We start from the raw sequence: 115,343 nt of genomic DNA on the forward strand, positions 1-115,343 counted from the left end.
TGGCCAGGATATCATGTCGGAAAATACCCAATCCAATTTTAAACAGGTCGACGGGATTTTTTATCCGTTTACCTCCGAAGTAACCACATCAGCCATGCCAGGAACAGCGATGAAACTGGGAATCACAACCCTGGAAGTTAATCCAAAAATAGATCCTGCTATTTTCACCATGCCGGTCAATTAGTTTCGAGGCGGCATCAAACATCCGGATAAATATTATCGCGTATTTTTCTATGTGATGAAACTAATTTATAATATTACATGTATATACATTAAATGTTAATACATATATAAAATAAAAGGGATATGGCAACTACAACATGGGTTATTGACCCAACACATTCAGAAATTCAGTTTAAAGTAAAACACCTTGTAATCTCTACGGTAACTGGTGCGTTCAAAAAATTTGAAGGAGCAGTTGAAACTGAAACAGAAGATTTCGACGGGGCTACTGTACATTTTTCTGCCGATGTCGATAGCATAGATACCAATCAGTCACAACGCGACGAGCATTTGAAATCCGCAGATTTTTTTGATGCTGCAAACCACCCTAAACTTTCCTACAAAGGTAAACTGGAAAAAAAAGGGGACGAAAGCTATACGCTGAAAGGTGATCTGACAGTGAAAGATGTGACTAAACCTTTTGAATTCGCAGTTGAGTACGGAGGAAACATGACCGATTTTTATGGCAACAACAAATCAGGCTTTGAAATCTCCGGGAAACTAAACCGCAAGGAATTTGGTCTCGAATGGAGCGCAGTAACTGAAGCTGGCGGGGTAGTAGTGGGCGACGAGGTGAAACTGATCGCCAATGTCCAGATTGTGAAGCAATAAACAGTACATAATTAAAACCTAAAAAAGCGCGGACCTTCGTCACGCGCTTTTTTGGTTTTAGGCATCATGTATTTTGTGAGTAAAAGCATGTTTTTGCATGTCGATCATTTATTTTTGGGATATCAGGGCAAAGCACTTTTGTTTCGTCATTTAGTTATTACTTTCGGCCTAAAAAGACTTTCACATTGATCATTGAAACACGTGCTTATGCCCGGGCGGGTCTGTTAGGCAATCCTTCCGACGGTTTTTATGGCAAAACAATATCCATTTCTGTAAGAAATTTTGGTGCCTCCATATCCCTTTACGAATCTCCAGAATTACATATTGAGGCGCAGCCGCAGGATTTAAGCACATTCAGAAGTATCTTCCATTTGCGTGACACCGTGAGCATGCTCGGCTACAATGGCGGGATTCCGCTCATCAAAGCCGGCATAAAAAAATTCGGGGATTATTGCGAAGAGCAGGGGATACGTTTGCCGAACCGCAATTTCACGGTCAGGTACCGCTCTTCGATTCCGCGACAAGTCGGCATGTCGGGGTCCAGTGCCATAGTAGTGGCTTTATTCCGTGCGCTGATTCAATTCTACAAAGTCGATATTCCAATTGAAATCCTTCCACAGCTTGTGATGGTGACTGAAACCGAAGAGCTGGGTATTACGGCTGGCCTGCAGGATCGTGTGATCCAATGCTATGAGGGCTGTGTCTATATGGATTTTGATAAAGAAATGATTCTGCAGAAAGGTCATGGCAAGTACGAACGTCTCAATCCTGAGCTGCTGCCAAAACTGTATGTTGCCTACAATACCAATCTGAGCAAGGTCTCCGGCAAAGTGCACAGCGACGTGCGGACAAGGTACGACCGGGGCGAAAGCATGGTGATTGACGTGCTTAATCAAATCGCACAAAAAGCTGAAGATGGTAAAAAAGCATTGCTGGAAGGCCGAGCTGATGATCTGCACCAGCTGATGAACGAAAATTTCGATCTGCGCTGCAAAATATACAATGTGCCAGAATCCAATAAAAAACTAATCAATGCTGCGAGAGCATGCGGAGCCTCTGCTAAATTTGCAGGTTCCGGGGGCACCATTATAGGCATTTATCGCGACGATGACATGCTGAACCAGCTATTTGTAGAATTGAAAAAACATAATGCAAGGGTGATCAAGCCTTTTGTGGTCTGAGCGCTGTTGGTTATTTGCGTTCGGCTATTAGCCTATTTTTGATAAATTAAATTTCAGTCAACCTGTAAATAAAAGGCCAATAGCCAACCGCTAAAAGCCAAAAGCCAGTTATGATTCGTAAAGCCGTTATTCCTGCCGCCGGACTTGGTACCCGTTTTTTGCCCGCTACCAAATCGATGCCGAAAGAGATGTTGCCAATTATTGATATCCCTACAATTCAATATGTCGTTCAGGAAGCCGTAGACTCTGGCATTGAGGATATTTTAATTATATCAGGCAAAGGCAAACGCGCCATTGAGGACCACTTCGACCGCAATGTGGAGCTGGAAAGTCGCCTGGAAGAAAAGGAAGATCTCCTTTGGTTCAATGAAATGCGGCGCCTGGCGGATATGGCCAATGTTCATTTTGTCAGACAAAAAGAAGCGAACGGACTGGGAGACGCGATTTACTACGCGCGGCATCATGTTGGTAATGAGCCGTTTGCTGTTCTTTTGGGTGATACCATTATGGATTCCGTGATCCCCGTAACGCAACAGTTGATGGATACCTACGAACAGTACGGCGGATCGGTTATCGCTGTGGAAGAAGTACCTGCCAATAAGGTAAATCGCTATGGGATTGTGGGAGGAAAAGCCCTGAGCGATTCGATCCTCGAATTAAGTACGTTAATCGAGAAGCCGGCGATAGACCTTGCCCCGTCCAATCTCGCAATTGCTGGAAGATATGTGCTTACACCCGAGATATTCAACACCATCGAGCAAACCCCAAAGGGTAAGAACAACGAGATCCAGCTTACAGACTCGCTTTTGCTTCTTCTAAAGCGCGAAAATATCTACGCCCACCATATCGAAGGAAAACGTCATGATATTGGGGACAAGCTGGATTACCTAAAAACCACAGTCGAATTTGCCCTGAAAAGAAAGGAATTTGCAGAGCCTTTCCGGAAGTTTCTCATCGATATTCTGAATAAATAAATGGAAAATCAGGTATTAATCAGCGGAGCGACGGGAAATCTGGGCCACGATGTCGTCAGGAAACTTACCGATCTTGGCTTTGGGTTACACGTCAATGTAAGGGAATATCAGAGCGCATTGTACTCCAATCTTGGGAATGTGACGAGTTACCTTGCAGATTTGTCGGATGAGGTCCAATCCGGGGATTTTGTACAAAAGGCCATTTCCAATGCTGGTTTTTTGCGTGCAGGTATCTTTTTAGCCGGCGGTTTCGCTCCGGGAAAAATCGCCGAAACCAAGGCTTCCGATATTGAAAAAATGATCACCATGAATTTTTTCACCGCATTTAATCTGGTAAAACCGCTGAAAGCACATTTTGAAGCAAATGGTGGCGGGCAATTCATTTTTATCGGGGCTAGGCCTGCATTGATCGCTGAACAGGGGGCTGGGAGTTTTGCATATGCGCTTTCCAAATCCCTCATATTTCAAATGGCTGAGCTGATCAATTCCGAAGGTAAATCCAAAAATATCACAGCCTCAGTCATTGTTCCCAGCATTATCGACACACCCGACAACCGTGCAGCAATGCCCGATGCCGATTTCAGCAAATGGATTCCCGGTACGGACATGGCCGAAGCAATTGCTTTTATTTTAGGAGATACCGGAAAAAAAATGAAGGAAACAGTACTCAAACTTTACAATAACGCCTGATTATTGTTCTTTGAAAGGCTCAAAATCAACTTCAATAATCCGTTTTCCGTCCCTTCCGACCTCTCCAATTGAAATTCTTTCAACGCGGATATCCTTGCTGTTCACTTCATATTCGGCCCTTTTCTTGCTCTTCGCCTTCTTTCCATTCAGCATGTAGATTGCGCTATCATCGTCATAATCGAAGGCACCAAGGTTTGCTTTGATGGAAGTTTCCCTCTGCACTTTCACCCATCCTTGCCCACCTGGAGACACATAATCGACCGTTTCTTCCTTATTACCCCTGATTTGTTCATAAGTAGGAAAAGTATCGCCCTTCTTTTTACTTTGGGCAAAAGCTTCCCGATATTGTAAGATGGCAAAAACGCTGATGCAGGTAAGCTTTAAAACAGTCTTCATAGCTTTTCATTTTACTGAGTTCAAAATCAAAGACAATCTCCGGTTCTTTTTAATGAAATTCAAAATACATTCAATCTGTACTGTTGTTATTCTGGCATTTAACTTGTCCATAAACGGACAGACCCTGTACGTTTCTCCAAAAGGCAACGATTCAAATCCAGGTACGTTACAATTGCCTTTTAAAACACCGGAGGCCGCGTTTTCCAGATCTGCCCGCTTAGCGCCGACCAAAGCGGATATCATCCTGAGGGAAGGCGTTTATTATCTTGAAAAACCATTAATCATTAGTTCGCAGGCATTCCCGAACAAGCAAATCACTTTACATTCTTATCATGATGAAGATGTCGCGTTAAGCGCAGGCCGAAAACTAACTCCGGTTTGGGAAGTGCACAAGGGCCAGATCCTTAAAGCCAAAATCAATGGGCCTGCCTTTGAAATGCTTTTTATAAACGGCAAACAGCAGCCGATGGCCCGGTATCCAAATTATGATTCTACCGCAAGGGTATTCAATGGCACTGCCGAAGATGCCATCAGCCCCTCCCGAATCGCACGGTGGAAAAATCCGGCTGGTGGCTATGTCCATGCACTGCATCAGGGCGAATGGGGAAGCTTTCACTATCGGATTAACGGGATAAAAAACGGCGCTCTTGATCTGGAAGGCGGCTGGCAAAACAATAGGCCGTCGCCATTGCACCCGAAAGAACGGTTTGTTGAGCATATTTTTGAAGAACTGGACGCTCCCGGCGAATGGTTTTACGACAAATCTGCCAACACCTTGTACTTCTATCCGCCCAATGGATTAGATTTAAAATCGGCCGACATCGCCGTTTCAAATCTTAAGCACATCATTGAGTTAAGAGGTACCGATAAGGCCCCACTTCAAAATGTGACTATTACAGGCATTCGTTTCGAAAATACCGAGCGCTCGATCATGGAACATTACGAACCATTGCTGCGCAGCGATTGGATGATCTATCGGGGCGGGGCAGTGGTAATGGAAAATACAGAAAACTGCGTGATCAGAGACTGTGAATTTACGGGCCTGGGCGGTAACGCAATCATGTTGACTGGCCGCAATATCAAATCAGGGGTTACCGGCTCGCACATTTACAACATCGGGTCAAGTGCGGTTTGTTTTGTCGGAGATAGCAGCGCCGTTCGTTCTCCTGCTTTTGGATACGATCATTTTGTGCCGTTTTTAAAAATGGATAAAACACCAGGACCTAAAAATAACCGGTATCCATTGCAATGTTTCGCCGAGGATAACCTGATCCATGATATCGGAAAGATTGAAAAGCAATGCACGGGAGTACAAATCGAAATGGCATCTGAAATTCATGTCAGCCATAACACCATTTACAGAGTCCCCCGTGCCGGGATCAATATCGGCGACGGGGCATGGGGTGGCCATTTGATCGAATATAATGATGTATTTGAAACTGTACTGGAAACCGGCGACCACGGAGCTTTCAATTCCTGGGGACGCGACCGGTTTTGGCACCCAAACAGGAATACCATGGACAGCCTGACCGCTGCTCACCCGGAACTGATCTTGCTGGATGCCCAAAAACCCATAGTAATTCGAAATAACCGCTTCAAATGTGACCACGGCTGGGATGTTGACCTGGACGACGGGAGCAGCAACTACCATATTTATAACAATGTGCTTTTGAGCGGCGGATTGAAATTTCGGGAAGGCTTTTACCGCATTGCCGAAAACAACATCATGATCAATAACTCCTTTCATCCGCATGTATGGTTCAAAAACAGCGGCGACGTTTTCAGAAAAAACATCGTGATGCGTCCCTATTTCCCGATTCTAGTAAAAGATTGGGGCAAGGAAGTGGACGATAATCTTTTTGCAAGCGCGGCAGATTTAAAGAATGCGCAGTCAAACCGAACCGACTCACATAGCAAGTCGGGCGACGCCCAGTTCATCGATCCCGAAAATGGAAATTACCAGGTTAAGAATTCCAGCATTGCGCTCACTCTGGCTTTCCGGAACTTTCCGATGAATGATTTTGGCACCCGGAACGCGCATTTAAAAAAGATCGCCAGGAAGGTATCTTTTCCAGTGCTTTTGAATTCCGAGCTGGAAAAATCCATGCAGGAAATGACATGGCTGGGCATTAAAATCCGGAACGTGCAGGGCCTTGGTGACCGTTCGGCCTTTGGGTTACCCGATGAGAAAGGTGTTATTGTCGTGGATGTGCCGACAGCCAGCGTACTTGCAAAAAGCGGGCTGAAAGCCAACGATGTGATCGTGAATGCGAATAAGGAACCCGCCGATAATGTAGTTCGGCTTGAAGCGATCCGTCAGCAGATCAATTGGACGGGCCACATGGACGTGGAAGTGTTGAGAAACCAGCAGACCGTCAAGCTAAAGCTGAATCTGAAATAGGTTAAAAGATATTCTGGGTATCCAGCAATGTGATCTTGACTTGCGAAATGGTGCTGCGTTGTTTTTTGATCACCGTAAATTCATAATGCTTGGTTTTAAGCTTCTCGCCGACGGATGGTATCCTGCCAAATTTGAAAATCAGGTAGCCAGCCAATGTTTCATAATCCCCCTCTTTGGAAATATCGTGGGGCAGCTTATCATTAATGTCCGTGATCGACGCCGAACCCTGAACGGTATAGGTATTGTCGCTTTCGTTCTTGACAATCGGAATTTCGTTGTCATACTCATCCTGAATTTCCCCCACCAGCTCTTCCAGAATGTCTTCCATCGTAACGATACCTTCCACGCCGCCATACTCATCGATGATCACTGCCATTTGCTGACGTTTTAACTGGAAATCACGGAGTAATGCGCCAATAGGTTTGGATTCATGGACCGTCGCCATTTCTCTGATCAGCTCCCGCAATACAATTTCCTTCCCCTGCCGCATTTTCAGGAGCAGGTCTTTCAGATGGAGCACGCCAATGATCTGGTCCAATGTATCTTCATAAACCGGAATTCTCGAATAACCTTCTTCAATGATCTTTTCGAGCTTGGCTTCATTGAAATCGTTGATATCGATGCCTACTACCTGCGGCCGCGGGATCATAATCTGCCGGGCAATCCTTTCGGAAAAATTGAATGCATTTTTGATCAGGTCATAATCCGCGGCTTCAATCATTCCGCTTTCTTTCTGTTGCTGAACAAGGTATCGAAGCTCGTCGCTGCTGTGAACTTCGCTGCCGTGCGAAGGGGTTATGCCAACTCCCTTCAGGATAAAATTGGCAATCCCATTCAGTATCCAGACAATCGGCCTGAAAACCAGAAAAAATCCGTGCAAGGGGTACGACAAAAATAAAGTAGTAGCTTCCGGTCGCTGTATTGCGATTGATTTGGGGGCCAACTCGCCAAAAACGATATGCAAAACGGTAATGATTGCAAAAGCAGCTGGTAGGGCAATCTGATGAGCGAGTACAGGATCAAGAGAGATCCCTACGAGCTCCATACCCCCGATCAGTATCTTAGAAACCACCGGCTCCCCGATCCAACCCAGTCCAAGGCTTGCCAATGTAATACCAAATTGGGTTGCAGCCAGATAACCATCCAGATTGGACACGATTTGCTTCGACAAAATCGCCATCTTGTTTCCTTCCTGTGCCTTTTGTTCCAGCTGAGAAGCCCGGATTTTCACGATTGCAAATTCAGCAGCCACGAAAAAACCATTCAACAATACGAGCACTAATGTTATTAAAACCTGGATAGCCATTTATTTGAGGGGCGGTGTGATATCTGGGAAAGCGTTATGAAGATGCATTTTAACAAAAAATTGTACCATTGAGAAATGGAAGCGGTTATTCCTTCTCGGCGCATTCCGGTCTTTCACATTTTTTGTAACTTACATGAGATATGAAAAGTGGTCACGCGGATTTGCCTTTGCACTATGGAAAAGTGCCGGTTTGGCTAGCTCAACGGATGAGCAGCCTGGGAGGGGCAATTGTGGAGTCGATCGTGATGGAATATGGCCGGAACGCTTTGCTTCAGAAAATGAGTGATCCGTTCTGGTTCCAATCGCTGGGTTGTGTACTAGGAATGGATTGGCATTCGTCAGGCATCACGACGTCGGTCATGGGTGCTTTGAAGAAATCGGTAAACCTGAAATCCCAGGAACTGGGTATCTACATTTGCGGCGGAAGAGGAAAACATTCAAGAGCGACGCCAGCCGAATTACTGGCCATTGCAGAAAAAACCGGCTTGGACGGACATCAGCTCGTTTATAACAGCAAATTATCTGCAAAAGTGGATAATACCGCCATACAAGACGGTTTCCAATTATATCTGCATTCGTTTGTACTATCCAAAGAAGGAAATTGGGCAGTCATTCAGCAAGGCATGAATACAGATGAGCGGCTTGCGCGCCGGTACCACTGGCATTCGCCCGACATCACATCTTTTGTAGAAGAACCCCATTCTTTTATTTATGGCCATAATCAGGGCAATATTCTAAACCTGACCGATAAAGCCGCCGCCCCTACCCGATCGGGAATTCTGGATCTCACGAAGGAAAACCCCGGCCGCATCATGCGGGAAGTAACAAAGCTGGTGATGCCGGGCCACCACGATGTACGGGCCGAAAATGTGAACCTTAAACGACTTGGCGCAGTATTGGCCCTCGCCCACGATAATCCGGTGCAGGACATGGAATCCCTGCTGCTTTTGGAAGGTGTCGGCCCAAGAACCATCCAGTCCCTGACACTGGTTAGTGAAATCATCCATGGGACCCCATCCAGGTTCTCGGATCCGGCACGATTTTCATTCGCACATGGAGGAAAAGACGGACATCCTTTTCCAGTCCCCATTACTGTTTACGACGAATCCATTCTAACATTGGACAGGGCGATTCAAAAGGCCAAAATGGGCCAGAATGAAAAAGCGGAGGCATTGAAAACCCTTTCAAAAGTCTCTTTACAGCTCGAAAAGGACTTTCAGCCCAATAATAGATTCAATGATATCGTCCAGCAGGAAAGAGATCATTCTTGGAAATATGAAGGAAGAACGGTAAAAGGCAAGGCCAAAAAACCGCGTGGCAACACTGGGCAATTGGAATTGTTTTGACCCGCGTCAGTTCTTATCCTGTTATTTTTAGGCATTCTATTAGTATAAAATCCAGCATATTCCCTCTTCATTCCGATTGTAACGCATAACGTTATGTGTTACTTTTGAAGGCTTGCTGATACACACATTTAAGAACAAAGGCTTAAATCTTTTCTTTGAAAATAATGATCGTCCAAATGACAAGTTCATCATGTCGGGAAGATCCGCCGAATTCTGTGTCGCTTGAATGAAGCGGCATATGTCAGTGAGTTGAATGTAGCGGGCTGGGGTTTGCAGTTCCCTGCAAGGATTCTGGTCTGTAAAAGTGAATGGAAATTATCGGATCATATCTCGGTTTGTCGACGGAAACGCTTTTGAGGTCGACTATTTGGATTATCATTAAAATAAAATCTCATGATAAAAAGAGGAATGATGCCACCACATCCTGGTTCCATGATAAAGGATATGATTGAAGGTATAAAAGAAGAGACCGGGCAGGTTCTTACCATTCGGCAAGTCGCTGAGGGTTTGGGCATTACTCCCAAAACACTTTCTAACATTCTAAATGAACATCAGGGAATCAGCTCAGAGATGGCGATCCGCCTGTCGGAGGCCTTTGGTTCTCCGCCCGATTTTTGGTTAAAGCTTCAACGCGACTACGAACTTTGGCACGCCGAAAAAAAAGTAAATCGAGCCGATATTCACCACTTTTGGCCGCTGGGCGAAGCAGGACTTCAATCAGCTTAGCATCAACATAAGTAATCCATTTTCTTATTAAAGTTACCTCAATGCTTTCCAAAAAACTTTTACAAAAACCGTTGATTATTGCCGCAGCCGTCACAGCCATCGTTGTGTCCTGCATGAAAATGTCGCCGACCGGCTCAACTTCAAAAACCAGTGGCCCTACCTCCAAAACAAATAGCACCGCGCTGGTGGTTCAGGAAGATCGTTTGACCGGTAAAGCACGCGCCAAAGAAATCCGTGAAAAAACGGCTGTGAAACTGGCCGATGGGCTGAAACTAGAATTATGGGCCTCCGACTCTCTTGCTCCGGATCCTGTAGCAATTGCGATGGACGATATGGGCAATGTTTATCTAAATCGCACAAACCGTCAGAAAAACTCTGAATTTGATATCCGTGGACATCGTAACTGGATGACAGCTTCTATTGGTCTGCAGACCGTGGAAGACCGCCGTGCATTTCTTCACAAAACCTTCGCACCCGAAAAAAGCAAGGAAAATAACTGGCTGAAAGATCTCAACGGTGACGGCTCCCACGACTGGAAGGATCTGGCGGTAGAAAAAGATGAAGTGTGGAAAATCGAAGATACCGATAAAGACGGTATTGCAGACAAATCCACGCGGATCCTGAACGACTTCTTCGATGAAGTGTCGGATGTGGCCGGTGGTTTGCTGATCCGTGCAAAAGATGTATTTGTTGCCATTGCTCCGGACCTATGGAGATTGAAAGATACAAATGGTGACGGTGTTTTGGATGAAAAAACCTCAATCAGCCATGGTTATGGCGTGCACATTGGCTTCAGCGGCCACGGTATGTCCAACCCGATTGAAGGACCAGACGGAAAAATATACTGGAACATCGGGGATATTGGCGCGAACATTACCACTGCCGAAGGCACGAAGTATGAACACCCCAACTCCGGCATCATTGCACGCTCCAACCCGGACGGCAGCGATTTTGAAGTATTCGCGCACGGATTGCGCAATACGCACGAGTTTGTTTTTGACGAATATGGTAACCTGATCAGTTCAGACAATGACGGTGACCATCCTGGCGAAAGTGAGCGACTGGTACACGTAGTGGAGGGTTCCGACGCTGGCTGGCGATCCAACTGGCAATATGGCAAATACACCGATCCAAAAAATAATACTTACAAAGTTTGGATGGATGAACAGCTTTACAAACCTCGCTGGAACGGACAAGCCGCCTATATCATTCCTCCGATCCAGAACTTCCATAATGGCCCGACCGGTATGCAGTACAATCCGGGAACCGCTTTGGGCTCTGAATGGAAAAACAAATTTTTCCTGGTTGAATTTGTAGGCAATCCGGCCCGCTCACCAATCTGGTCGTTTGGTTTGAAACCAAAAGGTGCGTCATTCGTCCTGGATGGCGAAAAAAATATTCTGACAGGTATCTTGCCAACAGGCATACGCTTCGGCCCGGACGGTGCATTATATGTGGCCGACTGGATCAACGGATGGGACACCAAAAACTCCGGCCGTGTATGGAGACTGGATGTTACCGACGACAAAAACGACCTGAAAGCCTTACGACTGGAAACAAAGAGGCTGATCCAGTTGGACTATACCAAACAAACAGATGATATGTTGTTATCGCTCCTGTCCAATCAGGATATGCGCGTTCGCCAGAAATCACAGTTCGAACTGGCTTCACGCGGAGCCAGGGGAGCTGCTGTTCTGAATAAAGCAATTGAACAAAAAAACAATCAGTTTGGCCGGATCCATGGTATATGGGGCATGGGACAACTGGCAAGAACCGACAAGTCTTATGCCAATGTACTGATGACCCTATTGAAAGACTCGGATGAAGAAATCACCGTTCAGGCGGCAAAAGTGTTGGGTGACGCCCGCATAGCAGAAGCTGGCCCGATGCTGGTTCCGATGCTTTCGAGCAAAAACCCGCGTGTTGAATTTTACGCCGCCCAGGCGCTTGGCCGTATTGCTTATAAAGATGCGGTTGCACCTCTTATCAGCATGCTTAAAGCCAACAATGACGAAGACGTTTATCTGAGGCACGCCGCTGTCCTGGCATTGTCCCGTATTGGCGTAGCGGAGCCGGTTGTCGCTCTTGCCACCAGCTCCGAAAAGTCACTTAGGATTGCGGCAGTATTGGTTTTACGGAGAATGAGGAATGAAAAGATCAGCTTGTTCCTACAGGACAAAGACGAATACATTGTTGCGGAAGCGGCGCGTGGCATCAACGACGACCTGTCGATCCCTGCTGCGCTGCCCGGACTGGCGGCGGTATTGAATGAGAAAAGATTTACCTCCGAACCTTTGCTTCGTCGCGCAATCAATGCAGCATTAAGAGTTGGCGGAGAAGCGCAACTGAATGACCTGATCGCTTTTGCCAAAAGAAAAGATATCGACAAAAACATCAGGGCTGAAGCATTGGCCACGCTTGGTACCTGGGCAAGTCCGTCGGTGATGGACCGTGTCGACGGCAGATACCGCGGCCCGATGGAAAGAAACCCTGCCATCATTAAAGGTAAAATACAGCCGATTGTTGCTGAACTGCTGGACGATCATGATCCAGCCATTCTGATCGCTACCGCTCAGATGCTGACTAATCTCGGTGTTTCAGAAAACAATGGTGCGCTGGCCAAAATATTGGTTGATCATAAAGATCCAAAGGTTAGAACAGCTATGCTGACGGCCCTCAATGACCTGAAGTATGCTGATATGGAAACGGTCATGAAAAAGGGAATGACTGATTCCGATGCCGATGTACGCACTGCGGCACTTGGAATGGTCGGCAGCGTGACCATGTCAAAAGAGACGCTGGCCGATATTTCAAAAACCATTTTTGAGAAAGGAAGCGTTCGCGAACAACAGCAAATGATGCGGGTTCTGGGAAGTTTGCCTGTCGCAAAAACGGAAGGCATTTTTACCGAACTTATTGCAAAAATGTCGGACAAGCAGTTGCCTCCAAGCCTGGCCCTGGACCTGGGCGAGGCCGTGGATTCTACAAAATCAGCCACTTTAATTGCCAAATTGGCACCGTTGCGTACGACCGGCACCACCGTCGCTGATTTTCAGGATGCGCTTTATGGCGGCAACGCCCAGCTGGGACGTCGCTATTTCTTTACGAATTCTGCAGCTGAATGTGTTCGTTGTCATTCGATTGGCGGCCAGGGCGGTGAGGTAGGGCCTTCCCTTTCCAACATTGGGAATATTTTGAAGAGAGAGCAAATTTTGCAGGCTTTGATCGAACCAAGTGCAAGGTTATCCCCTGGATTTGGGATGGTCATGCTTACCTTGAAAGACGGAACGAGTGCCGCCGGAATCCTGGCGGAAGAGAATGAGCACGAACTGGTTTTGAAAACATCTGAGGCAGAGCCGCTGAAAATCGCGGTTTCGAGGATTGCCAAACGCGAAAATGTGCCGTCCAGCATGCCGCCGATGGGTTCGATTATGTCGAAAAGAGAGATCCGGGATGTCGTTGAATTTTTATCTGGACTAAAAAAATAACCATTGATAAAAGCCCGGACAACCCGTTCCGGGCTTTTATATTTTTATAAAATCATCACACTAAAATCTCAAATGGAATTAGATAAAAAAGAAGCTGAGGTTGTGGGCAGGGCAATCCAATTTTGGGAAGAAAAACAGACCATTTCCAAGGAGCTCGCCGGGGAATTGAGAAACAGCTACCAATTGAGAAACTCTAATGCCGACGCGATTGCCGTATATGCATTGATATCTGCCATATCCTGCGGGTTACTAGCCTTCGGGGCTTTGGTTATCGACGAAAAATGGATCGAGCATCTTCGAAAACAATGGGGGTTTTCCGAAAATATAGTAGGGATTGGATTTACGCTGTTGACTGTCCTCTTTGTCTTTTTGGCCAAAAGAAGGCAAACAAGGTTTCCAGGTGCGCGTGTAAGCAACGAAGTTTACAATATCACGATCATCCTTACCGTCGCTATTGCAATTACCTATTGGACGCGAAGCTTCGCAACTGCTGAAAGCAACTATGCAATTCCCCTGTTAATTGCCTCGATTGCTTATGGCGGGATCGCTGTTTTATTGCGTTCTACACTGCTCTGGACGGTCGCTATCATTTCTTTGGCCGGATGGTGGGGAGCGCAAACCTACTATTGGTCTGGCGGGAGCTACCGCTTTCTAGGTATGAATTATCCGTTACGTATGACAGTTTTTGGGTTAACCATCTGGGGTTTGTCATGGTTTACAAAACGTATCCCACCGCTGAATTTCGTGAACGAGGTTACCTACTCTATTGGCCTCTTTCTTTTTCTGCTGGCTGGCTGGACCTTGTCGATGTTTGGCAATTACGACGATCTGAGTGGCTGGAAGGTACTCCGTCAAAGTCATTTCTGGTACTGGGCATTAGGGTTCACCATTGTTTTAGCCCTTTTGATTTACTATGCATTCCAGAAAAAGCTGGACACTTTACGCGACCTGTGCCTTGTTTTCTTCCTTCTTAATATCTACACCCGTTACTTCGAATATTTCTGGGACCGTACTAACAAAGGAATTTTCTTCGCCCTCCTGGCACTTTCGTTCTGGTTCGTGGGAAGAAAGGCTGAACAGTGGCGGAATAAGGTAGTATCCTAACAAAAGACGATGAGCAACATCCGACCCATCCGGCAAAACGAAAAAGATCTAGTCCATTTTTTGCTCCAAAAGCTGGGACTGGATCCTGAGAACTATCCACTTAATGAACATGTAGATGAATATGAGGGAGGCAAAATGGGCAGCATTAGCTTGGGCGGAAATGTGGACGGCTATGACGGCGATCTAATTCAGGCGGAATATATTGACAGCGATTTCACCCCGGTAGTCATCACCCTAACCAAAGATGACCAGGGTCGGCTATTGGACCTGGATTTCTGGAAGACCGATTTTTCCAAACTCATTGAATACCCAACCCCTGATAAGCTGATTTTCGGCTAGCAGTATATGGGATGGTCGAAAAGTTAAGCTTCCTCATAATCCAGCTCTTTGCCATAAGTTTCCTCCATCTTCCATAGTGATAACAAAGCGAGCGAGAAACAAATAGCCCCGACAATGGCGCCGGAGTTAAGAACACCCCAGCCCGGTTTCAACAGCTGAAACAACGGCAACGTAAGCAGAACTGTCGCCCGGACATTGTTTGCGACCGACGTGGTAACGGTAGCCCGCAGATTAGTCCCGAATTGCTCGGCAGTTGTGGTCAGGAACATTGCAATGTAGCCAATTGAAAACCCAAGCCAGGCGTAGCAGATATAGAGTGTTGTTGCCGATCGGATACCTCCGTAGAGCAACCAAACCACCCCCGCCAATGTCATCGAGATCATCAGCAGAATAGCTTTGCGCCGGGAATGAAGCCATTGGCTTAATATCCCGCTGAAAAAATCACCGGTAACTATTCCAATATAGGTGTAAAGCACACAGCTGCTTGCCTGAATGTCGCCTACGACGCCCAAAGCTTTGGAAAATTCATTTCCAAATGTGGAGTAGATGCCGATTACCATATAAGTCGGCAGGCCAATTCCCATACACCGGATATATCGCACAAATCTCGACCAGCTCGTAAAGATCGTCCACCATGGGACTGGCTTTGTCCCCCGTTTTTCAAGACTGCTATTGAACACAATGGATTCCAGCACATTCACGCGTAAAACCAGAAGCACCACCCCCATCCCTCCGCCAATAAAATATGCAGTCCGCCAATCGGTCAGTTTTACAGCAAAAAAAGCCGCTATGGCACCCGCGAGACCGACACTGGCGACTACCGACGCGCCATATCCCCTGAGTTCCTTTGGCAAGATTTCGGCTATCAACGTAATGCCGGCGCCCAATTCGCCCGCCAGGCCCAGACCCGCGATAAACCTCAAAAAAGAATAAGTTTCGACGTTATTTGTAAATCCACAAGCGATATTCGCCAGAGAGTACGTCAGGATAGAGCCGAACAAAACGGAGCGTCGCCCTAATTTGTCGCCCAGGATACCCCACATGAAACCACCGATCAGCAAGCCTGCCTGCTGCCAGTTATAGATGTTTGCCCCGATCTTCGAAATTTCTTCTTCTGTCAGGCCAAGGTCCTTCAAACTTGGGACACGCACGATGTTAAAAAGCAGCAGGTCATAAACGTCCACAAAATACCCAAGGGAGGCAACAATGACAGGAAGCGTGAGGACTGCACTTATTTTGGGCTGAACTGGAGCAATGGAAGACATGGAGTGAATCGATTTCGGAATATGTCAGGATTATTCTTCAAAAGTCTTTTTACGAAGAGATTTAACGATCGCATTTCGCTGCTTGGTTTTCATTCGTTCCTGTTTCGACGCCCATGTCGGCCTGGTCGCACGCCTGCGCTTCTGAACCGTAAATGCCTTTTGTATCAGCTCGTCGAATTTCGCAATGACTTTGTCCTTATTCGCGAGTTGTGAACGTTCTGTCTGATGATATAAAATCAGTATCCCTTCATTGGTCAGTTTATTGGCAAGCTTTTCGCAGAGAACCCGTTTTTCTTCTTCGGTTAAAACTCCGGAGCCCGCTACGTCAAATCTGAGCTCGACCTTGGTTTCGACCTTGTTCACATTTTGCCCCCCTTTTCCCCCGCTTCGGGCTGTTTGGAAGACAAGTTCGTCGTGGAGAGTTTGGGGATTGATCATCAATGGTATTGAATATTGTTAACGCTTGTTAAGATTTTACAGCAAAAATAGGGGATTTGAAAGGCTTGGCTGTCTTAATAACAATGAATTAAAAAAGGCAATTACAAAAACACAACCAAAACGCATTGATTTTCAACATAATAAAATTGATCGCATTGAGTTTTGATGTAACATCCGACTGGGGGCCGGCTTCAAATCAGCGAGAGCAGCAGACTATCTCCTTTTGTGAGCCATTAAACCGAATACAAAAAGTAAAGTCCAAGAAACGATTTTTAAAATAGAAAACCATTTAATCATATACGGTCATGAACACCAAGCGTACTCTTCGGATCCTCGGCTTGCTTAGCTTCCTGCTTTGCAGCGTTGCGGTTTCTCATCAAACCCAGGCACAACCGGGATTCAGTGTTTCTTTTGACACCTTTTACAACGAATTATCTCCTTACGGCAGGTGGGTACGCAACCCCCAGTACGGCTCCGTGTGGATACCGGATGTTCCCCGGGATTTTCAACCCTACTCTACAAATGGCTATTGGGAAGTAACCGAATACGGTAACACCTGGGTATCGGACTACGACTGGGGCTGGGCACCCTTTCACTACGGCCGCTGGTCTTATGACGACTATAGCGGCTGGTTCTGGGTACCTGATTATGAATGGGGTCCTGCTTGGGTAAACTGGCGCTCTGGCGGCGGATATTATGGATGGGCACCGCTTGGTCCCGGCATCAGCATCAATGTATCTTTCAATGCCCCGTCATTCTGGTGGAATTTCGTTCCGCAACGCTACATCACCTATCGCGGCTGGCGTAACTACTGCGCTCCTCCAAGAAGAATAACCAATGTTTACAATCAGACGGTGATCATCAATAACTATTATCGCAGCAACAACAGGACCTACGTATACGGCCCGAGACGCGATGAAATCGAACGGGTTACCAGAAGAAGCGTTCCTGTCAGAACCATTGATGCCAGTGCGAGCGGACGTGGCAGGGTAATCGTGGCGGAGCCGGGCCGTGGAAACGACCGGTACGATTCACGCGGCAATGACCGTAATTACAGAAATGAACCAGAGCGCCGGGGAGGGGTAATCGATGCAAATCCTAACCGCGGCGGACGCGACAATGCCGACTACAACAACCGAAATAGAAATGAGCGCAATGACAATGGCCGCATCGGTGATAACTCCAACACGCCAAGAGTTCCCTCGGAAAGCCGCGACAATAGCCGTTTTAACAGGGGCGCAGATCCTTCCGCCCCATCGGAAAACAGAAATGACCGGTACGAATCGCCACGGCAGAACCAGCCTGCCAGAGAACCAGGCGTGCCCAATTACGGCAGTGAAAGAAGCAACCGTTCAAATGAATCTGTAAATCCTGGAGCAGGCAGAGGATCTTATGAAGCGCCCCAGCGTTCCAGTCGGGTAGAAAGAAGTCCGGAACCAGCTAATCGGGTCGAAAGAGCACCTGAGCCAAGAGGAAATGAAAGAAGCGAGAGGCAGGCGCAACCCAACCAGCAAAGAAACACTACCGAAAGAAGCAGCCGGTCGCCCCGATAATTCCAGATTATGTGCCAAAACAACCCGTCGTGGAAGTAATTCTCCCCGGCGGGTTGTTTTTGTTTGTCAGACAAATTATTGTTACCAGTTAATACAGCGGAAAGTATTATTTTAGCTATGTTCTAAACCCACGACATTGAATGGAAATACAGTTTGACATTGAATTTAAGGAGAGTGCCCCTAAATACATGCAAATTATTAAATCGCTGCTCCAGGCGATTAGTAAAGGAAAATTGAAGCGCGGTGATAAAATACCATCAATCAACCAGTTAAGCGAGGAGTACCTGCTTTCCCGTGATACCGTCGAGAAAGCCTACAAACACCTGATCCGGGATGGGGTGTTGATCTCAGTACGGGGAAAAGGGTACTTTATCAACCGGGTAGACATCGAAACTTCTCTGCGCATTCTACTGGTTTTCAATAAGATCAGCAATTACAAGAAGCAGATTTATAATGCTTTTGTGGAAAATATCGGCCGTAATGTAAATGTGGATTTGCATATCCATCATTCCAATGTCAATATTTTCAAAAACCTGATTAAAAATAGCCTCGGAGAATACGACTATTATGTGATCATGCCCCACTTTTATGAAAAATCTGAAGAGGCGATTGAAACCCTGAAAATGATCCCTCCCGAAAAGCTCATATTGCTGGATAAAGATCTGGAGTTAAATAGTAAAAAACATTCTTCCGTTTTCCAGAATTTCGAGAAAGACATCGTTTCCGCATTGAATGAGGCCGTCGACCTGCTTAAAGTCTACAAAAAGCTGATCCTTATTTTTCCTACGATCATTCGCTACCCTAAAGAAATCATCAAGGGCTTTCGGATTTTCTGCATACAGCACGAATTTGAACACGAAATCATGTACGATTTTCATGAAAACAGCACGGCCATGAAGGATACTGCCTATGTTGTGATTGAAGAGAACGACCTGGTAAACCTGATCAAAAAATGCAGGGAGCAGCAATTGGTGATTGGAAAAGACATCGGCATTATTTCTTATAACGAAACCCCCCTGAAGGAAATCCTGCTCGATGGCATCACAACCATCTCCACCGATCATGAGCAAATGGGAAAAACGGCGGCTGAGTTGATTACCGAAAACAAAAGGGCAATTATCAAAAATCCATTTACCTTGATCAGGAGAAAATCATTGTAAAAGGGCACAAAAAAGCCCTAAGAATTGAATCTGTCAACAATCTTAGGGCTTAACACTTTTATAATCCGGTAGCCACCGTCACTTTTCCTCTTTCGTTCATCAATTCTGATCGGACATTCAGGCTTCTGAACAAGCCGATTGGGTCAAGGGCGCCGCCGCTCAGCCGCATGGATTCACGGACTAAAGGACGTACGTCGGTCCTGAATGCATTCTGAAGTATTTGCTGGGCAAGTACGACATCATTATTATTTCTGGCCAATTCCAGCTTTTTGCGATCGACCATCAAAGCCTGCGCATAAGCTAAAAGAATTGCTTCCACAGATTGCAGCAGATCTTCCAAAGGATCTTTCACATTGTGGCTGGCGTCGATCATCCACGCATAGGTATCACTGCCTCTTCCTGCGCGTTTCATCCCCTCTACCAGCTCCACAAAGATCAGGAACAACATATATGGACGAATGCTGCCAACCGTCAGGTCGTCATCGCCATACTTGGAATCATTGAAGTGGAATCCAGCCAGGCGGCCCTCCATCATCAGCGTTGCCACGATTTGCTCGATGTTTGCATTCGGCAAATGATGTCCCAAGTCAACCAATACATCTGCTTTTGGACCCAGTTTCTGACAAAACAATAACGAACTACCCCAGTCCTGAATAACGGTTGAATAGAAGTTAGGCTCGTAAGCCTTGTACTCCACATACACTTTCCAATCATCCGGAAGTGCTGCATAAATCTCCTGAAGCGACTCCAGGGTATATTGAAAAGATTTCACAAAATTGGACTGCCCGGGAAAGCACGATCCATCCGATAGCCAGATAGACAAAGCTTTTGAACCCAGATCCTTTCCGTATTTGATCACCTCAATGTTGTGCTCTACTGCCTGCTTTCTGACTTTGGGATCCACATGGGAAAGAGAACCGAACTTGTAAGAAAGCTCCTGGTTTTTCTGGTCCTGGAAAGTATTGGAATTAACCGCATCGAATTGCAGGTTCAGGGAAGAGGCTAATGCAATGATGGAATCGGCTTGTTCCGGGATGTCCCACGGAATATGTAGAGAAATAGATCCGCTAGAACGGTTAAGTGCATGCAAAAGGCCTACGTCTTCTACTTTTTCTTCCAGCGACCTTGGTTCACCGCCACCTGAAAACCTTCCGAAACGTGTTCCGCCGGTTCCAAGCGCCCAACTGGGAATTGCCACCTGAAAAGCCTCCAGTGCTTTTACAATATCATGGGCATTAATTCCCTGCTCGCCGAGCTGCTCCTTGATGAATATATATTGATTGTTGTGCCGCGATAGCAGGCTATCGTTGTGCTGGTCAATCTGATATTGTTCTAATTTCATGTGTTACCGGGTTTTAGCAAAGATGCCAGGTTTTGAAGACCTGGCATCTTTCGAAGTTATCGAAGGAACGCTGCAGGTACCCCGCCATCTACATTGATCACGTTTCCGGTGCTTTTGCTGAGCAGACCGCTTACAAAAATGTACACACCGTTTGCAATGTCTTCCGTATGGATTTCAGCATTCAAAACAGTCCGTTTTGCATAGTAAGCAGGCAACTCTTCGATCTTGATGCCATAGGCTTTGGCGCGGCCGGCCGCCCATCCACTTTCCCAGATCTTACTGCCGGCAATAACCGCATCAGGGTTCACCACGTTCACGCGGATTTTATCTGGGCCCAATTCAGCAGCCAGTAAGCGTGTCATGTGTTGCTGTGCTGCTTTTGCGGTACCATAAGCCACATTGTTAGGCCCGGAAACAATCCCGTTTTTGCTGGCGATATTGATGATATCGCCGCCCAAACCTTGCTGACGCATGATCGCCACAGACTCTTGCGATACCAGGAACTGGCCTTTTACCAATACATCCTGCAAAATATCCCAGTCTTTAATCGTTGTTTCGGCCAATGGTTTTGAAATAGATAAACCTGCGCAGTTTACCACGATATCCAGGCCGCCATATTTCAATTTGGTCTCATGGATTGCAGCCTTGATCTGCTCAGGGTCCAGGACATTTGCATTGGTGGTAGCTGAAAAATCTTTGCCAAATTTTGCGTCGAATTCCGCTTTGGTTTCAGCCAGAGCTTTATCATCGATATCGGAAATGACGACGCAGGCACCTTCCTGCAACAGTTTTTGCGCGATTGCTTTTCCAATACCTCCTGACCCGCCGGTCACAAATGCCACTTTACGGGATACCGATTTTTCTTTGGGCATTCTCTGAAGTTTCGCTTCTTCCAATAACCAGTATTCAATGTCAAAAGCCTCCTGTTCTGGCAGCGAAACGTATGAAGAGATAGCTTCCGCGCCCTTCATCACATTGATCGCATTGATATAAAATTCAGCCGCAACGCGGGCAGTTTGCTTATCTTTTGCAAAGGAGAACATACCTACTCCCGGAAGCAGGATGACGACAGGGTTCGGGTCACGTACGGCCGGGCTGTTGTCGTGCTTGCAGCGGTCGTAATAAGCTTGGTAATCTGCACGGTATGCTTCGAATTGCGGACGGATGTGGTCGAGGATTTCCTGATCGGCGGCTTCCAGTTTTTCGAATGGCAGGTCAAGTACCAACGGGCGGATCTTGGTGCGCAGGAAGTGGTCGGGACAGCTGGTACCCAGGGGCGCAAGCTTCTCAAGATCGTTGCTGGCGATGAATTCCAATACCCGGGCATCGTCTGTAAAATGTCCAATCATAGCCTGTTTTTCCGAAGCCAGCCCGCGAAGATAAGGAGCCAGCTTGCCAGCTATTTCAGAACGTTTCTCGGCAGGTTCGCTTTCAATTTTAGCACCGCCAAATACCGGTCTTGTTTTCCCATAATGCTCATTCAGGTATTCAGAGGCTTTTTCAATCGTGTCCAATGTATTGATGTACGATTCATAAGCAGTATCTCCCCAGGTAAATAGTCCATGGCCGCCCAACACAATCCCGCGAATACCTGGATTGTCAGCCAGTGCCTGTTCCAGTTGTAATCCAAGATCGAAGCCCGGACGTTGCCAGGGCACCCAGGCGAGTTCACCGCTGAACAGCTCTTTAGTAATGGCTTCACCCTCTTTGGATGCGGCGATGGCGATCAAAGCATCAGGATGCAGGTGATCAATATGTTTAAAAGGCAAGAGCCCGTGTAAAGGCGTATCAATGGACGGTGCTTTGGATTTGAGGTCGTAAATACAGTGGTTGAAAAGCTCCACCATTTCATCTTCAAATTCCAGCCCGCGGTAAATGTTTTTAAGGCTATGCAGACGGTCCACATAAAGCCCGGCAAGCCCGCTTCTTGTTAATGTACCAATATCCCCTCCCGAACCCTTTATCCACATTACCTCGACCGGATTTCCGGTCAATGGGTCTTTTTCAATGGTTTTACAGCTTGTGTTCCCACCTGCATAATTGGTCAGACGAAGATCGGCACCTAACAAATTGGAACGATACAAAAGAAGTGCTACCTGATCATCACCCAGAGAAGCTGCTTTTTCATCATCCCATAAATAGCTTACGTACCGATACTGGCTTACTTTAGAACTGCTCATATTTTTTAAGTTGATTATTTAGCATTTTTTGAGGTAAAAGGCTCTATCTCCCAGAAAGGATTTGACAAGACAAATACTACTCTGGAACAGGTCACAAGATTAGAAAACTTACCCATAGGCACCGTCCTGTTGTATCCTGCACGTAGAAATAAATTGAGATTAAATGTGAGATTTGGAAGTTCAATTCAAAAGAAATGGCCTGAACAGCTTCCTATGTTCAGACCATTTTACCGTAAAATTACCTTATATCCCTTGGAATTATTTCCAAACTAACCCCATATTCTTAAACATAAAAGCATAAATATCTGCCTGCGTTTCCAATGCCTTTTTGGTATTGCTGGCACCATGCCCCGAGTTCGTGTCAATACGGATCAATAAAGGATTTGAGGAAGTCGCGCCGGCTTTTGCCTGCAATTCGGCTGCATATTTGAATGAATGCGCCGGTACCACGCGATCGTCATGATCTGCCGTGGTGACCATTGTTGCAGGATACATGCCGCCCTGCTTGATGTTGTGCAATGGCGAATAGGCATACAATACCTTGAATTCCTCCACATTGTCGGCGCTTCCGTAGTCGGCTATCCAGTTCCAACCGATGGTGAACTTGTGAAAACGCAGCATATCCATGACACCCACAGCAGGAAATGCGACCTTGAACAAATCCGGACGCTGGTTTATCACAGCCCCAACTAGCAGACCGCCATTAGAGCCCCCCTGAACGGCCAGCCTTTCAGGAGATGTATATTTTTCCTTGATCAGGTATTCGGCAGCAGCGATGAAATCATCAAATACATTTTGTTTTTTGAGCTTCATCCCCTGCTCATGCCATTTCTCGCCATACTCACTCCCACCCCTCAGGTTGGCTTGTACAAAAACACCGCCCTGGTTCAAAAACGGGATACGCGTCGGACTAAACGAAGGCGGAAGGCTTATGTTAAACCCGCCATAACCGTAAAGTACGGTCGGGTTTGAACCATCCAGTTGCAGGCCCTTTTTGTAAGTAATAAAAGCCGGAATTTGAGTCCCGTCCTTACTTGGATAAAAAACCTGTTTGGTTTCGTAGTCCTCCGGCTTAAATGAAACCTCCGGCTCCCGAAAGGCTTCACTCTTTTTGGACGCTATCTCATATCTGAAAATCGTAGGGGGATAATTAAATGAGGTATAGGTGTAAAAAACGAATGTATCTTCCTTTTCCCCTCCAAAACCGCTTGCAGAACCCAGTCCTGGCAAATGCACTTCATTCTCCGGCTTACCGGTCAGGTCATACACATTTACCCGCGTCGTGACATCTTTCAGATAGGAAGCGAATAATTTGCCACCAGCAGTACCTGCCCCCTGCAATGGCTCAGACTTTTCGGGAATCACTGTTTTCCACTTCTTTGTCCGGGATTCGTAAAGGACTACCTTACTATTGGGTGCGTCCTCATTGGTCTCAATCAAAAAATTGGCTCCAATGTTATCTATGATCCCAAAGCTAAAATCTGTGATCTCTTCTTTGATGGGATCGAATTTCGTCTCTCCCTTTTTCATCACCCAAAGTCCGTTTCCATCTTTACCCTTACCACGGTCACTTACCGTCAAGATGGCGTATTGCTCGTCTTCGGTAGTACCCACGGTGTGAAAACGCTGAGGATTGGAAGCATCTTCAAAAATAAGTTTATCCTCTTTTTGTTCGGTGCCGATTTGATGATAATATACCTGGTGGTTTTCATTTTTTGCAGCCAATGCACTTCCTTCGGGTTTAGGGTAGCGGCTATAATAGAAACCATCGCCTTGCCACGCTGCACCTGAAATTTTTACCCATTCAACCCGATCCGATAGCATTTTCAGCGTTTTCATGTTCATCACATTGTATTCCTGCCAATCGGAGCCTCCTTTGGAAAAACCTAAAACTGCATGCTGACCGTCTTTGGAAAGACTAAATACGGTAAGCCGTGTCGTCCCGTCTCCTGAGAGTTTATTGGGGTCCAGCACAACTTCGGGCGTACCTTTCAGGCCTTTCTGACGATATAAAACCGCCTGATTTTGTAGTCCGTCGTTTTTATAAAAATAGAAATACTCACCTTTTTTCCTTGGCGCCGAATATTTGGGATAATTGTATGCCTTTTCCAGGTCGGTAAATATTTTCTCCTTAAATGGAATTTTGTCGAGATAACTGAATGTAACTTCATTCTGAGCCTTCACCCAGGCTGCGGTCTCAGCCGATCGATCATCTTCCAGCCAGCGGTAAGGGTCCGGCACTCTTACGCCATGGTAATCATCAACTTGATCTGTTTTTTTAGTTTTTGGATAAGACAGGCTCTGAGAAAACCCGTCCGGCGAAATGACGGTTGCACTAATAACACTCATTATAAAAAGTTTATTAAACATAAAATCAAGAGCTGGATTTATCTGATCACATCCACTTCCAATGCACTGGCAGCACTTCCCTGGTGATAAAGGGTTTGTTTGGCTGAAATAAAATCCGAATCCTGGGCTTTGTAAATATTTTCGACGTATTTCTGAGGATTTCGATCAAACAAGGGAAATGCAGTACTTTGAACCTGTACCATGATGCGGTGGCCCTTTTTGAAGGTATGGAGCACATCCTGTAAACGGAATTGAATGTCGGTTATCTTACCAGCTACCAGAGGTTCGGGCTTTGCGAAACTGTTACGAAACCTGGCGCGCATAACCTCGCTGCGCACCATCTGCTGATATCCCGCCAGTACGGTTTTGCCATCCGGAAGAAAATCATGGTTTTTTTCATCGCCGGGATAAACGTCGATCAGTTTGACAAAAAAGTCCGCGTCCGTTCCTGTGGTACTGATTTTTAGCAAAGCTGTAATTTCGCCGCCCAAAGTCATATCCTGATCCAGAACTTCGGTTTCAAACACCAGGACATCGCTTCGCGAAGATGCAAAACGCTGATCCTCTGACATATATTCAAAGGGCGTAAATCCAGACATCTGCTTGTAATTGGCAGTATAAGGTACTGGTTTTGAGGGGTCACTAATATATTCACTGGCTGACTTGGTCTCTTTGGGAGCATTAAAATCCAGTTTACCACCTTGGTGAAAGTAGAGTTTTCTCTTTTCCAGGCCAGCAACCGGCCATTTATCGAATGTTTTCCATTCTTTCTTCCCCGTATCAAACAAATAAGCTTCCGGCAAACCGGTCTTCCCGTCACCTGCTTCCTTTAGAAAATGCCTGAAAAACCTGGCTTCTATGTTGTTCTGATAAAATGTGGCGATGCTATCTCCAAAATAAATGTCATTGTGCAAAGTGTGCCCAGTCTCGCGGCTCCATCTGCCATGCCCAAATGGTCCGATTACAAGGGTATTGTAAGCTGAAGGATTGTTTTTTTCAATTGTCTTGTATGTATTCAATGGCCCGTACAGATCTTCAGCGTCAAACCATCCACCTACGATCATGAATGCGGGTTTGACGTTTTTCAAATGAGGAAGTATATCCCTCTTTTGCCAGAAAGCATCCTTGTTAGGATGATCCACCGTTTCCTGCCAGAAAAAGTTTTTGGAATAGAAGCGGTCGAAGTTCTTCAGGGAGCCCATGTTCAGATTGAACGTATAACCATCTGGCTGTGGCTTGATTATTTCGCCGGTAAACCAGGACGCCGTTGTTGGTTTCGGGGGTTTTATCCCAAAAACCGGGAAAGTCAGGTAGTAGCCCTGGGTAAAGGCGCCGTTATGGTGAAAATCGTCAAAGAAAAAATCTGCGATCGGAGCTTGGGGCGAAGTAGCCTTCAAAGCCGGATGCTCGCAAAGTGCGCTCGCAGTGGCATAAAAGCCGGGATAAGATATGCCCCATTGCCCTACCCTGCCATTGTTATTGGGTATATTCTTCAATAACCATTCAATGGTGTCATAGGTATCTGAGGCTTCGTCGACGTCAGTCTTTGCTTTTTTCTGATCAATGTGTGGGGTCATATTTGTCCACACGCCTTCGCTCATATAGCGACCGCGCACATCCTGGTAAACAAAGATGAATTTGTCCTGCATTAAAGCTGTGCTGGGCCCGATTCTCGGGGGATAAGTGTCTGCCCCGTACGGCGCCACGCTGTAGCATGTACGCTGCATCAAAAACGGATATTTCTTTTCGGGAGCAGCATCCTTTGGTACATAAACAATGGTGTGCAGCTTTATGCCATCCCGGACCTGAATATCGTATTCAGTTTTCGAATAATTATCTCTTATGAATTTCTCATAAGAAGCATTTTGCGCCTGAGCACGGTATATTACCAGTATTAAAATGGCGCAGAGTACATTTTTCATCATCGTTGGCTCTATTTTCTTTTGTAAAAATTTAATGACACGGCTGTCGAACTGGACTTTTCACTAAGTGTATAAAAACCCTTCCCGTCTGTATCAAAGCAAATGCTTTCGCCCTGCGGTTCAAGGGCTACAGTCAACTGCTTGTTGGCCGCCTGAGTGAGTGTTTGTCCCACAGTTTCATCTGCTTTTCGCTTCCAATAATATACCGATAAATAAGTTCTGATCACGATTTCACTGCCATCCTTGGAGATATCTGCCGCTGTCGCTACCGAAACCGAAGGTACCTCGCCTACTTTCTCGGCAACGATTGTCACACCAACAGACTGGGGAAATGGCAGCCGGTAGATTCCTGTTCCCTGCTGAACTTTTGAGATCACAAAAATATCTTTTGTGATCGGATCCAGAAACAGCGACTCCGCATCCCTGGGGCCATCCGGATAACTGAAAACGATTTTCTCGACTGATCCCTCATTGAATGAACCATTGGGGTCAGCGATTTCGGGTACACGATAGATGGTATTCGTAGTCGTCATAGGCGCATTATTATTCCCTATGTCACCAATATAAAGATAATTAGTCCCCGCGTTTGGCCCGCCGCCCGCGGCAATATCCTCCCAATCATGGTTCGCCGACCCAGGTACGTTATATTCTTTTATCGATTTGCCATCTTTACTGATCAGGTAAATGGAATGAGGATTTCCTGAATCCTGGTTCGTCCAGAAGTATCCGGTGAAATTCTGACTTGCCACCAAACCGGAAGCTTCATCAATAATGCCCGGCGTTATCGGAAATTTTTCTGGTGTTGTTTCAAACTGATCCGAGCTTCCCGTTATCGGGTCTGGATCCGGGTCACATGAACAGGTTATGCAAAATATAAGCAGAGAGAAACAAATTCCAAGCTGTCCTCCCCATCTTTTATATAGATTCATAGAAAACACTTCATGTTAGATTTGCTAAAAATACGTAGTTTTGCGGCATTTATTATCAGGGACTTTCTTTATATCAGTATTAAAATAGTTATATGTTACGAACACATACCTGTGGTGAGTTAAGCTTAGAACATGTTAATCAAGAGGTTGTATTGTGCGGTTGGGTTCAGCGGGTTCGCGACAAGGGAGGAATGATCTGGCTCGATTTGCGTGACCGTTACGGGATCACGCAGCTGCTTTTTGAAGAAGGAAAAACAGCCTCAGAGGTATTGGAAACAGCCCGTTCCCTGGGCCGGGAGTTTGTTATCTCCACAAAAGGCGAAGTAATTGAGCGCCTGTCTAAAAATGATAAAATAGCAACCGGTGATATCGAGATCCGGGTTCGTGAACTGAATGTCCTGAATCCTGCAAAACTCCCGCCTTTTCTAATCGAGGATGAAACGGATGGCGGTGATGATATACGAATGAAATACCGGTACCTGGATCTCAGAAGAAATGTGGTACGCAAAAATCTGCAGTTGCGTCACCAGGTTGCCCGTCATACACGTGCATATCTGGATGATTTAAACTTCATCGAGGTAGAAACGCCGGTTTTAATCAAATCAACTCCTGAAGGGGCACGCGATTTTGTGGTGCCCAGCCGGATGAACCCAGGGGAGTTTTATGCCCTTCCCCAATCACCCCAGACCTTCAAGCAGCTTTTAATGGTTGCAGGCTTTGACCGTTACTACCAGATCGTCAAATGTTTCAGGGATGAGGATTTACGTGCGGACCGCCAGCCCGAATTCACGCAGATAGACTGCGAAATGTCCTTCGTAACACAGGAAGATGTGCTCAACACTTTCGAGGGGCTGATCAAAACCCTTTTCAGCAAAGTGAAAGGGATAGATCTTCCCGAAGTGCCGCGAATGACCTACGCCGATGCAATGCGGCAATATGGGTCCGACAAACCCGATACGCGTTTCGAGATGAAATTTACGGAGCTAAAGGGCGAGGAATTGGACCTTACATCGGGAAAAGGCTTTGGCGTTTTTGATGATGCAGGGTTGGTAGTTGGAATTTGTGCGCCTGGCTGCGCAGCATACACGCGCAAGCAAGTGGATGAATTGACGGAATGGCTGAAGCGCCCGCAGATCGGAGCGAAAGGGTTGATTTATGTTAGATATAATACCGATGGCTCAATCAAATCTTCCGTTGACAAATTCTACACCGAAGATGAGCTAAAAAAATGGGTAGTTGCATTCAATGCCAAACCGGGCGATCTCATGCTGATCTTATCCGGCCAGGCAGACAAGACCCGCAAACAATTGAATGAACTTAGGCTGGAGATGGGTTCCAGGCTTGGCTTGCGGAATCCTGACGAGTACCGGGCGCTTTGGGTCCTGGACTTTCCGTTACTTGAATTCGGGGAAAGTGAAAATCGCTGGTTCGCGATGCACCATCCTTTTACAAGCCCGAAATTGGAAGATATAGCGCTTTTGGATAAGAATTTAGGCTTGGTTCGGGCCAATGCATACGATTTGGTGATTAATGGCGTTGAAGTGGGCGGGGGTTCTGTCAGGATTTTTGAACGTGGCTTGCAACAAAAAATGTTTGAAATTTTGGGATTCTCCACCGAAGAAGCGCAGGAACAATTTGGTTTTCTAATGAATGCATTCGAATTTGGAGCACCTCCACATGCCGGAATTGCATTCGGCTTCGACAGGCTTTGCTCGATTTTTGGAGGCGCCGAATCAATCCGCGATTTCATCGCCTTCCCTAAAAACAATTCGGGTCGTGACGTGATGATCGACTCGCCCTCAGTTATTTCCGATAGCCAACTTAAAGAATTGTCGATAAAGGTTGAATAGCCCGTTTTCACAACAACAATATTTCATTTTAGAATTTAATTAAATAAGATTCGTAGTTTTACTCGAACTTCCTAGTGCTAACCTGGCACCATTTTAATACCATGGTACTGAGAATAATAAAATACACTGCATGCATTATCAATCCTTTTCAAAAAGAAATTTCTTTCCCATTTTTCTATCGGCCCTGACACTGATTAGTGTCCATGTTCTTGGACAGAATACGTCGCCACAACAATTGCCAGCTCAAATCAATCCTGTAACTCAGCCTCAGGTGAATCCGGCTCAGATCAGCAATCAGCAGGCAGTTGACTTTTATAACCAGGCAAAATCCGCTGGTATGACAGATATGGATATCGAGCGGGCCGCATTACAAAGAGGTTATACCCTCGATCAGATTTCAGCTATGCGAAAGCGGTTGCAGCAAAAACCGGAAGAGCAAAAGCGGGTACAGGATACGAACAGGGACCAATTGGATGAGACAAGAGATCAGGATGGTCTTGATGAGCTCGATGATGAGTCCAATAATGAGAGAGATTCAACCAATTCCAGGCCGCCTGGTGGCCGTCGACTGAGCAGAACTTTCGGCTCTGCGTTTTTCGCATCCGGCAATTCTACCTTCGAACCTAACCTGCGACTGGCTACACCAAAAAATTACATTCTTGGCCCCGAAGACGAGATTGTAATTGACATTTACGGTAATGCGGTCGACAATTTCCGGATGAAAGTCAGTCCGGAAGGAACAGTGAAGATGCTGAATCTCGCGCCGGTGTACGTGAATGGTTTAACGATCGAACAAGCGAATGAACGAATTGTAAACAGGCTGAGGCAGGCTTATTCTACATTAAACCGTCCAGGTTCTGGCACTTATTCTTCTATCACACTGGGAAATGTGCGCAGCATAAAAATAATGATCACCGGAGAAGCTGTCAGGCCAGGCACTTACACTTTATCGTCTCTCGCAACGGCCTTTAATGCGCTTTCATTGTCCGGGGGACCTAGCCGCAACGGCTCTTTCAGAAACATCGAAGTGATCAGAAACAACAAGGTTGTCAAGAAAATTGACCTGTATCGTTTCCTGGTAGACGCCGATTTACTTGATAACATAGCGTTACAAGATCAGGACATCATCCTCATTAGGCCTTTTGATACAAGAATTGAGCTGAATGGCCAAGTAAAAAGGCCAGGTATTTTCGAGGCAAAACCAGGCGAAAAGATCTTATCATTAATACGTTATGCTGGTGGCTTCACACCAGAGGCTTATACCAAAGTACTCACTTATCAACGTAATACAGGCACTAACTATATCATAGGTAGCCTGGATTCAGCTCAAGTTGAAACATTTGCGCTTAGAAACGGTGACATATTCAACATCAAACAAATACTTGACGTCGTGATCAATCAGGTTGAGGTCAATGGTGCTGTCACTATACCCGGTGCCTACGCGCTGGAAGAAAAATGCAATACCGTCCTCGAATTGATTCAAACTGCCCAAGGACTTAGCCCAAGGGCATTTCTTAATCGTGCCATACTGGAAAGATCCTCAGGCGATACACAAAACGGTATCGTTGCCATTGACCTGCGCAAGCTAATCAATGGTGAAATTGAAGATATTCCTTTGCTTGCCGGTGACATTCTTACTATTAAATCCGTTGAAGACCTCAAAGAATTTACCTATTTATCAATCGCAGGAGCTGTCATCAATCCTGGCGATTATTACTATTATAAAGATATTACCGTTGCGGACGTAATATTTCAATCTGGGGGTTATGTGGAAGGCGGTATCCCCTATAGAATTGAAGTTTCCCGAAGGGTTAAAGAAGACACGTTGGATCTTCCTAATTCACAGAATGTCCGAATCTTTACGTTAAATGTTTCTGAAAATCTTAGTTTAAATCCGGAGGATCAGAAATTCAAGCTTCAACCTTTTGATATCATTTTTGTGCGAAAATCGCCCCGATATGAAAATCAAAAGACAGCTACTATTTCAGGTGAAGTTAAGTATCCGGGTACTTATACCATTTTATCAAATTTCGAGCGTATCACTGACTTGTTCCCAAAAGCAGGGGGTCTCAAACCCGAGGCTTACCTGGGCGGTGCGAGGTTTTACAGAAATAACGAGCTGGTTGCGGTAGACCTGGATGCGATATTAAAGAGACCCGAACTACCATCAAATCTTTTATTGCAAAATGGAGATAACTTGGTTATACCTATTAAAATTGAAACCGTCCGGATTCAGGGCGGTGTACAAAATCCCTCTGTAATGAATTTTGATGGCAGATTTTCTTATACGGATTACATCTCTCAAGCCGGGGGATATACTGAAAGAGCCTGGAGGAACCGCGCCTATGTTTCCTATCCGAACGGTCGAACGCACAGAACAAAGAAGTTTCTTTTTTTTCGCTCTTATCCCAAAATTGAGTTGGGATCCACGATAACCGTTCCTCTAAAGGAACCTAAACAGGAAAGACAAATGAGTTCGGGAGAGAGAATTGCAATTATCTCAATCTTAAGCTCCATTGCGCTGACAATCATACGCTTACTTTAGTTACTTGAAATTCTAGAACTATGTCTGAACCAACATTTCATTCAGCGGCACGACGAAAAGAAAGTATTGAAATAAGCATAGCTGACGTGTTTTTTTTCTTCAAGCAATATTTCATACTGCTCGTTTCCATAACATTTGCATTTGGGGTTTTAGGGTATCTAACTGGTTACCTGCAGCCAAAAGAATATCTGTCTCAAACTATTCTTCTGCCTGAACAGGGACCGACTACGGGAGGTTTTTTTGCTGGGCTTGCCATGGGCGGTATGTCTGCTGAGAAAATCGGTGCAGTGAGAACTGATTTGTATCCGAGTGTTTTACAAAGCATTCCTTTTGGTATATTTATGCTGAGGCAGCCGGTTATAGACCAGTATAATCACAAATATAAATCTCTGAAGGAATATCTGGAGACTGAAAACACTCAAAGCATTTTTTCGAAGCTGTTCGGAAGTGCCCCTGTCCCACAAGTGGAGAATCGGCCGGTACTACCCGGTGATTCAAAAATTCTTGCCCTGACAGGTTCGGAAATGGGTAATGCAGCCAAAATCCTTCAGATAGTTCAAACCTCCATTGATACCAAGACAGGTATAATAACTATAGCTGCCGAAATGAGGGATCCTGTTGTTGCAGCTATCGTTGTTGATGCCGCGAGCACCTACCTTATGAACTATGTGTCGGATTATAGAACTAGCAAAACGGCAAGAGAAGTTATATTTCTTGAAAAAAGAACAGCAGAAGCCAAAGTAAGGCAGCAAAAGGCAGAGTATGCTTTGCAAAATTACAGAGACAGGAACATTAATGCTTACCTTAACACAGCCAGAATTGAGGAACAACGGTTACAATCAGAATACACACTAGCTCAGGCTATCTATAACGATTTGGTAACGAGATTAGAACAAGCAAGAATTAAGGTTCAGGAACAACAGCCTATCTTTAAAGTTCTTGAACCTGCAAAAGTGCCACTTAGTAATAGCAAGCCCCGAAAATTGTTTATTGCGCTCGGCTATGCGTTTTTAGGCGGTTTCTTAGGTTTAATGTATATTTTTTTTGTTAGAGAGAAACTTCAGAATAAGTTACTCAGCTAACTATCCAATAAAACACAAAAATACACTCACTTATCCATTTGATCCATGAAAGTAGTCTTGCTAGCTGGTGGTTTCGGAACCCGTATTTCGGAAGAAACTGTAACAAAGCCGAAACCAATGGTGGAAATTGGCGGCAAGCCCATCCTCTGGCATATCATGAAAATTTATTCTTCTCATGGTTTCAATGAATTTGTAATTTGCCTGGGTTACAAGGGTTACTATATAAAAGAGTATTTCGCGAACTATTTTCTTCACCAATCGGATGTAACTTTCCACATGCGGGAAAACAGGGTGGAAATACATAATTCACTGGCTGAGCATTGGAAAGTAACTCTGGTTGACACCGGTTTCGAAACCATGACTGGAGGAAGAGTTAGAAAAGTGAAAGAGTACCTAGATAACAAGCCATTCCTGCTCACCTATGGCGATGGCGTTGCAGATATTAACATTAGAGACCTCGTTGAATATCATCAAGCCCATCATAAATTACTGACCGTTACTGCAGTGCAGCCTTCCGGAAGATTCGGCGCACTAGACATTTCCGAAAACCAGGAAGTTGTTTCATTCTTGGAAAAACCCAAAGGAGATGGCGCATGGATCAACGGCGGTTTTTTTATCTGCCAACCAGAAGTCATGGATTATATAAGCGACGATAACACGATATTTGAGAAAGAACCTCTTGAAAACTTAGCCGCAGATCGTCAGATGATGGCTTATAAGCATGACGGCTTCTGGAAGCCAATGGATACTTTGAGAGATAAACATGAATTAGAAAATTTGTGGGACTCGGGAAAAGCCCCGTGGAAAAACTGGTAGACACCCAAATGAATTATCAACACTTAACACATTACTATAAAGGCAAACGGGTTTTTCTGACTGGTCACACCGGTTTTAAAGGTTCGTGGCTGCTCAATTGGCTTTATTTACTGGGAGCAGATGTCAAGGGCTATTCGCTTGCGCCGCTCCACGACTTCGATCTGTTCAATGTCATAAAAGGCGACACGTTATGCGATTCGGTCATAGCGAATGTTCTTGACAGAGACCGCCTGATATCTGAAATCACTTCATTCGAACCAGATTATATCTTTCATCTCGCCGCGCAGCCGCTTGTTCGCCTTTCATACGAGATGCCTTCCGAAACGTTTGCTGTAAATGTGATAGGGACTGCACATGTATTGGATGCAGTTAGAATGTTAACAAAAAGCTGCAATGTCATTCTGATTACAACTGACAAAGTTTATGAGAATAAGGAATGGCAATATCCTTACAGGGAAAATGATCGCCTGGGAGGCTACGATCCGTATAGTGCGAGCAAGGCTTGTGCCGAATTGGTGATCAGTTCTTACAGAAATTCGTTTTTCAACATTGCAGAATATGCCACGCATCAAAAAGCGATAGCGAGTGCACGGGCTGGTAATGTAATTGGGGGCGGTGACTGGGCGAGAGACCGTATCATACCGGACATTATACGGGCCCTCTCAAAAAACGAAACAGTATTTGTTCGTAACCCTTCGTCCGTCCGTCCATGGCAACACGTTTTGGAGCCGCTAGGCGGCTACTTGCATTTGGGTGCCAAAATGACTGACAACCCGACTTTAATAGCGGATAGCTGGAATTTTGGTCCCCTACCCGAGGACAATCTAACCGTAGAGGATCTTGTCAAAATTGCGTTAGCCAAGTGGGGACAAGGCAATTACGAAAGCCAAGCGGCCAGAGAGAAGCTTCATGAGGCAGGACTTTTAAAACTAGATATCAGCAAGGCTGCTAATGTCCTGGAATGGAGGCCCAAATACAATGCTCAGACAGCAGTCGAAAAAACATTGGACTGGTATAAACAGTTCGAAGGGCAGGCATCAGTTATTTCTTTTACCCGAGATCAAATAATGGAATTCGCTGATGCCCTATAACAAAATATTTTTGACGGGAGTGTCGGGATTCATTGGCTCACATCTTGCCAACCTCCTAATCAATGAAGGTTATCAGCTCATGGCATTGAAAAGACGCTCAACAGATTTATGGCGTTGTCAAGAATTCGAAGACCAGATTTTATGGATCCAGGAAAGCACTATGGAAAGTGCCTTGCTTGAATTTAGGCCAGAAATAATCATTCATCTGGGTTGGACGGGAATAAACCATATTGAGCGTGGAAACTGGGAAATGCAATTTTCAAACTTACAGATTCTTTTTACACTGCTTAGAATCAGTCGATTGGTGCCTGTCAAAAAATTCATAGCCTTTGGATCGCAGGCAGAATATGGATCCATCGAAGGTCGGGTAAGTGAACTGGTGTTGCCGAGACCAGACAGCGCTTATGCAGTAGCTAAATTAGCCGCTCAAAAGACGCTTCAAGTATTTTGTGAGCAAAACAGTATAGAGTGGTATTGGCTCAGAGTTTACTCGGTTTTTGGACCAAAAGAAGACAAGAGCTGGTTTGTTCCCATGGTAATTAATAATCTGCTGAATAACAGGCCCTGTAATCTCACGGCTTGTACGCAACAATATGATTACCTTTATGTGAAGGACCTGGTGGGTATGATTCTTAAAGTTGTTCAAATGACCGAGAATCGTTCGGGAGTGTACAACTTATCATCCAACCACGCAAGACCATTGAAGTCTCTGATTCTTGAAATCAACGATATAATTAAATCCAAAGCTGCAATTTCATTTGGAGCTGTTCCCTTCCGCCCGCAGCAGTCTATGCACATTGAGGGCAACAGTGAACTTTTTAATACCACATTTGGACAATTTGATTTATGTGATACGAGGTCTGCTTTGGCGGAAACAATCAATTTCTATAAATCAATTAAATAATAGGAGGATGAAAGTATCAGATTATATAGCAGCATTTATCCAAAAACAGAGAATTCACACCGTCTTTGAGATGGCTGGGGGGATGATAACTCATATGCTGGATTCCATTGCGGCTTATGACGACATCAAGATCGTCAGCATGCATCATGAGCAGGCAGCTTCTTTTGCTGCGGATGCATTTGGACGATCCACTGGACGTCCGGGGGTCGCTCTAGCTACATCCGGGCCAGGCGCTACGAACCTACTGACCGGTATTGGAAGTTGCTATTTTGATTCCTCCCCTGCTGTATTCATCACCGGGCAAGTCAATCTGCATGAGCAAAAAGGTGACCGTGCGATAAGACAGCTAGGATTTCAGGAGACAGACATCGCTACGATGGCTGAGCCGATTACCAAAGCGGTTTATCGTATTGAAGATGCTTCTCAAATTGAAGAAGTTTTCAACGAGGCATTTTCGGTCGTATTAAGTGGTCGCCCCGGCCCGGTTTTAATCGACATTCCAATGAATATTCAACGTGCTGATATTGCAGTCGGGCCAATAGAATATATAGAGAAAACAGTTCCTGCTTCAACCGGGGACAATGCTTCCCGGCAAATGATGTATCGGGAAATCGTTGAGATGATCAATGATTCGTCCAGGCCAGTTATCCTGGCGGGCGGCGGTGTGAGGTCCTCGGGATCCCAAGCACTTTTTAAAAAATTTGTGGAGAGTACTTCCCTTCCGGTCATTACGTCCCTGCTTGGAATAGATGTACTGCCGAGAACGGACAAGAGTAATATTGGTTTCTTAGGGGCTTACGGCAACAGATGGGCCAACCTTGCAATAGGTGAATCCGATTTGATACTGGTATTGGGAAGCCGCTTGGACATTAGACAAACCGGTGCTGATACCGGCTTCTTTGGTTCAAAAAAGATCGTTCATGTGGATTGCGAACTGGGGGAGCTTAATAACCGGCTTAAAAACTGTCATGTTATTCACGACGACCTGAGTTCGTTTCTTGAAGGCATTCTTAGGTTTATGGATACTACGCCGGTTAGGACAGATTTTTCCTCCTGGAAAATTGAAATAAGAACGTTGAAAGAAGCCTGGCCCGACGTGAATGAACTTCCTTCGGTTACAGGGATCAATCCCAATGTTTTCATGCATAAGCTATCCCACAATGCAGGAAACGTATTTGCGTGGATTGCGGATGTCGGAAATCACCAAATGTGGGCTGCCCAATCCCTTGAAATAACGGAGGGGCAACGTTTCCTGACTTCAGGCGGCATGGGGGCTATGGGATTTGCGTTGCCCGCGGGCATTGGGGCTTGTTTAGCTTCCCAGAAAACAGTTGTAGTAATAGCAGGAGATGGTGGATTCCAGTTGAATATACAGGAACTGCAGACCATTTTTCGAAACAACCTGCCCGTCAAAATGATCGTGATCAATAATAATAATCTTGGTATGATCCGGCAATTTCAGGACAGTTATTTTAATTCTCGTTATCAATCCACCTTTTGGGGCTACTCTGCACCTGATTTTGAAAAGGTGGCCCATGCTTATGGCATCGCAGCCAGTACGATCAGGAAGGACGAGGAGATTGATTCTGCGGTAGAATGGTTCTTACGCGAAGACGGGGAATCCAAACCCAAACTTTTACAAGTTATGGTTGACTCCTATGCCAACGCTTATCCAAAAATTGCATTTGGTAAACCACTGACTGAGATGGAGCCTTTTGCAAAACCGATCGCAATGGAAAGTACATGACCATAAAATACCACGCACAAAACAGAAGCTAACTTTCAACATGAGGGATGACTTATCCTTAATTAATTGATTTAATGGACCAAACACCACACAATCTTAATAATCTGGACGCGGAACTGATCGAAAAACTGATCCCGATTTTGAAGAAGAACACCTCCAGGGAAATCATTGCCGGCACCGACTATATTCCGGTAACAGGTAAATTAGTTAATGAGCATGATCTGTTATTGGGTATTGATTCAATGATGGATGGATGGCTTACCACCGGAAGATTTGGCAAAAAATTCGAATTCCAGTTTGCTAAATATTTCGGCTCCAAATTTTCGGTCCTGGTCAACTCAGGATCGTCCGCAAACCTTTGTGCTTTCTATGCGTTAACTTCTCCTAAGCTCGGAGATCGTCAGATTAAGCCGGGGGACGAGGTCATTACCGTCGCAGCAGGGTTCCCAACTACCATTAATCCTCTTTTGCAATACGGCGCAATTCCTGTTTTTATCGATGTTGATATTCCCACCTATAATATCAAGTCTGCTCTTATCGAGCAGGCAATAACTTCGAAAACAAAAGCCATTATGATCGCCCACAGTCTTGGAAATCCTTTCGACTTGGATGTAGTTATGGAAGTTGCGAAGAAATACAACTTATGGGTTATTGAAGACGATTGTGATTCCCTTGGAGCAACTTATCGTGGACGTAAAACCGGTACATTCGGTGATCTAGCGACGGTATCTTTCTATCCAGCCCACCACATTACAATGGGAGAAGGCGGCGCTGTGCTTATCAACAATCCAAAATTAAAGATGATTGTCGAAAGCTTCCGCGATTGGGGAAGAGATTGTTATTGCGAAACGGGGAAGGACAATACCTGCCGTAAACGTTTTGAATGGCAATTAGGCGGTCTGCCATTTGGCTATGATCACAAATATACCTATTCCCATATCGGCTTCAATCTGAAAGTAACCGATATGCAGGCAGCAGTTGGTCTGAGTCAATTGCAAAAAGCAGATCAATTTGTATCAAAGCGTCGGGAAAACCATAAGCTGCTTTACGATGCACTTAAACCCTTCGAAGAGCACTTCATTTTGCATGAGGCTACTCCTCACAGTGAGCCTAGCTGGTTTGGGTTTATGATCACCATCAGAGAAGGCAGTACGCTCAACAGAAGCGATCTTACTCAATATCTGGAGGAACAGAAGATAGGCACCAGGCTGCTATTCGCAGGAAACTTGCTGCGTCAACCAGCCTACAGAGAAATTCAGCACAGGGTTGTTGGTGATTTAACCAATACCGACATCATCATGAACGACTCGTTCTGGCTGGGCGTTTGGCCGGGCCTTAACGAATCCCATTATGCATATATCCAGGACACACTATCACAATACATCAAATTGAATTCATGATATCCCCCAAACCAAAGATTGGCGTTGGAATCCCGACATACAACCGGGAAAGGTATTTGAGAATGCTGCTGAACACCATTCCTGCGGATGTGGAAGTGGTAGTCAGCGACAATGGAAACAGCTGTACCGAAGCATTTCGGGAGGAATTTAAGAACCGCACATTTATTGGAACAGATCATGTCGTTGATGTCGTCAAGAACTGGAACAATGCAGCTTCAAACCTGACCGCAGAATGGATCTGCGTCGCATCCGACGACGACATCTTTTTCGAAGGAGCATTTGATACTGTTAAGGCTTATATCGCTCAATATCCGGATGCAGAAATGATCGTTTTTGGGCATAAAAATATCGATGAAGATGGCAATGAGATAAATAGCTGGAAAGTGAAAAAACTGACCATTTCAGACGCTCCAAAGGGTTATGAAATTGTCAAATACGGTGTCGATGCACGGGTGATCGCTATATTTTTCAAGAAAGAGCTCTATACCAGGATTGGCAAGTTTGACGAAACTTACAAAATAACGGCAACGGATAGTGACTTTATCCAAACTGCGCTGCTTCAATCAAAATCGGTATTTGTACCGGAGATCATTGCGGGGTACCGTGTGTGGAAAAAGAGCATGACCGGAACGTTGATTGCTACCAAAGAGTGGATCAATGAAGTGGAATTCTGGCAGAAAAAAATCGGGAATGAGCTTAAAAATGTCAATTACAGCAGTTTCTTGATCAGAAAAAACACCAATGAAGTGATTGCGAGAAATCTTTTGGCAGGACTGAGATCGCTTCATGCCCAAAAGAAAAATCTTTCTTTTTCAACGGATTTCCTGTTTCAGTTTAAATATCCGGTTTTCGCCACTATCAGAACCCAGCTTAAGATTGTACAATGTCTATTAAAAATCGCATTGAAAGTTTAGGAAGGGCCGGCAAATCCTTGTCAATTTCCTTTGTTAGTCAGATCACTACGTCCGTTATAAGCTTTATAATGGTGCCATTGCTGATACAATATCTTAATAAAGACAATTACGGGCTATGGGTAACTTTGATATCGCTCGTTAGCTGGATACTCGCGTCCGATTTTGGCATCGGATATGGATTCCGTAACCGTGTTACGGAATACCTCGCCGACCGAGATAAAGAAAAGTTGAATGGCTATTTTAAAAATACCTTCCAATACTATCTCATCATTACAGTATTGATTTCCTGTTTTTTTGTCTATACCGTTTTTAATAATCCTATTCTTAGCAAGTACAAATCGCTATCGCTGATCATATATATTCCTTACATCATTTATTTTCCATTTAGCATCAGCAATCAGGTTTTGCAGGGATTGAGATTTGTTCATTACACAGCCCTCATAAGCTTGATGAGAGCTGTGCTCTGGGCTACGTTCGTCGTGCTCCTGATCAATATCAATGCTATCGGTAATCTTACGAATATCGCAATAGGATACAGCGTGGTCAACTCCATTGTCAACGGAACGGGCGTTTACCTTGCTTTCACCAAATCAGAAATCCGCTTGCCGCATTTCAAATCGCTGCTAAGCAAGCCTATAATTGACAGTACATTAATTACTGGGGCCAAATTTTTTATATTGCAAATCAGCACTTTGCTCCTTTTCTCAATGGGCAATTATTACGTTTATTCCAACCTCACGGCTGCGGATACTACTTACTACGACACCATCAACAAGGTTTATACGCTGTATATGACCTTTTTCAACATCATCATTTCCGTTTTCTGGTCCGAGATAGTCTTTCTAAAAGCGCAGGGCAATTTTTTAAAATTAAGAAACACCTACAAAAAGCTACTGGGTATTTCTCTGGTCGTTTCGGGGGGATCTTTCGCAATTATGTTCGTGGCACCATACTTCATCAGTCTTTGGACCAGTGGTAAAATCGCAGTAGCAAGTAAAGATTGCCTTCCATTTTCGTTTCTTGTTTCCGTCCAATCTGTTGCCTATGCCGGAGCTGTATTTTTGAATGCGTTCGAAAGAGTGATGCCGCAGGTCATATTGGCATTTATGAATATTATCTTGGTATATCCTCTTATCAAACTGGGGTTCAAGTATAACACCGGTTTGGGAACTGTACCTCTTGTCTCCGGAATATTGTCAATACCGGCATTACTCATCTGCCATTATACCGCACTGCGATTGATAAAACCCGCAAATACCAATCACACATGAGCAGTATCCTGAACCTGATCAAAAAGTTGCGGTACAAGTTTACGTTTGGTAAACTTCCCTCCTATTTGTATCAGATAGGCGACGGCACGATCATGCAGCCACATGGGATCAGACTTTTTTTTCACACCAAAAAAGAGGAAAGAAATTACGTGACCGTTGGCAAAAAATGCATCATAAAAGCAGATTTCATATTTGAAACTGCAAAAGGAAAGGTAACTATTGGAGATAACGTTCACATAGGCAATGCCAATTTCATTTGCAGGACCAGTATTTCGATTGGTAATGATGTGACCATGGCGTGGGGAATTACATTATATGATCATAATTCTCATTCTATATATTGGGAAGACAGGATGAATGATAATCATCAGTGTTATAAAGACTTAACAGAATCCGGCAATAATATTCTGAATAAAGACTGGACCAGCGTGGTCCAAAAACCAATAGAAATTGGCAATAAAGTATGGATTGGTTTTGATGTGACAATCCTCAAAGGAGTGACTATCGGTGAGGGAGCAGTCATTGGAGCAAAAAGTGTGGTTACCAAAGATGTCCCGGCCTGGGCAGTTGTCGCTGGCAACCCAGCAAGGATAATAAAGTATTTAAATGAATAAAATGAATGTTCTTATAGTAGGATCCAAGGGTTTTATTGGTGGTTACGTTGCGGCACAATTTCAAAAAGCGGGCTTTGAAGTTTATGAATGCGATGTCGTAGTCGATTACGAGAAATCGAACTATTTTCAGATCGACTCGACCAATGCAGACTATCAGAAGATTTTCCAGTCCAGGAGTTTTGATGCATGCGTGAATTGTTCTGGCGCTGCGAGTGTGCCGGATTCTTTGGTTAACCCGCTTCGTGATTTTACCCTAAATACCTACAATGTCATCAAACTGCTGGACGCCGTCAGAACCAACCAGCCGACCTGTAAATTTATCAATCTATCAAGTGCTGCTGTTTATGGAAACCCTGAGAGAATCCCGGTTACCGAGGATTTGAGCTTGAACCCAATCTCTCCCTACGGACTTCATAAACTGCAATCCGAGCAAATTTGCCGCAGTTTTTACACTTATCATCAAGTCCCAACATGCTCATTGCGTATTTTTTCGGCCTATGGTAACGGATTGAAAAAACAGTTATTCTGGGACTTATATCAAAAAGCAAAGAACACCGATTCTGTCGAACTGTTTGGCACAGGAAAAGAAACACGGGATTTCATTCATGTTCAAGATGTTGTCGAAGCGATTATTTGTTGTCTGCAACATACCGAATTTCAGGGGGAAACAATTAATGTAGCCAATGGCGAAGAGATATTGATCGAGCACGCGGTTTCCACCTTTCTGTCTTTTTTCCCAGAGAAAAAGGCGGTAAGCTTCAATGGGAAAGTAAAGGAAGGAGATCCGCTCAACTGGCGCGCCGATATTTCAAAGATTCAATCGATGGGTTATAAACCTTCTATAAGTCTACATCAGGGACTTGAAAAATATTTCCAATGGAGAAGCCAGTTGTAGAACGAAAGCAGATCGGGTTACTTTTTCTCTCCACCTACAGCGAGTGGGCCGGAGGGATTATCTATATTTTGAACCTCATAAGAGCACTCAATTTTTTGAGGGACGACCTTAAACCTGAAATACTACTATTTCACGGTTACGGGTCGCCGCTAGATGAGGTCAGGGACATCAACTATCCTTACATCCAATTTCACCAGGCCAATAGTCCAAATAAGCTGATGAAGGTTTGGTTCAGGGTTAAAAGGATCATAACAGGTAAATCAGCCTTTTATGATTTGCTTCCGGAAATTGTTTATCCTTATAACCCATACACCTTTCTCGGCAAAACGCCGATCCATTGGATCCCTGATTTCCAGGAACGCTACCTGCCGGAAATGTTTTCCGAAGCAGAAATTGCAGAGCGACGAAACACACAATCGGCCATTGCATCCAACGGTGGGATTGTTGTTTTCAGCAGCAATGATGCTATGAAAGATTTTATCCAGTTTTATCCACATCACATTTGCGATCTCAGGCTCCTCCGATTTGCCAGCATCCTGCCTCGGTTCGAGCATTTAAATACGCTGAATTTAAAGTCCAAATTTGATATAGGTAAGACCTATTTTATGTCCCCGAACCAGTTTTGGAAGCATAAAAACCATAAAGTTGTGTTAGAAGCTATTGCGCTTTTAAAAGACAAAAATCTCGATTTTCAAGTTGCTTTTACAGGTAGTGACAAGGATCACAGAAATAAAGAATACTTCCAGACGCTCAAAACCTTTGTTGAAAAAGAACAGATTCAAAAATGGATCAGGTTTCTCGGGTTCATTGACCGGGCGGAACAACTATCCCTGATGAACCACGCTACCGCAATTATTCAGCCTTCCTTGTTTGAAGGATGGAGCACTGTCGTCGAGGACAGTAAGGCACTTAACCAATATATTATTTTAAGCGACTTGCCAGTTCACAGAGAACAAGGCAATGAAAATTGCGATTTTTTTAACCCAAGATCTGCTAAAGAACTCGCGTTGGCCATTGAGCGATCAGTAGCCACGCCGCCAGTGCGAAAGCAGATAGATTATTCGCAAAATATCCAGGATTTCGCCCATACCATTATAAAGGTGCTGGACCTCTGATTTCAATCATTAACGAGACTCCTGAAACCGTTAGATTAACCATGCTGCAGGACCCGAAAATAACCATCATAACTGTTGTTCGAAACGGAGAAAGCTCAATTGAAGGCACGATAATAAGTATCCTTACCCAAACCTATAAAAATATTGAGTATATTATCATAGACGGCAAATCGACGGATGGAACACTTGCAATAATTGAACAGTATCAGCTGCAACTGGCATACTGGATCAGCGAACCAGACCGCGGAATATATGATGCGATGAACAAAGGAATAAGGGCAGCAACCGGTGATTGGTTATTATTCATCAATTCCGACGATTTCCTGACTGACAATACCATTATTGAGCAAGCCGTTCCATATTTGATCAATTGTAGAAGTAAAGTTGCTTACGGAAAGGTTGAATTTATTTACGACTCGGGAAAAGAGGTTTCATATGGCCTAGATTGGAAAATCATTAAAGATAAATTTATTAATATTTCAATGAGGATACCGCACCAGGCTACTTTTCATTCGAAAGAACTGTTTTTGGAAGAGCAGTACGATATCTCATACAGAGTGCTGGGCGACTACGATCTGCTACTTGGATATCTCAAAACAAACGATGCTCTGTTCATTCCATTGACAATTGCCAAAATGTATGAGGGAGGAATAAGCAATCAAATCAGTAAATATGTTTTATTAAAAGAGACCAGAAAAGCCCAGTTAAAACATAAAATCTATAAATATTTACCTTCACTTGGATGGTTTGCTTATAGTGCGAAGCTGATCCTGGTTAATGCATTAATACAAGTCCTTGGGACAAATGGAAAGGATAAAATAAAACGAGTTAAGGAATCACTTATTCAGTAATAATTTTTATTAAAGTCAGTCAATACCAAGCGAAATGTCAAAACTATTGATTTACATTCCTTTTCTTTGGAATTATTTAATGATCAAACTTTGTAACGGGAGATATAACTCATTCCCAAAAATATCAGGTTTTCTATTTGTCAGTGGCAGAAAAGGAACAATCGAATTTGGTGACCACGTAGTGATCAATTCGAGCAAATGGGCAAATCCCGTGGGTCTAGCATCGCAAACCCGGTTTCGCATTCTGCAGGGGGCTACCATAAAAATTGGAAATAATGTAGGGATATCCAGTTCTATATTTGTTGCTCGTACCAGCATCGTAATCGAAGATAATGTGAACATAGGCGGCGGGTGCCAGCTTCTTGACAATGATTTTCATGCATTAGATCCTGCTTTACGACGTAGCGGACAGGATCAGGCCTATATTGCAACCGCTCCTATTCAAATCCGGAATAACGCTTTTATCGGAACCCAATGCATCATTTTGAAAGGCGTAACCATTGGTTCCGACAGCATTGTCGCTGCCGGTTCGGTTGTTACAAAATCAATTCCGGATCGCGAGATCTGGGGAGGGAATCCTGCACGGTTTATCCGCCAGACAAGCAAAGAGCTATGAACGCGAACAAATACCCGAAGTTTACAATCATTACTGTTTCCTACAATTCAGAAATTTATATTGAAGAGACGATTAAAAGTGTCGTTTCCCAGTCCTATCCCAATATTGAATACATCCTGATTGACGGAAAATCGGAAGACAGGACCACTGATATAATAAAAAAATACGAAGACAAAATAGCATTCTGGATCAGTGAAAAAGACCAATCCATGTATGATGCAATTAACAAAGGATTGAGCAAAAGCTCCGGCGATTTCATCTGGGTTATCAATTCCGACGATTGCATACCAGAAAAAGATACCGTGCAAAAAATCTTTGAACAAATTCAAAAATACCCGGATGCCCTTGCTTACTACGCAGATTTATTTATCAGGGAAGGCGATCATCTACGGTTACGGAAAAGTTTCCAGGTAACCAAAAAGCAACTTTTGCTCTCCACACACGGAACATTTATACCCCACCCGGCATTAATCGTAACAAGAAAATCGCTTGATTTTGTCAATGGATACAATTTAAAATATAAATACGCCTCCGATTTCGACTATACTTTCAGGCTTTTAGATTCTGGTAAATTAAAGCATCTGAAATTACCCATAAGTGTTTTCCGGAGGCACCCCGAAAGTATTACCTCTTCCGGTAAGCTTAATTCAGAGCGGCTCGAAATATTGGAGGATTTTGGATATAATAATTATAGTATACTCACCAAGAAGTTTAATTATCTTCTTATCTGGATAAAATATAAAATAATCAATTACCTGTAATTTTATTCTTCTTGACCAGATTTCTGACATACGCATACATTATAAGCCTTCCTTTCACAAGTGCCTTCGCACTTACAGAGGTAATAACACCTACTTTACTTATTTTGCTTGTCTTATCATTCTTGTTTCTAATTGGATTTGTACTAGGAACACGAAGCTTCGCAATCGATTATATTGACATTGCAATTTTGCTGTTCTGGTCATCTGTGGTTGCCAGTTTCTTTCTCAATTCGGGACTATTTCTCTCAGGAAAACCCCTGAATCACTTGGTAGCGTATAGTTTTGTAATACTGGCCAACTATTACATGCTCAGGAATATTTTAACAGATCAAGTTAAAAAAAAGGAAATTTCATTTGATAAAATAGTATATCTAATTGGTATTGGTATTTTAATTACCTCTATCATTGGCATTATTGAATTCGTCGCAAAAAACATCTATTTTGTCGATATCGACCAATATATTCCTAGGGTAGCTGTAGAAGGTTACAAACCATTTGCATCCAGCTTTATCAGGATCAGGTCCGTTATTATCGAATCGGGTCACTTGGCATTCTACTATGAAATTCTTGGTCCAATTGGCCTTTACGGGTTGCGAAAAAACAGAAAATTGTTTGTCATAACCCTGATATCTATGATCTTCTGCTTCATATTTTCTTTTAGCAGTGCGGGATGGATTATCGCAGGCGGTATTTCTGCAATTGTATTAATGGGAAGAACAACACGTAAACTATTACAAATAAACAGAAAGGTAAAAGTATCCAGATTTATTTCTATTGTTACTTTCAGCCTGCTGATCATTGCCGGCTTGTTTTATTTCTACAAAACAGTCGGCTCTGAAATCTTGGAAGCTACTGTTTATGACAAAGTAACTACTTCCAGTTCTGCCAACGATAGATCCGAAAGAGCCGTTCAGGTGATCACAACAATGAAAAGCGCCGACGTTTTTCATCTCATATTCGGTTACGGTCCGGCCGCTTACAATTCACTTCGCTATGATGAAGCTGCGTTGGTGTTATATTTCACCTTCCTCCTCGAAAGCGGCGCCCTCGGTTTATCACTTTTCCTGTGCTTCATTTTATTTAATCTCATTGATATTATCTCAATTAAGGATAAAAATTTAAGAACCATTTTTCTTTGCTCTTTCATTGCAGCATTGGTTCATTTTGTTTTTATATCAAATTATTGGTATCCATGGTTCTGGTTTTTGCTAATAATCAGCCAAATAGCTAAATCAAAAACTACCGAAACGCAATTGATTGAGCCGATGTAAACAGGATTCAGCTTATACTGGCATATTAATTTTTGAGAGCGCTACACGAACCAGATTCCTTTCCACAGACATTACTCCCAGGAGCAAATCTTGATAACGAATACACAACAGTTATGAAAAAAATCGTTTGTTTCCTGATTTTGATGCTGGCTTTTTCGCTGTTTGCTACCGCTCAAAAAAGTGTCAGGCAAAAGAAAATAGCCATAGGTAACGTACGAAGAACGCCTAATAGCCATCCGCCTGCCACGGGATTTGTAAAACCTGAAGAATTTGGGGCAAAAGTGAACGACTCTCTGGATGATACGGAAGCAATTCAGAATGCGATCTATTCCGGCAAAAATGTACTTTTCGGAAACGGTCAATATCTGGTCCAGTTGTTAAAAGGTAGGTCAGATTTAACTATGACAGGCAGCGGCCAGACCATCCTGAAAGCTACAACCAGCGGAGATGTGATTTCCTTGGTAGATGTTTCCAATGTAAACATCAGGAATCTAAGCATTGATGGCGGAGGTCAGACGAGTGATCAGTTTTCGGGAATCAAGGGCGTCACTGCGATCAGGATTAATAAATCCGATCAAATCGCACTAACTAATCTTTCAATAAAAAAATGTGGTACCGTTAACAAAGAAAATCATCAAATCGATAATGGATTCTCCGGAATTGGTATCAGCGTCCGGTCAGATTTAGGCGCGGTAAGTAATATTCTGATCGAAAATATTTTGGTGGAAGATATTGCAGGTGGAGGTATGAATGGAGGGGACGGTATCTATATCGCCGGATATAATAATGACACATCTATCTTGACAAAAGCAGTTATGCTCAAAAACTGTATTGTAAAAAGAGTGGGTAGACATTGTTATACAGTAGCGGGTGGAATTGGCAAATATGCGATTCCCTCTCAGATAACTATTCTAAATTGCATAGGGCAGCAGGCCGGTTTATCTGGCGTTGATATTGAAGACGGAAGAAATGTTTCTATCCAAAATTCGTTTTTCTCAAATTGCGGAAATTATTATAAATTTTATGATAGCAATTCATATGGCCCTTCTTATCGTCTTAGAAGCGGTGTTGCAACTTCCAATCATTCGGAAAACATAAAATTGAAAAATGTCGCCATCACTAATTGTTATTATGGTCTCAGTTTTCAGGCGACTTATCAGCTAACCATTGACAATACAACAGTTAGCCAAAGTGGAAATTCTGATATTTTTCAGGGTGGAGCGTCAGGTGGATCGAATATGATGATTTCAAATTCCCAATTCAAAACAGCCAAGCCATGCATGCAATATTACTTACCAAAAAATGATGCGAATCTGATCATCAAAAACTCTTCATTTGCCGGAGAAGTACTTATATCTTCTATCAAAAAAGGATTGTACTATAATTGCGTATTTGCAAATGGTGTGAGACTTGTCGCAGGTTCCAATAGCATCCAATCAGTAAGTTTTCAAAATTGTACTTTTCAGGCGTTTTTTGATCACGCGGTAAAGAGTGCGAACATTTCCTATCAGACACAGGACATCCGTTTCACAGGCTGTAAATTCATCGGAAACGGAAAATACGATGGAATCAACATTCCTTATAATGGTGCTGTGGGTTGGTCGATTTCCAAGAGCTCCTTCACCCACCTCGCAAATGGAATTATGGTAACCAATGGAAATTCGAAAAATGTTTTTGATAAAATTGAGGGTTGTAAATTTTGGGAAGTAGGGAACGGCATTAATATCATCCAGGGAATTACCAAAGCCACAATTACTGGAAATTCCTTCTCTTCAGTTCGCGATTGGGCCATTAATATATCTGAACAACCTGCCTCCCAATTGGTCAACAATATTATTTCCCGAAACACCGGAGAGAAATTGGTAAATAACGGAATAAGAATAGAGGCAAAATCCGAAGTGATCAAGTCCAATCAGATTATGGAAAATGATTTCAAATCGGTGCGAAAAACCAGATATTTAATTTCGACCACACAACCTAATGCTATTTTAAAGACCAATAAATGACAAGGAATCAGTTCATTATCGTCTCAATCATTTTCCATAAATCTTTCTCTTGTCGTTCAGAAATCTGTTCATACCGTTTGAGCGAAGCCGAAGAAAGTCTCTGATGTATGGCTTGGTCGCAGAGCTGCAAAATACGGTTTCTAATTTCGTCAATAGAATATGGATTGGCGTACAAAACAGCGTCCCCGCATATTTCAGGGACCGACGTTACAGCACTTGTGAGTACAGGTGTCCCTTTTTTCATCGCCTCGAGAGGGGGATATCCAAAACCCTCGTTTAAAGTCATATAAATGAAAGCATAGGCATTTTTATACAGCTTGTGCAAAAAAGCTTCGCTTACATATTTGTAAAATGTAAAGCGCTCCTTATTTATGATATTGCGAGAAAACACCTCTGGATATTCAACACCAGTAATCACGACTCGCTGCTTTATTTCAGGATTATCCGTAAACAAACGATCCAAAGCAAGCACGCTTCTCATATTATTTTTCAGCCATCTATTGCCGCTTACCAGCAAAAAATAGTTGGTCTGCTCGAAAGTTGCTGCTTCCTCATCATGACCAAACTCTTCGAATTCAGTCACATCGGGGCTATAAAACACTTCGATGTTTTTCTTGATATCCGGAAAATAGCTCAATATGGAAAATTTTGTATGATCCGAAACCGTGAAAATCGTGCAGTTCCCAAGAATCTGACGATATCTGAGAAGGTCTCTTTTAACAACCTGATTCCCCACCAGACTTTTAAAAAAAGTCCTACATGAGCCTTTAATGTCCCCGATTGAATGATAATTCAGATCAAACATACGCGGCCTTATCTCAAGGTTACGCAGCCCATGTATGGTACCATAAATTTGACAATTGGATTGGAAGGCTTCATACAATCCGTACTTGATCAATCCGAAAGGTAGTGCCGAATAAAGCCGATGTACATTATTGTCCGCTATAATGACAGGCAATACAACACCTTCAATATCAATCAATTGTACGCCGCTCCGGTCAATAGTATCCCTGATTTCCGCGTCCAATTTCTGCGATGAGCTGTATAGTCCCATTAATGAAAAGTCCATCTTTTTGAATGAGCATAAGGCTAAAAAGACTTTCTTTGCGTACTTCCCACCTCCATGAAACTCGCCATCAGCATTCGGCTGAGAAGCAATCAGATCAAATAGAAAATTCACCATTCTTCCTCTAAATCGTCCTTAAAATAATTTAAACTCTGTTTCCTACCAGGTAAACTTACGAAAACAGCAGACAATCCGTTGGCTTATACTTAGAAAGTTGCAGGTGATTGGGCCGACACTGCATTTAATAAAGCCGTACTATCTTTTAAATTTGGCAACAGATGGATACCTTTGACATCCATTGCCTGCATACACACATACAAGCGGGATATCTACATGATCTATAGAAAAATACTTCTCCTCGCGCACTGTGGAGAAGACTTTTACAAAGCCCGGATACCTTTCGCAAAGTTTTTGATCGAAAAGGGATATCAGGTCTACGTCGTCGTTCCTCAGGATAGTTATACGCAGATCATTAGAGACGAGGGCCTTGAGGTCCTCACAAGTCGGCTTGAACGTGACAACGTCAACCCCGTGGATTTGATGCGGGCAATTTGGAGTATACGAAAATTCATACAACAAAACGGGATAGAACTTACCCACTCATTCAAATTCGTCCCGAATTTGATAAACGTAGTCTCCAATATATTTTCCGGGAAAAAAGTAGTTCTCCATATTGCGGGCCTCGGTATAGCTTTCGCAAACAACTCTCTGAAATATAGAATCATACGCAATATTTTCAGAATACTGTTTTTCTTACAATTCATCAGGGCTAATCTTGTAATTATTCAAAATCCCGATGACTACGACGATTTTCTGTTCAAGGAAAAATTTAGGGACAAAATAAAGGTTGTAAAGGGCAGTGGCGTCAATACAACCACATTTAGCCCAATTGAAAATCGGGTCAGGCCAGAAGGACAAAAAAACCGCTTTCTCTGTACAACAAGGTTAATTTGGGAAAAGGGAATTGCAGAGATGGTCGAAGCATTCGTTTCCCTAAAAGAACCCCTTAAATCACAAATTGAACTGCTAATTATTGGAGACCCTGACAAAAAAAATCCACGTGCGGTCACACAACAGTTTATCGATCAATACAATGGTCATGAAACGGTTCGTTTCCTGGGCTCCAAAAGCAATATTAACGATTACCTTCATCAAGCGGACGTTTTTATCCTACCCAGCTACTATCGTGAAGGCATTCCCAGGAGCATATTGGAAGCCCTCGCCACAGGTCTGCCTGTGATAACTACAAAAGTACCAGGTTGTAATTTGACGGTTGTCGACAAAAAAAACGGCTTCCTAATTGAACCCAGATCCTCAGACGCCATCAGGAAGAGCGTTGAACAAATCATATTCGAAAAAAACAACTGGCAAAGTATGGGAGCGCATAGCCGCGAGCTCGCAATCCATGGATTTTCTGAAGAAGTAATATTCAGCCAAATTGTTAATTTATATTATCAATGAAAGTTTTAGTAACGGGAGCAGCGGGATTTATTGGTTTTCATCTGGTCAAAAAATTACTTCAGGATGGACATCAAGTCGTTGGCATTGACAATATCAACGATTACTATTCAGTCGAATTGAAGAATAATAGGCTCAGAAATTGCGGCATTGACCTGGACTCTCCCAATGAAGATGATGTTTTTCTTGATTCAACCGGCAATTACCGATTTATTAAGATGGACCTGCTGGATATGGACAGGTTGCTGGGACTGTTTGAATCCCATTCTTTTGATTATGTAGTCAACCTCGCCGCCCAGGCAGGCATCAGATATAGTATGGAAAATCCCAGAAGCTATATCAAATCCAATATTGAAGGATTCTTTAATATATTGGAATGTTGCCGCAAATATCCTCCGGAAAAGTTGATATATGCAAGCAGTTCAAGCGTTTATGGGTTAAATACAGAACAACCATTTGCCATTAGCCAGAAATCTGAGACACCAATTAACGTTTACGCCGCATCGAAAAAAACCAATGAACTGATGGCCCACGCTTACAGTCATCTTTATAATTTCACGACAGTTGGCCTAAGGTTTTTTACGGTGTATGGGCCTTGGGGGCGTCCGGATATGGCCCCATATCTATTTGCAGAAGCTATCCAGGCTGGTAAAGCTATCAATGTTTATAATAACGGCCAGATGAAAAGGGACTTTACTTACATTGACGATATCGTCGATGGCATTCTCTCTGCTTTGAAGGCAGATATGCCCGAAAAATATCAGGTTTTCAATATCGGGAACGGCAAGCCTGTTGACCTGCTTCACTTTATAAACTGTCTGGAAAAATCATTTGGCAAAAAAGCTGAAATAAATTTCAAGGATATGATTGCGGGAGATATTGTATCTACCTGGGCTGATACTGAGGCACTTGAACATATCACAGGTTACCGAGCAACAACAAATATCGAAAAGGGCGTCGATCTATTTGTTGAGTGGTACAAAAATTACCATGGCAATACACTTAATCGATAATTGGGGTCTAAAATTGCCACTTTACGCCGGTCAGGATAAAGATTGTTTATCGGCAATCGATTTCATTTTGCAATTTCCCCGGGCTATTTTGAAGCTTGCCCATCTTATCACCAGCTCAAATCCATAAATAATAATTTGCTCTTTAAAGGGCATCACTAGTCGGTACACTTGCGACGCACTACTGATTTAGCCTACATCATCAAATCGTTTTGCCATACAGGCAATAAATTTAACTGATTCAAATGCACCGCGAAACCGTTACAATCGACATCCCATAGACCAGCAGTGCCCATTTAGACATTCTTAACCCGTTTAAGATTTGCTAAACTATCCGGTTTGCCTAGGGGAGTACTTCCTGAAGTGAAAGTCTAGGCCATCACCCGTTATAATTTTCTGATCCAGTTGAATTTACTAAGAGAAAGGATCATGAGCGTGACCCAAGCTATCTCAGACGGATGATTTTGTATCGCAACTACCTTAGGAGACATACGCTATTAGGCCGGAGACATGCAACCTGCGGTTTCAGTGACAGCTAGGATCAAACGCAGTGATACCACTGCTGAATCGAACAGCCCAATCCACGTCAGAAAATTGCATCATTCACAGATAAAAACGCGCCCCCCTGGGTCTGCCGATATTGATATTTTCATACTTCCACATTACTGTAACCAACCTAACTTTGGTACGTTTACCAAGCTCCACAGGCAATGTCAAAATAATTCTAACTTTATTTTAATCAAGCATTTCGCTGGAACGCCACTTGATAATTAGTTTTTATTTTCGTCAAAAATTTATATTATTTTATTGGAGACTTAATTTCATTTTCTAAAACTTTATAACTAAACTTGTGTTCCAAACACACTTGGATCAATCCTTTAAGCGATTTTTCGATTTTAAATACACACATATGAACAACACTTACGTATCGGAACGGAGGTATGTACACCGACTTTTAAGTAAAACCGCCGTTTCAGAAGAAGTACTGATTGTTACGAGCTATGACTACTTCCTTCAAAAATATGATCTCGCCTTCCTGCTGAAGAGATACAAGGAGATCATTTTAATTCCGCACAGCTCAGATGACGACTATCTGCTCAATCACACGGTAAGGCCCTTGCTGGACAAGTTCGAAAAAATCCACCTCGTAACTAATCCACAATATGATAAAAGAAACAGGGTTATTTACGAGTTGGTCGTCAGAAAAAACAAGTCAATCCGCATCAACACCGTCTATGATTTTTGTGAAAAAATTTTAAAAAAGGTTTACATTCCGGACGATGTAGCCGAAATCAATCCGAATCTTCTCTGTCTGCCTGTCTTTGGACGAAGAGTGAGGTACCCCAAAAAGATCATTGACGTCACCATTTCCATCATATTATTTATTTTCACATTGCCACTTTGGATCCTGAGCTATTTTAGGATTAAATTGGAATCTCCAGGGCCTGTGTTTTATTATCAGGAACGTGTTGGAATGAATAATGCGGCATTTAACTGTATCAAGTTCCGATCTATGGGTCTGGACGCCGAACAAAATGGCGCATCATTCTCCAAAAAGAACGATTCGAGAACTTTCGCATACGGCTCTTTTATGAGACAAAGCAGGATAGACGAGCTTCCGCAAATCATCAATATTTTCAGAAGAGACCTTTCGTTAATCGGCCCCAGGCCTGAGAGACAGGTTTTTACAGAAACTTTTGATGAGACCATCCCTTATTATAATATGCGGCACAACATTAAGCCAGGTATCACAGGGTATGCACAGGTTATGTACTCTTACGGAGCCGGCGTATACGATGCGCGTCACAAACTGATGTATGATCTTTACTATATTAAGAATTGGAATCTGTACCTGGAACTGAAAATCATCCTGTTGACTGCTGTTGTGATTTTCAAAAAAAGAGGGAGATAATTTGTTTTGTAAATCACAAAGCTTTCATTTTTTGTTCATTTCAAGAAACTCCCAGACCGGAATCCCGGTCTGGGAGTTTCTTGTTTATCTAACCCTGTACTTCCCAATGTTCTTGGGACCGACAGCGACGGAAACTATGAATCTGTGATTAGGAACAACCAACATTTAACTTTAAGTTTATTCATGCTTGCCAAAAGGAAATAGAAAAGGCTGGTTTGAGGTTGAAATGGAGAAAATTAACTTTTATCGGATAACTTTGATCATCTAACTATTCATCAACAGAAGAGCAATTTCTATTCACTGCATGCCGCCCTTATTTTGTCAGATGCGAGTCTGTTTACCTTTTTTTCTCTTATGCCTCGCGTCTAATATTCACGCTCAGGACTCTACACTCTATTACCGTGCAGCTATTACAGCAGCAGGAGCTGTCAACCAGACACCATTTTGGATACAAGCAAATCAGAATGGTAGTGTTCCAAAAGATGGGAATTTCACGCTGGCCAACATCGGTTTCTACAAAGTCTATAATCCAAATAATCCAAGGATATTTCAGTGGAGTGGTGGCTTGCAGGGAATCGCCAGTTACGGAGAAAAAACCAACCTCTTTTTATCAGATGCTTATATAGCTGCTAAAATCGGTATTGTGGAAGTTCTTGCGGGACAGAAACGTATGATTACAGGATTGGTTGATACAACGCTTACTTCCGGTTCACTTTCCGTGGCTGGCAATGCGAGACCTGTTCCCCGTGTTCAAATTTCTGTCCCTGTCTATTATCCGCTATACCTGACAAACGGCTTTGTTGCATTTAAACTTTCCTACTCAGACGCTTACCTCGGTGCGAGTGAAGTCAATTATGGAAGCGCCACTCAAGTTCCACATAGTTATTTCCATCAAAAATCATTATATCTGAGATTCGGGAATTATGCACAGAAGTTCAAGATCTATGCCGGAATTAACCATCAGGCTGTATGGGGCGGAGAGGATAAAATAAATCCATTGTATAAATTTAACCCTGCAAAAGCCTATTGGTATACCATTACTGGAAAAACATTGGACAATAGAAAAATAGGTAACCATTTCGGAACAATCGACATCGGAGGTGAGTGGCATGGCAATAACTGGGCATATTTTCTTTACAGGCAAAATATTTATGAGACCGGATCGCTCTTCAAGGTCACCAATTTTGAAGATGGGCTGAATGGGTTGAGCATAAAGCGTGTAAATAAATTACCCGCAGGATCAACCTATTTTGCATTTCGCTCTTTCCTGGTTGAGGTGCTGGGAACACACAATCAAATCAATAAGTCTCCTCTATCAGACTTGGCCCTGTTTGAGAGGGGAAATTACTACAACAGCTATTTATATCGAAGAGGGTGGTCTTACTATGGGAGCGGTATAGGTACACCATTGATTCCTCCCTCCGGGGATACAAGGGGTAGTCTGCCGAAAAGTAATTCTGAGTTCACCAACAATAATCGTCTCTGGGCTTTCCACACGGGCGCTACCGCTACCTGGCTGAATCTGAAATTGGGCTTTCGAGCAACATACACGCGCAACTCGGGCACATTTGTTAGTTCTTATGATAAGGTGAAACAGCAGCTATCGCTCATTGTAAGTGCCGAAAAAGATCTGAAAATTCTCAAGGGCTGCAGCGTTTATTCGAGCATCGCGTCTGACATAGGTGAATTGTATCCCAATACTTACGGATTGCTTATCGGCATCAAAAAAAGCGGTTTCCTCGACTAACCGCCTGAATGCGTTCCTCAGTACAATATGAATACAGGAAAGTTCTCCTTATTTTTGTTTTCCATGATTTTACATTACACACATTACGAACGAGTTGACGGGCACCGATATGAGATTATTTAATTCCCTTGTCTTTCTTTTACTGGTACCCATCATTGCCTTTTCTCAAAAAGAAACTAAGCAACCCGAAATTTATAAGGACTCCGTAACCAATTATGCAGAACTTTCCGGAATGGGCAGTAATAATGGCTATACCCCCTTCTGGATCCAGGCTAACCAATTTGGGACAGTTCCTACTACCGGCCCCGCTGGTATTGCACGTGCTGGTGTAGAACATTACTGGCCGATATCTGCGCATACAAATAGAAACATCTGGAGGGCTGGTTTTGGAGTGGAGGCTGTGGGAAGCTTCAATGAAACACCAAAAGTGCTATTGCCACAAGCGCACGCGACTTTGAGGTTCAAAAACTGGGAACTCTTCGTAGGACGTAAGAAGCAATGGATTGGTCTGGCCGATTCAACGATCGGTTCAGGCTCTTATGCCTGGTCTGGTAATGCGCTTCCAATCCCAAAAGTGCTGATAGGAACAACGAAATTTGTCTCAGTCCCATTTACAAAAAACTGGGTATCCTTTCAGGCATTCTATTCGGACGGACTATTTGAAAGTCATCGCCCAGCTACCAGCGGACTGAAATTTCACCAAAAAGCATTTTACCTCCGCATCGGAAAAGTCAACTCAAAGCTGAAATTATATGGAGGATTCAACCACCAGGTACAGTGGGGTGGAAAATCGCGCTACTTGGGCGGAGCAGGCGGTAGACTTCCGGATGGATTTTCCAATTATCTGCGCGCCGTATTTGGAACGGTGGGAAATTCCGGAGAGAATATTACCTACTTCGACAGTACAAGTAGAATTGGGAATCATCTGGGCTCGATTGACGTCGCAATGGAGGTTGAAAACTATGGGACGAGCATATTCCTATACAGGCAGTTTGTATATGAAGATGGATCGCTTTTCTATCTTACGACGCTTTCCGATGGTTTGTATGGTGCGAGGATAAAAAAGAAAAACTCGTATGGGGCTAACTTCGAGATCACAGAAGGAGTAATGGAAATTCTTTTCACCAAAAATCAGGGGGGCGATGTTTTTGTTCTCGGAGACGGCAAAAAGCGAGGCCATGACAACTATTTCAACAACCAACAGATCAGGGACGGCTGGTCCTATTTTGACCGGACGATTGGGACGCCATTTATACCGCCAACCTCTCAAACTGGCTGGAAGTGGCCACAATATGATAATTTCACCAGTAACAACAGGGTACTTTTGTACCATGTTGGCTTAAAAGGAACCTTGTTTCGAAATATCGGCTGGTATACCAAACTGTCTTACTCGAGCAATTCCGGCACTTATGCCACCAGGTTTGTAGGTTCTCCCAAGCAATTCTCCGGATTAATTGCGCTGCAAACAAAGCTGGATATACTGGGAGGGCTAACTTTAAAGGGAGCCTATGCCGCAGACATCGGCGATTTATATCGAAAAACGCATGGATTTACGGTTGGGATCCGTAAAGACTTTTCTATTTACTGAGCCCTCTTAATTCTGAAAAAAGCTTCGGATTTTTTCAGCAGTGGCTGCAAGTTCTTCGTGAGAGAATTTCAATTTGGTACTAAAGTCCGCATCGGCCATGCTGTTGAGCGGAAGCAGGTGCACATGTGCATGAGGGACCTCCAAGCCAATTACACTGACGCCTATTCTCAAACACGGAATTGCTTTTTGAAGAGCTGGGGCAATACTTTTAGCAAAAAGAAACAGCCCGGAGTATAGCTCATCGTCCAGATCAAAAAGGTAGTCGACTTCCTTTTTAGGTATAACCAAAGTATGCCCCGCAGTAATCGGGAATACGTCGAGAAAAGCAAGAAAGTCCTCGTTTTCAGCAATTTTATGACACGGAATCTCCCCTTTGACAATTTTAGAAAATATGGAAGCCATTCAAATGAAAATTTAGATTGTCCCAATCGGCAGTTACTGGCAAGGCCCTGGTAATCCAACTTTCGATTGGTATAAGTAATTAGCAGCCCAAAAGTACTTAATATTGTGATCCAAAACTTTTAACAAACAAGACATGAATCGCAAAAATTGGCACGCGTTCGGTAAAGCATCAATTATCGCCTTCGTTTCGCTGGTACTAAGCGGAGCCGATGCAGACGCGCAAAAAGGCAAATGGGTTACACTTTTTGACGGAAAAAGCCTAAATGGCTGGCATAGCTGGCAATCGGACAAAGTACTGCCGCAATGGAAAATAGAAGACAATGCCATTGTTTTGGCAGAAAAAGGCGGCAAAGATTTGGTTACTGATAAAGAATACGGTGATTTTGAACTGGAACTTGAATGGAAAATTTCGGAGGGCGGAAACAGCGGCATTATCTACCACGTAATTGAAGACAAAAAATATTGCTGCCCCTATTCAACCGGCCCTGAGATCCAGGTACTGGATGATGAAAAACATCCGGATTCAAAAGCTGGCAAAGATGGCAATCACAAAGCAGGCTCTTTGTACGATATGCTACCGCCCAATGATATCAAAGTTGTAAAACCTGCAGGACAATGGAACAAAGCTAAAATCGTAATCAAAGGTGGGCACGGCGAAAGCTGGCTAAATGGCAAAAAGGTAGTTGATTTTCCAACGCAAGGTGCTGAATGGGATAAGCTCGTAGCCAATAGCAAATTCAAAACATGGGAAGGTTTTGGTGCTTCCTCAAAAGGCAAAATTGCTTTGCAGGATCATGGCGACAAAGTTTCATTCAGAAACATCCGTATCAAAGAATTATAGAATCTGATCATCCAATGCATTGGACCAGTATTCGCGGCTGTAAACACGCCTGAACGGCCAATTTTTCATTCGCAACAGAAGGGGTAAGTAAGCGTGTGGTTCCTTTGACGATTTACTATGATGGTACAAATCATCATCTGTCAGGATCAAACCCTTATAAACCCCTTCTTTTTTTACAGTTACATCGCCAAAAGGCAGCTCTTTTTTATACTCTGGCTGGAATCTTAGCAGACGGTCTTTCAGCAGCCAGTCTGTCCTCAACTGAGCGTTGGATGAGGCCATTGGTTGAAATCCTCCTTCGGATACTTGCTGGGCATATTCCATATAAGCTTTTAACATTTTAGGGCCAGCATTGGCCACTTGATCGGTCTGCAATTGCGAGGGCCAGAGGCTCGTGACAAAATAGACCCGCTCCCGGGCACGGGTAATGGCTACATTTAGCCGATTTTCGCCGCCTTGCAGGTTCAGGCTCCCAAACTGCATGGCGACCCTCCCCTTTTCGTCTGGTGCATAACCCATCGAAAAGATGATGATATCCCGTTCATCGCCCTGGACATTTTCAATATTTTTGACAAATAGCCCTTTTGCAGTCACACCCTCTTTCTCTAAGCTGTCCTGTATTGCTTGTTGTTGGTAAAAATTGAAGGTAACTACGCCGATGCTCTTGTCTTCTGGGCCAAGCTCCCTTAGCAGATCCACCACTTTTTGTACTTCAATAAGATTAATGTGATGCTTCCAGGTGCCTTCTGTTTTGATAAATTTAATACCGGGCAGCTCATCATTTATTCTGGTAAAATCGGGAAGAAGTTTTAATGTGTTTTTGTAAAAATGCCTGTTAGAAAAATCGATGAGGTCTAATGACAGGCTTCGATAATGCCCGGTAAGCTGATATTGATCCAATGATTGCGCGGCCAGGTCAAGTAGCGATTCTATTTCGATGGCTGCATCATACTCCTCCTCTTCGGCCCGCTCCTCATAACGTACTTTGTATAAGTCATTCGGAGCAAGCTGCTTGCTATCTCCGGTTACCACAACCTGCTTCCCCCTGAAAGCAGCAGGCAATCCATATTCGGCATAGCATTGCGATGCTTCGTCGAAAATTACCAGGTCGAACAGACCAGCCTGCATAGGAAAAATAGCCGATACTGCTTCGGGAGACGCCATCCAGCAGGGAATCAGGGAAAAAACTTCATCGGGGTAATTTTCAATCAGCTTTCTGATAGGCCAGATCTTTCTTTTTTTCGTAACCTGGTGACCAAGCTCACGATAGGTAACCCGATTCCCCAGCCTGTTTTTTTCGACATCCTGATAAGTGGATTCCCGCAGTTTAATTCCTGTAATGTGGCTACTTAATTGTTGCTTCTGAGTGATACTTTCCTGAAGCTGCTCCTCCCATTGTTTCATTTTCAAGGAAGTAACTGACCTCAAATGCGGGCTCTTCGTCTCTATATGTTCGATCCAGGCCAACTTGACACTATTCTCGAACAAGCTTACCATTTCCTGCGGCTGATCGATAGCGAGTGCCCTGCTCTTTTCAATAATCAACTTCGTGACCGATTGCTCGGGCGAGGACATTTCAATCCAAAGCCTGTCCATATCGACCAGCGAGTCGAAGTCCCTTCTTAGTGATTCCAATAGCTCTTTGCTATATAAATCTGGCTCCCGGATCAATTTCCTGATCTGCTCCGGAACCAGGAACGGCAGCATTGCCCTTTCCAAACGATTCCAGGCTTCCAGCCATTTACCTAATGCATGGATAGAAGACAAAAATGAATTAACATCAGGTTGGTCTGCAGCAACCTTCTGAACAATTGATAACCACGGTTCAATTGTGGCCCTCGCAACCGCATCGGCAGCCGATTCCGCTTTTTGAAAAAAAGCCAGATACTTTTTGCCGGGGAGTGGTTCTGTATCATCCATGTATTCCGTGCTAAATCCCAGAATGGCATTTTGGAGCCAAATTTCCAACTCTTGCCGGTTCCTCACCTTGATCTCCAATTTCCCCAGGTCCTGCAATGAAAGCGTGAGACCATTCTCCAACGCGACCTTTTCAACCTCTTTTTTCTCCTTTCCAAACACCTCCCACCAAAGCCCGGCCACAGCCGTTTTTTTTGACAAAACCGCTTTTCTTAAAAGTTGGGTAAAGGGTAACAACTGATCTCTTCGCAAGGAAAATTCAACACCACTCTCAGTTAAAAAACCTTCCAGGGCATCCGTCGTTTGACGGATAAAGGCCAATCTTTCGAGGCTACCAGGCGATGTTACAGAAATGTACAACTTAAAAAGTTCCCAGGTTACTGGATCATCGATCAACCCTGCGATGTCGCCGAGGCGCTCCTGAATTTCGTTCCGGTTACTAATAAAGATCTCCGAAAAAGATTGACTGGTAAGTGTTTCAAATTTTTGTTTTTGCTGGGAAAAAGCTTCCGGCCAATCGGTAAGCATTCGCTCCATGCTGCGCAGGTCGCCAAGCCCAAATCCCGCAAAATTCTTACGCTTAGCCCAAGAATGGCCGGGAGATATCAGCATCTCATACTGGCAATAAGTCTTAAGACTTTGTCTGAAATAATCCCAGGAATTGGGCCGGAAGTGCCTATAGAAATCTTTAACATCCACATTCGGAGCCCCCTGGTCGCTGGTTAGATAAAGCTCTTTAATGCTCACGCCGCATTCAGCCTCGTCAAACAATGCGTCCCGAAATATATTGAGATCAGCAACCGTCCTGTCGATTGACCGGCTCTGCTGAGAAAATTGCCTTTCCAAAAAAACAGCATCCAGACTGTAATTCTGCTGGCGATACGTTTCTACCTTATCAATCTGAGATGCGATCTGTTTAAAGAGTGCGGAGCGGTCATTTTTGAAATCATGAATTAAGCCTACAAAATCACGCATCCCAATGGTTTGCAGGCGCTGATAAACGACGTCAAGTGCCGCTCTTTTTTGACATACCACCAAGACACGTTTGCCACGTGCTGTGAAGTCCGCGATAAGGTTGCAAATCAGCTGGGACTTACCACTTCCGGGGGGGCCTTGTACCACGGCCGACTCTCCGGATTTGACAGCCAAAATAATTTCCTCCTGAGATTCGTCCACTGGAAAAGGAGTGAGAACATCCTCTTCCCGCACATTCCGATTTTTAAAAGAAAGAGCCGGATCATTGTCTGAGGGATCCTCTTCCTCCAAATCTTCAGTATCAATCAAGGAAATCCGAAACGGCTTCTCCTGAAAGTCCTCAATCAGCGTATTATAATCTGGAACCAGATAGGATCCAGCCTGCGGAAAAATTCCCAAAACCGCTTCCGGGAAAAGCTTAAGTTCTCCATTCCGTTCAACTTCCGCCAGTTCGGAACTCTTAGAAATTGGAAAAGGAGTTAATTTATCTTCAAAAAGCTGTTGATTAAAATTGATTCTGAAAGAGGTCGTTTTCAGCCATTCATATAACTGCGTCCGAAATTCCAGGAAGTCCTTTGAGAAGTCTTCAAATGATTTCTCCAGAATTTCGTCAGAAACCCTGGCTTCGTTGAAATGCGCGTAAGCCAGCGCAAAACTTTGATTCAGCGTAATATTAGCTTCTTCGCGTTCAAACAAACACCATTGCTCCTTATCCATTTTTAATGTAACCGGGAAAAACAGGAGCGGCGCATGAATCGGCGTGCCGTCAGACAATTTGCCTCTTACGAATGGGTAGCCGACATACAAATCCTGAGAACCGCGTTCTTCCTCAATGAACTTTTCAGTCCGCGCAATTTTTCGAAGCCTTTTACTAAGCTCGTTTACCCGCTCAAACCGCGCATCCGTTACATCACAAAGCGCAATGCGGGATTTGCGTTGAATCAGTTGCCCGACAAGGTCAACAGACGGCTTTCCAAGGAGAAAGTCCGTTTCATGGAGGTCCAAAAATTGTTCTGCCGCAAGATGGGTCAGCAGCAGGGATTTATTGCGTGTGCTGAGATTGGTAAGTCGTTTTAAGTAAGCCTTTAGAATGCGATTCATAGATACTCAAACGATCCTCTTCACTTAACTATTTGAAAGAACTTTATCCTCCTTTTCCTTTTTTTCAGGAATAACCACCGACGCAAGTATACTTACCGCCAGAATTCCTAAAATAACATATAAAGAATAAACTGTTTCAAAACCCATTTCTTCAAGTTGCTTGTGGGCAAGCATTTTCCCTCCGATGAAAACAAGCAAGACGCCGAGACCATATTTCAGGAAGCGGAATAACCCCATGATGTTACTCAGGAAGAAGAACATTGACCGCAGTCCCATGATCGCGAAAATATTGGAAAAGAATACCACATATGGGTCTTTGGTAACCGAAAACACTGCGGGAACGGAGTCAACCGCAAAAATAAGGTCGGTAAATTCTATGATCAGGACGACAACAAATAGCGGCGTAACAAGCCATTTGCCTTTTTTCAGTACAAAAAAATGTTCCCTGACATATCGGGGGAAGACAGGAAGGTATTTAGAGGCAAACCTGACAACTGGATGCTTGGCCGGATCGATTTTTTCATCTTCCCCACCTTCGAAAAATATCTTCCCTCCCTGGTAAACCAGCAACAGCCCAAATATATAAATGATCCATTCAAAGCGTTGCATGAGCGCGGAGCCAAGAAAGATGAAGCCAAACCGCATTACTATTGCGCCCAAGACACCCCAGAAAAGCACTTTCTTATAATACTGTGGCTTCACCCCAAATGAAGAAAAGATCAGGATGATCACAAAAATATTGTCGACAGAAAGCGCGTATTCCAGCAAGTAGCCTGTGATAAATTCAAGCGACATATTTTTGCGGTAGATGCCCACGCTTGCCTCAAAATTACCAGGTATCAGCTGTAAATGAGGAGCATACTTGCCTTTAATTTTGTCAAGCTGCGCATAGTCGTCCATTCCGTGAACCAGATCTCCATGCGTTTTGATGACAAAATAGAAAACCATCGCCAACGCAATCCAGGCCGCAGTCCAGGCTGCGGCCTCTCCAAACTTCACTACATGGTCCTTCTTACTGAAAACCCCGAGGTCCAGGAGGAGCATAATACCAATCACTAATATAAAACTGCCGAAAAACAGTACTTCATTGGAGAACATGAAAGAGCTATTTAATTAAATCCTGTTGGTAGAAAAGGTAGGATTGCATCTAATTTGTCGAAAAATAGTTAGAATCCCTTTGCAGTGGGCAAAGGTAATCAAAATATAAAGTGGACAAATTAATTCGGACGGATGGCAGATTTTGTAAAAAAATGGCGCCATACATGGATTGATTTACAATTTGTTAATGAGAAGTTGCCTTATTTTTATCAAATATTTTTTACAAAAACTTGCGTCAAATGGGCCAGGTGTATACATTTGCACCACGATAACCGAATCGGTTACGCGAAAGTAGCTCAGCTGGTAGAGCGCGACCTTGCCAAGGTCGAGGTCGCGGGTTCGAACCCCGTCTTTCGCTCAGAGGACAAAGCACCGGAAACGGTGCTTTTTTTCTCTTAGATGCCAAAAGTTCACATTAATGGCTAATGCCGGGGTGGTGGAACTGGTAGACACGCAGGACTTAAAATCCTGTGAGCCGAAACGCTCGTACGGGTTCGATTCCCGTCCCCGGTACTGATTTAGAGAGAGTTACAGCTGAAACTGTAACTCTTTTTTTATGCCGTAGAATTCGTGCCAAACATTTGCCAAACAATTCAATCCTAATCCGCGCAATTTCAATTACCTGCTGCCCCGTGAATGGTCATTAGATTGGCAATTAGGCTGACGTACTCTGTTATCTTTTTCCCAATATCTTTGACCTCACTTTGCTCCACGCCGTCAACGCGTTAAAGCTTCTCGACTTGCCAAAGTAGTTTTTCTACACTCTTCTGAAATAATTCATAACGTCCGTAAAATCCTCCCTTTTGAACAAAGTCGTGCGCCTCTACATTCAGCCAAAATAAAATAGAGTCGCGTGTTCCGGAAACCTTTTTACCGTGATGATCAATCGTAAATCTAACTAACCTCTCTCTCTCGAAATAATTTATCAATTCCGAAAGGGTTGAGCCGCCAATTCCCGGAATGACATCCTGGCGATCAATTTCAACTAGTGAGCCGACTTCATAGGTTTCTACGATTTCGGGGAGTATGGCATCTTTTAATTGAGCAGTAATTAGCATATTGTAAAGATCTTCTAGGCATACGAATAATATAATCAGTTAAGCCATTCCAATATCAGCTCGAAATACCAGTGCCTGTTCGAGCAGACCGAATAATAAGTTTCCCCTCATATATAACAATAAAATCTCATAATAATTTAATTGGTGTTTTACGATAAGCTACTTTTTGTTATTATGCATAAATATTACCCTTAGGATTGAACGTGAAACCAACGCCCTATATAGACCAGTTGATCGAGGCAGCACCTAGCCATCTTGCCAAGTCGCTTTTTGAGAATTTCGCGGCAGCATTCGTAGATCCTGCACTAAACAGTGCAGATTTTGCATTACTGCTCAAAGACAAAATGGAAAAACATCTTACAGAAAATTTCGAAAATAATGCGGCTACAGCAGCTGACAATCCATAACTTTAGAGGCTTTGGTCCTAGCACAAACGCCATCCAAATGGATGGCGACCTCCTTCTTTTCTTTGGTCCGAACGGCTTTGGGAAGACAAGTCTTTCCGAAGCTATTGAGTGGCTTTTTTATGGTTCTACAAAAAGGCGGGAGCGTGGTAATCGAAATAGCAAGCGCGAGCATGATAATAGCTACCGAAATGTTCATGCTGTGAACGATGCATTTGTTGAAGCAACTGTAAATTATCGAGGCGATATTATAACGCTAAGACGCACACTCGGACAGAATGATACCTCGACCACCTATATAGACGGAATGGCGAGCCCTTTCAAATCGGTTGGTATTGACGCAATTGAAGCTGTTTATCCTATTATCGCACAAAACGGTCTCCAATCGATCATCCATGCAACTCCAAAAGATCGAAGAGATGCTATCTGCGCAGCGTTGGGTCTGGACGAGCTCACTGAGCTAAAAAGCGCACTTGATAGCGCTCGGACCTCATTTCAGCGTTCACCACCTGCAAACATCCTGGAAGCTCGAAAAGTTTTGTCGACGAGCATTTCTGGACTTACTCTTATAGAAGAAACAAAAGCTCTTGCAAAGCGCTGGCAACAAGTGCCTATGCAGGTGTCAGAGGAAGTAGACACTGCTACATTGCGGGCAGCTGCAGGTCTTCTGACCGGAGTAGCAACTGTGACTGATGAAGATGCTCTTGAAAGCCTCCGAACAAAGCGCCGGACGATTTCCACTAATGTATTTAACACTCGAACAGTCAAACTTGCTGACGATCATCAACAACTCCTCGGGCAATTCAGCCAAACTACAACTACTCTTCAATCCGTATTAGGAGAAGTGTTAGAGACCTCTCGGGAATTGATTGAAGCAAGCTTAAGGGCATTTGAAGCCACACTCGTCAGCCTTTGGAACGCTGGACTTAGTCTCGCAAAAGATGAGACTTGTCCTCTTTGTGAACAAGAAACTCTCTCCAAGAATAAAAAAGAGGAACTTCAAAGGAGAATTGATTCATCATCGTCTGCGACGAAAGCAGGTTCAACTTTGAACGCTACACTTGAACGACTACGATCGTCCGTACAAAGAACAAAAACTGACATGGTGCGACTGGGTGCGTCAGGCCTAACGCCAGAGGAAAGAACTAAATTATTATCTTTATTTCACGATAAAGTCGACACACTCAATCAGTTTCTGGAGAGTCACGATGGCTGGATTCAGGCCAAAGTCGACTTTGATGCGCTCCTAAATCAACTCCTGGAGACATCCAAAACGCTTCCCCTACTGATTATAGATGCAAAAACTTCTCAGGCAACAATTGAAGAGTTCATAAAGCAGAAAGAGCAGATTAAGCTGAACACGACTCTTACTATCGAGACCTTAACGAAATATGCCCGAGAATGGCAGAATTTTGATATAGTGCTTCAAGATATAATTGCTAGTGATAGTGAAATCACAAAGATTGACGCGGTCGGCAAAGGCATTGCAAACCGTTCGAGCATCGAGATTCTCACGAAATACGCAATGCTCCTGGTTGATACTCAACAAATAATTAGAAATGTAGAAGCTAAAATATTGGCTGAGCAAACAACCCTTCTTGGAGAGAGGGGCGCCACGGTAAAAAATCTTTATGATCGGCTGAATATCGGTGCGCAAGTTGGATTTCACAAGATGGAGCCCGGCAATGACAATCTTAAACTTCACGCCACTAGTTTTGGAAAAATAATGCCGGCTGCATCCATGCTCAGTGAATGCCAACTAAACTGTCTTGGCCTCGCTACTTTTCTTATGCGTGCGAACAGTGCAATTTCACCATTTGGCTTTGTCGTCCTAGATGACCCCGTCCAATCTATGGATGATGCACACACAGAATCTTTCATGGCCGATATAATCCCCCATTTGCTCGATGATCATGGGAAGCAAGTGATTGTCTTATCACATGCAAAAAAAATTAGTGAACGGTTAAGCGCGTTGAATCAGCACAGGTCAACAAGAGTCTATCACTTCGAGGCTTACGAGCAAACCGGCCCCGTATTAACCGAGCAGATTGAGCTGGCGCAAAAACTTTCACAGATAAAGAGCGCGATGAAGGGAAACGAAGATAATAGGAAATTTGCCGTTGATAGAATTAGAGTACTCTCTGAAGCGCTGATCCGACGATTGTACGAAAAAACATCCGGCACCCCGGTCCCGGCAACTTACGATACCTCGTCCGCCACGCCTTTATTATCGCTTTTTCAATCTATTCCAGGAACCATGCAGCAAGAGCATGTAGGGCTCCGAGACACCATTGATTTTGCCAATCCTGCTCACCATACGCAGGTCGGTTACTCGACACCTGTGCAGAGTCAAATTGCGCCGCATGTAAGTAGGCTAGAGAATCTCATCAACAAATATCAATTAAAATGAAAATGAAGCACATCCAATGGACAGACCAATCTTATATAAGAGGCACAGGAACCCTATTTATTAACTAATTGAACTTTCTAAACCTTAGCCCCCACTCTTGCTTCAAGTATAGAGGCTAAGGTAAAAAGGATTGTAAGATATCCCTCTGTGTTTGCAATTCTATATTCAGTTCAACCTTCTTGTTGAATTGGTGACATTTTGCAATTTTCGACTCCAGTTTCCTGATTGAAGCTAGAAGTTCGGTCTTCTTTTTCTCTTTTGCGACCAAGTCTGACAAGTTGGCTTCGTTCCTACCGCTAATCTTCTGACAAATATCCAGATAAACAAAATCAAGGCTTTTTTTCAAATTCAAGGAAAATGGCTGATCGTCAATATTCATCCAGCTGCTATTGAACATCCAGTCAACCACCGCATTATCTGGGTTGAGCGGGTTCGGATGTTTACGACAGGCCGATATCAGTAATTCCTTCTTGTATCTAACACAGCAAATCAGAGGATAAGGAATTACTTTATTAATGATTTCTAGAACAGTCTCAACTCCATCCCTCTTTCTTAATTCCAAGTCAAAGATTTGGATTTCCTGTATTTCGTTTCCAACCAGATTAATTGTCTCAAAACTTAATTTGTTTACCCACCTGATCCTTTCGATAACGTCAACAAACAGCTTTTTTTGCTGAAGCGTCACCTGAGTATCAAAGGCGTTTTTGGGAACGCTCCTGCCAATAACTGTTCGTAAGGGAAGGTTAAAAACGTCCATTATTTGACGACAATAAAGCTTACAAGGGTAAAATCCTCAATTCCTTTTGGCATTCCAATCGCTGCCGTACCTCCCGCCTTAAATAAGCTAAGTACCTCCTTCTCGTCTCCAGTTTTCAAAATTGAACGAATGCTCTTTTGCAATAAATTAGAATACAAATGCATATCACGGAAATCTCTTGTTTCCTGATTAAGCTGGTCGCAAAGGTCTTTTAATGGTTCATTTTTCCCTTTGCATAATAGTCGTATCATATCCAGCGACTTCTTCGCTTCCAGATATCCATGAAATATATTTTCGTTTTCCTGGATGTAGACAACATAGTATGGTGCTAGCCGATTCAGCTTATCTTTATCAACTGAATCATTAATGTTCTTCAATATAAAAATCACTCCTCGCTGGTCAGGATTGATTGCCTGCGTCACTGCATGCAATCCCAATGGAGCGGAATCCGGATTTCGATAAATTTTTGTAAAATTAGCGAGGTCTACCCTGAAATCATTCAATCCAAGATCTGTTATGCTGACTCCTTCGCGGAGATCTTCAAGGTCAACAACTTCCTCTTTGAGTTTTTTAAGTTGGATTTTCCGATATTCAAGATCCTTCTCATCTGCATTGAGTATGTTGTCGTCGCCAGTACTCGCTAAGTTACTAATGGCCATTTTGTTTTCTACGCGCTGCTTCAAATTAATGTAAGCATCCAAGGTTACATCTGGCCAGAAATTAACCATGGTAATTGTCTCATTTACCGAGCCAATCCTGTCAATACGACCAAATCTCTGAATAATGCGGACTGGATTCCAATGAATGTCGTAGTTAACAAGATAATCACAATCCTGTAAGTTCTGCCCCTCGGAGATACAGTCGGTGGCAATCAGGATATCTATTTCATTCGTGATGTCCGGATATATAATCGCTTTCCCTTTCGAACGCGGTGAAAAGCAAGTTAATAAAGCATTCAAATCCGACGGGATCGTCTTTGTAGAACAAGCCCGCCTTGAGCCTGTAATTAGCGCAGTGTTTAAGCCATGTTGATCACTGAAATAATCTTTCAATTCTGAATAAAGGTAGTTCGCGGTATCTGCAAACGCTGTAAATACGATTACCTTTTTGTTGCCCGGATTGATTGGGTTTTCAAGCTTATTAACAATGATCTCTTTTAGCTTATTAAGCTTTAAATCTTGCTTACCCTTAAGCGAATCTATTTCACCCAGAAGCTCATTAATTACGAGCAGATCAGCGGAAAGGTCTTCCTTCCACCTTATTTTGTCCATATCCGAAATATGAACTTTAACTTTATTTCCAAATACGTTTTCTTCTTCTCCCCAATCTGGCTCCCAGTCAAAGTCCTCAGAACCTGAGTCGATTTCGATCCCATAATAGGTATTCGCTTCACCCCTCGCTATTGCGCTCAGCCCTTCTTCAATTAATCCACGAATATTCTGAAGAGTAAGCGAAAAAGAATCGGTGGAACTCTCAATACGTTTTAGAAGATTAATTCGCATCAAAAGCTGCAAGCTCTTTTCCCGATCCTGTTGCTTGAAGGTTCCCGATTTTACGCGCTTATCGTATTTATCAGCATAGAACTGAATTTTACTCGGCAGAATGTAATTAAACGGGGAATATATAGAGAGGTTCAAAAATTCCAACCAATCGGCGACGTGTTTATAATTTAATTCCGTCCCCTCCTTCAATTGGCTATATATCGAAATCGGCTTGTTTCTTAGCGGAAATTTACCAATCGCCGCTGTGTCGTAATAATTTGTGATGTGCTTACGAGACCGGGCAATGGTGAGACTGTCTAAGATTTGAAAAAAATCAAAATCCAGAGCCTCTAACAATCGCTCTGATGTTCTTTCTTCGGTGCGTAATTTAGACCAGCTATTAAAAGCTTGCTGGGCTCGCCGGAATACTAGTTCGATACCCAGTTCTGTATCAAGTTTTTCATCAATTTTCTCCGGCGTTCCTTCATATGCCAAAGCCAGCTGATTGCGTAAATCATTGAACCGGTTATTGACGGGTGTAGCAGAAAGCATCAGTACCTTCGTTTCAATACCTTCCTGGATTATTTTGCGGAGTAGTTGCTGGTATCTGTTCTCCTTTCCGATAACTGTGTTGTTATTCCGAAAATTGTGGGATTCATCAATTACTACTAGGCCGTAATTACCCCAGTTAACACTTTCTAAATTTCGGCCATTGCTAACACCCCTCTCCCGGGAAAGGTCAGTATGAAACAAAACATCGTATCTGAAACGATCTTTGGCTAGGATATTATTTTTGTCGTTGTGACGATAGGTATTCCAATTAGCCTCTAGTTTCTTAGGGCATAGCACTAAGACATCTTTATTCCGCTTTTCATAATATTTGATGATTCCCAGGGCAGTGAAAGTTTTGCCCAAGCCAACGCTGTCGGCAATAATGCATCCGTTATACTTTTCAAGCTTATTGATTGCGCCAATAACCGCATCCTGCTGAAAATTAAATAACTGATTCCAAATGACGGTCTCTTTAAAACCAATACTATCATCGGGCAAGTTATCCAGCGATAGGTCACTTAGAAAATCATGGAAAATATTATAGAGTGTTACAAAATAGATGAATTCCGGGCTATTTTCCTGATATGCCCCCGCTAGATAGCGAAGAACACTTTCCGTTACATCATTCGTATTTTCTTCGTTGTTCCAGATTTCATCAAACCAATCCAAATATCCTTCTGCCATTGGATAGCTGATCTTTGAGATCATTGATCGATGTCCTTTTCGCGAAGAAAAACCAAGATCTGGTGCTGTAAACCCGGTGAAACCAGAATAGGATGCACTATCCTCCGGCCCGTTATCAACGTGGATCAGGCTGTTCAACGGCGAGTTGCCAAGGGCATTGGTTTTAAATATAGCCTTCTCTTTAACCCACTGGGCACATTCCCGCGAGATTGCTCTCTGCGTCATTTCGTTTTTCAATCTCAGCTCAAATTCTCCCCCACACAAATCCGCCTCTTTCCAGATGTGCGGAATGTAAAATTCACGGAGGTGGGGCTTACCCTTTTCTTCTTGAAATGTGGGGGTAGTAAAAATAAAGCGAAGCTCCTCAATACTTTTTAGCTCTTTCCTAAGTGCCTCAAACGCATAGATTGAAAAAGCAGAAGCTGCTACACTCAGCTTACTACCCTTTCTGAATTCAAGTTTCAAATCGTCTCCCAGACGACTATCTATATTATTGAAGATTTTCATCCGTGATTATTTCACTTGCACTATTTCCAGCATTTGCTCGTAGTTGCTGACTTTTGAAAACTTTACCTCCTGCCCGCCAATGGCCTTAAAATGCTCTCCCGCACAGTGAATTTTCAGCTTTTCTATCTCGCGTAGCTCTAAATCCGAATCTGTACCTTTGGTTTCTGCGACAAAATAGATGTGACGGACGGAATCCTTATCAAATACGATAGCCCAATCAGGACTATAATTAGCAACAGGTGTGGTAATATAGAAACTCTTCGGCAGCTTCGCGTAGACCTGAACATGGTTGCTGTTTTCCAACGCCTCGGCAAAACGCGCTTCGACTTGTGAATCGGTCGTCAGAAAGTCATAAATATGCTTTTTCAACATCTCTGACTGGCGAATAACTGATTTATCATTCACAAATACAGTCTTCGCATCGTGCCTGTCGTCAATTTTATGGTAGACGATATTGTTAATGATTAAACTGGCCTTCACTTCGTTGATTAATTTGCTAGTTCGCGCAATGAACTCTTCCGGGTTTTTCCGAATCATCAGAAACTTGCCGGTGTCAATACTCTTCAATATCGCCACCACCGTTCTTCGGGTCAAATTGGTATGTTTGACAATCTCTCCAACCACATCATATCTAGTATTTGTGTAGACGTCAGAGTTGAGCTTCTTGTATTGCCGTGAGGTTTCTTGAAAAGCATTCTTTTCCTGTAACTGTTCTTTCGTGCTCTCTTCCAGCTCCCCACTCCGGATTTCGTACGTACGCTCGGAGATGTGTAAATCTGCATTAATCCGAATTTTTGCATCATTAATCAGCTTTTCCGAATTGAACTGCACTTCATATATGGTTTTCAGGTTGATCTTATTCCAAAGCTCCTGAAACTCCTTTTTATGAAAATTGCTGTTGGTCTGGACCGTAATAGTCTCCCGATCATTCTCGGGCTTTATGGCCTCGCCTGTATAAACTGATCGTAAAATTTGGTTCAGACTATTTCGGAACGGCTCAAGGCTAATTGGAAGAGGGACATTATTCTCATCAATCAGCCTCCGTCCATCCTCTGTGATCTTGTCATCGTCATCCAAGACATCTTCTTTATAAAGATACTTGTTCAGCTTTTTCGCTTCCTCAGACGTTAAGCGTTTTTGGTTACCATGCTCATCAGTTAGGACTTTCCCCGATAAAAACTCAGCGGTCGCTTTTTGAGGCCTATCTTTTAATGTAGCAGCAATTTCTGCTTGCAGCCCCCTGGCGAAGTCTTCATAGCTTTCAGACGCTATGATAGTCAGCTTGTTAATTTCGTGCACCTGCTCTCCGACGGCTTCTTCGTCCTGCCGTATTCCATGCTTATTAACCGAAAGACGCATACCGCGTCCAACCTCCTGGCGGCGGCGAATGGATGCATCGGAATGCTTGAGCGTACAAATTTGAAAGACATTGGGATTATCCCATCCCTCTTTCAGAGCAGAGTGTGAAAAGATAAAGCGAGTAGGCTCATCAAAACTCAACAACCGCTCCTTATCTTTCATGATCAAGTCATATGCACTAATATCGTCGGTCTCATCACTTCCTCGCTTTACGGAGGGATCAATCATTTTTTTATGCTTATCAATGGAGAAGTATCCGTTATGGATTTTTTCCGCCGGATCTCGTTGCAGGTATTGGTTGTAATCGGGATGAAACAGGTCCAGATACTCGCTCCTTAACTGAATATATTCCTCCTCAAATATCTGAGCGTATTCACCTAAGCCGGAAATTCCGTCCTTATCATACACACGGTACTTATCCACCGAATCGATAAAGAACAGCGAGAGTACCTTAATTCCCTTATCAAAAAGCTCTCTCTCCTTTTTTAAATGAGAACTAATCGTTTCTCTGATTTGAATTCGACGGAATGTTTTTTCGTCTAAATCGCCAATGGCCCCCCCGGCATCAATCATTTTTCCGTTGATGACCACGCGATTAAAATATCCATCGACCTCTTCCAACAGCCAGTTTCTATACTGGGGCATTTCTCCAGAAAGCTCAAACAGATTGGCTCCTTTTTCGAGTTTCTCCCTTACCCTTCGCACACCAGTACCGCTTCGTTTTTCATACTCAACGACCGCAAAAGGTGGCTTGGAGGTAGAAAGCTGAATTTGCTCTAGATATAAATATCCGCTGGTTCCTGTTGCCCCTTTGATGTTGATACCCTTCACCTGGATTTTCTTTACCAACTTCTTGTTATATGCATCTAGAGCGTCCAGACGATACACTTTGTTATATTCATGTTTATGAGTAGCCGAGTAACGCAGCGTAAAAAGCGGATTAAAATCCTGCATACCCTCCAATGTCCTATCCCCTTCTACTGATTGAGGTTCATCAATAATCAGAATAGGATTCGTCTGAGCGAGAATTTCAATGGGTTTTCGTGTGCCAAACTGATCAAGCTCCATATAAATACGGCGGGCATCTTTGCCCTTTGCATTAAACGCTTGAGTATTGATGATCATCACACTGATGCGGCTATCCGATGCAAAACTCTCAATATCTTGTGGACGAGATGAGTTATAAATAAATGGGCTAATGCGATGTCCATACCGCTCCTGAAAGTGATCCTGCATCACCTGGAACGACTTATAGACCCCTTCGCGAATTGCAATACTCGGAACAACCACAATAAACTTACTCCAGCCATAAAGCTGGTGCAGTTCATACATGGTGCGGATATAGGTGTACGTTTTACCTGTACCCGTCTCCATTTCGATGGTGAACTGATAGCCCTTCTTTACACCTTGGGGCTTTTCAAGGGATTTACTTTGAGTGATATCATTTTGCCGCTGAACCTGCTGAATGTTCTCCAATAACTGGTCTTCAGTAATCTGGATCTGGCGGTTCCGGTAACCGATAAGCTCCTCTACTTCCAGATCCATGCCAAACTGGCCTTTGCTTTCTGACCTCGCTTTGGCAATCAGTTCCTTGCTTTTTTCCAGCGTAAAACGGTTCGTTTCCCTGGATTGTCCCAAAAAGCAGTCTGTGATGGCCTGAACAGCATCTAACTGAAATCGCTGCTCTTTAAACTGTAGTTTCATAAAGTCCTGCCATTTATAGACCTAGATCGATCTAAATTACCATTCAAATCAGCGATACCCAGATGTTCTTGATTAGCGTTAAAAACCTCAAAATGGTTTTTGTGCATATTGTCCAAATACCAATAGTGGCCACTAGCTATTTCCTGGTATACCGCTTTTCCTTGCCGTACTAGGGTTGTTCTTGTAAATTGTAATTGATTATCTAACGAGAAAAACGTCAGCATCCCTCTTGAATAAAGTAAAGTTGTGTAATGACCTTGCTCGAAAAGGTTGTCAATTTCTATTTCCTCTCCATTTTTATTGATCATTATTAGAGTGTTTCGAAAACTCTCGTGAAGAAATGATATTATTACCTTATCTCGCTCACATGATTCAGCCAAAGAAGTGCTCGATACTAATATCTCTCCGAATAAATATTCCAAATTGGAATCATGCATTTGGTCATCCTCCCAATAAGGTTCATCAAAACATCTTGATAGATAAATCTTAAATTTTCTAAGTTCATCATAGCTACGGGAAACACTTCCGCTCAATATATCATGAATTGATTCGATTGGCGTGACCTGAGATGAGTAGAAATCATATGTCTTAAAAACCTGATCTTCATCCTGCAATTCAGCGAATACATGCAGAATATTCATGATTCCAGCCTCAATAAAATGATCTATTGAGTTATACTGACCAGATAGTGAAAGCTCATTTAACAATAAATCCATAATTATCAAAGTCCGATTAACTCATCAAGGTCATTATCAAATTGATCGAACAAACCTGGTACATGATTTAAGACCCGGCCTTTATCTGATATTTGGATTTCCGTAGCGACAGTGGTATTCTGCCCGTTCATTTGAATGTATTGAACCGTTACATTTTGCCTCTCGATTAATCCTGAGTTAATTGATTTTCGAATTCCATTAAAAATATGATCACTATGTGTCTCTACAATTATTTGAATACCACTTTGAGCAGCTAGACATATCAATTCTGATAATTTCGACTGACCTCTTGGATGCAAATGAGCTTCTGGATTCTCAATCAAAAGCAACGATCCGGGAGATGCACTTAATACTGCAACAACAATAGAGAGAGAGTAGGATACACCAAATCCGATATTTTTGGATTTAAGCTTACTAAGAGGTACGGTGTCGTCCTCACTTTTATATCCAAATTCAAATGTTACTTTATCTGCGACCTTCCTTGTATTTATGCTTAATCGGGGACTTATTTCCTGCTCCCAAGCAATTACCTGATCTATGAGCTTTTTGCTATCTGTTGACTTATGTAATAGCAAATTAGAAGCTACATTAAAGTCTCTGTTATTCCCGTAGTGCTCCAAAAAGTGAGCGACCAATTCGCCTTGCCCATAGTTCCGAGAAACCTGCATCTCCTCCTCGACAGCGAAAGTATCAATTGGATAAAACTCAACGGCGGCAATACGGCCAGCACTCAAGTATTGAAAGTTGTTTGAAAATACTGCTAGGTTCAAAAGTTCTTCTGACAGATTAATTTTATCAACTGCGGGAAGGAAGGAATCATCATACTTGCCATGCGTATCAAAGTTGAATTGATAGTTTTGGCCTAACTCTGTTTCAAACCCAAATGAGATGACTTCGCTTTTTTTTGCATATCGGTACAACGCGTCATCACCTTTGCCTATGTCACAAAGTGGTTCATTTAAATCCAAGCCTTTGCTAAGTCTACCTTTTTTAAAACTCTGACGAAGTAAAAGAAATGATTGTATTATACTGGACTTGCCAGAACTATTAAGTCCAGTTAAAAGGGTAAGGTTACTCACATTGAGTACTGTTTCTTTGTGCGATTTAAAATTCGCTATCTTCAATTTTGTTATCATCAGATATTTTGATCCTTCGTCCTGTAAGACTCTTTTCTAATACTTGTTTGAACCAGGAAAATCGGACGTTAACTCTATCCTTAGTTCCTGTACCTCCTGAAAGTGAGCCGCTATATCGGCCGCTATTCATAAGATGTATCAGATTGTCTCTGAATAAATCCTTCTGAAGTTTAAGCAAGTCTATTTGATCGTCATTGAGCTTGGAAAAAAGGACAGTAATGACTTCAAAATACGCCTTGTTTATCGGCTTTCTACGGTCTTCTTTATTGAAACGTTTTCTAAATGCATCATTCTCAAAAATGGAAGAGGTCAGGTTCAAAGCTTTTTTAAAATCTGATTCCATGCGATCCACAAGATCAGGGTTTATAGAGTCCAGACTCTTATTGATAAAGTCATCTAAGCCGGGTTCGTATTGGGTGTAATCCAGCAAATAAAAGGCAATAAAACGACTGACAAAATCCCGGTCTTCCATCCTTTTAGTTGGTATTCGTCCTTCGGTTGCCTGTTTAAACTCATCTAGCGCAGCAAGTCGCTTTATTGTATCTGCTGGAAATCCCTGATAAACAGCATTTCTTATTTCCGGTGCAGTTAATTCCAAGCCGCCAGTGTTAAGTCTCTTAAAAAGGATATAGCGGACATTTTTGCTGGCTTTCTTTATTTTATTGACGGTAATCGGACGTGTAATAATGCTACGCTGTAGCGTTCTATCCAGGTCATCATAGCCTTTCCCATCTAGATAAAGCTCTCCGTCCTTTCTCGCCAGAAACTCTAAACCTTTGAGTTTTAGTGTCTTTTTCACGCAGAAATTTTCGATGGAACAACACCTTTGCAGGCCATCAATGATGTCCCATTTTGAGTTGGAAGTATCAAAATAAAATGCAGGTAAAGGCAAGCCTAATAGAATGGACTCGATCAACCTGCTTTGTTTTTCATCGGACCATAGGTCATTTTCTCTTTGAAACTCCGTGTTCATATTGATCTCATTATGTTCAAGATGGTCAACGAGGTATCCTATTGTATAGGGTGGCGTTTCAATCTCAATTTCGTTTGGATTAAACGGATGTATAATTATGTCCGGACCTGAAGAAGTATCTTCTGGCTCAATTATCAATTCTGTATTATGTTCGTCTATATTTTCCATAGCTTAAATCACTTTCATTTCAGTATCAGGACTTAGTTGCTTTAACAACTGGCGGACATTTTCCTTTGCCGTATCATCTTTGAAACTTTGATCTCGAAATACCACACGCAGAGGCTTGTATGCTGCTATTTCTTTTGCAAAAGCCTCATCTATTTCTTTATCAAAACAAGCGAGCAACGAGTCCTGTGCAACTCGGAATACTGCTTTACCTAGCAAAATCATCTGTTCAATTTTATAGGAAAGCGGCAAGCCCCAATCAAGCAACACTTGAGCTAGTAGATCATCAGCAGTACGATCCGGTTTAATATTATCCGCGAAAATATCTAGTTGATCTTGCTGGTAATCCTGCGGGCGATAATAAACATCTTGCATATTACTGACGTCCAGACGATAGACTCGAAATCCAGTGTCGAGTTGTTTTTTTTCTTTACTACTAAAAACCAATTCTGTGGATATTTTCAGAGCTAATTCGTCTTGTAGTTTTTTCCCTGCCCGTCGGATACGCTCTTTTCCTATTTCGCAGATATTTTTAAATCCGGCCTTGAAAGCTTCGCTTTTTTCATCAGTCACTTCAGGAAGCTGAACCATAATGTACTTGCGACTCCCCCCATCTTCAGCATTACTTGCAAGTACTGCCTCCGCCATCGTTGATGAACCACTAAAATAATCAAGGACTACAAAGTCGTTACCGGTATTCATCGATATCAAATACTTGTGAAGATTTATTGGCTTGGGGAAATCAAAATATATCCCTTCCTTTTTAAGTTTGGCACTAGTCGATTGGGTATTGCCAACCGCACTTATCACAGAAATTACATGGCTTTGATCGGCACTTCTTTTCTTTATTACTTCTAATGCGCCAGTTTTCGATAAACAAAATACTGTTTCCTGACCTTTTCCGTCCGTAATTGCCTGCATATTGTTGTCAATAAACTCGATTGCAAGGTCTTTTGAACTCCATCCACTCTCAATTATAACTTCATTCTGTAGTACACCATTTTCTATCGACGCGGAGTTTAAGTACCTAGGCCACACGTCAGATCTCTCATGAATTACACCAGTTTCGAAATCAGCTGGAAAACCGACCGGCAATTTGATTTGACTAATTGGATTCGCTGGGCCGTTTTTTACAATTGTGTTGCGTATCTCTTCTTTGAAGAGTTTGCTACTTCTGTCAATACTTGGATCAATTGTTGGGGGGCTAGGAAAATCACCCAAACTTTTGCAATATGAAAGAACATATTCATGGCAGTTCTTAACTTTTGCTTGATTATCAAAGTTACCATCTGTTCTCCATACGAACTGTGATAGAAGATTTTGTTGACCAAAAACCTCGTCGCATAACTTTCTTAGATTATGTGCTTCATTGTCATCAATGGAAATAAAAATAACGCCGTCTTCGGTTAAGAGGTTACGGGCAAGTTTAAGCCGAGGATACATCATGCTTAACCAATCAGAGTGGTAACGACCCGATGTTTCTGGATTAGCTACCAATCTTTGGTTTTGCTCATCCATAAAACCGCTTTCTTCCTTAAATTCTTCATTGGACTGAGCAAAATTGTCCTTGTAGACAAAGTCCTTCCCAGTATTATACGGCGGATCAATGTAGATCATCTTGATTTTGCCGAAATAGCTCTCCTGCAACAGTTTCAGTACTTCTAAGTTGTCTCCCTCAATGTATAGGTTTTCTGTATTGTCGAAGTTGACAGAGTCTTCACGCACAGGGCGAAGTGTCTTCGTTGTGGGCAGGTTCGCCGTGACAATTGCCTCCCGCTTGCCGGGCCATTCCAAACGGTAACGTTCTTTGTTACCTTCAATCACCTGATGGCTGAGTTCTTGCTTCAACAAGTCAAAATCAACAGCCTTTCCGTTTTCAGTCTCGGTGATACAGTTGGGAAATATGGTAGCCAGTGCTTCCAGGTTCTTGCTCACCAGATCAGGGCTGGCCATGTCAAGGCGGTCTTCGTCTGATAAATACGGCATTTCGGGCTGTTCCAATTAATAAATATTGTTGTCAATTATTACCTAAGTAGTTCTAAAAGCAAAGATACCATAATGATTTTCTTTGATGTACCTAGAGTTTAAGCCGGAAAAATACAAAATTTCGGAGGAAATTAGGCTCTTTTGAAAGTCAGCGGTCGAGCCTGAGAGTAAACAGTTAGATCAGAGATACCCAAGAATTGCTTTATCCTATGACGGAAGAGCATTTGTCCATGATGTACCGTACTCCAAAGAGACGTCACTAAGTTCCTGGGATGTAATCGCTATCTGAGCGTCTTTCTAGTAGACGCAAGGCACATTTAGGTCGAGGGGATTAACACCTTTCTGAATTCAACAACTCTTTGAATGGGATGGCAAGCCCAACTTGAATCGACAACAAATCATTTCCTGTCCTAACGATGCTCTAAGGTTTGGGTAGACTTCATTGATCCGTGGTCAGATTGCAACGAAATCCGTAAATTGAGGCTCATTTTCATACCAGTATGGGTAAAGAAGGCGATTACTGTAGATTATGCAGCACGAGACCAGCGTGTAACGTAGCTTCCCATATTGTTCCAAGCTTCATGACATATTCAATTCTTGGAAACAAGAATCGAAAGGAGGCGTTTAACCTTCACTTTTCCAAAGAAAGGATCACTCAAAAAGTACAGGACACCGCAAAGGAGAAGTACTTGGTTTGTCAGGAATGCGAAGATTTTTTCCAGTTACTCGAAAGAGAATTTGCAAATACAATTCACAACGAAATTAGAAATCTCGAAAATACGCTGGATTATAATACACAAAGATCTAGTGATGAGTATATACGGATATGCTTGAATGCGGAGAGTACTCTTACGGCGCTGTTAATCTATTCAATTGTTGTTAGATGCCACATTTGCTCTGTCTATCCTTTTGAGGAGTTCAAGCTCGACAGAAGTGAATTTCGCCTGATGAGAAACATATTAAGGAAGTACACCACAACTAAGCGGAAAGCACTTTTTGAAATATTGAAGACAATTGGGCCATGTAAAGTAATTCCATTCCGTTTATTCACCTCATTGACCTTAAACAGACCTGAAAATAATTCAATTGGCGCATTTAATAAAATTCGAAATGGCGCAGTTTACACTTTTGCATTAGGAGAATATTTGTTAGAAATATCGTTAACGACCAAACCACGCCATCCTCTTTTGATCGGGGCAACAAACGACAGCACTTCTGGAGCTATTAGAGTTATGCTGATTGAGGAGGAAATCTGGTATGAGAAAATCGTAAAGCAGGTTGCCCAATGGACAGCCTCATCGGGGATTCAAGAGCGAGTTAGGTCAAACCTTCCAATTCCATCTACCCTTCTTAGGGCTTCTGACAAGTAGAGCATTCTTAATGTTCGGAGGAAACAAATTACCCCTACCTAGAAAGTCAATAGGTCTCGGGGGCAAAATTCGGGGCAATACGTCATTTACTTTGCAAAAATTCCGTTCATTCACAAGAAGATACAGACCCAGTTGGATTGAGGCCGGGGCCACCATTATGTCATCCCCCTACATTCATTGACACTCCCTTAAAACCACTGTAACATAGAGTTAATAAGGGTTTTTTGCCCACTAATGCTCGCCGACGTATTTCTATAATCACTCAGAACCACGGCGAATATGGGGCAGACCTGGGGGCAACAGAAAAAGGTGGGGGCAAGATGAAATTAACAGACGCGGCGTGCAGAGCTGCAAAACCAAGAGAAAAGTCATATAAACTGTTCGACGGTGACGGCCTATATCTTGAGATTATGCCGTCAGGCAAGAAATTATGGCGACTCAAGTTCCGCCATCTTGGTCGCGAAAGTCGTATGTCCTTCGGCGCTTACCCGCTTGTATCCCTTTCCGAGGCTCGGGAAGAAAGGCATAAAGCAAGAAAAATGCTTCACGAGAACGCCAGCCCAACTGCCGTTCGGAAAAGTAGGAAGATTGACCTTTCTCGCGAAGCACAAAATACTTTTCAGGTTGTCGCATCAGAATGGATTGAACAAAACAAGGATCGCTGGAGCGTGAAGCATTATAACCGTACTAAGAGGTCTCTCGAAAATAACGTATATCCTTTTATCGGCCTCAGACCAATCTCACAAGTGACGCCCTCCGAACTTCTTACCGAATGCTTACGCAGGGTTGAACAAAGAGGAAGACTGGATATTGCAGGTCGCATCAGACAGACATGTAGTCAAGTTTTTCGTTATGGTATCGCCACCGGAAGGTGCGATAGAGATTGCGCAGCGGACCTTCGTGGGGCATTGAAGATTGCCCAGGTGAAACACTTCCGCACCATTGATTCAAAAGAATTGCCAAATTTCCTAAAAGCTCTCGAACGAAACGAGGCTAGAATTTTCGAACGCACACGCAGAGCGATTTGGCTATCTCTTTATACTTTTTGCAGACCGCAAGAAATCAGGATGGCTCGCAGACAAGATGTTGATTTCGAACGAGCCAGATGGGTTATTCCCGCCGAATTTATGAAGTTAAAGCGAGATCATATTGTCCCACTAAGTACGCAATGCATCGAAATACTGAAAGCTCAGTTGGCAGATACCCAGTTTTTACAAACTGATTGGATATTTCCGGGCCATTCGAACTATAAAAATCCAATGAGCGATGGAACAGTCAACAAAGCGCTCAAACTTTTGGGATTCGGCGATAAAATGGTAGCCCACGGATTTCGGGCTTTGGCACGGACAACAATCAGGGAAGAACTACATTTTGAGAGCGAAGTCATTGAAAAGCAATTAGCCCACGAAACAGGTGGCTCACTCGGAGCCGCCTACGACCGAACCCAATTCTTAGAAAAACGCGTGGAGATGATGCAAGCATGGTCAGATTATTTGGAGGAATGCGCCCTAAATTCAAACCGCCAGGTCTAAAAGATTTCACTAATTATAAAAATGAGCTATAAAATACCTTTCTATAACTCAAATTTTATACTAATATTGAGTTATAGAACAAGGAACTATAACTCATGAGATGGATTTGGGAATTACCGGACTGGCCAAAGTTCACATTTGACGCGACGCGTTTTAGTGCTTTTGAGCGAGAATTTCATCGAAATACTGGATTAATCATTGGTTCAATGACTGCAATCTCGCCTGATGAGATCAATGAGCTGCGCGTTTCTTTGTTAAGTAATGAAGCTCTCGACACGTCAAAAATCGAAGGAGAGATTTTAGACAGGGATTCTGTGCAGTCCTCAATCCGTAAACATTTAGGACTCCAAACGGATGGAAGAAGATCTGGCCCGAAAGAAATAGGAGCCTCTCAAATGATGGTCGATTTATACCGAAGCTATGCGGAACCACTTACCGAAGAACGTCTTTTCTCGTGGCATAGTATGATCATGAATGGCAGGATTGACCTAGAAACCGTAGGCAGCTACCGCACACATTCTGAACCTATGCAGATTGTCTCGGGGCGACTAGATATGCCAAAAGTATTCTATGAAGCGCCACCGTCATCACGCATACCAGAAGAGATGACAAGATACCTCGATTGGTTTAACAAAGCATCTCGCGAAGAAATGCCAACAGTCGTCCACGCCGGTATAGCTCATTTATACTTTGAGCTAATCCACCCATTTGAAGATGGCAATGGTCGGATAGGACGTACCATTGCTGAAAAATCCTTAGCTATGAGAGGCCCGCAATCACTGATCACATCATTGTCAACAATCATCGAAAGAGACAAAAAAGCATATTATTCGGCCTTAGAGCTGGCCAATAAATCCCTTGATATCACAGAGTGGCTCGTCTACTTCTCTGAAAAAATCCTAGAGGCACAGCTTTACGTACAAAAAATGATTGCTTTTATCGTGGACAAGGCACGTTATTTCGAAAAATACGGCGGCAAACTGAACGATCGGCAGAACAAAGTCGCGTTGCGGCTATTCCGGGAGGGACTGGACGGATTTAAAGGTGGCCTGAGTGCAGAAAATTACATTCGCATTGCCGGGACATCCAGGGCGACAGCTACAAGAGATCTCTCTGAGATGGTGGAATTGGGGGCTTTGAAAAAAACAGGTAAATTAAGACATACCCGATATTATCTTCCTTTCGTCAGTGAAATCAGCGAAAACTGAGCGGGACTGAAAAAAACTAAATCAAGAAAAAAGCTGCCTGTTTGCGACGGCAGCTTTTCTAAATCTAAATCAATATTTTTCGAGACCCTGTAGAAAACTCAACAAATCTTCGGCAAGAATCAGTGTGCGCCGTCCAATCTTGCGTGCTGACAGCCTTCCTTCATTGATATGTTGATAGAGCTTTGTCTTTCCTAGCCCCGCCATTTCTGAGGCTTCTTGAATTGAATAAGCAAGTTTCATAGATGTTTTCTCCTAAATTGGGAAGTTGCTAAGCAGGCTGAAGACTATTCAAATATTCAACGGCTTTTGTCGCTTCGCTTGCAGCGACAAAAATGCAAAATTTGTCCTGTTGAAGAACATCTATCCAGTGTGACAGGTAATTAGCATGGCTTCCCTTATCGACAGTATTCAAGCCAAAGCTCGCTGATAGAAAAGCAGCACCAAGTTCAGCCACGAGTTCTTCCGTTGCATAGGCGTTATCGCCAAACCTTTTTCCCTTAGTACGGTCAAGCCGTTTCGGACTTCCACTCCAGTGCACAAGCTCGTGATTCAGTGTGGAATAGTAATGCTCTGATGCACTGCAGCCATCTACAATCTTAAAGGCTTCGGGAGGAGGCATACATATCTTATCAGCCGATGGGATATAGCAGGCTTTATCTCCTCCGTGCTCGATACGCGCGCCAGTTGCAGCCACAAACCCCTCCACTGCGGAAATGCGTTCAACAATTGGCTGAGCTTCTGCTATCTCTTCTGCTTCTGCAATATAACTCGCTAGTTGGCACCTATTAAAAACAATCGAAGATTTGAGAAATGGTATTTTTTTAACCTCGCCATCTACGTCTTTCTCGAACGTATCGTAATATACGACCAAGCTTCCCTTCTCGCCCTTTCGCACGAACTCGCCCTTCTGAGCCCACTGTTTGAATGAGCCCCAATCATTTGTCTCGAAATCCTTTTGCAAAGCCATGGACCAAAGGAGCAGAATATTAATTCCCCGATAGAACTTTCCGGTTGCCCGGTTGCGCGGAATTGACAAAGCCCTTTTCCCACCCTTACTTTTCCAAGGCTGCTGCCAAGGAACTGTGCCCGCTTCCAGCTGTCTTATGATTGTTGTTGTTACATCTTGATAGAGGTCTCGGCGGCTTGGGTTGTCATTTGCGATTGGTGCTGTTGCGTTCATGCTTGTTCCTTTCCATGGACTAGACAATAAAAATCCCTAATGCGGCCTGCTGGCCCCATTTGCGAATAGGTGAAATGATTGATGATTAGAGAAGCTTAGGTGTAGTCGGCAGGCTAACATTCAGCGCATTATTGACGTGCGCTTCATTCACGTCCTTATGCGGCTCGTACTGGTAGTTCATTGGCTGATGAAAAACGTTCTCCGCAGATAGAAAATCAGCAAGCACTGACTTCGCTTTTTTTCCAGCTTGGTCATTATCAAGCCAAGTGAAGGCATGGCGATAGCCATAGTTTTTGATATAGCCGGTTGCTTCCTTTAATGTGTAGACAGAATTTAAAATGATCGCATCATCTTCAAGAGGTTTCCCTCCTCGTTTTGATATCACCGATAAAAAATCCATGAACCCTTCGAAAACATGAATTCCGCCGTGCCCGTAAACCGCGCCCCGTATAAACGATACAGCCTTCGTCTTTACGCACCCCTTGAAGAATGGGCTACGGAAATCATAACCCCCCTCCTCATTTTTAAAACCGGCCGCAAAGTACTCCTTTTGCGTTTCAATATTCTGGACATACACTTCTCTGAGATAGCTTTGCGCGACGGCCCTTGGTATTCCCCTGCTCTCTAAGTAGGTTAGAAGTCCCCTATGCACCAACGGCTTGACCTCTTTCAAGACAAGCACTGGTGACTTGTCGTTGCTAGGTGGTGGCAAATCACGGATGAGAAGATCCGCAGAAAGCATATTTCTCATCCAGCGTAGTGCGTCCGGAATGGCATAGCTCACTCCGGTATGCCGCAAATATTCACAAACAAATCGTATGGTATCACCACCCTGCCCTTCGCCAAAGTCGTACCAGAGATTGTCTTTTATATTTACCTTGAATGACGGTGTCCGTTCATTTCGGAAAGGTGAGTAAAACCAGGCAGCAGATTCCGTCGTTCTTTGCGGCTTGTAACCAATCTTATTCAGGATTTCGCGCATGTCTATACGACGCGCCTTTTCAATGTTCATTGAACGCTCCTTAAATTCGTGAGTGGTGAGAGAAAAGGGAAGTGTACTATCTTCCTGCTAAGCTTTTTCCTTCAAGCTGGCGAAAAAGAAAGCAATTGAGATAACGGCGGCTATATCGCACGCAATGCCCGACCTTTATAGGATGAAGATTATGCCGTTTTGTGCAGTCCCACACAGCGAGTGTTCCGGCAGACTTTTCTAGGTAACTGGCCGCCTCTTCTCGCGTCAGAAGAGGCTCCTCTAGCAAGTCCATTTTGTCGGACTTCAAAAAATCACGGATTAAACTTGATTTCTTGTAGTAGCTGCGACCCTTGATCTTTGTACATGGAAGATCATAGTCACCCTGACATTGCCAAACTGCAAGCGTACCGGGAGAGATATTTAATCTGCGAGCAGCCTCTGCTCTATGAAGCAGTTCGTCAGTTACACTAGGCACAACCTTAAATTGACTTGATAAATTTGAATATGGCATCCGAAACCCCCACAATCAGTTCGTATATAAGTACTTTATAATATAGCGGGGATTGCAATAGTAAATTATCTTATTTAATTAATGCCGGTTAATATTTTACATAATCTAACTCCGGTCCAACCCTAAGTAGCTTTTAAGAACCTCAATTTAATTTCCACCTTCTTTATAGAATCGAGCCTCTCCAACTTCCAATTTATTTGTTGAAAGATTGACATCGAGAAAAAGGCTATCTCCTTCAATATATTTAGAAAGCAAAAACAGAGCTGATCTAGCTCTAAAAAGGCTCGCGGCTTGCACGGTCAGTTCAACATCACATGCTTCCTTCTCTGAGCCGCCAGTTGAAGCTCTCGTTGTATCCGTCCTGCTGAGATTTTATCGCAAACTATGCCCCCTGTGAGAGCGGATATAATCAGGAATAACCTTCGTGATGAACAGACCGGTCCGAACATCCGTGGGTCGTTGTTTCTAAATTTTCAAATATTTGTTCAAGGTATTGCAGTTGAATAACAAAAGCGAAGCACCAAAGCTTTTATATATCGTAAGAATTAGGGTTACTATTTCGCATTTAGCCATTCCTCATATGGCGTTAATAAAATAAGAATGCTTCTGATCGCCAGAGCAATCCCAGCCCATATTAATAACGCCGCTATGATGCCTCCTTCCCCAAACAACAAAGAAAACTCCATTCTACCATTGTCATTGATAGCAAAACCGAAACCAATAAGGCCTAAAAAAGCTCCGACAACGCCATGAACAAGCGTCTCGCGCCTAGCCTTTGTAGAGAATTTTTCTTTCCACCATGATATTGTCGTTGATGATGAAGCCCTCGTTTGAGGTTTAGTCTCGTGAAATGTATCAAATTCTTTCGTAAGGACTTCGATTTTCTCTAAGCATCGAATTCTGTCGCCTTTATGTGCAATATAAAAAGGTACAACTATATTTATCAATGAATTCGCGACTTCTTCTTTGGCATTTTTATCCCAGTTGAAGCACTTTCTGTATGCTGATCGGTATAGTTCTAGAAGGGCGGCATCAAATTCTCCATCCTCCTCAACTTCAGCAATGACATTCGGCCCTAAGGGCTCTAATTTCTCAAGTATTTTCAAATTAATACTTATAAGAAACTCATGAAGCCCTTTTTCTTCTTGGGGGCGATTAATGTGCGACAATTCTTGTAACGCTTTATACTCCATTGCTAAAAGAGTTTCTTTTTGCTTTGAAATTACTGATCCTTTTTGCAGTCCCAATTTTGGACCTGTAATGGGTTTTAAAAGTTCTAGTATACCCTGAAGCTGAAGGTGTTTAGGCAGTTCTGATAAATTGTCTAGTGGGCTGGGAGTGGAACCAATTTGCGCTAAAAACTCAAGCTCACCCATGCGATAATTTGTTCGTTCATTAGCAGTGCCTTTGTATAGCGTGGCCAATTCATGACCAAGTGATGTTTCTTGTATATATGGTAAAATTAAAGAGTATTTTGATTTTCCATCGATCCCAAAACGAACTCCTAATACATCCTCCAAAGCCAGTGCAATCCGAATTATAACGGTTCTTAGTCCATCAAATTGGATACGCCTTAGCTTAGTGCCCATGACATATTTTTCAATATTCAGTCCTTCTGGAGAGCCATCTAACTCATATCTAACAATTGTCATACGATCAGATAAAGGCAAGTCTTGCCAGTTCAACTCACCTTTGTATAAATCAAATTCGGTTGCCCATGAAATAAATTCTGTCATATAAATCATACCATCTAATATTTAGCGTCTAATTTGCTTATAGCACATTTAGATCTCCTTAAAAGTTGCTGATGGCCATCAAATGGAAAATTCCAGTAGAAAATTTGTTCTGATGTAAACCAACGTTTACCAATGAACAAAATGGGTGCCGTTGATCATCTAACACTTGCGCCTAGCAAGCCATCTCGCTATATCTTCCAAGCCGTCCAACCCATCGTACAAAGCAAATTCTGTACAAAGGTAAACGTTGGTTTACCCATGAACAAAACTTGCTCTGTGCAAAAGAAAAAGTGTGTAACAATGAAAAGAGCGATCGCCTATTATCGAGTATCAACTGAGAGGCAGGGCCGAAGCGGACTGGGATTAGAAGCTCAGCGGCAGTCAGTTACACAGTTCGCCAACACGAATGACTACTCGTTACTAAAAGAAGTCGTCGAGGCGCAATCGGGAAAAAGAAATACGAGAAGCGGTTTAACAAAAGCAATTCGAGAATGCGAGCATGAAAATGCAACGCTGCTCATAGCAAAACTTGATCGGCTAAGCCGCAGGGTTGCATTTATATCCGCCCTTATGGAAGCAGGTGTTGATTTTAAGATCGTTGATAATCCTTATGCTGAAAAATTTACACTGCACATTCTGGCAGCAGTTGCAGAGAAAGAGCGAAGAGATATAAGCCAGCGGACAACAGACGCACTGGCAGCGGCTAAACGGCGAGGCGTCGTGCTCGGAAAATATGGACGTGACGTGCTTGCTCCCAGAAACAGACAAGTGGCCGAAGAATACGCAGCATCACTACGTCCCCTTATAAAAGAGCTGAAAGCAGATGGTATTAACACCGTGCGTGCAATTTCCGAGGAACTGAACAAAAGGAATGTAAAAACCTTTCAAAAACATGGGAAATGGCACATTAACACCGTTCACAAACTACTTAAACGGCTGGAAGAAGTGAATACGTAACCTGAATTAACTCATATTTTTAAAAGCTATGAATGCAACCCTCACCGAATGTACCGATTGCGGGAAAGCTATTTCTCGCAGAGCCAACAAATGCATCCATTGCGGTGCCCCCAATACCTCAGAAAACACTTTGGTTGATGAGCATGACACCGGGGATCTGACACCCGATCAGAAAGAGAAAAACCGGAACGCGCTCAAATGGGGAATACCTGTAATGTCCCTTTATTTTATTATGGTGCAAATGGATATCCTGCATTTTGGTAAGCACCCGGATTTCAATGCACTTGACGTCGTTGCAGGCCTTTTCTTTTTCGGAGCACTTGTAATCGTCTTTCGGTCAATCACAAAGACTTACAACCTTTAAAATATTGAGGCGTGACCAACCCCACCAATTAGGGGCTAAAACCTCGTTTCGTTAAATTCTATACAGCGTCTAAGGCGAGCGAAAAGTTACACCAGGTTTAACGTAAAAAATTATTCTTTCAAATCATCAAAAATTATGGTTATATCTTTCATCATTAAGAACAAGTGTGGGGAAACATCCATGCATACAGGGACTATTTTTAATTCTTCTGCCAGAAATTTTCTCGCAACGGCCAGCCTTGCCGCGGCAATGGCATTCTCTCCGTTTAACGCTGCCGCCCAAAAATTGAAAGCGGGCGTAACAGGTCCTCGTGACGTTGTTGGGTCAGTTATTGATAAGGAAGGCTTAAAGCCTTTCATGAAATATGATGCCACGATTGGTTTTGATGGCCTGAGAGGAATTTACCAAGAGCGTTATATCGCCCTCACTGATGATCTCAAATATGGCTATATGACCGATGGAAATAAAACCCTCGGTCAGTCTGATGCCATGACCATTTCTCGCGTCATTAAGAATGTAAAACTTTATGACGCAACCAAAAGTCATAGCTTTAAGGATCTCCCCAAACGCCCTTTCGATCAAGCCCTTGCACAAAAAGATGCGGACGAGCTTGGAAAGCAAGGCATTAAAGATGTTATGACCCGTGACGAATGGCTGGAAGCCGCAACCAAAAGAGGTGCAGCACCTGTTATGTCTGGTGAAATCTGGGGCAATGACGGCAAACTTTGGGGGTACGTCGATATCCTTGTGTCGAGAATTGAACTCGTTGATGTTTCCAACAGAACAGAATTAAAGGACAAGTACACAGTAAGCGTGTATGAGTCGACAAAAAACGGAGCTTGTTATCGCTTAGACGGGCGATTCCCAAGCATTAATCCTTACTTTACTAAAGTCCTTCCCGGTGGGGAACTCGCTTCTGTCAAGACAAAGAGTGATGGAACCCTCGCAGTCAATGCTCCAAATTAAAAGCTAAATACCTTGGAAGGGGCAGAATTGCTTGCAGCCCCTTCGGTATTGGGCTGATCTGTCCGCTGAGAAGGCTCTACCAATTTTTCTGTTGCTTGACCAAGGCGGACATTTGCTTCTGCCTGCAAATCCTGGGGATCACTGAATGTTGATTTTGCCTGGTTCCACTCACCGGCAGTGTTCATGGTTGACCGGTAACCAGCATCTTCACCCTTTTCGAGGTGTTTTTGCGCTTTTTCAGCCAGATCTTTAGAATATGGTTCGTCAGCCTGTAGCAACGCGTAAATAGAGGTTTCCGACTTACTCAGGGCCACTTTATTAAAGTCATTCCGCGCAGTCATGTCGTATTTGTCACCTCCCTTTATTGAAGAAGCTTTCAAATTCTTATCATTTTCTCGCTGAATTAGTGACTCTGCGTACTTCTCATCATACTTAATAACATTGTCCATGGCCTCCCGAAGCTGAGATGGAGAGCCTCCATTTTCGCGAAGCCAAGTATATTCCTGCCATGCTGTTTTTGCCTTGACTTTCTTTTCGTAGCCTTTGGTATCTCCTTTGGCCTGCAACTCTTCGGCTTCTTTGTCCAAGTTTTTAAGACGATCTTTTGCATCTTCATCAAGCTGGCCGATACTGATATTGAATTCTTTTCCGTTGATTTGAAGGCGAAGCATCTGTTGCCGCAAAGCATCTTGCATCAACGCAGATGAGCTCTTCTGATTTCCATTGCCTTGAACATCGTTGCGGGCACCGTTCGATTTCACGCCACGGCGAAGATCAAGATCAATCTCATACTGATCTTTCCGTTTTTTCCTATCACGTGCTAGTGAGGCATCAGCCTCCATGCCAGGATCATTTACCATACCGGCGACAGCTCCCCACTGTTCACTTAGGTTAATGCCGAGACTTCCCACCCTTGATTCTCCATTTGACATGGTTATGTAAATAAAGAATACACGCGACATGTTAATATTATGTAAATACAAACATCCTGTCGATGCCGTAAGCTCATATCACTTCAATGTTTTGAATATCAACTTGATCAGAAAAGCCAAATGAGATTTCAAAAGCATTCATTTGGCTATTAAAAGAACGCCCCCTTCTCAATCATGGGGGAATGCAGGGGGCGCTCAGGGAGTTACTCAGGTAAAAGCTTTACTGTGCACATATAAAATATTCACCATAAAAAAGTAAAGATTAATATGCATTGGAACACACATATTTCTCACAATGAATATCTCGGACGCGCTCTGTAGATGCAATCGATGTTTTCCAACCGCCCTATGCTTCGTCCGTCATACCCACAAAACATTTGTTATGTAAATTATTATTTAAGCTATTCTCCGTAACATAGAAGAGATACTTGCGGGGAAGCTGGTGAATAAAGACAATATAAGTTTATGGCCTACACTGAAAAAAGATCCACTCATATGCTATTATCTGGAGCGTATTGAGCATCTACATAATGACGCTGTGGCTTTGGAAGATGAATGCTGCAATCTTATCGTCTGGCTTAGTGACACCTACGAAGAATGCCGGCCTGAAGAATTTCAAAAAATATCGACCTGGTATGAAACAGACCCTGTAACCTTCCTTAATAGTGAATTCGCGGATTATCATCTGCTGTTTGCTTACCCCCAGGAAGAAAATACACCCGTCGAAAAAAAAGAAAGGGTTGCCACTAAGGATGACATGGCTCTCCACGATTACTACGAGTTTCGCATCCGATTATTAGAGCTGAAAACAGAACGGCTTCGCCAGAAATATAATAAGGTTTGTAATCTCGGCGTGGAATTTTATAAAAAATATAAGCCGGAAGATTATCAGCGGGTCTGGGACGAAGCGACGGAAATACTTCAGTCTCAGTACGCGCCATCACAAATCCAATCTACCAATACTCGGTCCTTAAAGATAGGAATCAAGGATAGCAGGACAAAGTTATTTCTGAGGACGCTGCCTTTTACCAGCAGAATAAGCCCGGAAGCCCCTCAGCCCTGTCCTTCTGAATAGTGCCGCTATGGTAAAACTGCCAAAAGCCATTCCAATTCTACAAATGCAAACGGCTCAAAAACCCTCAGTTGTTTGAACGCACCTGTTCTTTCTTTTCAGGCTTAAAATAATCATTGACATAATATGGGGACATAACTATGGTTCCGCATCAGAACTTCGAAACGCAGGAATCAGGGAAGATGAAACCAAAGAATGTCGCACCGGTCTTTAACATACTTACCGGTTATGTCGCCGAAAAAGGCCCGGCTCATATAGAAGCTATGTTCAACCGCAGAGCGTTCTTCAAAGACTTTGTTAAGGATATTGATAAAGTTGTTTCATTTTTGGAGGCGTTGTCTCGTATTGATGAAAAATTATTTGTACATGCCTTATCATTGGATGATACGGCCAAAAATATTATGCGAAGCAGTTATTTCAATTGGTTCATTCATAAAGTAGATGCTCTTAAAGAGCCTGATCACCTGACAAAACTTCTGTCAGCCCATGAGGTAGTATCTGAATTAACAAAAAATTGGTACGCCGGGTGGGTTGCCAAAAAGCTCGACTGCCTGGAAAATCATCAGGTCACGCAAATTCTTTCCGTTCCAGATGCCGCACACGATCTCGCCGACCACAAACTGGCTAAATGGCTAGTACACACCCTTGATCGACTATCAGATGAGCAAAAAGCGCAGGTGCTTTCAACAGACTATACGGTTTATAAATTGGTCTCTGCCGGCCAAAAGCGATGGCTGGAAGATACCCTTCAAAAATTGAATGAAGATCAGGTGACGCAAATTTTATCGGCCAAGTTTGCAATTTGCAGATCTATGAGCGGCAAACAGATTTTAGAGCAATTGGAGCGGGTCAGTCACGACCAGTTCGTAAAGATTTTTTGCACCGAAAACAGCGTTAAACGCTTTGCTTACAATCATGTACGAGCAGAATGGCTTAACCAAAAACTTGATGCTCTTACCTTTGAACAAAAGGCAATAATTCTTGCGAAGGGCAATGCTCCGGAAGCTCCAATAAACAAAGGACTAGATGAACGGATTTTGAAATTCAGGATGGGATTCGATACATAAAAAGCAGATGCTCTTGCCAAATCTGCTTCGGGTAAAAGAGCCCAGACACTGATTCGTAATCCTAAGAGCGGGCCGGGGTAGCTCTATCGGTATTGCTAACTAACTTCTAAAACAGGAATAATTACCTGCTGCGTTTTTATCTTCCCTGCAAAATCAATATAAAAATCATGTAACTACGCCTCGCCTTGTTTGCCCGGATCCTGTTGTTTATTTTTTTCGTTCTCTATCGTTCAAAAAAAATCTCAAATCCTACGGGGGTATAAATGGATACCGTATCTGATTTTACATGATGTAAAATTGACATTGGGAAGCAGGCGAAAAAATACCCTATGGGGCTTCCGGGGAAGGTAATGGCTTTGAAATAATTAAATCTTTCCTGTCCTCTCCATTGTCCTCAAAGAACAGATTGTACCCCTCCCAAGCAGATTTCATTCCACCCTGCCCTTGACCGTTCGCTTTATAGCCACCTATGGCGTCGGCTAAGGCAACTATGTTGAACCGGGAGCGAATATTCCTTTTCCCGCAATTTTTGACAGTTTCTTCTACATTCCAATCATTTGTATGAAGGGCCGCGATAGATTTTAACAAATCACTCATAGTGATTTTTTTGGCTGTCGGCTGGGTCAGACAAAGATACTTTATGACTTTTGACAAATTTTTGTTATCATTCTCTGAAGCAACGCCTTCTTTCTCCTCTCCTTTTTCATCAAACAAAAGTTGATATGCCACTTCAACGTCGTCTTTCCAATCTTTATATTTTCCACCAACTGCCTCAAAAACAGCGACTATATTGAATTCAGGACGTTCATCTTCATCTTCAAGAGTAAGTATATTATTTGCCTTCTCAACATCCCACTCATGGGAGTGAAGTGTTTTAGTTACATCAAGCAGCCCGGATAAAGGAATACCTCCCCGAAAACCAATGCTATCCCTCTCATCCATCCAACCGATCATGGTCATCAACTTAATGAGCTTACATAAATTTGTATTTTCCGGCATTGCTATCTCCTTCTCCTGGATGGATTTACCTGCTGGGACGCTATCAAAACAGAATGTATTATGTCAACAAAAATTCACCGTTCGAACAGAGTATCTCTATTAGAGCTCCTTTTGACGACTTCCCATTATTTGTCAGCTACCCCTGTCAAATACAGGTATCATCCTTTATATCCATAGATTCAGCATCAGGTTTTCGATTTTACAGGAAAATGTGTGCTTTTTATGGCGGTCAAGAACAGCCCAGCGTTCTTCTGCTTCACGCTTCAGGTACGCTTTTATCGTCTCCTGATCCGATGTTGTCAAAGATGCAATTTTATCGGGATTGAGAAAAAAACTCCTGAAACTGGAATTCAAAAAGGTAATGGATTTGCCTTTTCTGAGCGAAATGGATGCAAAAGAAGGGACAGTTTCTCACACTGTTCCAGAAAGCCAGGATGATGCGACATACATTGTTTTCCGGATTCCGTTACATCTCGTCAAAAACAATTTCAACCGCATCGCTTCACTCTTGAAGCCCTATGTGCCGCCAAAAAACTACACCTGGAGCAAGCTGGAACCCTAGGACTGCGCTCTATTTCGCTGCCAAGGCTAGAAGCAGCAAAACTTTCAACGCGTCTTGACATATCTATACCCGAAATTCGCAAAAGTGCCGGTTTTGGCCCCTTCATAACCGTAAATCCATGATCAACGTAAATTTCGAAAATATCCTAAGGATGTCTATGGCTCTGGTACCAGTCCAAAGCCGCAATAGTACTAACGCGCAAGCATTGCCATCGCCTCTCGGATACCTCTATTTTCTTGGGCAGAGCACTCAGCAGTTTACAGGCGGCAGGCAATCAGCCGCCCCAGGTGATACAGAAAGTCCGCCTGATTTCAGTTTCTGGGCTGCCGCTATCGCTTTCATCTTGACCAGCTTGTATCTCTACACTGACCGATATTTTGGCTTAGCAGGGTCGATCATCGCAAGCCTCATTGCCGCCTATCTGACTGGCAGCGTTTTCAACATGCTTATGCGAATGACCGTTTTTTTGATCAAGCTTGCAATCTATATAGCGATCGTGCTCGTTGCCGGATATTATTTTATGAAAATCTTTCAGGGTGCTGTGCATTTCTGAAATGCCGATGAGGGATCATGATCGAGCGCTTCGTGATTTCATTGAACCGAAACGCTCGATCGCTATAGTCCTATTCCTCCTTATCCTCATCCCTGAAGGAAATATCATTTCTTCGTTCAACCCACTGGGTGAAGTATTTAGCGCTATAGATAGGCTCCTGAATTGAGCTCAGGCGGCTTGACTTTTTCTCAGCCAAATAAAAAGCAATTGCTCTCAGTGTGACATTTTCCTTCTCGATGTCATCCTTGACGATTAAGGCCTTCGGAGTAAGGTCTGCCAAAGGATCTTGTTTCGTTACAACGACCGATTTTGTCAGATTTCTATGAACATCCATGCTTGTCGATAAGTAGGAAAAGTGCCCCACCGTAATCTCGGCGCTGGAAAAGCTACTACTATTCTCCGTGAAGAGCACGAGATTAGCAAATGCACCGCTCAGCCCTTTCATCAAAAACACTGTCCTGCCTTTATTATCAACTGTAACCAGCCCCTCAAACAGCTCCATAAAATCATCTTCATCCAGCCCAACACCCTCGATCGTCGCTGTATAAAATCCAAGATCATCTTTGGTCTTCTCTATTTTAAGGAGCATTCTCTCCACGCCCTCTTTACCCGCCCACTTCTTGTATTTATATAAATACCAGGACGATCCCGCAAAACCGTCAAGCAAGTCCGCCTTTAAAAGATTGACGAGAGGCCAACTTTTCTTAGAATGCACACCGAATTTCCAGATGAACTCAGAATCGCTCCACTGGAACGCCCGCTTAAAGTTCCTAAGTGCTGTATCAATAATCCGTTCATAAATCTGCTCTGAGCTGATAGGATTTGTCTCGGCATTAACGCTTACCTTTTCGGTTGGATGATCACGCATATACACAAGTTCATTCAAAGGAATACCAGCATTTTCTTTTAACGGCACTCTTGACCATCGGGATGCGCCGCCAGCGTCCTCCGGAACTGTGTAGATTGAGATAAAATCATGCGTTTTATTCGATCGTGGTGTTTTACCGTTAATTTCCGTTTGCGGTAACAATTCGAACAGGACAGCCCAATTCTCCCAGATAAAAATACGCAATTGATGGACCTGGTACCGGGCCAGGAATTGTGAGGCAATTACATCTATTTTTTTACTCATAAAAGATCCCGTTCGGGAGGGTTATAGTGAAAAATTTGATTGCCGGTTTAACATTGCAAGACGCTGCAATTTTTGCATTTTTTCATGCTCATCTGTCTTCTGACATTTACGCTATCAGCGCAAAAATTCTGATTAGCGAACCGACATCATTCTTTTTCACCATACTTATGAGGAAGCTAAGGAATATTAACGCTGCGTAAAATTTCGGTCTGAAGATATAAAATCATAGTTACAAAACAGATCGTATTTATTTCAATTTTCTCGCGAAACGATTTAAAACATTCATTCAAAAGAATGGATTTAACTATCTGAATCCATTATTGAACTTTTCAAAGCCCCTTCTTTTAATGACCTAAACATCAAGACAATGAAAAACACGCTTTCAAGGCTTCCGAATGTTTTTCAAAACAGGGAAGACGAACCGAATGAATGGCAACGTCACCTGCGCTCCATTCAAAAAGAACGAAAAAATGCCCGGAGCGATGCCTATCATCTGGGAATGATGGGGATGCAAACACTCCCCTTGCTGGAGCAAAAGCTCGATGCGTTTTTAGACCGTACGAAAACAAGCGCTGAAACTGACCTTTCCGTCATAAGCAAGGCCTTGGAAACACAGCTTGAAAACGTTGAGAGCGAAATTGACGACAATCCGCTCGGCTCGCAAATTTCCAAAAGCTATCATGGTGACCGTTTCGCCCTGAAAGATTTTGCGATCTCACTCCTTGAAAGCAGCATAACGCGGCGAGAACAAAGACTGGCTGGATATCGGCTGAATGAGCTGGATGTGATTGAAAAACTCGGGACCTTCGAAAGCAAGAAGGCAACCACCAGTATCGGGCTATGGAGCAAGCCTGCGGGCAAACTCCTATTGTCCATGATCGTTGGAATTGGTGAATTACTTATCTTAACCCCAATTCTGGAAGCAAGCGGCACATGGGGAAACACGATCGAGCTTTACCTGTTCTCAGCTGTGCTTGTATGCCTTCTGACCGTCAGCACCCATATCTCCGCGCAGTTTTTCGCAGACCGAAATCCGGCCCTGGCGATCCTATCTATTCTGGCGGGTCTTCTTTTGATTGCCGCACTTGCACTTATAAGGTGGAATGACGCGAATGCACTCATATATCTGATGATCAACGTCTCATTCTTTCTTCTCGGAACCCTTATCGCATATCATGCTCATAAAAGCTCCGCCTATGCAGACCTGCTAGCCCGCAAAAAGAGCCTTGAAAAACGGATCATTAGAACAGGAAGAGCCATTGGACGACTGAAAGGATTGAGGGATGGCATTTTAAAAGTGAGCCAACGAAGAGCTATTCGCAGAGGACTGCTTAAAAATGAAGAGCTCTCAAGGAAAAAATTAAAAATCAATGAGATGCGAGCAAAAATTGAGGCAAAATCTGAAACGCTTGACGCCATCTTTCAGAGCATGCGGACTGAGGCATCGTACGATTTTCGGCTCTCGTACGCATCCGGAAGACGTGATCGATGGTTTTCCCTTGCGGTGATTATCATTGTCAGCCTCTTTATGATTAACTGCCAATCAGTAGCCAAGGACGAGTACCGGGACATCTTTCTTGTTTTCGATGCCTCAACGTCAAACAGTGGAGCTGAAAAGCCTTCCCCAACAGCTGTTTTCGCAAAAATCGATGAGATCCTGGAGCTGGATCGCAGAAGAAACGGCCGCTATGGAATTAATCTGTATCTCGGCTCGCTTGGAGAGTCCAAGATCCCTAAAATCAGAAAGATTGCTTTGGCTCCCGGCGAGCCATACTTTCTTCGAACAGAAAATAAGCGCGTTGCCGAGATTAAAGCCTTCGGGGATTCCGTGCGAGCCGCCATCACGGAAACACTGTCAAAAGCACCCAGAGACAGGATGACACGAGCGAATGCTGGCCTGTGCTACTTTATGCAGGCGATGCTTCAAACACAATCAGGCAAGCCGGTAAAAAGAAACGTGATCTTGATTTCTGACATGACGGAAGCAAGCCCCGTATATGCATTCCCGTCATCCGGGGCAAGCGCTTCATTTACAAAAAGCAATTATGCGAAGATCTCACGCCTGATGAAAAGCGATTGTGAAATGCCTCGCCTTGATAACGTCTCGTTCGAGATTTGTCATCAGCCAAAGGTGCAGCTGGAAGATCAGTTCCTGGCAGCAACAGCGTTTTGGAAAGCCTATCTGCTCGATCATGGCGCAACCGATGTAAAAGTCTCAACGAGCATTTGATCGGCTTTCGCCCCTCCCGCTTAATCTAAGCCATCGCCTCACTAACCGGTCCTGCTTTGACCGGGAAAGGATCTATTGCCTTCTAAAATCTGTGTAAGCCTATGAAAAAGATATTGGAAATCGTGTTCCGTTACATCTTCACCTTATCGGCGCTGAGTTTAATGATTATGAGCCGCTCAAGGATTGGAGCTGATAATTTTTTACCCTGGGGTGTTCAACTGAAATATCCGGTCGTACGGATCTTCATTCGCCTCTTTACAGTGCCGCTCCTCTTCATTTGGATCCGGCTTTTCTTCATGCTGGAATATATGTCAGCACCTTCCGTTGTACCGTTCGATACTGACATGAGCTTCTATGAGCAGTTAACGGCATATCGCCCCTATCCGCTCTCAGGAGCATCAGCTTTGCAGCTTCTCTACTATTTGAGCCTCGCAGCCCCAATCGTCGCGCTTGCCCATTTGATTGCCATTGAGGTTTACTACATGCGCAAAGTACCGATCAGCTCTTCATCGCTAGGGAAATGTGGTTTTCTCGACAATCTTGAAGGAAAGCGGCTTTTTAAATTGACCGTCGATAAATATGTAATCTGGACAATCGAAGCCGTCTGGATATTTTGCATAGGAATAATTATCAATCTCACGCTTGCGTCGACCGGACTATCATCATTGTTCCTGGCAGGCGGCATATCGATGCTACTTCAAACGCAGATCCTGCGGCTTAACAACAGGGATACTATTCAGCGTGTCGTCGATGGCAGCGGAATGTATGAGGGAATACATCCCGCAACGCAGAAACTGAAGTCCGCAGCAAAAGCCAGCTCTAAAGGGCGTTCAGAAGATGAACACATTGCCGGGATAGCATAACTTACTTGTTAAAACGAAAGGCCGGACACACTTTGTCCGGCCATTAACGTGAATTAACCTAATTTACGCCTGGCTTTGGCTGACGCATGTATGGCTCTTTACCTTCGAGCATATCACCTGCAAACTTCATAAAACCGACAGTATCATACTTTGATTTACGGCCATGCCAGATCACTTTATGTGTATCCGCATAGTTGAAGCTATCCAGCTTCTTTTTCAGCCAATCAGCCTGACCATGAGCAAAGAGCCCCTCCGCTGCTGCCGGTGCCCAGAGGATATTGCGCTGATTTAATTGTGGCAGGGCATCAATGGTGGATGCAAGCCATTCACCATAACCGGCCTGGGCAAGTTCCCAGACAGCATCTCTTTTTTTAAGGATCTGCGTTATTTGATCTTCTTTCAGTGTCGCCAAGCGATCAAGCGCCTTATTCCCTTTTGGATGATCGACAAAAAGCCTGACCGCTCCATCCAATGATAATATCTTGGTGAGTTTATCATTGATAAGGCCGCTTGCGCGTTCAAAAAACATCTTTTCACCGCCGCCTAGCAGATTGATGGCGACAACGGGCCGTGACATCACGCGGATGAACTGCTCATCACTCATCTTCCCAATTTTTGAAATGACCCAAGGCTGCTGGCCTCCCGAAACCATCCGCTCGACCACGTCTGGCTTTGCCAAGATGCGCGAGAGGGCGTCGTTATTGACCTTATCAAGCTTATTCTTGAACCAGTTAACCGGTACGTCTCCGTCTGGAAATGAACTTCTCGCAAAAGCCTCGGCAAATGCATTTTTATCGATCATAAAGACAACATCCATCAGGGAGGCAACTCTTTCAAACTCCTCAGTCATGCCATCTTTATTGGGCAGTGCGCTCATCAGCGATCTCCTTCTGTAAAATCCGTTAGCGGAGATATATAGTCACCTGAAAAGTTATGTCAACAAAAAACCATTGCAATATGAGGCCTCCTATTATCGGAGATTATCATTTTCAAATCGCGGGGGAGAAAAGCGTGGCGAACGGGATTGTTACAGGAATTGACTAATCCGCCATTTAAACAGTTCCTATCGATCATCGTTCTGATCATCCGTTTTATGCTCTCCCCGTTTGCCGTCAAATGCTCATTCGTTCCTCACCGGCTGCAAGCAGCCTTTCGCTTTATTTGACTGCTGCACTTAACGGGACAGCATCTTTCGGAGTGGTCAGAAACATGAAACGAAAGGAAAGTTCAAAATGACAAATGATACAACTCCAAAAACTAAAAATCCTGATTTCCATGCCTTCACAGTCAAGCAAATAGGCGACAACAATGACAATCACTGGATCAGGATCGGGGCAGCCTGGTATCACGACCGGAATTTAGGTCTCACGATTGATCTCGACTGTACACCTCTTGACGGCAAGATTGTCCTGAGAGTTCCGAAAGACAGTTCTTACAGCTAAATCCTACTGAATGAAGCATGGGCTAGCTGGTTCATGCTTCATCTTTTCTCAAATCGTGAGAGCGCGCCACCTCTATTCTAGCCGTTTGCACCAAAGGATTTCCTAAGGGCTTCGCCCTCGCGCCACAAGGGTAAAGGCGCTTCGCTTCCTGTTTCTCAAAAATTTTCCCCTGCCCTTTCCGGGCATTCCTCGCGGATGCTTCGCTTCAAAATTTCCGAAAAACAGCCCTTGCGTTTGCTACCCCACCCTCGGCGGGGCCAAGGGTGCATTCGCACCCAACTCTCATTTTAAAGGAGAAAAAACATGAAACGCATAAGAGAAAATTACATTCCGGCAAACGCCCAGCTTCATTTTGCTGATGATCAGTCAAGCGCCATCATTTACCGTTATGAGAAAGATGGAAGCCCGATAGGTCTTGCTTTCCAGGGCAGAGCGCAAAAACCTTCATGGCATTACCGTTTCCAGTCCGCCGAAAGGCAAGAGCAGTATGAGCAGGGATTTATCAATTCTGTCCGTGCGACAGAAGAGCGGAAAAAGGAGTACCGCGAAGAAAAAAACAAGCCGCACACTCTGAAGATCGGCGATATCCTCTATACGTCATGGGGATATGACCAGACCAATATTGATTTCTACCTCATAACAGACATTACCGGAAAATCACTTTTCCTACAGGCAATCGGAGCGGAAACAGTGGAAACGACGAGCTGGGCGTCTGATATCGTCGTGCCAGACCCAGAAAGACGAATTGGCCTTCCTTTTGTGAAGAGAGCAGACGGGTTTAACACCGTCAGTATTAATTCGCACTGCACGGCACATCGTTATGATGGCAGGCCCTTACATCGTTCCTGGTATGCATAAAACCGCGAATTTGGCCTGAATTCTCACTTTTTCTTTGTAAATTTAGGGAAAGATGATCCTTCCCTAAATTTTAATGCTATGGATAAAGATGAGTATGATTCAAGGGAATCCGAGTACCAGGCGGCACTTGCCGAAGCCCACAAGGCGCTTGATGAAAAAGACGCGGTAAAAGCCCGCAAAGAGGCGGAAAAAGAGGAGCTGCGTAAGGCCCAGACAAACCGCAATCTCAGGATGAAACAAAGGACATTCGGCAGTACAGATAAAGAATACGAGAATGTCAGAAAAGCTGAACTCATCCGTAAAAAACTCCGGCAAGACCTGGAAGAGTCGGAGAAAAAGCAGGAACGGGAGAAAATTGAGAAAGCGTTGGAGCTTAAATTCTTTGGCTCCCGCGATAATCGGTTAGAGGCGCGGCAATCGGTCTATGGCATAGCTGACGCGGAAGTGCAGCGCCTCAGACAGCAGAAGGACCAAGAGGCACAGCAACAAAAAATAGAGCGGGAGAAATATCTGCGCCCTGATTTTGACAGGCCGCACGTGATCGATCTTGCCAAGGGCCAGTCAACAGTGGAATATAACAAAGATATCGCCCTGGAGCGTTAACCTCACCCGCCGTACTCTTCAATCTTCACCGTTTCGATCACTGGCTCATCACTCGCCGGAAAAAAGGATGCGTCTTGCTCCTTGATCCAAGAGACACGATGATCAAAAAAACAGTCAAAAACGGTGCGAAGATTAAGTCCTGTGATCCTGATCTGAAAAGTGACAAGGCTAATAATGATTTCTCCGCTCCCGTCAAACTTCATCGGCGAGACAACATCGTGATAAAATATCCCTGAGATTGTTCCATCCGCAAAGAAAATTCTGAACCCAAAGGCCCGTCCGTCATTTTCGGACAGGGCGTAGCATCCGGAAATAGACGGTTCAGAAGCCCCTTGGGCTAGCGGCTCCCCCGAAGCTTTCTTATCAAATTGTGCCGCCCGTAAAGAGGGCGGCAATGGGCGGTCGTCTGAAAATGAATTTGCCATGTGCTGTATAATCCTGTTTATCGGGTCATTTCCATGTCGGTATCGTGGGCGCGGCCACGCACATTATTAAAGACAGAGCTTGTTTTCTCACGGGCTCCGCCGAATATCTGAAAGCGTTCCTTGATCGCGTACATCCTGTTTCTCTCCCTGGCCGCCTCCATCAATTCCGTTGCAGATAACCGCTCCGCGCTCCGCTCAACGGATTTAAGCAAATACTCCTTATCATCCGTAAAAATTGCGATATCGAACTTCCCACGTGATGCAGAGACATAGAACTGTTCTTTACTCGAGGAGAGGCCGGATTGCGCTGTCTGTAAAATCAGCACCTTATTGACGCTGCGCCCCTGCGAGGCTGGCGAAGTTGTATAATAAGCGTGCGTAAAATTCCGGTAATTCTTGTCAAGGCAGATCTCGTTCTTATCTGTTTTCGCAAGGATATTGCCTTGCTTGTCAAACCCTGAGACCGTCAGAATCGCGCCGTTATTAAGGCGCTTTTTCTCAATAGAGAAGCCATTCTGCGTAATCCGGATTAGATCCCCCTTCGCAAGCTCCGTGTTTGTTTTTTCGTAGATACTGTATTTTTTGTGCTCTTGTAGCGGCAGGATTTTGGGAACGCCCTCCGCGGAAATAAGAATATTGCCCTTCCCGTCACCACCTGCAACATTGTATTTCTCTCCCCGTTTGAAGCCCTGGACGTTCTGATGAAACTGGATGGACATCCCCTTTTTATAGTTTGCAATGTCCCGCTTTTCCGCCTCAGTGAATGAGAGCGGGTTCTGCGTTTCAAAGGTGCGGTCCCTCTTGCCAAGCTTTTTCTGCGCTTTGAGCCCTTGCCGGATGGCCTCCGTCAGAGCCTTCCCCTGATTATGCGTCGTGGAGACGACCATAACGGACTCATTTTTTTGCCGCGCAGAAACATATTCCTTAGAAATCGCCTCGACCGCCTCTTCAAATGTTTCACTTTCCTTGATTGCCCCCATACGTTCAAGCATTCTGTAACCTTTGCTGATATGGCCTTCAGATAAAGCGCGAATAGCTGCCCTATAGTCTTCTGTTTTCTGGCGCTGAATTTTATTGATATAGGCGGGCTTCACACCAGCATATTTCTGCAGAACGCGCAAAGCATCTCCGCGGGCAACAGATGAGTGTTGCCGCGTATCGCCCGATAAAAGCAGCCGTGCGTCTCTCTCCTTACACACAGTCAAGACATCATTAAAGGTCTCGCATCCAATCAAGCCCGCCTCGTCAAGCCAGACAATATCCCCTTTCTGGATACCCTCTTGCAGGCGCTTGCTTTGCAGGAGCGCCGCAATCGTCGTTGCATTCTCAAATCCCTCATCACGCTGTACGCCCCGCGATGCACTCGCAGACGGCGAAAACGCATGCAAACCAAGATTTTTTCCCTTAACGGCGGTCGCGATCTCTTTCATCGACCAGGTTTTGCCCGTCCCTGCCCCGCCAACCACGAGTGTTACAAGGTCCCTGGACCTCAAAACGTGACGCACAGCGTCCCGCTGTTCCTCATTGAGCATTTCGTTCTGAGGGACATAATCTTTTGCTATGGCCGGAAACTGTCCCTTCCCGGCCCGCGCCGCCTGGATAAGCTTGCGTTCTTCTTCGAGTGCAGCTTTGCTCGTGAAGACGCGCTCTGCCCCGCTTCCTTTTGAAAGAAGATCTTTACGCGAATTAATCTCGTGCTGGATTTGCGGCATGGTTGTCTTGCCCATTGAGTGCTTCATCGCAAGGAGCATCAGTTCCTCATGGTCAATCACTGACTTTCGCTCCAGCACATGCTCAATCGCGTAAGTGACGGCCTTCCCAGCAGCTTCTTTTTCGGTTTCCTTATCCGCCTTCCCTTTGTTTTTTGCTTCATGAATGAGCTTAACTTCGCGCTCATCAAGTCTTGATACCCATTCCTTTCTTAACTCCTCCTGAGTAAGCCCCGTTCGCTTGTTAGCCCGCGTTCGAGCGCCCACTTTGTCTTTTCCCGTCGCCGCTTCAAGACCAAGCGCTTTTGCCTTCTCGTTGACTTCAAGGGTTCGACGAGAAAATTTTTCTATGGTCTCCCGTCCAAACCCGGCAAGTTCAAAATCACTCCGGTTCCGCTCAATCTGATATCCGGCTTTCTGGAGCTCGTAGGCAAGCCGGTTGTGAAAAAGCGTCTCATAAAATGGAGCCTTTCTTTTAAGATTTCGGAATTGACCCGCCTTCCAGGCCTGTTCCTTCTCGTCAAAAGTCGCATTGAACACAAAGCAGTGCGTATGAAGATGCGGATCGGGATACCCATCAACAGGCCGTGCATCACGGTGCGTAAAGGATGCCCAGACGAGATTGCCTGTCGTTCTGTTCTCCGCTTTACCTTGCTTGCGAACGCGTGCCTCCGAGGACTTCTCAAGTTCGGTCATCGTGTAGTTGACAGCGTTATTTAGCGCATCAGTGATCGCATGATCATTTGTTTGCGAATGAACAATCGATACACTCTTGGGCACTGAAAAAGTGAAATCGTAACCAACAGTTCTTTTGGACACATCACGGGAGGTCAGCTTTTTTCCAGTACCAGGCGTGATATTGTGACATAAATTATGAAACTGCTCCTTCTCCACATTACCGTTTAGGCCGAGCTGCTTTGCACCGAGACCACCCCACTGGCCAGTGATATCTTCTTTTCCTGCGTAGTAGTCCGAACGAGCAAGTCCATCGTTAAAATACCGTGTTGCCTGCTCCCCAGACTGGTTCTGAGTGATACGTAACATACATTAAAAACGGTTAGATTTTGCATGAATAAAATTTCACAGGCATCTTCCCTAAGCACAGCTTAGGACAGTTTTGCCCGTGGTTCACAGGGGATCAAGTGACCCGCAAATGAGTTATGACTCACGGGCCCAAGCACGTGTTAAATAATCGAAGAGATTAAATCTGGTTAAGCAATCATGTGTGAACTGATCACCTGTTTTGAAGGAAGACAGCCCGAAAATGATTTTTCTCGTTACTGAATATTCTTCCAGTACTGGTGACGATTGCATCAACCTTAAAATCATTACGAGGGCCACCGCGACGGAACATTGTAAATTCAATCGGCTCGACCTGAAATTGGCGTTGATCCGAAAAAGATCCACCCGAGCCATTGGACGTTCCGAAATTGATCGAGTTTTTTGAAACAAAACTCTCCCCAATACTCCGCGCTGCGAAACTGTTGGTTTCAACTTCATCATTTGCACAGTAAATCTTTGTTGCGAGATTTCCGATAATTGAGCCAACATAATCTCTCGGATTACTACCACCGATCAGCGCATAGAGGTTCGGCAGGTTTTGTGTGATATTTACAATGCAGCACTTGCTTTCCCGCGCTGTGCTATTAAAAATATTGTCGTACCGGTTTGAAAAGAGATGATACTCGTCCTGAAAGAGAAAAACGGGCATCGGGAATTTGCTTGTGTCGCGCTGTTCAACCTGCTTTTGCCAAGCATATTTAAACATTCCCTGGCCGACGACGCCCAGATTTAGCCATTCCTTTACCGGCAGATCAAGCACGATAATTTTACCTTCAAAAGTGCGTTCTGGCAGAAGTTCGTCCGATACACCTTCTGTGAAATATTCCGCGAGCATCCCTGTGCGAAATGGATCAATGAAAGCAAAAAGCTGCTCTTTGATCCCGCTTCTTGTCTTACTGGCAAGCTTTGGAAAATCTGAGAGAAAATAGGATTTGATAGCTTCAAAGATGCGGAGCTGGGCGGGTGTCTCCACTTCAGTGTATGCCCAGGTTAAGCAGTGAACCGTAAAGCTCTTTTTCCCCATTTCTTCCAGATGATGCTTGCCATCTTCATCATATGTTTGAATAAAATGCTCGAAGTTCAAGAGTGCGGATTCTGCATTATTGTTAAAATCAGATTCGGTAGGAATATCGCTTATAACCTTAACAATATTGGTCATGGTCAGATCGTATCTGCCGCTCAGAATAAGGAGGTGAAATGTGTTTTTTAACAGCCTCTCCATCGCCCAGATCCAGAAGGGATCAGATGAGCCGCCACCACTTTGCATTGTTGCCCGGCCCTGCATCTGCATCGCCGTAGAGAATAACCCTACAAGGTTTTCTACTTCTCGTCCGCCTTTTTTGGAACGAAGCTCATAAAGAAGTGGATTAAACTCGAGCCTGCTATCAGAACCAGGAGAAAAGACAACAACGTCCTTTAACCTGTTTTCCTTTTTCGCATATTCAACCCATCTTTTCGTCTCACCGACTTTTGCAGTAAGAACAAGACCGCCCATTCCTTTTCGCAAAAAGGCTCGGGCAATCGATTCACCCGGACCTGATGTTTTTCCGGATCCAATAGAGCCGAAAATCATTGTTCCAAGGGTACAGTCGTCAAGGGTAAACACATCCTTGTCCGACAATTTGTAAATTGGCGTTTGTAAATCCATCGTTTGAATTTGGCTTAAATGATTGAGGAGTTCAGAATTTCAAAGAGCGCCGTCAGGATGAGGGATCTCGCGCTGACCAAGTAAATTTCGCGATCTTGTCCGTCAACAGGCCTTGCACTTTTTGTAGGCTCTTGCAAAAACGGCGATCGCAAAAAACGATTTCATATCTTTCCATCATCGTCGGAATTACGCCGAAAACCTTTCGAATTCGCTCGTAAACCAATAATAGATATGGAAGTTATTTGTGTTGAAACTGAGGCGTTTTATACGCTCATTGAAGCCGTTGTCAGGCGAATAGGGAAAGCAGCGCCTGCGCAGGAACCAGAGAAATGGATCAATGGCAAAGAAGCCATGGCCCTTCTAAACATCAAATCAAAAACCACTTTGCAAAACCTTCGGGATGAGGGAAAAATAAGGTTCAGCCAGCCAAAGCGAAAGGTTATTCTTTATGATCGGGCATCGATCATGAGCTATCTCGAAACGTGTGTCAGGGAACCATTTTAAGATAGAACTTGAAATCACACCGGAATGAGATTGTGATTAAACGCATGTTTTTACCACTTTTTCATTCCGGTGTGACCGTTCACTAAAGAATTCAGTCCAAATACAGCATTACAATCAATCAAGATTGAATTTCAGACCGTTATGGCTAACTTGTTGTATAAAAACAAAGTATATGGATACAGAACATATCGAAGAAACAGTACCGCTTGCAGACGTATTGGAATTCATTTCCAGTCAAATAGTGGAAGCAGATCGCAGAGTTCAGAGCAAAATAAAAGCTGGGGAGCTTAAGGGTGCTTCAATGCTCTTTGAGGAGTGTGAAGTGGAGTTCGGCATCAATATTGAAAAAAAGGCCGAAGTCGGACTTGTTATTAAAGTCCTTAATCTTGGAGGAAGTACCACGAGGGAAAATACCAATACTATCAAAATCAAGTATGTCAAAAACCCTGAAAACCCCTTGGTAAGTAACGTAGTGGCTGAAAAGTTGTTGCAACCAGATGATGTACCTCCCGGCCCACCTTTAATAACCGATTGATATGGCTGTACACCCCGGATCTATTTGGATCGACGCTAATTGGGATGAGCTCAATCCATATAACAATAAGTGGATCGCTGCTAACGAAAATGGCATTGTCATTAGTGGAGGTTCGTTTGATGATCTTCTATCAATCGTCATCGACCGCAAAGACATTCAAATCAAGGATGTTATTTTTTTCTTCGTAACATTTGACCCAGTAATATGACAGTCCATTTTCCAAATCTCATTACATATACCGGAAACCGCCCATATGCAGATGTTGAAATTTTTGGACCGAGTGGTTCAACCAGCTTCAAGGCACTAGTCGACACGGGCGCAGACTATCTTACCTTGCCGGTTTCCGTAGGACTCGCAGTCGGGCACGATCCTGCAAAAACCGGCACATCTATGACTGCCCATACGGCATCAGGGTCAGTGACCTCTTATTTAATGACTGGGATATCAATTAAAATTGAGGGCCAATCTGTTACAGCGAGTGTGCTGTTTACTACTGCATCATCTCCAATGCCATTGCTGGGTCGTGAAGCGATATTGCCGACCATGCATATTGGCTTTGACCCCGCTCAATGGATGTGGGTGTAGGAAATCACCTATTAGCCTTCCAATACGGCATCCAGAGCATCATCAGCTGTTTGATGAATAAAGTTAGCCTGGTAGCCAATTGTTGTCGTGATATGCGTGTGCCTGTACAGCTTCTGGAGCATTTGGACAGGGATCTTATCTCCGGAAATATTCCCAAATGTGTGCCGTGCAATGTGCATGGTAAGCTTCTTGGTAAGCTCCATCTTTTCTGCTATTTTAGAAAGATAGTCGTCACAGCTGCGAATGCGCGTTTTGATGTGGCGCTGAACAGCTAGATCATTGGAAAGATCATTGTTTCGAGCCAAATCTGGGAATAGAAGATCGTGTTTATTTCCTGTCGGGTACTGATCCATTATGCGAAGGGCTTTTTCTGGCACTTTCAATGAGTCAGCTTTCTTATTTTTACCCATAGTGTAAAAAAGGCGTTCGTTCTGAAAGTCGGACCGTTTTACACGAAGAACGTCAGACGCTCGCATACCCGCGAAATAATAGGAAAACAGCCAAAGGTTACGTGCATGATTTTCAGCGGGAGGCAATTTGATCTCCTCGAGCGCCTTAACCTCTTCTTTTGTTAGACCAATCTTTGTGCTGTCTGGAAATTTGATCTTAATCTTGCCTTTTCCAAAAGGATAGTGCTCTTTGTTTGTGATCTTGGCTTCAATCGCCCGGTTGTAGATCGTACGAATAACGACAAGATGATTGACAATCGTCCTTTCACTCACCCCCCGCGTGCTTTTCAGGTAAACGCGGAATTTCCTCAATAAGACGGGCGTAATCTCTGAAAAGGCGATGTCCGCCCCCTCCAGAAATTCCTTAAATCTGTTTACCCGAGGTTCATCCGCTGATTTCTGGTTGAACTTCCCGGACTGCTCGAGTTCCTTTATGTATATCGCAGCCTGAGCAATGAATTTCGTTTCTTTATTCTTGCCGAGAGATTTCACAACCGCTTTGGAGGTCGTATCAGAATTACCCTTTTCCAGCTCAATGAGTTTATCTGTGGCATCAGCAATTTTTCTCGCAATGAGATTATTCAACCACGCTGAGTTTGGATGAGATTTCTTCACCCTCTGCTTTATAGGATCCCAATCAGATTCAAGTATACTGTGACCAATACTGACCTGGGAAATCCGTCTTTCTTTAATAATCCGCAGGTAGAGGTTCCTCTTCCCTTCTTTGTTATCTTTATTCCGGAGAATTACTGTGACCGATGCCATATCGATAATGTTTACAAGGCAAAGATACAGGATTTATGCCAAACATTTGCCAAACAAATCGCGATTCAAAACAGATTTTAGCAAATCAATAAATTACATAAATATCTGATTATCAGTGTTAATAATATCAAAATAGATCACATAAAACCAAAACACGCAGGACTTAAAATCCTGTGAGCCGAAACGCTCGTACGGGTTCGATTCCCGTCCCCGGTACTGATTTTGAAGAGGTTACGCAATCAAATGTGTGATCTCTTTTTTTATGCGCGAAAATTCGTGCCAAACAGGCTCAGGGGGGGCAGTCCGAAAAGTTGGGGGGTGACTGAAAAAATAGTTTTTTTGTGATGAACCAATTTAAGGTCCCTCTTTTGAATTTTCTAAAATCATAAAAAAAGCAGACAAGTTGGACCTGTCTGCGCCATGACGCCTACTGAGAAAGCTGCTTCCCTAGCTTCCCTCAGGCTCGTTAAAATAAGCAAGGATAATGAGAGTTTTCATAGGACTTTTTTACCATTAAAATAAATATTAATCTCCTGAAATCAAAAAGATAGTCCTGCATAAGCTGACTTTTATTTCAGTAGGGCTAAAATATCTGTTAAAGATTAAATAAACAGCCCACAAAAAAGGCTGCTTGTGGGCAGCCGGGTGTGTATAGATCTATTGTGGATAACGCCATTTAACGCACGTTCACGTTAAAGCTTCCTTCCGTCAGTACGCGTTTAACTTTGCCTGAGGCGTCCATCGCGACGAAGTTGAAAGTCCCTGCAATGTTGGTTGCTGTTCTTTTTGTAATCGTAATTGTTCCGCTACCGCCGTTGATTGTGGAAAAGCTCTCTTTATTAATAGTCATTACACCAAAATTTGTTTCATTAATGGGTACTGTACCTTCTTTCACGCTATTCGGCAAAGCGATAGCGACTACATCACTTGTTTTGCTGTCCAGACCATAAATTGCGTAATAATTGTCATTACCGGGGAAACTGGCAAGTGCATAAGCATAATCAGGCGTATAGGCCTTGCCATCTACTTTGACACTGAACCCTACCACGGAGGCTGGATCCGGGGTAACATCGTCTGACTTTTTGCTGCATGAAGTCAAACCAACAAGGCTAATAAATATCAGGACTGCGAAGAAACGTAGAGCTTTCATAGTGAAATTGGGTGTTGTTTTAGAATTTAAAATCTTGGTTAACTCAGGGATTGGGGTTGCTTTTGTTACCTTGTTTCCCTTTGGACATTTCAAAACTAATACAACAGGAAGGGCGCGATTTTTCGAATATACAGGAGGCTGGTTTTACTTTAAAGGTGGCAGGGATAATCCTAAAAATGGCAGACCGTAAAACTTTTATTTGAGCTTGCCTGAGTTCACATAGAAATCAGATAACAGTGCCAGGAACTCGTCTTTACGCCGACGTGAAACTTCGATTTCAGTATTATCGCTCATCCATACCTGCCCTCCGTCGCCCTTCACATAGCGCTTAATGTGTTCCAGATTGATGATATTCGATTGGTGAACACGGAAAAAATAGAAGTTATCCAAAATCTCTTCATACTCTTTTAAAAGCCGCGAAACCACAATCACGGGCCCTTTAACCAGGTGAAATTTGGTATAAGAACCCAACGACTCGCACTGGATGATTTCGGTCATCTGTACAAAGTGGATCCCTTCCGCAGTAGGCAACGCAATACGCTGATTTTCATTTCTTTTACGCTGAATCAACCGCGGGCTTTTGGCGGGATCGAGATGTTCCTGTAAAATTTGCAGCTGCTGCGGGTTAACGCTGCCGATCTTGGATTTGAATTTCTCCACCGCTGTCTGCAGTTCATCAGGATCGATGGGTTTTAGCAGGTAGTCGATAGCGCTGAAACGGAACGCCCTGATTGCATATTCCTGGTAAGCCGTGGTAAAAATGACGCCAAAGTCTATTTTCTCAAAACTCGTCAACAGGTCGAAACCCGTTTTCCCGGGCATCTGTATATCCAGAAAAACCAGGTTAGGACGCTCTTTTACGATCAGCTCAATACCTTGGTCCGCATTTTTCGCCTCCCCGCAAATTTCTACGTCCGGACAAATAATACCAAGCAGGCTGGTAAGTGCTTCACGTGCATTGGTTTCGTCATCAATAATGACTGCTCGCAGAAATTGCCCCATTTTCATACGTTTTCGATTGGAATGATCATTCTCACCCTGGTACCTGCCGGGTTACCATCTACGCCATGCAAGTCTATTAACTCGAGTTTTGCCTCGCTGTCTTTTCTTCGCAGTGAATCAAAAATACCTCGGGTCATTTCCTGGCCACGAGAAATATGTCCCTCAGTCCGTGGCGCAAACCTACGTCCTACCCCATTGTCTTCAATGGTACAAATGATGTGTTTGTTTTCAAGCCTGGCCGTAATGATCAGCTTTTTCTCCCCCTCTTTGGGCATGAGCCCGTGCCAGATCGCATTCTCAACGTAGGGTTGCAGCAGCATTGGCGGTAATTGCGCGTCCAGCAGCGCTTCATTTTCCTCTATATCAAAGACATAAGTAAATTCATGGTTAAAGCGGAACGACTCTATTTCCACGTACATCCTCAGCGTGTCCACAATTTTCTCAAATGACAGATATTGATGATTTGAGTTTTCCATGATCCTCCTCACCAGCTTGGAGAATTTGGAAAGATACTTGGCCCCCTCAATGCCCCGGTTGGTCAGAAGATAGTTTTGCACTGAATTGAGGGAATTAAATAAGAAATGGGGGTTCATCTGGGATTGAAGTGCTTTTAGCCGCCACTCCGCAATCTGCAGGTCTAGTTGTGTCCTTTCCGCCAACGTATTGAACCTCCAACGCATCATGCCAACAATGAGCGCGGCGATAGATAACCCGATCAGAATCCTGAAAAACCAGGTATTTGTAAAGTAAGGCCTTACCGTCAAATGGATTGTCAGCGGCGTCGCACTTTTGACACCGGAATTATTGCTACTGACCACTTTCAGAACGTAGGATTTCGCAGGAAGATTTGTAAACGATACCGTGTTCTGATTTCCCAGATCGATCCAGTTGGAATCAAAACCTTCCAGCTGATAACTGTAATGATTTTGCGAGGCAGGCTCAAAATTGAGCGTCGAGAAATCGAGCGTCACTGCGTTTTCATCTGGCTGAAGCACGATTTCTTTTGCAGGGTCTTTCTTCCACATTTTCCCTTTTACTTCAACCTTGCTCAGCGCTATTTGGGGACTGGTCAGCTGCCTGCCGAGCTGATTGACATTCAGAATATTGATTGCATTGGTATGCCCAAGTAACAATTCCTTACCCGGCTTGTAGTAAAATCCGACAGGCGCATTACTGCGCAGGCCTTCAATGGTCGTCAAATAGCGTATTTCCCGGGATTTTAAATTGGCTATATGGATGCCTTCATTGGTACTAAACCACAAACTTCCACCTGGGCTTTCGGCTATATTGGCACAATATGTGTCGTTCAATGGAGTGGTCTTGAACGAAAATGTATGTAACACCTCGCCCGACTTTGCGAGTTTGGCAACACCTCCCCAGCTGGCTACCAGGATCGAACCGTCGGTTGTCAACTGCATGCCGTTAATACAGTCCCCTCCCAGCCTCTTGCCTTTATTGAAGGGCAATTTCTCGATATTGATAAATTCCCTCCGGCTTTCATCATAGAAAAACAGGCCCCGCGAACAAGTTGCGATCCAGATCTTCCCGTCCAGGCCTTCCAGAATTCCTTTGATATAACTCAGGTTTACGAGCTTACGCATTTCCTTGTCATCCCATAGCTTGATCTCCGCATTTGTGACAGGGTCAATAACCTTCAGTCCTTCGTTCAGGTTGGCGATCCAGAGACGGCCCTTTCTGTCTGTTAAGCCATCCCGGAAAT

General features: G+C 43.7%; 94 protein-coding genes, 2 tRNA genes and 1 pseudogene (2 of these 97 running past the window's edge). 61 read left to right on the plus strand and 36 right to left on the minus strand.

Annotated features, from left to right (window positions below; all coding sequences use genetic code 11):
- From AC1XUF_RS12380 to AC1XUF_RS12400, 5 genes are all read left to right on the plus strand, one after another.
- Positions 1–184, plus strand: partial view of an outer membrane lipoprotein-sorting protein gene (locus AC1XUF_RS12380; RefSeq protein WP_483342114.1) — the 3' end only. 551 nt of this gene lie to the left of the window's left edge; only the last 184 of its 735 coding nucleotides appear in the window; the start codon falls outside the window, past its left edge; its stop codon occupies positions 182–184.
- A 122-nt stretch (positions 185–306) separates the two neighbouring features.
- Positions 307–834: a YceI family protein gene (locus AC1XUF_RS12385; RefSeq protein WP_483342115.1), complete on the plus strand. Its 528-nt coding sequence runs from the start codon at positions 307–309 to the stop codon at positions 832–834.
- A gap of 185 nt (positions 835–1,019) precedes the next feature.
- Positions 1,020–2,015 carry a mevalonate kinase family protein gene (locus AC1XUF_RS12390; RefSeq protein WP_483342116.1) on the plus strand — a complete coding sequence of 332 codons (996 nt, stop codon included), beginning with the start codon at positions 1,020–1,022 and terminating at the stop codon, positions 2,013–2,015.
- Positions 2,016–2,125: 110 nt separating this feature from the next.
- Positions 2,126–2,989: a UTP--glucose-1-phosphate uridylyltransferase GalU gene (gene galU, locus AC1XUF_RS12395; RefSeq protein WP_483342117.1), complete on the plus strand. Its 864-nt coding sequence runs from the start codon at positions 2,126–2,128 to the stop codon at positions 2,987–2,989.
- Positions 2,990–3,679 carry an SDR family NAD(P)-dependent oxidoreductase gene (locus tag AC1XUF_RS12400; protein ID WP_483342118.1) on the plus strand — a complete coding sequence of 230 codons (690 nt, stop codon included), beginning with the start codon at positions 2,990–2,992 and terminating at the stop codon, positions 3,677–3,679.
- Here the strand turns inward: AC1XUF_RS12400 and AC1XUF_RS12405 are convergent, their stop codons facing one another.
- Positions 3,680–4,075: a hypothetical protein gene (locus tag AC1XUF_RS12405; RefSeq protein WP_483342119.1), complete on the minus strand. Its 396-nt coding sequence runs from the start codon at positions 4,073–4,075 to the stop codon at positions 3,680–3,682. It abuts the gene before it with no gap.
- A 52-nt stretch (positions 4,076–4,127) separates the two neighbouring features.
- On the opposite strand from AC1XUF_RS12405, the gene AC1XUF_RS12410 reads away from it, so the two are divergent.
- Complete coding sequence (locus tag AC1XUF_RS12410) at positions 4,128–6,476, plus strand: peptide-binding protein (RefSeq protein ID WP_483342120.1); 2,349 nt, start codon at positions 4,128–4,130, stop codon at positions 6,474–6,476.
- 1 nt (position 6,477) lies between these two features.
- On the opposite strand, the gene AC1XUF_RS12415 is transcribed toward AC1XUF_RS12410, so the two are convergent.
- Positions 6,478–7,782 carry a hemolysin family protein gene (locus tag AC1XUF_RS12415; RefSeq protein ID WP_483342121.1) on the minus strand — a complete coding sequence of 435 codons (1,305 nt, stop codon included), beginning with the start codon at positions 7,780–7,782 and terminating at the stop codon, positions 6,478–6,480.
- Positions 7,783–7,922: 140 nt separating this feature from the next.
- On the opposite strand from AC1XUF_RS12415, the gene AC1XUF_RS12420 reads away from it, so the two are divergent.
- The 6 genes from AC1XUF_RS12420 to AC1XUF_RS12445 all read left to right on the plus strand — a co-directional run bounded on the left by AC1XUF_RS12420 (position 7,923) and on the right by AC1XUF_RS12445 (position 14,785).
- A complete protein-coding gene (locus AC1XUF_RS12420; RefSeq protein WP_483342122.1) occupies positions 7,923–9,128 on the plus strand; it encodes a DUF763 domain-containing protein in 1,206 nt (401 codons plus the stop codon).
- Positions 9,129–9,408: 280 nt separating this feature from the next.
- Positions 9,409–9,510, plus strand: a complete 102-nt coding sequence (locus tag AC1XUF_RS12425) for a type II toxin-antitoxin system RelE/ParE family toxin (protein ID WP_483342608.1) — start codon at positions 9,409–9,411, stop codon at positions 9,508–9,510.
- Between the two features lie 11 nt (positions 9,511–9,521).
- The gene (locus AC1XUF_RS12430; RefSeq protein ID WP_483342123.1) at positions 9,522–9,854 is read left to right on the plus strand and encodes a HigA family addiction module antitoxin; all 333 of its coding nucleotides are present in this window, start codon (positions 9,522–9,524) and stop codon (positions 9,852–9,854) included.
- A gap of 41 nt (positions 9,855–9,895) precedes the next feature.
- A complete protein-coding gene (locus tag AC1XUF_RS12435; RefSeq protein ID WP_483342124.1) occupies positions 9,896–13,342 on the plus strand; it encodes a PVC-type heme-binding CxxCH protein in 3,447 nt (1,148 codons plus the stop codon).
- Positions 13,343–13,414: 72 nt separating this feature from the next.
- On the plus strand, positions 13,415–14,446 hold the full coding sequence (locus tag AC1XUF_RS12440) for a hypothetical protein (RefSeq protein WP_483342125.1): 1,032 nt from the start codon (positions 13,415–13,417) through the stop codon (positions 14,444–14,446).
- A gap of 9 nt (positions 14,447–14,455) precedes the next feature.
- On the plus strand, positions 14,456–14,785 hold the full coding sequence (locus tag AC1XUF_RS12445) for a DUF6984 family protein (RefSeq protein ID WP_483342126.1): 330 nt from the start codon (positions 14,456–14,458) through the stop codon (positions 14,783–14,785).
- Between the two features lie 23 nt (positions 14,786–14,808).
- On the opposite strand, the gene AC1XUF_RS12450 is transcribed toward AC1XUF_RS12445, so the two are convergent.
- Positions 14,809–16,050, minus strand: a complete 1,242-nt coding sequence (locus AC1XUF_RS12450) for an MFS transporter (RefSeq protein WP_483342127.1) — start codon at positions 16,048–16,050, stop codon at positions 14,809–14,811.
- Between the two features lie 30 nt (positions 16,051–16,080).
- Positions 16,081–16,488 (minus strand): alternative ribosome rescue aminoacyl-tRNA hydrolase ArfB, encoded by a 408-nt coding sequence (gene arfB / locus AC1XUF_RS12455; RefSeq protein WP_483342128.1) that lies wholly within the window; start codon positions 16,486–16,488, stop codon positions 16,081–16,083.
- A 305-nt stretch (positions 16,489–16,793) separates the two neighbouring features.
- On the opposite strand from arfB, the gene AC1XUF_RS12460 reads away from it, so the two are divergent.
- Positions 16,794–18,041, plus strand: coding sequence for a DUF6600 domain-containing protein (locus AC1XUF_RS12460; RefSeq protein WP_483342129.1), 1,248 nt, complete (start codon positions 16,794–16,796; stop codon positions 18,039–18,041).
- Between the two features lie 140 nt (positions 18,042–18,181).
- Entirely contained in the window at positions 18,182–19,201 is a 1,020-nt protein-coding gene (locus AC1XUF_RS12465; protein ID WP_483342130.1) for a GntR family transcriptional regulator, read from the plus strand.
- 58 nt (positions 19,202–19,259) lie between these two features.
- Here the strand turns inward: AC1XUF_RS12465 and AC1XUF_RS12470 are convergent, their stop codons facing one another.
- The 5 genes from AC1XUF_RS12470 to AC1XUF_RS12490 all read right to left on the minus strand — a co-directional run bounded on the left by AC1XUF_RS12470 (position 19,260) and on the right by AC1XUF_RS12490 (position 27,923).
- The gene (locus AC1XUF_RS12470; protein ID WP_483342131.1) at positions 19,260–20,543 is read right to left on the minus strand and encodes a sugar isomerase; all 1,284 of its coding nucleotides are present in this window, start codon (positions 20,541–20,543) and stop codon (positions 19,260–19,262) included.
- Positions 20,544–20,599: 56 nt separating this feature from the next.
- Entirely contained in the window at positions 20,600–22,723 is a 2,124-nt protein-coding gene (locus AC1XUF_RS12475; protein ID WP_483342132.1) for a bifunctional aldolase/short-chain dehydrogenase, read from the minus strand.
- Positions 22,724–22,981: 258 nt separating this feature from the next.
- A complete protein-coding gene (locus tag AC1XUF_RS12480; RefSeq protein ID WP_483342133.1) occupies positions 22,982–25,072 on the minus strand; it encodes a prolyl oligopeptidase family serine peptidase in 2,091 nt (696 codons plus the stop codon).
- Between the two features lie 38 nt (positions 25,073–25,110).
- Entirely contained in the window at positions 25,111–26,997 is a 1,887-nt protein-coding gene (locus AC1XUF_RS12485; RefSeq protein WP_483342134.1) for a CocE/NonD family hydrolase, read from the minus strand.
- A gap of 8 nt (positions 26,998–27,005) precedes the next feature.
- The gene (locus AC1XUF_RS12490; protein ID WP_483342135.1) at positions 27,006–27,923 is read right to left on the minus strand and encodes a PE-PGRS family protein; all 918 of its coding nucleotides are present in this window, start codon (positions 27,921–27,923) and stop codon (positions 27,006–27,008) included.
- Positions 27,924–28,015: 92 nt separating this feature from the next.
- Between AC1XUF_RS12490 and aspS the strand changes: the two genes are divergently transcribed.
- The 18 genes and pseudogenes from aspS to AC1XUF_RS12580 all read left to right on the plus strand — a co-directional run bounded on the left by aspS (position 28,016) and on the right by AC1XUF_RS12580 (position 49,672).
- A complete protein-coding gene (gene aspS, locus AC1XUF_RS12495) occupies positions 28,016–29,773 on the plus strand; it encodes an aspartate--tRNA ligase (protein ID WP_483342136.1) in 1,758 nt (585 codons plus the stop codon).
- Positions 29,774–29,903: 130 nt separating this feature from the next.
- Positions 29,904–32,318: an SLBB domain-containing protein gene (locus AC1XUF_RS12500; protein ID WP_483342137.1), complete on the plus strand. Its 2,415-nt coding sequence runs from the start codon at positions 29,904–29,906 to the stop codon at positions 32,316–32,318.
- Positions 32,319–32,338: 20 nt separating this feature from the next.
- A complete protein-coding gene (locus tag AC1XUF_RS12505; protein WP_483342138.1) occupies positions 32,339–33,400 on the plus strand; it encodes a GNVR domain-containing protein in 1,062 nt (353 codons plus the stop codon).
- Positions 33,401–33,445: 45 nt separating this feature from the next.
- Entirely contained in the window at positions 33,446–34,216 is a 771-nt protein-coding gene (gene rfbF / locus AC1XUF_RS12510; RefSeq protein WP_483342139.1) for a glucose-1-phosphate cytidylyltransferase, read from the plus strand.
- 8 nt (positions 34,217–34,224) lie between these two features.
- Positions 34,225–35,307, plus strand: coding sequence for a CDP-glucose 4,6-dehydratase (gene rfbG, locus AC1XUF_RS12515; protein WP_483342140.1), 1,083 nt, complete (start codon positions 34,225–34,227; stop codon positions 35,305–35,307).
- Positions 35,297–36,211 carry an NAD-dependent epimerase/dehydratase family protein gene (locus tag AC1XUF_RS12520; protein WP_483342141.1) on the plus strand — a complete coding sequence of 305 codons (915 nt, stop codon included), beginning with the start codon at positions 35,297–35,299 and terminating at the stop codon, positions 36,209–36,211. Before rfbG ends, AC1XUF_RS12520 begins: the two co-directional genes overlap by 11 nt.
- Positions 36,212–36,218: 7 nt before the next feature.
- Entirely contained in the window at positions 36,219–37,958 is a 1,740-nt protein-coding gene (locus tag AC1XUF_RS12525; protein ID WP_483342142.1) for a thiamine pyrophosphate-binding protein, read from the plus strand.
- Positions 37,959–38,032: 74 nt separating this feature from the next.
- Positions 38,033–39,358: a lipopolysaccharide biosynthesis protein RfbH gene (gene rfbH, locus AC1XUF_RS12530; RefSeq protein ID WP_483342143.1), complete on the plus strand. Its 1,326-nt coding sequence runs from the start codon at positions 38,033–38,035 to the stop codon at positions 39,356–39,358.
- On the plus strand, positions 39,355–40,272 hold the full coding sequence (locus AC1XUF_RS12535; RefSeq protein ID WP_483342144.1) for a glycosyltransferase family 2 protein: 918 nt from the start codon (positions 39,355–39,357) through the stop codon (positions 40,270–40,272). The genes rfbH and AC1XUF_RS12535 overlap by 4 nt, the downstream gene beginning before the upstream one ends.
- 68 nt (positions 40,273–40,340) lie before the next feature.
- Positions 40,341–41,543 carry a lipopolysaccharide biosynthesis protein gene (locus tag AC1XUF_RS12540; protein WP_483342145.1) on the plus strand — a complete coding sequence of 401 codons (1,203 nt, stop codon included), beginning with the start codon at positions 40,341–40,343 and terminating at the stop codon, positions 41,541–41,543.
- A gap of 446 nt (positions 41,544–41,989) precedes the next feature.
- A pseudogene (locus AC1XUF_RS12545) lies at positions 41,990–42,142 on the plus strand (LbetaH domain-containing protein); the annotation flags it as partial.
- A 16-nt stretch (positions 42,143–42,158) separates the two neighbouring features.
- Entirely contained in the window at positions 42,159–43,052 is an 894-nt protein-coding gene (locus AC1XUF_RS12550; RefSeq protein WP_483342146.1) for an NAD-dependent epimerase/dehydratase family protein, read from the plus strand.
- Positions 43,034–44,167 (plus strand): glycosyltransferase, encoded by a 1,134-nt coding sequence (locus AC1XUF_RS12555; protein WP_483342147.1) that lies wholly within the window; start codon positions 43,034–43,036, stop codon positions 44,165–44,167. Before AC1XUF_RS12550 ends, AC1XUF_RS12555 begins: the two co-directional genes overlap by 19 nt.
- A gap of 41 nt (positions 44,168–44,208) precedes the next feature.
- Positions 44,209–45,018 (plus strand): glycosyltransferase family 2 protein, encoded by an 810-nt coding sequence (locus tag AC1XUF_RS12560; protein WP_483342148.1) that lies wholly within the window; start codon positions 44,209–44,211, stop codon positions 45,016–45,018.
- Positions 45,019–45,052: 34 nt separating this feature from the next.
- The gene (locus tag AC1XUF_RS12565; RefSeq protein ID WP_483342149.1) at positions 45,053–45,634 is read left to right on the plus strand and encodes an acyltransferase; all 582 of its coding nucleotides are present in this window, start codon (positions 45,053–45,055) and stop codon (positions 45,632–45,634) included.
- Positions 45,631–46,395: a glycosyltransferase family 2 protein gene (locus AC1XUF_RS12570; RefSeq protein ID WP_483342150.1), complete on the plus strand. Its 765-nt coding sequence runs from the start codon at positions 45,631–45,633 to the stop codon at positions 46,393–46,395. Before AC1XUF_RS12565 ends, AC1XUF_RS12570 begins: the two co-directional genes overlap by 4 nt.
- 305 nt (positions 46,396–46,700) lie before the next feature.
- Positions 46,701–47,666, plus strand: a complete 966-nt coding sequence (locus AC1XUF_RS12575) for an O-antigen ligase family protein (protein WP_483342151.1) — start codon at positions 46,701–46,703, stop codon at positions 47,664–47,666.
- A 374-nt stretch (positions 47,667–48,040) separates the two neighbouring features.
- Complete coding sequence (locus tag AC1XUF_RS12580) at positions 48,041–49,672, plus strand: right-handed parallel beta-helix repeat-containing protein (protein WP_483342609.1); 1,632 nt, start codon at positions 48,041–48,043, stop codon at positions 49,670–49,672.
- A 7-nt stretch (positions 49,673–49,679) separates the two neighbouring features.
- Here the strand turns inward: AC1XUF_RS12580 and AC1XUF_RS12585 are convergent, their stop codons facing one another.
- Positions 49,680–50,654, minus strand: coding sequence for a glycosyltransferase (locus AC1XUF_RS12585; RefSeq protein WP_483342152.1), 975 nt, complete (start codon positions 50,652–50,654; stop codon positions 49,680–49,682).
- A 417-nt stretch (positions 50,655–51,071) separates the two neighbouring features.
- Here AC1XUF_RS12585 and AC1XUF_RS12590 point away from each other — a divergent pair, with 417 nt between their 5' ends.
- The 5 genes from AC1XUF_RS12590 to AC1XUF_RS12610 all read left to right on the plus strand — a co-directional run bounded on the left by AC1XUF_RS12590 (position 51,072) and on the right by AC1XUF_RS12610 (position 58,453).
- Complete coding sequence (locus AC1XUF_RS12590; RefSeq protein ID WP_483342153.1) at positions 51,072–52,199, plus strand: glycosyltransferase family 4 protein; 1,128 nt, start codon at positions 51,072–51,074, stop codon at positions 52,197–52,199.
- A complete protein-coding gene (locus AC1XUF_RS12595; RefSeq protein ID WP_483342154.1) occupies positions 52,196–53,209 on the plus strand; it encodes an NAD-dependent epimerase/dehydratase family protein in 1,014 nt (337 codons plus the stop codon). The genes AC1XUF_RS12590 and AC1XUF_RS12595 overlap by 4 nt, the downstream gene beginning before the upstream one ends.
- A gap of 907 nt (positions 53,210–54,116) precedes the next feature.
- Positions 54,117–55,118 carry a sugar transferase gene (locus AC1XUF_RS12600; RefSeq protein ID WP_483342155.1) on the plus strand — a complete coding sequence of 334 codons (1,002 nt, stop codon included), beginning with the start codon at positions 54,117–54,119 and terminating at the stop codon, positions 55,116–55,118.
- Between the two features lie 325 nt (positions 55,119–55,443).
- Positions 55,444–56,865: a capsule assembly Wzi family protein gene (locus AC1XUF_RS12605; protein ID WP_483342156.1), complete on the plus strand. Its 1,422-nt coding sequence runs from the start codon at positions 55,444–55,446 to the stop codon at positions 56,863–56,865.
- A gap of 109 nt (positions 56,866–56,974) precedes the next feature.
- On the plus strand, positions 56,975–58,453 hold the full coding sequence (locus AC1XUF_RS12610) for a capsule assembly Wzi family protein (RefSeq protein WP_483342157.1): 1,479 nt from the start codon (positions 56,975–56,977) through the stop codon (positions 58,451–58,453).
- A 6-nt stretch (positions 58,454–58,459) separates the two neighbouring features.
- On the opposite strand, the gene AC1XUF_RS12615 is transcribed toward AC1XUF_RS12610, so the two are convergent.
- Positions 58,460–58,855 (minus strand): HIT family protein, encoded by a 396-nt coding sequence (locus tag AC1XUF_RS12615; RefSeq protein WP_483342158.1) that lies wholly within the window; start codon positions 58,853–58,855, stop codon positions 58,460–58,462.
- A gap of 133 nt (positions 58,856–58,988) precedes the next feature.
- Here AC1XUF_RS12615 and AC1XUF_RS12620 point away from each other — a divergent pair, with 133 nt between their 5' ends.
- Positions 58,989–59,696, plus strand: coding sequence for a 3-keto-disaccharide hydrolase (locus AC1XUF_RS12620; protein WP_483342159.1), 708 nt, complete (start codon positions 58,989–58,991; stop codon positions 59,694–59,696).
- Here the strand turns inward: AC1XUF_RS12620 and AC1XUF_RS12625 are convergent.
- The gene (locus AC1XUF_RS12625; RefSeq protein WP_483342160.1) at positions 59,691–63,689 is read right to left on the minus strand and encodes an AAA domain-containing protein; all 3,999 of its coding nucleotides are present in this window, start codon (positions 63,687–63,689) and stop codon (positions 59,691–59,693) included. The genes AC1XUF_RS12620 and AC1XUF_RS12625 overlap by 6 nt on opposite strands.
- A 24-nt stretch (positions 63,690–63,713) precedes the next feature.
- The gene (locus AC1XUF_RS12630; protein ID WP_483342161.1) at positions 63,714–64,787 is read right to left on the minus strand and encodes a TerC/Alx family metal homeostasis membrane protein; all 1,074 of its coding nucleotides are present in this window, start codon (positions 64,785–64,787) and stop codon (positions 63,714–63,716) included.
- Between the two features lie 285 nt (positions 64,788–65,072).
- On the opposite strand from AC1XUF_RS12630, the gene AC1XUF_RS12635 reads away from it, so the two are divergent.
- Together AC1XUF_RS12635 and AC1XUF_RS12640 are read left to right on the plus strand one after the other, a co-directional pair.
- Positions 65,073–65,145 (plus strand) — tRNA-Gly (locus tag AC1XUF_RS12635).
- A gap of 69 nt (positions 65,146–65,214) precedes the next feature.
- A tRNA-Leu gene (locus AC1XUF_RS12640) sits at positions 65,215–65,300 on the plus strand.
- A 212-nt stretch (positions 65,301–65,512) separates the two neighbouring features.
- On the opposite strand, the gene AC1XUF_RS12645 is transcribed toward AC1XUF_RS12640, so the two are convergent.
- On the minus strand, positions 65,513–65,845 hold the full coding sequence (locus AC1XUF_RS12645) for a hypothetical protein (protein ID WP_483342162.1): 333 nt from the start codon (positions 65,843–65,845) through the stop codon (positions 65,513–65,515).
- Between the two features lie 197 nt (positions 65,846–66,042).
- Here AC1XUF_RS12645 and AC1XUF_RS12650 point away from each other — a divergent pair, with 197 nt between their 5' ends.
- Together AC1XUF_RS12650 and AC1XUF_RS12655 are read left to right on the plus strand one after the other, a co-directional pair.
- Positions 66,043–66,252: a hypothetical protein gene (locus AC1XUF_RS12650; RefSeq protein WP_483342163.1), complete on the plus strand. Its 210-nt coding sequence runs from the start codon at positions 66,043–66,045 to the stop codon at positions 66,250–66,252.
- Positions 66,224–68,659 (plus strand): AAA family ATPase, encoded by a 2,436-nt coding sequence (locus tag AC1XUF_RS12655; protein ID WP_483342164.1) that lies wholly within the window; start codon positions 66,224–66,226, stop codon positions 68,657–68,659. Before AC1XUF_RS12650 ends, AC1XUF_RS12655 begins: the two co-directional genes overlap by 29 nt.
- Before the next feature lie 115 nt (positions 68,660–68,774).
- Here the strand turns inward: AC1XUF_RS12655 and AC1XUF_RS12660 are convergent, their stop codons facing one another.
- Genes AC1XUF_RS12660 through AC1XUF_RS12690 form a run of 7 tightly spaced genes read right to left on the minus strand, consistent with a single transcriptional unit; the run spans position 68,775 to position 80,694 of the window.
- Complete coding sequence (locus AC1XUF_RS12660) at positions 68,775–69,416, minus strand: DUF4391 domain-containing protein (RefSeq protein ID WP_483342165.1); 642 nt, start codon at positions 69,414–69,416, stop codon at positions 68,775–68,777.
- Positions 69,416–72,640, minus strand: coding sequence for a helicase-related protein (locus AC1XUF_RS12665; RefSeq protein WP_483342166.1), 3,225 nt, complete (start codon positions 72,638–72,640; stop codon positions 69,416–69,418). Before AC1XUF_RS12665 ends, AC1XUF_RS12660 begins: the two co-directional genes overlap by 1 nt.
- 6 nt (positions 72,641–72,646) lie before the next feature.
- The gene (locus tag AC1XUF_RS12670) at positions 72,647–75,703 is read right to left on the minus strand and encodes a type III restriction-modification system endonuclease (protein WP_483342167.1); all 3,057 of its coding nucleotides are present in this window, start codon (positions 75,701–75,703) and stop codon (positions 72,647–72,649) included.
- The gene (locus AC1XUF_RS12675) at positions 75,700–76,419 is read right to left on the minus strand and encodes a hypothetical protein (RefSeq protein ID WP_483342168.1); all 720 of its coding nucleotides are present in this window, start codon (positions 76,417–76,419) and stop codon (positions 75,700–75,702) included. Before AC1XUF_RS12675 ends, AC1XUF_RS12670 begins: the two co-directional genes overlap by 4 nt.
- Before the next feature lie 5 nt (positions 76,420–76,424).
- Positions 76,425–77,498, minus strand: a complete 1,074-nt coding sequence (locus AC1XUF_RS12680; RefSeq protein WP_483342169.1) for an AAA family ATPase — start codon at positions 77,496–77,498, stop codon at positions 76,425–76,427.
- A gap of 25 nt (positions 77,499–77,523) precedes the next feature.
- Positions 77,524–78,696 (minus strand): GmrSD restriction endonuclease domain-containing protein, encoded by a 1,173-nt coding sequence (locus AC1XUF_RS12685; RefSeq protein WP_483342170.1) that lies wholly within the window; start codon positions 78,694–78,696, stop codon positions 77,524–77,526.
- A 3-nt stretch (positions 78,697–78,699) separates the two neighbouring features.
- Positions 78,700–80,694 (minus strand): site-specific DNA-methyltransferase, encoded by a 1,995-nt coding sequence (locus tag AC1XUF_RS12690; protein ID WP_483342171.1) that lies wholly within the window; start codon positions 80,692–80,694, stop codon positions 78,700–78,702.
- A gap of 485 nt (positions 80,695–81,179) precedes the next feature.
- Between AC1XUF_RS12690 and AC1XUF_RS12695 the strand changes: the two genes are divergently transcribed.
- The 3 genes from AC1XUF_RS12695 (at position 81,180) to AC1XUF_RS12705 (ending at position 84,789) form a co-directional block, all read left to right on the plus strand.
- Positions 81,180–82,049, plus strand: coding sequence for a hypothetical protein (locus AC1XUF_RS12695; protein ID WP_483342172.1), 870 nt, complete (start codon positions 81,180–81,182; stop codon positions 82,047–82,049).
- A 320-nt stretch (positions 82,050–82,369) separates the two neighbouring features.
- The gene (locus AC1XUF_RS12700) at positions 82,370–83,581 is read left to right on the plus strand and encodes a tyrosine-type recombinase/integrase (protein WP_483342173.1); all 1,212 of its coding nucleotides are present in this window, start codon (positions 82,370–82,372) and stop codon (positions 83,579–83,581) included.
- A 95-nt stretch (positions 83,582–83,676) separates the two neighbouring features.
- The gene (locus AC1XUF_RS12705; protein WP_483342174.1) at positions 83,677–84,789 is read left to right on the plus strand and encodes a Fic family protein; all 1,113 of its coding nucleotides are present in this window, start codon (positions 83,677–83,679) and stop codon (positions 84,787–84,789) included.
- Positions 84,790–84,858: 69 nt separating this feature from the next.
- Here AC1XUF_RS12705 and AC1XUF_RS12710 read toward each other — a convergent pair whose 3' ends face one another.
- The 4 genes from AC1XUF_RS12710 to AC1XUF_RS12725 all read right to left on the minus strand — a co-directional run bounded on the left by AC1XUF_RS12710 (position 84,859) and on the right by AC1XUF_RS12725 (position 89,198).
- Positions 84,859–85,029: a helix-turn-helix domain-containing protein gene (locus tag AC1XUF_RS12710; RefSeq protein ID WP_483342175.1), complete on the minus strand. Its 171-nt coding sequence runs from the start codon at positions 85,027–85,029 to the stop codon at positions 84,859–84,861.
- 28 nt (positions 85,030–85,057) lie between these two features.
- Entirely contained in the window at positions 85,058–85,969 is a 912-nt protein-coding gene (locus tag AC1XUF_RS12715) for an ArdC family protein (RefSeq protein ID WP_483342176.1), read from the minus strand.
- An 85-nt stretch (positions 85,970–86,054) separates the two neighbouring features.
- Complete coding sequence (locus tag AC1XUF_RS12720) at positions 86,055–86,981, minus strand: toprim domain-containing protein (RefSeq protein ID WP_483342177.1); 927 nt, start codon at positions 86,979–86,981, stop codon at positions 86,055–86,057.
- Positions 86,982–88,007: 1,026 nt separating this feature from the next.
- Positions 88,008–89,198 (minus strand): hypothetical protein, encoded by a 1,191-nt coding sequence (locus tag AC1XUF_RS12725; RefSeq protein WP_483342178.1) that lies wholly within the window; start codon positions 89,196–89,198, stop codon positions 88,008–88,010.
- 123 nt (positions 89,199–89,321) lie between these two features.
- Between AC1XUF_RS12725 and AC1XUF_RS12730 the strand changes: the two genes are divergently transcribed.
- The 3 genes from AC1XUF_RS12730 (at position 89,322) to AC1XUF_RS12740 (ending at position 91,476) form a co-directional block, all read left to right on the plus strand.
- The gene (locus AC1XUF_RS12730; RefSeq protein WP_483342179.1) at positions 89,322–90,146 is read left to right on the plus strand and encodes a recombinase family protein; all 825 of its coding nucleotides are present in this window, start codon (positions 89,322–89,324) and stop codon (positions 90,144–90,146) included.
- Between the two features lie 28 nt (positions 90,147–90,174).
- Positions 90,175–90,510, plus strand: a complete 336-nt coding sequence (locus tag AC1XUF_RS12735) for a hypothetical protein (protein WP_483342180.1) — start codon at positions 90,175–90,177, stop codon at positions 90,508–90,510.
- A gap of 135 nt (positions 90,511–90,645) precedes the next feature.
- On the plus strand, positions 90,646–91,476 hold the full coding sequence (locus tag AC1XUF_RS12740) for a hypothetical protein (protein WP_483342181.1): 831 nt from the start codon (positions 90,646–90,648) through the stop codon (positions 91,474–91,476).
- Here AC1XUF_RS12740 and AC1XUF_RS12745 read toward each other — a convergent pair.
- Entirely contained in the window at positions 91,473–92,408 is a 936-nt protein-coding gene (locus tag AC1XUF_RS12745) for a hypothetical protein (protein ID WP_483342182.1), read from the minus strand. The two genes, AC1XUF_RS12740 and AC1XUF_RS12745, sit on opposite strands and share 4 nt — an antisense overlap.
- A 538-nt stretch (positions 92,409–92,946) precedes the next feature.
- On the opposite strand from AC1XUF_RS12745, the gene AC1XUF_RS12750 reads away from it, so the two are divergent.
- Positions 92,947–93,483 (plus strand): hypothetical protein, encoded by a 537-nt coding sequence (locus AC1XUF_RS12750; protein ID WP_483342183.1) that lies wholly within the window; start codon positions 92,947–92,949, stop codon positions 93,481–93,483.
- Between the two features lie 137 nt (positions 93,484–93,620).
- Entirely contained in the window at positions 93,621–94,547 is a 927-nt protein-coding gene (locus AC1XUF_RS12755) for a hypothetical protein (protein WP_483342184.1), read from the plus strand.
- A 327-nt stretch (positions 94,548–94,874) separates the two neighbouring features.
- Here the strand turns inward: AC1XUF_RS12755 and AC1XUF_RS12760 are convergent, their stop codons facing one another.
- Positions 94,875–95,546 (minus strand): hypothetical protein, encoded by a 672-nt coding sequence (locus tag AC1XUF_RS12760; RefSeq protein WP_483342185.1) that lies wholly within the window; start codon positions 95,544–95,546, stop codon positions 94,875–94,877.
- A gap of 322 nt (positions 95,547–95,868) precedes the next feature.
- On the opposite strand from AC1XUF_RS12760, the gene AC1XUF_RS12765 reads away from it, so the two are divergent.
- Both AC1XUF_RS12765 and AC1XUF_RS12770 read left to right on the plus strand, forming a co-directional pair.
- Positions 95,869–96,108, plus strand: coding sequence for a hypothetical protein (locus tag AC1XUF_RS12765; RefSeq protein ID WP_483342186.1), 240 nt, complete (start codon positions 95,869–95,871; stop codon positions 96,106–96,108).
- A 118-nt stretch (positions 96,109–96,226) separates the two neighbouring features.
- On the plus strand, positions 96,227–96,661 hold the full coding sequence (locus AC1XUF_RS12770) for a hypothetical protein (protein ID WP_483342187.1): 435 nt from the start codon (positions 96,227–96,229) through the stop codon (positions 96,659–96,661).
- Positions 96,662–96,731: 70 nt separating this feature from the next.
- Here AC1XUF_RS12770 and AC1XUF_RS12775 read toward each other — a convergent pair whose 3' ends face one another.
- The gene (locus tag AC1XUF_RS12775; RefSeq protein WP_483342188.1) at positions 96,732–97,793 is read right to left on the minus strand and encodes a hypothetical protein; all 1,062 of its coding nucleotides are present in this window, start codon (positions 97,791–97,793) and stop codon (positions 96,732–96,734) included.
- A 367-nt stretch (positions 97,794–98,160) separates the two neighbouring features.
- On the opposite strand from AC1XUF_RS12775, the gene AC1XUF_RS12780 reads away from it, so the two are divergent.
- Positions 98,161–100,023, plus strand: coding sequence for a hypothetical protein (locus AC1XUF_RS12780; protein ID WP_483342189.1), 1,863 nt, complete (start codon positions 98,161–98,163; stop codon positions 100,021–100,023).
- Between the two features lie 101 nt (positions 100,024–100,124).
- On the plus strand, positions 100,125–100,886 hold the full coding sequence (locus tag AC1XUF_RS12785) for a hypothetical protein (RefSeq protein WP_483342190.1): 762 nt from the start codon (positions 100,125–100,127) through the stop codon (positions 100,884–100,886).
- A gap of 58 nt (positions 100,887–100,944) precedes the next feature.
- Here AC1XUF_RS12785 and AC1XUF_RS12790 read toward each other — a convergent pair whose 3' ends face one another.
- Positions 100,945–101,763, minus strand: coding sequence for a hypothetical protein (locus AC1XUF_RS12790; RefSeq protein WP_483342191.1), 819 nt, complete (start codon positions 101,761–101,763; stop codon positions 100,945–100,947).
- A gap of 355 nt (positions 101,764–102,118) precedes the next feature.
- Here AC1XUF_RS12790 and AC1XUF_RS12795 point away from each other — a divergent pair, with 355 nt between their 5' ends.
- From AC1XUF_RS12795 to AC1XUF_RS12805, 3 genes are all read left to right on the plus strand, one after another.
- A complete protein-coding gene (locus tag AC1XUF_RS12795) occupies positions 102,119–102,328 on the plus strand; it encodes a hypothetical protein (RefSeq protein WP_483342192.1) in 210 nt (69 codons plus the stop codon).
- Positions 102,329–102,631: 303 nt separating this feature from the next.
- Positions 102,632–103,186 (plus strand): hypothetical protein, encoded by a 555-nt coding sequence (locus tag AC1XUF_RS12800; protein ID WP_483342193.1) that lies wholly within the window; start codon positions 102,632–102,634, stop codon positions 103,184–103,186.
- A 78-nt stretch (positions 103,187–103,264) separates the two neighbouring features.
- Positions 103,265–103,789, plus strand: a complete 525-nt coding sequence (locus AC1XUF_RS12805) for a hypothetical protein (protein WP_483342194.1) — start codon at positions 103,265–103,267, stop codon at positions 103,787–103,789.
- Between the two features lie 2 nt (positions 103,790–103,791).
- On the opposite strand, the gene AC1XUF_RS12810 is transcribed toward AC1XUF_RS12805, so the two are convergent.
- The 3 genes from AC1XUF_RS12810 to AC1XUF_RS12820 form a co-directional block, all read right to left on the minus strand.
- Complete coding sequence (locus AC1XUF_RS12810) at positions 103,792–104,214, minus strand: hypothetical protein (protein WP_483342195.1); 423 nt, start codon at positions 104,212–104,214, stop codon at positions 103,792–103,794.
- A gap of 17 nt (positions 104,215–104,231) precedes the next feature.
- A complete protein-coding gene (mobF, locus tag AC1XUF_RS12815) occupies positions 104,232–106,967 on the minus strand; it encodes a MobF family relaxase (protein WP_483342196.1) in 2,736 nt (911 codons plus the stop codon).
- Between the two features lie 190 nt (positions 106,968–107,157).
- On the minus strand, positions 107,158–108,633 hold the full coding sequence (locus AC1XUF_RS12820) for a type IV secretory system conjugative DNA transfer family protein (RefSeq protein ID WP_483342197.1): 1,476 nt from the start codon (positions 108,631–108,633) through the stop codon (positions 107,158–107,160).
- Between the two features lie 231 nt (positions 108,634–108,864).
- On the opposite strand from AC1XUF_RS12820, the gene AC1XUF_RS12825 reads away from it, so the two are divergent.
- From AC1XUF_RS12825 to AC1XUF_RS12840, 4 genes are all read left to right on the plus strand, one after another.
- On the plus strand, positions 108,865–109,137 hold the full coding sequence (locus AC1XUF_RS12825) for a helix-turn-helix domain-containing protein (protein ID WP_483342198.1): 273 nt from the start codon (positions 108,865–108,867) through the stop codon (positions 109,135–109,137).
- Positions 109,138–109,309: 172 nt separating this feature from the next.
- The gene (locus AC1XUF_RS12830) at positions 109,310–109,672 is read left to right on the plus strand and encodes a hypothetical protein (protein ID WP_483342199.1); all 363 of its coding nucleotides are present in this window, start codon (positions 109,310–109,312) and stop codon (positions 109,670–109,672) included.
- Between the two features lies 1 nt (position 109,673).
- Positions 109,674–109,880, plus strand: a complete 207-nt coding sequence (locus tag AC1XUF_RS12835; RefSeq protein ID WP_483342200.1) for a hypothetical protein — start codon at positions 109,674–109,676, stop codon at positions 109,878–109,880.
- Positions 109,877–110,257: a retroviral-like aspartic protease family protein gene (locus AC1XUF_RS12840; protein WP_483342201.1), complete on the plus strand. Its 381-nt coding sequence runs from the start codon at positions 109,877–109,879 to the stop codon at positions 110,255–110,257. The genes AC1XUF_RS12835 and AC1XUF_RS12840 overlap by 4 nt, the downstream gene beginning before the upstream one ends.
- A gap of 11 nt (positions 110,258–110,268) precedes the next feature.
- Here AC1XUF_RS12840 and AC1XUF_RS12845 read toward each other — a convergent pair whose 3' ends face one another.
- The 4 genes from AC1XUF_RS12845 to AC1XUF_RS12860 all read right to left on the minus strand — a co-directional run.
- Positions 110,269–111,471 (minus strand): phage integrase SAM-like domain-containing protein, encoded by a 1,203-nt coding sequence (locus tag AC1XUF_RS12845; RefSeq protein WP_483342202.1) that lies wholly within the window; start codon positions 111,469–111,471, stop codon positions 110,269–110,271.
- 676 nt (positions 111,472–112,147) lie between these two features.
- Positions 112,148–112,621, minus strand: a complete 474-nt coding sequence (locus AC1XUF_RS12850; RefSeq protein WP_483342203.1) for a DUF6252 domain-containing protein — start codon at positions 112,619–112,621, stop codon at positions 112,148–112,150.
- Positions 112,622–112,816: 195 nt separating this feature from the next.
- On the minus strand, positions 112,817–113,629 hold the full coding sequence (locus AC1XUF_RS12855; protein WP_483342204.1) for a LytR/AlgR family response regulator transcription factor: 813 nt from the start codon (positions 113,627–113,629) through the stop codon (positions 112,817–112,819).
- Positions 113,626–115,343, minus strand: partial view of a histidine kinase gene (locus tag AC1XUF_RS12860; protein ID WP_483342205.1) — the 3' portion only. It continues 1,303 nt past the right edge of the window; only the last 1,718 of its 3,021 coding nucleotides appear in the window; the start codon falls outside the window, past its right edge; its stop codon occupies positions 113,626–113,628. Before AC1XUF_RS12860 ends, AC1XUF_RS12855 begins: the two co-directional genes overlap by 4 nt.

The organism is Dyadobacter sp. HNCC25DJ185 (assembly GCF_056895195.1).

What these genes read in the sequence shown, in the direction of transcription:
- AC1XUF_RS12475 (WP_483342132.1), bottom strand. Translation starts at nt 22,723, where the DNA reads ATGAGCAGTTCTAAAGTAAGCCAGTATCGGTACGTAAGCTATTTATGG.
- AC1XUF_RS12715 (WP_483342176.1), bottom strand. Translation starts at nt 85,969, where the DNA reads ATGAACGCAACAGCACCAATCGCAAATGACAACCCAAGCCGCCGAGAC.
- AC1XUF_RS12745 (WP_483342182.1), bottom strand. Translation starts at nt 92,408, where the DNA reads ATGTCAAATGGAGAATCAAGGGTGGGAAGTCTCGGCATTAACCTAAGT.
- AC1XUF_RS12500 (WP_483342137.1), top strand. Translation starts at nt 29,904, where the DNA reads ATGCATTATCAATCCTTTTCAAAAAGAAATTTCTTTCCCATTTTTCTA.
- AC1XUF_RS12780 (WP_483342189.1), top strand. Translation starts at nt 98,161, where the DNA reads ATGAAAAACACGCTTTCAAGGCTTCCGAATGTTTTTCAAAACAGGGAA.
- AC1XUF_RS12435 (WP_483342124.1), top strand. Translation starts at nt 9,896, where the DNA reads ATGCTTTCCAAAAAACTTTTACAAAAACCGTTGATTATTGCCGCAGCC.
- AC1XUF_RS12405 (WP_483342119.1), bottom strand. Translation starts at nt 4,075, where the DNA reads ATGAAGACTGTTTTAAAGCTTACCTGCATCAGCGTTTTTGCCATCTTA.
- AC1XUF_RS12555 (WP_483342147.1), top strand. Translation starts at nt 43,034, where the DNA reads ATGGAGAAGCCAGTTGTAGAACGAAAGCAGATCGGGTTACTTTTTCTC.
- AC1XUF_RS12440 (WP_483342125.1), top strand. Translation starts at nt 13,415, where the DNA reads ATGGAATTAGATAAAAAAGAAGCTGAGGTTGTGGGCAGGGCAATCCAA.
- AC1XUF_RS12720 (WP_483342177.1), bottom strand. Translation starts at nt 86,981, where the DNA reads ATGAACATTGAAAAGGCGCGTCGTATAGACATGCGCGAAATCCTGAAT.
- AC1XUF_RS12845 (WP_483342202.1), bottom strand. Translation starts at nt 111,471, where the DNA reads ATGGCATCGGTCACAGTAATTCTCCGGAATAAAGATAACAAAGAAGGG.
- AC1XUF_RS12645 (WP_483342162.1), bottom strand. Translation starts at nt 65,845, where the DNA reads ATGCTAATTACTGCTCAATTAAAAGATGCCATACTCCCCGAAATCGTA.
- AC1XUF_RS12740 (WP_483342181.1), top strand. Translation starts at nt 90,646, where the DNA reads ATGGTTATATCTTTCATCATTAAGAACAAGTGTGGGGAAACATCCATG.
- AC1XUF_RS12485 (WP_483342134.1), bottom strand. Translation starts at nt 26,997, where the DNA reads ATGATGAAAAATGTACTCTGCGCCATTTTAATACTGGTAATATACCGT.
- AC1XUF_RS12430 (WP_483342123.1), top strand. Translation starts at nt 9,522, where the DNA reads ATGATAAAAAGAGGAATGATGCCACCACATCCTGGTTCCATGATAAAG.
- arfB (WP_483342128.1), bottom strand. Translation starts at nt 16,488, where the DNA reads ATGATCAATCCCCAAACTCTCCACGACGAACTTGTCTTCCAAACAGCC.
- AC1XUF_RS12560 (WP_483342148.1), top strand. Translation starts at nt 44,209, where the DNA reads ATGCTGCAGGACCCGAAAATAACCATCATAACTGTTGTTCGAAACGGA.
- AC1XUF_RS12550 (WP_483342146.1), top strand. Translation starts at nt 42,159, where the DNA reads ATGAATGTTCTTATAGTAGGATCCAAGGGTTTTATTGGTGGTTACGTT.
- AC1XUF_RS12820 (WP_483342197.1), bottom strand. Translation starts at nt 108,633, where the DNA reads ATGGATTTACAAACGCCAATTTACAAATTGTCGGACAAGGATGTGTTT.
- AC1XUF_RS12695 (WP_483342172.1), top strand. Translation starts at nt 81,180, where the DNA reads ATGGGTAAAGAAGGCGATTACTGTAGATTATGCAGCACGAGACCAGCG.
- AC1XUF_RS12700 (WP_483342173.1), top strand. Translation starts at nt 82,370, where the DNA reads ATGAAATTAACAGACGCGGCGTGCAGAGCTGCAAAACCAAGAGAAAAG.
- galU (WP_483342117.1), top strand. Translation starts at nt 2,126, where the DNA reads ATGATTCGTAAAGCCGTTATTCCTGCCGCCGGACTTGGTACCCGTTTT.
- AC1XUF_RS12625 (WP_483342160.1), bottom strand. Translation starts at nt 63,689, where the DNA reads ATGAATCGCATTCTAAAGGCTTACTTAAAACGACTTACCAATCTCAGC.
- AC1XUF_RS12675 (WP_483342168.1), bottom strand. Translation starts at nt 76,419, where the DNA reads ATGGATTTATTGTTAAATGAGCTTTCACTATCTGGTCAGTATAACTCA.
- AC1XUF_RS12790 (WP_483342191.1), bottom strand. Translation starts at nt 101,763, where the DNA reads ATGAGCGCACTGCCCAATAAAGATGGCATGACTGAGGAGTTTGAAAGA.
- AC1XUF_RS12755 (WP_483342184.1), top strand. Translation starts at nt 93,621, where the DNA reads ATGGTTCCGCATCAGAACTTCGAAACGCAGGAATCAGGGAAGATGAAA.
- AC1XUF_RS12730 (WP_483342179.1), top strand. Translation starts at nt 89,322, where the DNA reads ATGAACAAAATGGGTGCCGTTGATCATCTAACACTTGCGCCTAGCAAG.
- AC1XUF_RS12480 (WP_483342133.1), bottom strand. Translation starts at nt 25,072, where the DNA reads ATGAGTGTTATTAGTGCAACCGTCATTTCGCCGGACGGGTTTTCTCAG.
- AC1XUF_RS12775 (WP_483342188.1), bottom strand. Translation starts at nt 97,793, where the DNA reads ATGAGTAAAAAAATAGATGTAATTGCCTCACAATTCCTGGCCCGGTAC.
- AC1XUF_RS12670 (WP_483342167.1), bottom strand. Translation starts at nt 75,703, where the DNA reads ATGAAACTACAGTTTAAAGAGCAGCGATTTCAGTTAGATGCTGTTCAG.
- AC1XUF_RS12575 (WP_483342151.1), top strand. Translation starts at nt 46,701, where the DNA reads ATGCTCAGGAATATTTTAACAGATCAAGTTAAAAAAAAGGAAATTTCA.
- AC1XUF_RS12450 (WP_483342127.1), bottom strand. Translation starts at nt 16,050, where the DNA reads ATGTCTTCCATTGCTCCAGTTCAGCCCAAAATAAGTGCAGTCCTCACG.
- AC1XUF_RS12605 (WP_483342156.1), top strand. Translation starts at nt 55,444, where the DNA reads ATGCGAGTCTGTTTACCTTTTTTTCTCTTATGCCTCGCGTCTAATATT.
- AC1XUF_RS12535 (WP_483342144.1), top strand. Translation starts at nt 39,355, where the DNA reads ATGATATCCCCCAAACCAAAGATTGGCGTTGGAATCCCGACATACAAC.
- AC1XUF_RS12620 (WP_483342159.1), top strand. Translation starts at nt 58,989, where the DNA reads ATGAATCGCAAAAATTGGCACGCGTTCGGTAAAGCATCAATTATCGCC.
- AC1XUF_RS12835 (WP_483342200.1), top strand. Translation starts at nt 109,674, where the DNA reads ATGGCTGTACACCCCGGATCTATTTGGATCGACGCTAATTGGGATGAG.
- aspS (WP_483342136.1), top strand. Translation starts at nt 28,016, where the DNA reads ATGTTACGAACACATACCTGTGGTGAGTTAAGCTTAGAACATGTTAAT.
- AC1XUF_RS12590 (WP_483342153.1), top strand. Translation starts at nt 51,072, where the DNA reads ATGATCTATAGAAAAATACTTCTCCTCGCGCACTGTGGAGAAGACTTT.
- AC1XUF_RS12805 (WP_483342194.1), top strand. Translation starts at nt 103,265, where the DNA reads ATGGATAAAGATGAGTATGATTCAAGGGAATCCGAGTACCAGGCGGCA.
- AC1XUF_RS12770 (WP_483342187.1), top strand. Translation starts at nt 96,227, where the DNA reads ATGATCAACGTAAATTTCGAAAATATCCTAAGGATGTCTATGGCTCTG.
- AC1XUF_RS12735 (WP_483342180.1), top strand. Translation starts at nt 90,175, where the DNA reads ATGAATGCAACCCTCACCGAATGTACCGATTGCGGGAAAGCTATTTCT.
- AC1XUF_RS12630 (WP_483342161.1), bottom strand. Translation starts at nt 64,787, where the DNA reads ATGTTCTCCAATGAAGTACTGTTTTTCGGCAGTTTTATATTAGTGATT.
- AC1XUF_RS12710 (WP_483342175.1), bottom strand. Translation starts at nt 85,029, where the DNA reads ATGAAACTTGCTTATTCAATTCAAGAAGCCTCAGAAATGGCGGGGCTA.
- AC1XUF_RS12445 (WP_483342126.1), top strand. Translation starts at nt 14,456, where the DNA reads ATGAGCAACATCCGACCCATCCGGCAAAACGAAAAAGATCTAGTCCAT.
- AC1XUF_RS12460 (WP_483342129.1), top strand. Translation starts at nt 16,794, where the DNA reads ATGAACACCAAGCGTACTCTTCGGATCCTCGGCTTGCTTAGCTTCCTG.
- AC1XUF_RS12540 (WP_483342145.1), top strand. Translation starts at nt 40,341, where the DNA reads ATGGTGCCATTGCTGATACAATATCTTAATAAAGACAATTACGGGCTA.
- AC1XUF_RS12760 (WP_483342185.1), bottom strand. Translation starts at nt 95,546, where the DNA reads ATGCCGGAAAATACAAATTTATGTAAGCTCATTAAGTTGATGACCATG.
- AC1XUF_RS12490 (WP_483342135.1), bottom strand. Translation starts at nt 27,923, where the DNA reads ATGAATCTATATAAAAGATGGGGAGGACAGCTTGGAATTTGTTTCTCT.
- AC1XUF_RS12855 (WP_483342204.1), bottom strand. Translation starts at nt 113,629, where the DNA reads ATGAAAATGGGGCAATTTCTGCGAGCAGTCATTATTGATGACGAAACC.
- AC1XUF_RS12685 (WP_483342170.1), bottom strand. Translation starts at nt 78,696, where the DNA reads ATGGAAAATATAGACGAACATAATACAGAATTGATAATTGAGCCAGAA.
- AC1XUF_RS12655 (WP_483342164.1), top strand. Translation starts at nt 66,224, where the DNA reads ATGCGGCTACAGCAGCTGACAATCCATAACTTTAGAGGCTTTGGTCCT.
- AC1XUF_RS12600 (WP_483342155.1), top strand. Translation starts at nt 54,117, where the DNA reads ATGAACAACACTTACGTATCGGAACGGAGGTATGTACACCGACTTTTA.
- AC1XUF_RS12810 (WP_483342195.1), bottom strand. Translation starts at nt 104,214, where the DNA reads ATGGCAAATTCATTTTCAGACGACCGCCCATTGCCGCCCTCTTTACGG.
- AC1XUF_RS12410 (WP_483342120.1), top strand. Translation starts at nt 4,128, where the DNA reads ATGAAATTCAAAATACATTCAATCTGTACTGTTGTTATTCTGGCATTT.
- AC1XUF_RS12465 (WP_483342130.1), top strand. Translation starts at nt 18,182, where the DNA reads ATGGAAATACAGTTTGACATTGAATTTAAGGAGAGTGCCCCTAAATAC.
- AC1XUF_RS12525 (WP_483342142.1), top strand. Translation starts at nt 36,219, where the DNA reads ATGAAAGTATCAGATTATATAGCAGCATTTATCCAAAAACAGAGAATT.
- mobF (WP_483342196.1), bottom strand. Translation starts at nt 106,967, where the DNA reads ATGTTACGTATCACTCAGAACCAGTCTGGGGAGCAGGCAACACGGTAT.
- rfbG (WP_483342140.1), top strand. Translation starts at nt 34,225, where the DNA reads ATGAATTATCAACACTTAACACATTACTATAAAGGCAAACGGGTTTTT.
- AC1XUF_RS12400 (WP_483342118.1), top strand. Translation starts at nt 2,990, where the DNA reads ATGGAAAATCAGGTATTAATCAGCGGAGCGACGGGAAATCTGGGCCAC.
- AC1XUF_RS12725 (WP_483342178.1), bottom strand. Translation starts at nt 89,198, where the DNA reads ATGATTTATATGACAGAATTTATTTCATGGGCAACCGAATTTGATTTA.
- AC1XUF_RS12470 (WP_483342131.1), bottom strand. Translation starts at nt 20,543, where the DNA reads ATGAAATTAGAACAATATCAGATTGACCAGCACAACGATAGCCTGCTA.
- AC1XUF_RS12520 (WP_483342141.1), top strand. Translation starts at nt 35,297, where the DNA reads ATGCCCTATAACAAAATATTTTTGACGGGAGTGTCGGGATTCATTGGC.
- AC1XUF_RS12705 (WP_483342174.1), top strand. Translation starts at nt 83,677, where the DNA reads ATGAGATGGATTTGGGAATTACCGGACTGGCCAAAGTTCACATTTGAC.
- AC1XUF_RS12385 (WP_483342115.1), top strand. Translation starts at nt 307, where the DNA reads ATGGCAACTACAACATGGGTTATTGACCCAACACATTCAGAAATTCAG.
- AC1XUF_RS12415 (WP_483342121.1), bottom strand. Translation starts at nt 7,782, where the DNA reads ATGGCTATCCAGGTTTTAATAACATTAGTGCTCGTATTGTTGAATGGT.
- AC1XUF_RS12615 (WP_483342158.1), bottom strand. Translation starts at nt 58,855, where the DNA reads ATGGCTTCCATATTTTCTAAAATTGTCAAAGGGGAGATTCCGTGTCAT.
- AC1XUF_RS12830 (WP_483342199.1), top strand. Translation starts at nt 109,310, where the DNA reads ATGGATACAGAACATATCGAAGAAACAGTACCGCTTGCAGACGTATTG.
- rfbF (WP_483342139.1), top strand. Translation starts at nt 33,446, where the DNA reads ATGAAAGTAGTCTTGCTAGCTGGTGGTTTCGGAACCCGTATTTCGGAA.
- AC1XUF_RS12800 (WP_483342193.1), top strand. Translation starts at nt 102,632, where the DNA reads ATGAAACGCATAAGAGAAAATTACATTCCGGCAAACGCCCAGCTTCAT.
- AC1XUF_RS12825 (WP_483342198.1), top strand. Translation starts at nt 108,865, where the DNA reads ATGGAAGTTATTTGTGTTGAAACTGAGGCGTTTTATACGCTCATTGAA.
- AC1XUF_RS12795 (WP_483342192.1), top strand. Translation starts at nt 102,119, where the DNA reads ATGACAAATGATACAACTCCAAAAACTAAAAATCCTGATTTCCATGCC.
- AC1XUF_RS12565 (WP_483342149.1), top strand. Translation starts at nt 45,053, where the DNA reads ATGTCAAAACTATTGATTTACATTCCTTTTCTTTGGAATTATTTAATG.
- AC1XUF_RS12850 (WP_483342203.1), bottom strand. Translation starts at nt 112,621, where the DNA reads ATGAAAGCTCTACGTTTCTTCGCAGTCCTGATATTTATTAGCCTTGTT.
- AC1XUF_RS12570 (WP_483342150.1), top strand. Translation starts at nt 45,631, where the DNA reads ATGAACGCGAACAAATACCCGAAGTTTACAATCATTACTGTTTCCTAC.
- AC1XUF_RS12660 (WP_483342165.1), bottom strand. Translation starts at nt 69,416, where the DNA reads ATGGACGTTTTTAACCTTCCCTTACGAACAGTTATTGGCAGGAGCGTT.
- rfbH (WP_483342143.1), top strand. Translation starts at nt 38,033, where the DNA reads ATGGACCAAACACCACACAATCTTAATAATCTGGACGCGGAACTGATC.
- AC1XUF_RS12420 (WP_483342122.1), top strand. Translation starts at nt 7,923, where the DNA reads ATGAAAAGTGGTCACGCGGATTTGCCTTTGCACTATGGAAAAGTGCCG.
- AC1XUF_RS12595 (WP_483342154.1), top strand. Translation starts at nt 52,196, where the DNA reads ATGAAAGTTTTAGTAACGGGAGCAGCGGGATTTATTGGTTTTCATCTG.
- AC1XUF_RS12665 (WP_483342166.1), bottom strand. Translation starts at nt 72,640, where the DNA reads ATGAAAATCTTCAATAATATAGATAGTCGTCTGGGAGACGATTTGAAA.
- AC1XUF_RS12785 (WP_483342190.1), top strand. Translation starts at nt 100,125, where the DNA reads ATGAAAAAGATATTGGAAATCGTGTTCCGTTACATCTTCACCTTATCG.
- AC1XUF_RS12610 (WP_483342157.1), top strand. Translation starts at nt 56,975, where the DNA reads ATGAGATTATTTAATTCCCTTGTCTTTCTTTTACTGGTACCCATCATT.
- AC1XUF_RS12505 (WP_483342138.1), top strand. Translation starts at nt 32,339, where the DNA reads ATGTCTGAACCAACATTTCATTCAGCGGCACGACGAAAAGAAAGTATT.
- AC1XUF_RS12840 (WP_483342201.1), top strand. Translation starts at nt 109,877, where the DNA reads ATGACAGTCCATTTTCCAAATCTCATTACATATACCGGAAACCGCCCA.